This window comes from Phenylobacterium sp. (assembly GCF_046291545.1).
GTDB lineage: Bacteria > Pseudomonadota > Alphaproteobacteria > Caulobacterales > Caulobacteraceae > Phenylobacterium.
The window spans coordinates 1-109,438 of sequence record NZ_JBKBSM010000009.1 but is presented as its reverse complement, the minus strand read 5'-3'; the positions used below and the strand labels follow the sequence as shown (position 1 = coordinate 109,438).

Annotated in this window: 98 protein-coding genes, 2 tRNA genes and 1 pseudogene; 39 read left to right on the top strand and 62 right to left on the bottom strand. The window is 70.9% G+C overall.

Going from position 1 to position 109,438, the window contains the following annotated elements; genetic code table 11:
- Positions 1-82 precede the first annotated feature (82 nt).
- From ACK4YQ_RS16285 to ACK4YQ_RS16275, 3 genes are all read left to right on the top strand, one after another.
- Entirely contained in the window at positions 83-364 is a 282-nt protein-coding gene (locus ACK4YQ_RS16285; RefSeq protein WP_409612722.1) for an RNA-binding S4 domain-containing protein, read from the top strand.
- Between the two features lie 119 nt (positions 365-483).
- Positions 484-825, top strand: coding sequence for a ferredoxin FdxA (fdxA, locus tag ACK4YQ_RS16280; RefSeq protein ID WP_409612713.1), 342 nt, complete (start codon positions 484-486; stop codon positions 823-825).
- Between the two features lie 274 nt (positions 826-1,099).
- Positions 1,100-1,609: a CarD family transcriptional regulator gene (locus ACK4YQ_RS16275; RefSeq protein WP_409612711.1), complete on the top strand. Its 510-nt coding sequence runs from the start codon at positions 1,100-1,102 to the stop codon at positions 1,607-1,609.
- A 61-nt stretch (positions 1,610-1,670) separates the two neighbouring features.
- Here the strand turns inward: ACK4YQ_RS16275 and ACK4YQ_RS16270 are convergent, their stop codons facing one another.
- The 4 genes from ACK4YQ_RS16270 to ACK4YQ_RS16255 all read right to left on the bottom strand — a co-directional run bounded on the left by ACK4YQ_RS16270 (position 1,671) and on the right by ACK4YQ_RS16255 (position 6,126).
- Entirely contained in the window at positions 1,671-3,116 is a 1,446-nt protein-coding gene (locus tag ACK4YQ_RS16270) for an alkaline phosphatase (protein WP_409612710.1), read from the bottom strand.
- 75 nt (positions 3,117-3,191) lie between these two features.
- Entirely contained in the window at positions 3,192-3,548 is a 357-nt protein-coding gene (locus tag ACK4YQ_RS16265) for a response regulator (RefSeq protein WP_409612709.1), read from the bottom strand.
- Positions 3,545-4,672 carry a sensor histidine kinase gene (locus tag ACK4YQ_RS16260; RefSeq protein ID WP_409612707.1) on the bottom strand — a complete coding sequence of 376 codons (1,128 nt, stop codon included), beginning with the start codon at positions 4,670-4,672 and terminating at the stop codon, positions 3,545-3,547. The genes ACK4YQ_RS16265 and ACK4YQ_RS16260 overlap by 4 nt, the downstream gene beginning before the upstream one ends.
- Positions 4,673-4,821: 149 nt before the next feature.
- Positions 4,822-6,126 carry a dicarboxylate/amino acid:cation symporter gene (locus ACK4YQ_RS16255; RefSeq protein ID WP_409612720.1) on the bottom strand — a complete coding sequence of 435 codons (1,305 nt, stop codon included), beginning with the start codon at positions 6,124-6,126 and terminating at the stop codon, positions 4,822-4,824.
- A gap of 69 nt (positions 6,127-6,195) precedes the next feature.
- On the opposite strand from ACK4YQ_RS16255, the gene ACK4YQ_RS16250 reads away from it, so the two are divergent.
- A tRNA-Arg gene (locus ACK4YQ_RS16250) sits at positions 6,196-6,272 on the top strand.
- 653 nt (positions 6,273-6,925) lie between these two features.
- On the opposite strand, the gene ACK4YQ_RS16245 is transcribed toward ACK4YQ_RS16250, so the two are convergent.
- Complete coding sequence (locus tag ACK4YQ_RS16245; RefSeq protein ID WP_409612705.1) at positions 6,926-7,720, bottom strand: helix-turn-helix domain-containing protein; 795 nt, start codon at positions 7,718-7,720, stop codon at positions 6,926-6,928.
- 316 nt (positions 7,721-8,036) lie between these two features.
- Between ACK4YQ_RS16245 and ACK4YQ_RS16240 the strand changes: the two genes are divergently transcribed.
- Positions 8,037-8,522, top strand: a complete 486-nt coding sequence (locus ACK4YQ_RS16240; RefSeq protein WP_409612704.1) for a hypothetical protein — start codon at positions 8,037-8,039, stop codon at positions 8,520-8,522.
- Between the two features lie 137 nt (positions 8,523-8,659).
- On the opposite strand, the gene ACK4YQ_RS16235 is transcribed toward ACK4YQ_RS16240, so the two are convergent.
- A complete protein-coding gene (locus ACK4YQ_RS16235; protein WP_409612702.1) occupies positions 8,660-9,010 on the bottom strand; it encodes a class I SAM-dependent methyltransferase in 351 nt (116 codons plus the stop codon).
- A 148-nt stretch (positions 9,011-9,158) separates the two neighbouring features.
- Entirely contained in the window at positions 9,159-9,452 is a 294-nt protein-coding gene (locus ACK4YQ_RS16230; protein ID WP_409612700.1) for a hypothetical protein, read from the bottom strand.
- Positions 9,453-9,605: 153 nt separating this feature from the next.
- Here ACK4YQ_RS16230 and ACK4YQ_RS16225 point away from each other — a divergent pair, with 153 nt between their 5' ends.
- On the top strand, positions 9,606-9,944 hold the full coding sequence (locus ACK4YQ_RS16225; RefSeq protein ID WP_409612698.1) for a YciI family protein: 339 nt from the start codon (positions 9,606-9,608) through the stop codon (positions 9,942-9,944).
- A 63-nt stretch (positions 9,945-10,007) separates the two neighbouring features.
- Here ACK4YQ_RS16225 and ACK4YQ_RS16220 read toward each other — a convergent pair whose 3' ends face one another.
- Positions 10,008-11,858 carry a CocE/NonD family hydrolase gene (locus ACK4YQ_RS16220; protein ID WP_409612696.1) on the bottom strand — a complete coding sequence of 617 codons (1,851 nt, stop codon included), beginning with the start codon at positions 11,856-11,858 and terminating at the stop codon, positions 10,008-10,010.
- Positions 11,859-12,040: 182 nt separating this feature from the next.
- Between ACK4YQ_RS16220 and ACK4YQ_RS16215 the strand changes: the two genes are divergently transcribed.
- Positions 12,041-14,215, top strand: a complete 2,175-nt coding sequence (locus ACK4YQ_RS16215; RefSeq protein WP_409612694.1) for a TonB-dependent receptor — start codon at positions 12,041-12,043, stop codon at positions 14,213-14,215.
- A gap of 40 nt (positions 14,216-14,255) precedes the next feature.
- Here ACK4YQ_RS16215 and ACK4YQ_RS16210 read toward each other — a convergent pair whose 3' ends face one another.
- Genes ACK4YQ_RS16210 through ACK4YQ_RS16195 form a run of 4 tightly spaced genes read right to left on the bottom strand, consistent with a single transcriptional unit; the run spans position 14,256 to position 18,369 of the window.
- Positions 14,256-15,008, bottom strand: a complete 753-nt coding sequence (locus ACK4YQ_RS16210) for an enoyl-CoA hydratase/isomerase family protein (protein ID WP_409612692.1) — start codon at positions 15,006-15,008, stop codon at positions 14,256-14,258.
- Position 15,009: 1 nt separating this feature from the next.
- Positions 15,010-16,587 carry a class I adenylate-forming enzyme family protein gene (locus ACK4YQ_RS16205; RefSeq protein WP_409612690.1) on the bottom strand — a complete coding sequence of 526 codons (1,578 nt, stop codon included), beginning with the start codon at positions 16,585-16,587 and terminating at the stop codon, positions 15,010-15,012.
- Positions 16,584-17,870 carry an MFS transporter gene (locus tag ACK4YQ_RS16200; protein ID WP_409612688.1) on the bottom strand — a complete coding sequence of 429 codons (1,287 nt, stop codon included), beginning with the start codon at positions 17,868-17,870 and terminating at the stop codon, positions 16,584-16,586. Before ACK4YQ_RS16200 ends, ACK4YQ_RS16205 begins: the two co-directional genes overlap by 4 nt.
- A 4-nt stretch (positions 17,871-17,874) precedes the next feature.
- Positions 17,875-18,369: a MaoC family dehydratase gene (locus ACK4YQ_RS16195; RefSeq protein WP_409612686.1), complete on the bottom strand. Its 495-nt coding sequence runs from the start codon at positions 18,367-18,369 to the stop codon at positions 17,875-17,877.
- A gap of 95 nt (positions 18,370-18,464) precedes the next feature.
- On the opposite strand from ACK4YQ_RS16195, the gene ACK4YQ_RS16190 reads away from it, so the two are divergent.
- The 4 genes from ACK4YQ_RS16190 (at position 18,465) to ACK4YQ_RS16175 (ending at position 22,457) form a co-directional block, all read left to right on the top strand.
- Complete coding sequence (locus ACK4YQ_RS16190) at positions 18,465-19,208, top strand: TetR/AcrR family transcriptional regulator (protein ID WP_409612685.1); 744 nt, start codon at positions 18,465-18,467, stop codon at positions 19,206-19,208.
- Positions 19,209-19,288: 80 nt separating this feature from the next.
- The gene (locus ACK4YQ_RS16185; protein ID WP_409612683.1) at positions 19,289-20,677 is read left to right on the top strand and encodes an acetyl/propionyl/methylcrotonyl-CoA carboxylase subunit alpha; all 1,389 of its coding nucleotides are present in this window, start codon (positions 19,289-19,291) and stop codon (positions 20,675-20,677) included.
- Entirely contained in the window at positions 20,674-20,898 is a 225-nt protein-coding gene (locus ACK4YQ_RS16180; RefSeq protein ID WP_409612681.1) for an acetyl-CoA carboxylase biotin carboxyl carrier protein subunit, read from the top strand. Before ACK4YQ_RS16185 ends, ACK4YQ_RS16180 begins: the two co-directional genes overlap by 4 nt.
- The gene (locus ACK4YQ_RS16175; RefSeq protein WP_409612679.1) at positions 20,895-22,457 is read left to right on the top strand and encodes an acyl-CoA carboxylase subunit beta; all 1,563 of its coding nucleotides are present in this window, start codon (positions 20,895-20,897) and stop codon (positions 22,455-22,457) included. Before ACK4YQ_RS16180 ends, ACK4YQ_RS16175 begins: the two co-directional genes overlap by 4 nt.
- Before the next feature lie 39 nt (positions 22,458-22,496).
- Here the strand turns inward: ACK4YQ_RS16175 and ACK4YQ_RS16170 are convergent, their stop codons facing one another.
- From ACK4YQ_RS16170 to ACK4YQ_RS16130, 9 genes are all read right to left on the bottom strand, one after another.
- Positions 22,497-23,354: a CheR family methyltransferase gene (locus ACK4YQ_RS16170; protein ID WP_409612677.1), complete on the bottom strand. Its 858-nt coding sequence runs from the start codon at positions 23,352-23,354 to the stop codon at positions 22,497-22,499.
- Between the two features lie 64 nt (positions 23,355-23,418).
- Positions 23,419-23,910, bottom strand: coding sequence for a chemotaxis protein CheW (locus ACK4YQ_RS16165; protein WP_409612675.1), 492 nt, complete (start codon positions 23,908-23,910; stop codon positions 23,419-23,421).
- Positions 23,910-25,838 (bottom strand): methyl-accepting chemotaxis protein, encoded by a 1,929-nt coding sequence (locus tag ACK4YQ_RS16160; RefSeq protein ID WP_409612673.1) that lies wholly within the window; start codon positions 25,836-25,838, stop codon positions 23,910-23,912. Before ACK4YQ_RS16160 ends, ACK4YQ_RS16165 begins: the two co-directional genes overlap by 1 nt.
- Before the next feature lie 25 nt (positions 25,839-25,863).
- Positions 25,864-26,358: a chemotaxis protein CheW gene (locus ACK4YQ_RS16155; protein WP_409612672.1), complete on the bottom strand. Its 495-nt coding sequence runs from the start codon at positions 26,356-26,358 to the stop codon at positions 25,864-25,866.
- A 20-nt stretch (positions 26,359-26,378) separates the two neighbouring features.
- On the bottom strand, positions 26,379-28,334 hold the full coding sequence (locus ACK4YQ_RS16150) for a chemotaxis protein CheA (RefSeq protein ID WP_409612670.1): 1,956 nt from the start codon (positions 28,332-28,334) through the stop codon (positions 26,379-26,381).
- Positions 28,331-28,474, bottom strand: a complete 144-nt coding sequence (locus ACK4YQ_RS16145) for a hypothetical protein (RefSeq protein ID WP_409612669.1) — start codon at positions 28,472-28,474, stop codon at positions 28,331-28,333. Before ACK4YQ_RS16145 ends, ACK4YQ_RS16150 begins: the two co-directional genes overlap by 4 nt.
- Positions 28,471-28,800, bottom strand: coding sequence for an STAS domain-containing protein (locus tag ACK4YQ_RS16140; protein WP_409612718.1), 330 nt, complete (start codon positions 28,798-28,800; stop codon positions 28,471-28,473). The genes ACK4YQ_RS16145 and ACK4YQ_RS16140 overlap by 4 nt, the downstream gene beginning before the upstream one ends.
- 223 nt (positions 28,801-29,023) lie before the next feature.
- Positions 29,024-30,358: a sensor histidine kinase gene (locus ACK4YQ_RS16135; protein ID WP_409612667.1), complete on the bottom strand. Its 1,335-nt coding sequence runs from the start codon at positions 30,356-30,358 to the stop codon at positions 29,024-29,026.
- Positions 30,348-30,887, bottom strand: coding sequence for a helix-turn-helix domain-containing protein (locus ACK4YQ_RS16130; RefSeq protein ID WP_409612666.1), 540 nt, complete (start codon positions 30,885-30,887; stop codon positions 30,348-30,350). Before ACK4YQ_RS16130 ends, ACK4YQ_RS16135 begins: the two co-directional genes overlap by 11 nt.
- A 208-nt stretch (positions 30,888-31,095) precedes the next feature.
- On the opposite strand from ACK4YQ_RS16130, the gene ACK4YQ_RS16125 reads away from it, so the two are divergent.
- From ACK4YQ_RS16125 to ACK4YQ_RS16095, 7 genes are all read left to right on the top strand, one after another.
- The gene (locus ACK4YQ_RS16125; RefSeq protein ID WP_409612665.1) at positions 31,096-32,355 is read left to right on the top strand and encodes an efflux RND transporter periplasmic adaptor subunit; all 1,260 of its coding nucleotides are present in this window, start codon (positions 31,096-31,098) and stop codon (positions 32,353-32,355) included.
- A gap of 10 nt (positions 32,356-32,365) precedes the next feature.
- Positions 32,366-33,046, top strand: a complete 681-nt coding sequence (locus ACK4YQ_RS16120) for an ABC transporter ATP-binding protein (RefSeq protein WP_409612664.1) — start codon at positions 32,366-32,368, stop codon at positions 33,044-33,046.
- Positions 33,047-33,101: 55 nt separating this feature from the next.
- A complete protein-coding gene (locus ACK4YQ_RS16115) occupies positions 33,102-35,561 on the top strand; it encodes an ABC transporter permease (RefSeq protein WP_409612662.1) in 2,460 nt (819 codons plus the stop codon).
- An 18-nt stretch (positions 35,562-35,579) separates the two neighbouring features.
- Positions 35,580-38,078 carry an FtsX-like permease family protein gene (locus ACK4YQ_RS16110; protein ID WP_409612660.1) on the top strand — a complete coding sequence of 833 codons (2,499 nt, stop codon included), beginning with the start codon at positions 35,580-35,582 and terminating at the stop codon, positions 38,076-38,078.
- An 89-nt stretch (positions 38,079-38,167) separates the two neighbouring features.
- Entirely contained in the window at positions 38,168-38,578 is a 411-nt protein-coding gene (locus tag ACK4YQ_RS16105) for a DUF4112 domain-containing protein (RefSeq protein WP_409612658.1), read from the top strand.
- 134 nt (positions 38,579-38,712) lie between these two features.
- Entirely contained in the window at positions 38,713-40,107 is a 1,395-nt protein-coding gene (locus ACK4YQ_RS16100) for a DUF2254 domain-containing protein (protein WP_409612656.1), read from the top strand.
- A gap of 201 nt (positions 40,108-40,308) precedes the next feature.
- Positions 40,309-41,001, top strand: coding sequence for an FkbM family methyltransferase (locus ACK4YQ_RS16095; protein ID WP_409612654.1), 693 nt, complete (start codon positions 40,309-40,311; stop codon positions 40,999-41,001).
- Here the strand turns inward: ACK4YQ_RS16095 and ACK4YQ_RS16090 are convergent.
- From ACK4YQ_RS16090 to ACK4YQ_RS16020, 15 genes are all read right to left on the bottom strand, one after another.
- Positions 40,969-41,973 (bottom strand): TerC family protein, encoded by a 1,005-nt coding sequence (locus ACK4YQ_RS16090; protein WP_409612652.1) that lies wholly within the window; start codon positions 41,971-41,973, stop codon positions 40,969-40,971. The two genes, ACK4YQ_RS16095 and ACK4YQ_RS16090, sit on opposite strands and share 33 nt — an antisense overlap.
- Before the next feature lie 63 nt (positions 41,974-42,036).
- Positions 42,037-42,234: a YdcH family protein gene (locus tag ACK4YQ_RS16085; protein ID WP_409612650.1), complete on the bottom strand. Its 198-nt coding sequence runs from the start codon at positions 42,232-42,234 to the stop codon at positions 42,037-42,039.
- 192 nt (positions 42,235-42,426) lie between these two features.
- Positions 42,427-43,287, bottom strand: coding sequence for a LysR substrate-binding domain-containing protein (locus ACK4YQ_RS16080; protein ID WP_409612649.1), 861 nt, complete (start codon positions 43,285-43,287; stop codon positions 42,427-42,429).
- A gap of 89 nt (positions 43,288-43,376) precedes the next feature.
- The gene (gene cobA, locus ACK4YQ_RS16075; protein ID WP_409612647.1) at positions 43,377-44,162 is read right to left on the bottom strand and encodes a uroporphyrinogen-III C-methyltransferase; all 786 of its coding nucleotides are present in this window, start codon (positions 44,160-44,162) and stop codon (positions 43,377-43,379) included.
- Positions 44,152-46,794: a molybdopterin-dependent oxidoreductase gene (locus tag ACK4YQ_RS16070; protein WP_409612645.1), complete on the bottom strand. Its 2,643-nt coding sequence runs from the start codon at positions 46,792-46,794 to the stop codon at positions 44,152-44,154. Before ACK4YQ_RS16070 ends, cobA begins: the two co-directional genes overlap by 11 nt.
- A gap of 5 nt (positions 46,795-46,799) precedes the next feature.
- Positions 46,800-47,138 carry a nitrite reductase small subunit NirD gene (gene nirD, locus ACK4YQ_RS16065; protein WP_409612643.1) on the bottom strand — a complete coding sequence of 113 codons (339 nt, stop codon included), beginning with the start codon at positions 47,136-47,138 and terminating at the stop codon, positions 46,800-46,802.
- Positions 47,135-49,591, bottom strand: coding sequence for a nitrite reductase large subunit NirB (nirB, locus tag ACK4YQ_RS16060; RefSeq protein WP_409612641.1), 2,457 nt, complete (start codon positions 49,589-49,591; stop codon positions 47,135-47,137). Before nirB ends, nirD begins: the two co-directional genes overlap by 4 nt.
- 11 nt (positions 49,592-49,602) lie before the next feature.
- Positions 49,603-50,826, bottom strand: a complete 1,224-nt coding sequence (locus ACK4YQ_RS16055; RefSeq protein WP_409612639.1) for a nitrate/nitrite transporter — start codon at positions 50,824-50,826, stop codon at positions 49,603-49,605.
- A gap of 250 nt (positions 50,827-51,076) precedes the next feature.
- Entirely contained in the window at positions 51,077-52,177 is a 1,101-nt protein-coding gene (locus ACK4YQ_RS16050) for a CmpA/NrtA family ABC transporter substrate-binding protein (RefSeq protein ID WP_409612638.1), read from the bottom strand.
- On the bottom strand, positions 52,174-52,755 hold the full coding sequence (locus ACK4YQ_RS16045) for an ANTAR domain-containing response regulator (RefSeq protein WP_409612637.1): 582 nt from the start codon (positions 52,753-52,755) through the stop codon (positions 52,174-52,176). The genes ACK4YQ_RS16050 and ACK4YQ_RS16045 overlap by 4 nt, the downstream gene beginning before the upstream one ends.
- Positions 52,756-52,966: 211 nt before the next feature.
- Complete coding sequence (gene katG, locus ACK4YQ_RS16040; RefSeq protein ID WP_409612635.1) at positions 52,967-55,222, bottom strand: catalase/peroxidase HPI; 2,256 nt, start codon at positions 55,220-55,222, stop codon at positions 52,967-52,969.
- A 90-nt stretch (positions 55,223-55,312) separates the two neighbouring features.
- Entirely contained in the window at positions 55,313-56,545 is a 1,233-nt protein-coding gene (chrA, locus tag ACK4YQ_RS16035) for a chromate efflux transporter (protein WP_409612633.1), read from the bottom strand.
- A 71-nt stretch (positions 56,546-56,616) separates the two neighbouring features.
- Entirely contained in the window at positions 56,617-58,698 is a 2,082-nt protein-coding gene (locus ACK4YQ_RS16030; protein WP_409612631.1) for a TonB-dependent siderophore receptor, read from the bottom strand.
- A 161-nt stretch (positions 58,699-58,859) separates the two neighbouring features.
- On the bottom strand, positions 58,860-59,876 hold the full coding sequence (locus ACK4YQ_RS16025) for an aldo/keto reductase (RefSeq protein WP_409612629.1): 1,017 nt from the start codon (positions 59,874-59,876) through the stop codon (positions 58,860-58,862).
- Positions 59,877-59,993: 117 nt separating this feature from the next.
- Complete coding sequence (locus tag ACK4YQ_RS16020; protein WP_409612627.1) at positions 59,994-62,645, bottom strand: TonB-dependent receptor; 2,652 nt, start codon at positions 62,643-62,645, stop codon at positions 59,994-59,996.
- 359 nt (positions 62,646-63,004) lie between these two features.
- Here ACK4YQ_RS16020 and ACK4YQ_RS16015 point away from each other — a divergent pair, with 359 nt between their 5' ends.
- On the top strand, positions 63,005-64,279 hold the full coding sequence (locus ACK4YQ_RS16015) for a cytochrome P450 (RefSeq protein WP_409612625.1): 1,275 nt from the start codon (positions 63,005-63,007) through the stop codon (positions 64,277-64,279).
- 3 nt (positions 64,280-64,282) lie between these two features.
- On the opposite strand, the gene ACK4YQ_RS16010 is transcribed toward ACK4YQ_RS16015, so the two are convergent.
- Positions 64,283-66,112, bottom strand: a complete 1,830-nt coding sequence (locus ACK4YQ_RS16010) for a transglycosylase domain-containing protein (protein ID WP_409612623.1) — start codon at positions 66,110-66,112, stop codon at positions 64,283-64,285.
- A 195-nt stretch (positions 66,113-66,307) separates the two neighbouring features.
- Between ACK4YQ_RS16010 and ACK4YQ_RS16005 the strand changes: the two genes are divergently transcribed.
- A complete protein-coding gene (locus ACK4YQ_RS16005) occupies positions 66,308-67,936 on the top strand; it encodes an alpha-amylase family glycosyl hydrolase (protein WP_409612622.1) in 1,629 nt (542 codons plus the stop codon).
- Here ACK4YQ_RS16005 and ACK4YQ_RS16000 read toward each other — a convergent pair.
- The gene (locus tag ACK4YQ_RS16000) at positions 67,933-69,633 is read right to left on the bottom strand and encodes a methyl-accepting chemotaxis protein (protein ID WP_409612620.1); all 1,701 of its coding nucleotides are present in this window, start codon (positions 69,631-69,633) and stop codon (positions 67,933-67,935) included. The genes ACK4YQ_RS16005 and ACK4YQ_RS16000 overlap by 4 nt on opposite strands.
- Before the next feature lie 221 nt (positions 69,634-69,854).
- Positions 69,855-70,208: a CZB domain-containing protein gene (locus ACK4YQ_RS15995; protein WP_409612618.1), complete on the bottom strand. Its 354-nt coding sequence runs from the start codon at positions 70,206-70,208 to the stop codon at positions 69,855-69,857.
- A gap of 266 nt (positions 70,209-70,474) precedes the next feature.
- Here ACK4YQ_RS15995 and ACK4YQ_RS15990 point away from each other — a divergent pair, with 266 nt between their 5' ends.
- Together ACK4YQ_RS15990 and ACK4YQ_RS15985 are read left to right on the top strand one after the other, a co-directional pair.
- A complete protein-coding gene (locus tag ACK4YQ_RS15990; protein WP_409612616.1) occupies positions 70,475-70,945 on the top strand; it encodes a VOC family protein in 471 nt (156 codons plus the stop codon).
- 29 nt (positions 70,946-70,974) lie between these two features.
- Positions 70,975-71,613: a glutathione S-transferase family protein gene (locus ACK4YQ_RS15985; RefSeq protein WP_409612614.1), complete on the top strand. Its 639-nt coding sequence runs from the start codon at positions 70,975-70,977 to the stop codon at positions 71,611-71,613.
- Between the two features lie 52 nt (positions 71,614-71,665).
- On the opposite strand, the gene plsY is transcribed toward ACK4YQ_RS15985, so the two are convergent.
- Complete coding sequence (plsY, locus tag ACK4YQ_RS15980; RefSeq protein ID WP_409612612.1) at positions 71,666-72,334, bottom strand: glycerol-3-phosphate 1-O-acyltransferase PlsY; 669 nt, start codon at positions 72,332-72,334, stop codon at positions 71,666-71,668.
- A gap of 689 nt (positions 72,335-73,023) precedes the next feature.
- Between plsY and ACK4YQ_RS15975 the strand changes: the two genes are divergently transcribed.
- Positions 73,024-73,890: a hypothetical protein gene (locus ACK4YQ_RS15975; RefSeq protein WP_409612610.1), complete on the top strand. Its 867-nt coding sequence runs from the start codon at positions 73,024-73,026 to the stop codon at positions 73,888-73,890.
- A gap of 258 nt (positions 73,891-74,148) precedes the next feature.
- A complete protein-coding gene (locus ACK4YQ_RS15970; protein WP_409612609.1) occupies positions 74,149-74,487 on the top strand; it encodes a hypothetical protein in 339 nt (112 codons plus the stop codon).
- A 46-nt stretch (positions 74,488-74,533) separates the two neighbouring features.
- Here the strand turns inward: ACK4YQ_RS15970 and ACK4YQ_RS15965 are convergent, their stop codons facing one another.
- Both ACK4YQ_RS15965 and ACK4YQ_RS15960 read right to left on the bottom strand, forming a co-directional pair.
- A complete protein-coding gene (locus ACK4YQ_RS15965; RefSeq protein WP_409612716.1) occupies positions 74,534-74,749 on the bottom strand; it encodes a helix-turn-helix domain-containing protein in 216 nt (71 codons plus the stop codon).
- A 255-nt stretch (positions 74,750-75,004) separates the two neighbouring features.
- Positions 75,005-75,081: transfer RNA gene (locus tag ACK4YQ_RS15960), tRNA-Met, on the bottom strand.
- A gap of 109 nt (positions 75,082-75,190) precedes the next feature.
- Between ACK4YQ_RS15960 and ACK4YQ_RS15955 the strand changes: the two genes are divergently transcribed.
- Genes ACK4YQ_RS15955 through ACK4YQ_RS15945 form a run of 3 tightly spaced genes read left to right on the top strand, consistent with a single transcriptional unit; the run spans position 75,191 to position 79,272 of the window.
- The gene (locus ACK4YQ_RS15955) at positions 75,191-76,219 is read left to right on the top strand and encodes a glycosyltransferase (protein ID WP_409612608.1); all 1,029 of its coding nucleotides are present in this window, start codon (positions 75,191-75,193) and stop codon (positions 76,217-76,219) included.
- Positions 76,220-78,013, top strand: a complete 1,794-nt coding sequence (asnB, locus tag ACK4YQ_RS15950) for an asparagine synthase (glutamine-hydrolyzing) (RefSeq protein ID WP_409612606.1) — start codon at positions 76,220-76,222, stop codon at positions 78,011-78,013.
- An 11-nt stretch (positions 78,014-78,024) separates the two neighbouring features.
- Positions 78,025-79,272, top strand: a complete 1,248-nt coding sequence (locus ACK4YQ_RS15945; RefSeq protein ID WP_409612604.1) for a PQQ-dependent sugar dehydrogenase — start codon at positions 78,025-78,027, stop codon at positions 79,270-79,272.
- Between the two features lie 72 nt (positions 79,273-79,344).
- Here ACK4YQ_RS15945 and ACK4YQ_RS15940 read toward each other — a convergent pair whose 3' ends face one another.
- The 3 genes from ACK4YQ_RS15940 to ACK4YQ_RS15930 all read right to left on the bottom strand — a co-directional run bounded on the left by ACK4YQ_RS15940 (position 79,345) and on the right by ACK4YQ_RS15930 (position 82,061).
- Positions 79,345-80,289, bottom strand: coding sequence for an NAD(P)H-dependent flavin oxidoreductase (locus tag ACK4YQ_RS15940; protein WP_409612602.1), 945 nt, complete (start codon positions 80,287-80,289; stop codon positions 79,345-79,347).
- Positions 80,290-80,434: 145 nt separating this feature from the next.
- Complete coding sequence (locus ACK4YQ_RS15935) at positions 80,435-81,067, bottom strand: SMI1/KNR4 family protein (RefSeq protein ID WP_409612600.1); 633 nt, start codon at positions 81,065-81,067, stop codon at positions 80,435-80,437.
- Between the two features lie 184 nt (positions 81,068-81,251).
- Positions 81,252-82,061, bottom strand: a complete 810-nt coding sequence (locus tag ACK4YQ_RS15930; protein ID WP_409612598.1) for an SDR family NAD(P)-dependent oxidoreductase — start codon at positions 82,059-82,061, stop codon at positions 81,252-81,254.
- Positions 82,062-82,168: 107 nt separating this feature from the next.
- Here ACK4YQ_RS15930 and ACK4YQ_RS15925 point away from each other — a divergent pair, with 107 nt between their 5' ends.
- Positions 82,169-82,534, top strand: a complete 366-nt coding sequence (locus ACK4YQ_RS15925) for a winged helix-turn-helix transcriptional regulator (protein WP_409612596.1) — start codon at positions 82,169-82,171, stop codon at positions 82,532-82,534.
- A 169-nt stretch (positions 82,535-82,703) separates the two neighbouring features.
- Here ACK4YQ_RS15925 and ACK4YQ_RS15920 read toward each other — a convergent pair whose 3' ends face one another.
- Together ACK4YQ_RS15920 and ACK4YQ_RS15915 are read right to left on the bottom strand one after the other, a co-directional pair.
- Positions 82,704-83,816: an NAD(P)/FAD-dependent oxidoreductase gene (locus ACK4YQ_RS15920; RefSeq protein WP_409612594.1), complete on the bottom strand. Its 1,113-nt coding sequence runs from the start codon at positions 83,814-83,816 to the stop codon at positions 82,704-82,706.
- Between the two features lie 40 nt (positions 83,817-83,856).
- Positions 83,857-84,519 carry a TetR/AcrR family transcriptional regulator gene (locus tag ACK4YQ_RS15915; RefSeq protein ID WP_409612592.1) on the bottom strand — a complete coding sequence of 221 codons (663 nt, stop codon included), beginning with the start codon at positions 84,517-84,519 and terminating at the stop codon, positions 83,857-83,859.
- A gap of 143 nt (positions 84,520-84,662) precedes the next feature.
- On the opposite strand from ACK4YQ_RS15915, the gene ACK4YQ_RS15910 reads away from it, so the two are divergent.
- The 4 genes from ACK4YQ_RS15910 (at position 84,663) to ACK4YQ_RS15895 (ending at position 88,954) form a co-directional block, all read left to right on the top strand.
- Positions 84,663-85,958 carry a tetratricopeptide repeat protein gene (locus ACK4YQ_RS15910; RefSeq protein ID WP_409612590.1) on the top strand — a complete coding sequence of 432 codons (1,296 nt, stop codon included), beginning with the start codon at positions 84,663-84,665 and terminating at the stop codon, positions 85,956-85,958.
- Positions 85,959-86,065: 107 nt separating this feature from the next.
- The gene (locus tag ACK4YQ_RS15905; protein ID WP_409612588.1) at positions 86,066-87,238 is read left to right on the top strand and encodes a serine hydrolase domain-containing protein; all 1,173 of its coding nucleotides are present in this window, start codon (positions 86,066-86,068) and stop codon (positions 87,236-87,238) included.
- A gap of 105 nt (positions 87,239-87,343) precedes the next feature.
- Positions 87,344-88,228, top strand: coding sequence for a TauD/TfdA dioxygenase family protein (locus tag ACK4YQ_RS15900; RefSeq protein WP_409612586.1), 885 nt, complete (start codon positions 87,344-87,346; stop codon positions 88,226-88,228).
- A 42-nt stretch (positions 88,229-88,270) separates the two neighbouring features.
- Complete coding sequence (locus ACK4YQ_RS15895; protein ID WP_409612584.1) at positions 88,271-88,954, top strand: DUF4336 domain-containing protein; 684 nt, start codon at positions 88,271-88,273, stop codon at positions 88,952-88,954.
- Positions 88,955-89,036: 82 nt separating this feature from the next.
- On the opposite strand, the gene ACK4YQ_RS15890 is transcribed toward ACK4YQ_RS15895, so the two are convergent.
- The 6 genes from ACK4YQ_RS15890 to ACK4YQ_RS15865 form a co-directional block, all read right to left on the bottom strand.
- Entirely contained in the window at positions 89,037-90,323 is a 1,287-nt protein-coding gene (locus ACK4YQ_RS15890) for a dicarboxylate/amino acid:cation symporter (protein WP_409612582.1), read from the bottom strand.
- A gap of 140 nt (positions 90,324-90,463) precedes the next feature.
- Positions 90,464-90,865: a DUF1801 domain-containing protein gene (locus tag ACK4YQ_RS15885; RefSeq protein WP_409612580.1), complete on the bottom strand. Its 402-nt coding sequence runs from the start codon at positions 90,863-90,865 to the stop codon at positions 90,464-90,466.
- 29 nt (positions 90,866-90,894) lie between these two features.
- A complete protein-coding gene (locus ACK4YQ_RS15880) occupies positions 90,895-91,317 on the bottom strand; it encodes a DUF1801 domain-containing protein (protein ID WP_409612578.1) in 423 nt (140 codons plus the stop codon).
- A 4-nt stretch (positions 91,318-91,321) separates the two neighbouring features.
- A complete protein-coding gene (locus tag ACK4YQ_RS15875) occupies positions 91,322-91,537 on the bottom strand; it encodes a hypothetical protein (RefSeq protein WP_409612577.1) in 216 nt (71 codons plus the stop codon).
- A 23-nt stretch (positions 91,538-91,560) separates the two neighbouring features.
- Positions 91,561-91,971: an SRPBCC domain-containing protein gene (locus tag ACK4YQ_RS15870; protein WP_409612575.1), complete on the bottom strand. Its 411-nt coding sequence runs from the start codon at positions 91,969-91,971 to the stop codon at positions 91,561-91,563.
- Positions 91,968-92,291 carry an ArsR/SmtB family transcription factor gene (locus ACK4YQ_RS15865; RefSeq protein WP_409612573.1) on the bottom strand — a complete coding sequence of 108 codons (324 nt, stop codon included), beginning with the start codon at positions 92,289-92,291 and terminating at the stop codon, positions 91,968-91,970. Before ACK4YQ_RS15865 ends, ACK4YQ_RS15870 begins: the two co-directional genes overlap by 4 nt.
- A gap of 220 nt (positions 92,292-92,511) precedes the next feature.
- Between ACK4YQ_RS15865 and ACK4YQ_RS15860 the strand changes: the two genes are divergently transcribed.
- Positions 92,512-92,940, top strand: coding sequence for a VOC family protein (locus ACK4YQ_RS15860; protein ID WP_409612571.1), 429 nt, complete (start codon positions 92,512-92,514; stop codon positions 92,938-92,940).
- Here ACK4YQ_RS15860 and ACK4YQ_RS15855 read toward each other — a convergent pair.
- Both ACK4YQ_RS15855 and ACK4YQ_RS15850 read right to left on the bottom strand, forming a co-directional pair.
- The gene (locus ACK4YQ_RS15855) at positions 92,923-93,855 is read right to left on the bottom strand and encodes a LysR family transcriptional regulator (RefSeq protein ID WP_409612569.1); all 933 of its coding nucleotides are present in this window, start codon (positions 93,853-93,855) and stop codon (positions 92,923-92,925) included. The two genes, ACK4YQ_RS15860 and ACK4YQ_RS15855, sit on opposite strands and share 18 nt — an antisense overlap.
- Positions 93,856-93,935: 80 nt before the next feature.
- Positions 93,936-97,379 carry an indolepyruvate ferredoxin oxidoreductase family protein gene (locus ACK4YQ_RS15850; RefSeq protein ID WP_409612567.1) on the bottom strand — a complete coding sequence of 1,148 codons (3,444 nt, stop codon included), beginning with the start codon at positions 97,377-97,379 and terminating at the stop codon, positions 93,936-93,938.
- Between the two features lie 142 nt (positions 97,380-97,521).
- Between ACK4YQ_RS15850 and ACK4YQ_RS15845 the strand changes: the two genes are divergently transcribed.
- The gene (locus tag ACK4YQ_RS15845; protein WP_409612565.1) at positions 97,522-98,019 is read left to right on the top strand and encodes an Lrp/AsnC family transcriptional regulator; all 498 of its coding nucleotides are present in this window, start codon (positions 97,522-97,524) and stop codon (positions 98,017-98,019) included.
- A 69-nt stretch (positions 98,020-98,088) separates the two neighbouring features.
- Here ACK4YQ_RS15845 and ACK4YQ_RS15840 read toward each other — a convergent pair whose 3' ends face one another.
- Positions 98,089-98,742 (bottom strand): glutathione S-transferase family protein, encoded by a 654-nt coding sequence (locus ACK4YQ_RS15840; protein ID WP_409612563.1) that lies wholly within the window; start codon positions 98,740-98,742, stop codon positions 98,089-98,091.
- 311 nt (positions 98,743-99,053) lie between these two features.
- On the opposite strand from ACK4YQ_RS15840, the gene ACK4YQ_RS15835 reads away from it, so the two are divergent.
- From ACK4YQ_RS15835 to ACK4YQ_RS15825, 3 genes are all read left to right on the top strand, one after another.
- Positions 99,054-99,947, top strand: coding sequence for a pirin family protein (locus ACK4YQ_RS15835; protein WP_409612561.1), 894 nt, complete (start codon positions 99,054-99,056; stop codon positions 99,945-99,947).
- A gap of 96 nt (positions 99,948-100,043) precedes the next feature.
- The gene (locus ACK4YQ_RS15830) at positions 100,044-100,655 is read left to right on the top strand and encodes a glutathione S-transferase family protein (protein WP_409612560.1); all 612 of its coding nucleotides are present in this window, start codon (positions 100,044-100,046) and stop codon (positions 100,653-100,655) included.
- Positions 100,656-100,736: 81 nt separating this feature from the next.
- Positions 100,737-100,991, top strand: coding sequence for a hypothetical protein (locus ACK4YQ_RS15825; protein WP_409612558.1), 255 nt, complete (start codon positions 100,737-100,739; stop codon positions 100,989-100,991).
- On the opposite strand, the gene ACK4YQ_RS15820 is transcribed toward ACK4YQ_RS15825, so the two are convergent.
- Genes ACK4YQ_RS15820 through uvrC form a run of 5 tightly spaced genes read right to left on the bottom strand, consistent with a single transcriptional unit; the run spans position 100,988 to position 105,225 of the window.
- Entirely contained in the window at positions 100,988-101,530 is a 543-nt protein-coding gene (locus ACK4YQ_RS15820) for a GNAT family N-acetyltransferase (protein WP_409612556.1), read from the bottom strand. The two genes, ACK4YQ_RS15825 and ACK4YQ_RS15820, sit on opposite strands and share 4 nt — an antisense overlap.
- Positions 101,494-102,321 carry a transglutaminase domain-containing protein gene (locus ACK4YQ_RS15815; protein ID WP_409612554.1) on the bottom strand — a complete coding sequence of 276 codons (828 nt, stop codon included), beginning with the start codon at positions 102,319-102,321 and terminating at the stop codon, positions 101,494-101,496. Before ACK4YQ_RS15815 ends, ACK4YQ_RS15820 begins: the two co-directional genes overlap by 37 nt.
- Before the next feature lie 26 nt (positions 102,322-102,347).
- The gene (pgsA, locus tag ACK4YQ_RS15810; protein ID WP_409612552.1) at positions 102,348-102,965 is read right to left on the bottom strand and encodes a CDP-diacylglycerol--glycerol-3-phosphate 3-phosphatidyltransferase; all 618 of its coding nucleotides are present in this window, start codon (positions 102,963-102,965) and stop codon (positions 102,348-102,350) included.
- 55 nt (positions 102,966-103,020) lie between these two features.
- Positions 103,021-103,305, bottom strand: coding sequence for a hypothetical protein (locus tag ACK4YQ_RS15805; protein ID WP_409612550.1), 285 nt, complete (start codon positions 103,303-103,305; stop codon positions 103,021-103,023).
- 57 nt (positions 103,306-103,362) lie between these two features.
- Entirely contained in the window at positions 103,363-105,225 is a 1,863-nt protein-coding gene (gene uvrC / locus ACK4YQ_RS15800; protein WP_409612715.1) for an excinuclease ABC subunit UvrC, read from the bottom strand.
- 157 nt (positions 105,226-105,382) lie between these two features.
- On the opposite strand from uvrC, the gene ACK4YQ_RS15795 reads away from it, so the two are divergent.
- Positions 105,383-106,864: a sensor histidine kinase gene (locus ACK4YQ_RS15795; RefSeq protein WP_409612548.1), complete on the top strand. Its 1,482-nt coding sequence runs from the start codon at positions 105,383-105,385 to the stop codon at positions 106,862-106,864.
- Here ACK4YQ_RS15795 and ACK4YQ_RS15790 read toward each other — a convergent pair.
- Positions 106,852-108,639 carry a long-chain-acyl-CoA synthetase gene (locus ACK4YQ_RS15790; RefSeq protein ID WP_409612546.1) on the bottom strand — a complete coding sequence of 596 codons (1,788 nt, stop codon included), beginning with the start codon at positions 108,637-108,639 and terminating at the stop codon, positions 106,852-106,854. The genes ACK4YQ_RS15795 and ACK4YQ_RS15790 overlap by 13 nt on opposite strands.
- A gap of 361 nt (positions 108,640-109,000) precedes the next feature.
- Here ACK4YQ_RS15790 and ACK4YQ_RS15785 point away from each other — a divergent pair.
- A pseudogene (locus ACK4YQ_RS15785) lies at positions 109,001-109,438 on the top strand (hypothetical protein); the annotation flags it as partial.

The window sequence follows — 109,438 nt, the reverse complement described above, 5'->3', positions numbered from 1 at the left end:
CGCAGCGGGCGCGCCGGCGCCGGCCCAAGCGGGCGGGCGCGCGGGCGGCGGGGCATGGCGCAGGCGGCGGCGGGGGCGGGGCATGAGCGAGGACGCCTGCCGGATCGACGTGTGGCTGTGGCGCGCCCGCTTCTTCAAGACCCGCAGCCTGGCCGCCAAGTTCGCCGACGAGGGGCGCGTGCGCCTGACCCGCGCGGGGCAGGAAAGCCGCATCGACAAGTGCTCGCGCGCGGTGCGGGTGGGCGACCGGCTGGTGTTCGCCGTGGGCGGGCGGCTGGTGGACGTGGCCGTCGCGGCGCTGGGCGAGCGGCGCGGCCCGCCGGCCGAGGCCCGCGGCCTCTATTCGCCCTTGCAGGAATCCTGAGCGGCGCCTGCGACGCCGGGCCGCTATGAGGGGCGCAAGGCGTGCGCGCCCAAGACGTTGACAAGCCGGGCCTGCGCCGTGAAAAACCCGCGCCCCCGGCGACCGGAGTACGAGCTGCGATGACCTACATCGTCATGGATGCCTGCATCAAATGTAAGTTCATGGACTGCGTGGAGGTCTGCCCGGTCGACTGCTTCTATGAAGGCGAGAACTTCCTGGCCATCAATCCGGACGAGTGCATCGACTGCGGGGTCTGCGAGCCGGAGTGCCCGGTGGACGCGATCAAGCCGGACACCGAGGACGACCCGGACGGCAAGTGGCTGAGGATCAACGCCGAGTATTCGAAGGTCTGGCCCAACATCACCGTCAAAGGCGAGCCGCCGGCCGACCGTGAAGCCTACGAGCGCGAGACCGGCAAGTTCGAGAAGTACTTCAGCGAGAAGCCCGGCAAGGGCTCCTGACGCGCTGCGGCAACTCTTTCTTTCGGCTAGTTTTTATGCTATCGTTACAAACGATGTGGCGATAGGCGTCCTGGCCTGTCCGCATCGCTCCTGCAAAAGAGCCGTCCCCGGCCGACGTGCGCCTTGAAAAGGCGAAGGTGTTTTAGAGGTCTTACCCGCTCCAGAGGAACAATCGACCGCGGACCCAGTTTCCGGGGACGTTGTCCTGTCCGCTGAAGCCGACCAATACGACCGCTCGACAGGGTGCGGGAAGGATTTTTGAAGAGGACTCGCAATGAGCAAGAACGGTCTCGATTTCTCGGTTGGTGATCACGTCGTCTATCCGGCGCACGGCGTCGGGCAGGTGCAGGGGATCGAAACCCAGGAAGTCGCCGGTCTTAAGCTCGAGGTCTACGTCATCACGTTCGACCACGAAAAGATGACGCTGCGCGTCCCCACCGGCAAGGCCAAGACCGCCGGCCTGCGGCCGCTGGCCGAGGGCAATGTGGTGAGCCAGGCGCTGACCACCCTGAAGGGCCGCGCCCGGGTGAAGCGCACCATGTGGAGCCGCCGGGCCCAGGAATACGAAGCCAAGATCAACTCCGGCGACCTGATCTCGATCGCCGAGGTGGTCCGCGACCTGCACCGCGCCGAGAACCAGCCGGAACAGTCCTATTCGGAGCGCCAGCTCTATGAATCGGCGCTGGACCGCATGGCCCGCGAAGTCGCCGCGATCGAGCGCATCGACCGCGAGGCGGCGATCACCATCCTGAACAAGTCGCTGGTCAAGGCCGTCGCCGCCTGAGGCGAGCGACCCTCGACGAAGCTCGACGCCCGGCCCTGCGGCCGGGCGTTTTCATTTCAGCTCAGCGCTCGGGCAGGCCCAGGGCCGCGCTCATGATCTGGAAGATGCGCGGCTGGTCGATCAGGCCGCGGACCTGATCGGCGCCGGGGCCGCGGGCGTAGGCGGCCACGTCCTCGCCGCCGTGGCGGGCGCTGGCCAGGGGCACGGCGGCCGGGGCGACGAACTCGGGCGCGGTGGTGTCGATCCCGGTCAGGTCGGCGCGCGGGGCGTCCTTGGGCGGGCCGCCGGGGCCGGTGGCGTAGGCCAGGATCGGATAGGGCTTGCCGTCCAGGGCCAGGGCCGGGCCCTCGGCGTCGTTGGGCACCAGGGCCAGGACCGAGGTGTCGCGCTCGCCGCCGCTGATGGTCAGGCCGTGGCTGTGGTCGGCGGTGACGATGATCAGGGTGTCGGCCGGATCGGTCATCTCGGCGGCGGCGGCCACCGCCTGGGCGAACTCCACGGTCTCGACGAGGGCGTCGCGAACGCGGCCGACGTGGTGCGACTTGTCGATCAGGGCGCCCTCGACCATCAGGAAATAGCCGTCCTTGTCCTGGGACAGGATGTCGATGGCCTTGCGCGTCATGTCCACCAGCCGCGGGGCGGAGGCCGGGCGGGCGCTCTCGGGGGCCATGTTGCCGGAGGCGAAGAGGCCGAGCACGGGGCCGGACCTCGCCGGCAGGGCGGCGAGCGCCTGGGCGTCGCGCACCACCGCCGCGCCCGGCCGCGCGGCCCAGGCGGCGGCCAGGTCGCGCCCGTCCTTGCGCCCGGCGGGGGCGAAGACCGCCGCGCCGCCGCCCATGACGAGGTCCAGGCGCACCGCCTCGGGGGCCTCGACGAGCTGACGGGCGATGTCGACGCAGCCGGCGTCCAGGGCGGCCTTGGGCATCATGGCGTCGCTCTGCCAGCCGCGGGAGGGGCTGTGGGCGTAGAGGGCGGCGGGGGTGGCGTCGGTGATCATGGCGGTGGTCACCGCGCCCGCGGCCATGCCCCGGCGCTTGGCGATCTCGGCCAGGGTGGGGACGGCGGCGGCCAGACCCGAGGCGCAGTCGTCGCGCCGCGCCGCGTCGGACACCCCAAGGGCGCCGTTGATCGTGCGATGGCCGGTCATGATCGCCGAGGCGCCGTTGGCCGAGTCGGTCACCAGGCTGTCGGCCGAATAGGTGCGCACCAAGGCCAGGTCCGGAAACCGCTCGAAGGCGAGCAGGTTGGAGGCGCCGTCGACCCCCCGCTGCTGGCCCTCGAAGATGCGCGCGGCGGTGAGGGTCGAGACCCCCATGCCGTCGCCGATGAAGAGGATGACGTTGCGCGCCCGCGCCGGCTCGGCGGCCTTGGCGGCGGCGGTCTGGGCGGCGGCGGCCTGGGGGGCGGCCGTCCGGGACGCGGCGGCGGCCGGGGCGGCGACGAGGACGAGGACGGCGAGCATCGCCGCCCCGCGGGCGCGGCGGACGGAAGCGGTAACTGGGGACATGGAACAGGGCCCGGAGGAATCACGGCGGAAGCCGCGCTGATAGCCCCGGGATGTGTCGGTTTTCCTATGGTCGGCTCAGCTCCGGGCGAAGGCGGCCACGGCGCGGCCCAGAGCGCCCGGGTCGACCGGCTTTCGCACCACCATCGCCTCGGGAAAGCGCGCCTCCGGCAAGGCGCCGTAGGCGGTGGCGAAGACGAAGGGCACGCCGCGGGCCTCCAGCGCCTCGGCCAGGGGGAAGACCAGCTCGCCGCCGAGGTTGACGTCCAGGAGGGCGCCGTCGAAGGGCGCTTGGCCGGCGGCGAACCAGTCGAGGGCCGGGCTGAGGGCGCCGAAGGTGGCCACCACCTCGCAGCCGAGGTCGGCCAGCATGTCCTCCATGACCAGGGCCACGAGGCTCTCGTCTTCGACCAGCATGACCCGCGGGCCGCTCATGCCAGGGCCAGGCGCGAGGACAGCGGCGCCGTCAGGAGGAAGTTCACCCCGCCGGGCTCGAAACAGAGGCGCCCCTCCCCGCCCAGCTCGCGCCCGAGGGCGCGCTCCAGCAGGCGCGAGCCGAAGCCGAGGGACGGCTTTTCGGGCGGCGCCGGGCCGCCCGTTTCGCGCCAGGCCAGCGACAGGACCCGCTCGCGCGCGGCCAAGTCGACGCTCCAGGTCACGTCCACCCGGCCGGACGGGCGGCTGAGGGCGCCGTGCTTGGCCGCGTTCACCGCCAGCTCGTGGAAGGCCATGTGCATGGCCACCGAGGTCTCCGGCGACAGCTCGATCTCCGGCCCGGCCGCCGCGATCCGGCCGCCGTCGACGCCGCCGTAGGGGGCCAGGGCCTGGGCCAGCACCTCGCGCAGGCCGGCTCTGCCCCAGCCGCCGCGGGTGAGCAGCTCGTGCGCGTGGGACAGGGCCCCGAGCCGCCCGGCGAAGGCCTCGACGAAGGCCTGCGGCGTGGGCGCCGCGCGCAGGGTCTGGTCGGCGATCGACTGCACCGAGGCCAGGGTGTTCTTGCAGCGGTGGTCGAGCTCGCGCAGCAGGAACTGGCGCTTGTCCAGGGCCTCGGTGAGGGAGGCGTAGAGGCGGGCGTTCTCCAGGGCCGCGGCGGTGGCGCGGGCCATCACCTCCAGCTTGCGGATCTCCTCGTCGGTGGGGCGGCGTTCCACCGACCAGTAGGCGCCGATGGCGGCGATCGGGTCGGCGGGCCGCACGGGGGTGACGACGAGGCTCTTGACGAAGGTCGCGCGGTAGGCGTCGTGCGGGATGCGCGGGTCGGCGTAGATGTCGGGAATGACCGCGGTCTGGCGGTTGAGCATGGCCCAGCCGGAGATGCAGGCGGTCATCGGAAAGCGGCGGCCCTTCCACAGGGGGCCGATGGCGTCCTCGTCCAGGTACCAGCACCTGTCGCCGTCGCGCAGGACGAAGGCCACCCCGTCGGCGCCCGAGATGCGCCGGGCCGAGGAGCGGATCACCGCGGCGATCTGGTCGATGTTGCGGGCCGCCGAAAGGTCTTCGACCGTCTCCACCAGGGTGAGGAGCGGATCGCCTTCGCGATGCTGAACGGCCACGTCCATGGCGTTTCCCCGTCGCCGGCGCGAGTCGCGTGCGCACGCTGCACGCGAAAAAGCCTGCGACGATCACCCTGAGCCTGCAAGCCTTATCAGAGGGTGAAACCGTCACCCCCGGCGCCTGGCCCCGGCGCATGGCCTGGGCGTCCGGCCCCTCAGTCCGCCTCGGCGCCGGCCAGCGGCCGGGCGCGGACCGCGTCGGGCCCGTGCGCCAGCTCGCGGGCGAGGACGTCGCGGTCCAGGTCGCGCTCCCAGCGGGCGACGACCAGGGTGGCGACCCCGTTGCCGACGAGGTTGGTGAGGGCGCGGCACTCGCTCATGAACCGGTCGACCCCGACCAGCAGGGCCAGGGACGCGATCGGAATGTCGGGCACCACCGCCAGGGTGGCGGCCAGGGTGATGAAGCCGGCGCCGGTGACGCCGCTGGCGCCCTTGGAGGTGAGCATGGCCACGGCCAGGAGGCTGAGCTCCTGGGTCAGGGTCATCGGGGTGTTGGTGGCCTGGGCGAGGAACAGGGTCGCCAGGGTCATGTAGATGTTGGTGCCGTCGAGGTTGAAGCTGTAGCCGGTGGGGATGACGAGGCCCACGGTGGTCTTGCCCGCGCCCAGGCGCTGGAGCTTCTCCATCATCTGCGGCAGCACCGATTCCGAGGAGCTGGTGCCGAGCACGATCAGCAGCTCCTCGCGGATGTAGGCGATGAACTTCAGGATCGAGAAGCCGGCCAGGGCGGCGATGATCCCCAGGACCACCAGCACGAAGATCAGCGAGGTGGCGTAGAAGGTGGCGACCAGGGCGCCCAGCTTGACCAGGGCCTCCAGGCCGTACTTGCCGATGGTGAAGCCCATGGCCCCGAAGGCGCCGACGGGGGCGAGCTTCACCACGATGTGGATGATCGAGAAGAACACCTTGGCCACGTCGTCGAGGACGCCGGAGACCCGGTCGCCGAACTCGCCCAGGCGCGCGCAGGCGAAGCCGGTGAGGATGGCGATCACCAGCACCTGCAGGAGCTGGCCCTCGGCCAGGGCGCCGAAGAAGGTGTCGGGGATCAGGTGCAGGAGGTAGTCGACGAAGCCTTCGCCGTGGGCGGCCTTTTCGGCGTAGCCCTGGGCGACGGTCGGGTCGAGGCCGGCGGGATCGACGTTGAAGCCGCGGCCCGGCTGCACCAGGCGCCCGACGATCAGGCCCACGGCCAGCGCCAGGGTCGAGACCACCTCGAAATAGATCAGGGTGCGCGCGCCCAGCCGGCCGAAGGCCTTCATGTCGCTCATGCGGGCGATGCCGCCGGCCACGGTGCAGAAGATCACCGGCGCCACGGCCATCTTGATCAGCTTGATGAAGCCGTCGCCCAGCGGCTTGAGCTGGACCCCCAGCTGCGGCCAGATCGCCCCCACCGCGATCCCCAGGGCGATGGCGATCAGCACCTGGACATAAAGCACCCGAAGAAAGCGCAGCGCGCCCATCCGTCCCCCGCTCACGAACGCGCACGCTGTTCCAAGCCGCGCGCGGTTAGGCTATCACCGCGCCCACGCGGCCCGGTAGCTCAGCAGGATAGAGCGGCGCTTTCCTAAAGCGAAGGTCGGGGGTTCGAGTCCCTCCCGGGCCGCCAGGGGCGTGTCGCGCCAACCTAGAAGTGGTTCAAAACCAACTTTAGACTGGTTCGGCCGATCTCTACCGATCTCTCACAGTGGAGTTTGGGGCAACGCGACATGATAACACGCTGACGACAGCGTGGTGTCGACAACAGGGGTTTCATCCAGCTGACGCGACCAGTCCTGCACGTCAGCGGTTTACCGGCCCCAATGCCCACATGCGGAATTTGGCACCAGGCCGAAACCCAGACATTCGGCGACTAGCGCGTTTCTTCGCCCGCGTCACTGATCGGATGAGGAAGCCCTCAGCATCGGGACCGGCGCCTAGGGTCAGCCTATTGAAGTCGGCCAGGGGCTCGTCGGTCAGACCAAGGACGCAGTTCCGGGTCATGCTCAGCTCGACTCCCCGGGGCCGCGATCATCTGCGAAACTAGCGCCCGCACACAGAGCTCGATCAGCTCTTCGGTCTCGTCCATGGTCTCGCCCCCCGGTCGGACCGCTTCGTTGCTGAAGCGGCCACCACGCTAGCGGTCACTTCGACCGCTTTCCCCCCAATGTTGTCACTGCGAAGGTCTGCTTCCCACTGTGACGATCATCACGGCGCGCAATTCTGTCGACTGGCGGCAACTAGGGGAGGAAGTCAAAGCGACTGAGTTTCACCTGTCCACGGTCATTTCACGAAGTAGCCGACGACTTTCCATCCAGCCGGCTCGCGGACAAGCGTAACGGTCTCAATCACACCGGGCTTATCCTCGAAGTTCGTGGTGAACTGGAGCACCTCGTACTGGCCCTGCGGGACGCCTGGGAGTTGGGTGGCCTTGAGTACGCTTGTCAGCGTTCGCGAAGAAACGGCGCCGAGCGGACCACGAACTGGCTGGATGGCTGTCGCCCAGTCAGCCGCGGAAATCTGAGACTTGAACACGGTCCCGGCAGCACTCCAGCTTTTCTCCCACTGGTTGCCGTCGACAAGCGCCAGCCACGCCCGCGCGGAGGCGGCGCCCAAGGAACTGTTGGGAGCGGCCGAGGCTATCTGTTCGGGCGACTGGACCAAGATCTTTTGGCCATCCTGAAGTGCGAATGACGCGACAGCAGCTGCGATTATCAGCGACATGATGAGCATTCCTCCTGCGAGCCAGGCAAAGGAGCGGTCCTTGCCAACGGTCCGATGTGAATGTCCAAGGCCTGTGGCGCCCGGGGCTGCGCTGGCGACCCCAATTTCCTTGTCCGCAGAAAAGGTGGGGGACACAGAGAGGTCGGCGCCGCCTTTCTCAACCTCGGCCAGAAGCCTCGCCGCTTGGCGGCTACTAGACACGCCCAGCTTCCTCCGCGCGTCACGAAGCCGCTCATTGATGGTGTGGACCGAAAGCCCAAGGCTGGCGGCGATTGACTTGATGTCATGGCCGCCAAGGAGGAGTCTCAGCGCCTCCTTTTCGCGCTCGCTCAGAGATTGCATCCCTTCGCTCATAGGCTGCGCCTCCACGGCAACTGACCAAGTTCCACCTGGGGATCCCACCTATCCTGCACGTGACACGAGACCCCGCTAGGAGGTCCGGCTAATGTCCATTTTCAAGTTCATCGAGCATCAGCGGCCGCTTCCCCCCTCTCGGCCATCTGGGCGATCCGCTTGCCGGCGCCACGATACTCATGCGCCTCAATGGCCACCTGGCGCCACTTCCGAACGTTGTCATCACTTACCGCCCTCTCGATCCAGCACGCTGCGCACGCTCTGGATGGCCGAGGAACTCGACTTACCCTAGGTTGAGCTGGGCGGAGGAGTGTCGATGGTCACTTTGATTCTGGCGCTGTTGATCGGGTTTGCATGGTGGGCGCCCGACAGCGGGTTCGGGCGGACAGCGAACCGAGCGGTAATGGCGGGTCTTAGGCGACTCGCCTCCATTCGACCGCTGACGATGGTCTGCTTCGGCCTGATCGTCGTCGCATTCGCCGGTTTGATCGTCTATGGCCAGTTGGACGGACTGATCATAGCCGGGCCGGCCGCGCCCGAGACGTTCGCCGTCTTTCTCTCGATCGACGTCGGGTTGGCGGTGGAGGTCCTGGTAGTCGCCTGGTGGGCGGCACGAAGGCGCGAACTCAACGCCATCGTTAAGTGGATCACGGCGCTCAGGCGCTCAGCGGCGCGGCGGGCCATTGCCCGACGTTCCTCGCGTCGTCGTCGGTCCCGCAGCACCGCACGCCCCTCCGTCAAAGACGATCCCGAACGACCTGAATGGGAAGAGTTCTGGCTTGCGCCTCGATGGGCGGCCTGAACGTCCGCAATCCACGCCGTCGACACTTTGGCGCGTCTGCTCTTCGTCCGACCGCCAAGCTTGGGCGCAGAGTCAGAATGGCGCCACAAGCGGAAGTTGGCTCTAGGCCGAATAGCGGACCTAAGTGCCTCTCCTGTTTAGAGCCCGAGCTCTGCCGCGCCAATTTCGCCGGCGACCGTTCCTTCGATGAGCTGGAGGCGGGCGGCGACCTCGTCGCCCACGACCGCCCTGGCCAGATCGAGCATCTGCGGCGAGGGATCGACGCCGACGAAGCGCCAGCCGGGCCCCAGGCGCGCGAGGGCGCGGGTGTCGAGCCCGCCGCCGGCGCCGACCACCAGCACCTGGCCGTCCGCCGGGACCGCCTCGGCCAGCAGCACGCCCGCCATCTGCAGCACCCCCGCATGGCCAGGCATGAAGGCGGGCGGGCCCTGCTCCACATAGCGGGACACGAACTCGGGGTCTGCGAAGTAGCGATCGAATCCGGACATGGGCGTCAGGCTCCCAGGCGTGAACGCGAAGCCGGGCCGCCGCCGGCCGTGGCGGCTCATATGTTACATTATAACAACTAGTGTCAAGGCCGCGGCCTTGACGCACGGGCTGGAGCCGGGTCGCCGAAGAGGGGCGGCGGTCCGGCCGCTAGGACGGTGGGGTCCAGGGATTGGCCCGCCTCCACGCGTGCACGCGCAGGACCGCCAAGGCTATCAGGGCGAGGGAAACCGCGAAGTAGAGCGCCATGCCGATGAAGGCCATCGGCAGCAAGGCCTCTCCCATCGCGCCCCGCAACAGGGCGAGCGAGAGTACGAAAGCCAGGGTCAGCGCGAACACGCCGGTCAGGATCGCGCCCGAGCCAGAGCGGCGATGGGCTTCGCCTTCCCAGGCCCTCCAGGAGCTCAGATTGGTCGGGTTCTTCAAGGCTCGCACGTCTTGCATGGCCACGCCTCCAAGCCTGCCCGCGTCATAGCACACCGTCCCGCCCAGGTCCCGCGCCCCTCCCCCTGCGCCGTCCGGGCGCCGCGGGAAGGAGGCAAGCCCAGGCCGCACAGCCGGCTTGCCGGCGGCGCGGGCGCGAGGGATCATCGAGCCATGACCAAGTATCTGATCTCCTTCCCCAGCGAGGCCATGGTGGTGACGCCCGAGGAGCTGCCCGCCGTGGCGCACGCGGCGCACGCGGTGATCGAGGAGGCCAAGGCGGCAGGGGTCTATGTGTTCGGCGGCGGGATCAACGAGCAGGTCGAGCCGGTGCTGGTCGCCGCCGACGGCCAGGTCTCGCCCAAGACCTATCCGGGCAGCCGGCTGAAGGGCGGCTACACGGTGCTGGAGCTGCCCACGCGGGAGGCGGCCGTGGAGTGGGCGCGCAAGATCGCGCACGCCTGCCGCTGCGCTCAGGAACTGCGCGAGTTCATGTACGACCCGGCGAGCTAGGCGCCGAGCCATGAAGGCCGCTCACCCTTGGATGGGGATGAGCGCGGGTCCCGGCGCCGGGGCTCAGGGCGCCTTCCAGGGGCGCAGGTCGACGTCCAGGCTGCTCGGGTGGACCGGCGAGCGGGAGACGACCCAGGCCTCGGGACGGCCCTGCGAGTACCTGCGGAAGGCGCTGGCGTCGGCGCCGGCCAAGCTGAGCCTCAGGCGATGGCCCTTCTTCAGCAGGGCGGCGATCGGGAAGGTGGGGAACGCCACCTCGACGGTTTCCCCGGGCGGCATGGGCCGCCCGTCGGCGCGGCTGAAGGTCTTCACCGGCTCGGCCTGGACATAGGGCGCGGCGCCTGGCTCGGCGGTCTTGCGATGCACCGCCCGGAACAGCCCCTCAGTGAGGTAGGTCACGCGCCCATCAGGCGCCACGTCCTCGAGATAGGCGTGAAAGGCCGGGTCGGCGGTCGCCGTCGCCACGAACAGGCGCACCGCGGGCGTCCCGACCAGCTCCATGTCGGCCTCGAAGGGCGGGGAGGTGTAGGTCAGCAGGGCCGCATCGGCCTCGCGCCGGTCGCCGTAAGCGGCGGGGGCGCCGATCTGGGTGGTCCAGCGGGTGGCCTGGCCGCTGCTGGCCGAGAAGTCGACGGCGTAGAGGTCCTGGCCGGCGGAGGCCGGCGCCGTCCTCTGCAGGCCGCCGCCGGGGGCGAAGTAGAAGCTCGTACGCGTCACGTCGCCGGGCGGCCACTGTGCGGTCGTGCGCCAGGCCCGCGCCCCCAGCACGTAGTAGTGGATCACCCGCTCCACCGGCTCGCCGGCTCGGACCCTCGCAAGGAAGCCGCTGATCGCCCGCCACTGCTCGTCGAAGGCCGGCGACGGCGCAGATTCCCCGGGGAAGAACGGGTCGGTGAGGTGCTCGCCGGAATGGTTGTGCGCGGTGATCCACACCTCCATTGGCACGCCGGGCAGAGAGCGGTAGCGGGCCAGGGTTCCCTGGGCGGTGCCCGCGTCCATCCAGCTCGCCCAGTACTGCACCGGAACCGCCTGGCGCGCGATGGCGGCCAGGCGCGATGCGGGACTGGAGCCCAGCATGCTGTAGCCGTTGGCCCCCGGGTCGTCGCGGAACTCGGCGTTTGTGTAGTCGTCGGGCTTCCAGTGGCGGCGATCGGCCATCGCCTGGCGCAGGATCGTAAAGTCGGGATCGTCGTCCACCGGCTGCAGGCGCGGCCAGAGCTTGGGGCAATCCTCGACGCGCGCGCGGCAGTCCAGGCCCGCGGCGGGGTCGGACGATTTGCCGAAGTCGCGAAGCAGGGTGTCGCCGCCCCACTGGCTCATCATGAAGTCGTTGGCCACGCCGCCCGGGGCGAACAGGTCGAGGTAGGCGTCGAAGTCGCTCTGGCGGATCACCGCGCCGGTCAGGCGCTCCGTGGAGGCGGTCGCCAGGTCGGCGGTGTCGGCCATGTAGGAGACCCCGGTGGTGAACACCTCGCCGTTGGACCAGGGCTGGGCGCGCAGGCGCCTGATCAGCTCGTCCATGTCGGCGATCTCCTCGGGGCCGAGCTCCACCTGCCGGTCGCCGAAGGACGAGGTGGACCCGCGGGTGTCGACCACGGCGACGACGTAGCCCTGGGCGACCAGCTCGCGATAGCGGCCCGCCTCGCCGTAGGCGAAGACGCCGGCGCGGCCGTAGCGGGTCTGGATGAGGATGGTCGGCCGCCGCGGCCCTGCGGCGCCCCCCTCGGGAAACCAGAGGCTCAGCGCAAGCCGCACGCCGTCGCGCATGGGCAGATAGTACGACTGGTCCGCGGCCGCAGGCCGCGCCGCCGCCACGGCCTCGGCCTCGGCGGCCTCCGCCGGACCGGCGGCCAGGGCGGCGAGCATCACCGCCGCAGCCGCGCCGCGCCATAGCCGATTGCGTCCATCCCTCATCGGATCCCCTCCCCGGCGGCTCCGGGCCGCGTCGCTTAATTGAGATTGATCTCATTTTCTGGCGCGATCAACCCCCAAGGGCGAGGCGGTTCGCCGACCCGCGGTTTTCGCCTGATTGACAGCTTCGTGAATTGATGGGCTGTATATTGAGACTGATCTCATATTTGAAATTTGGGGGTGGAATGCGCATCAACTGGCTGTTGACCGGAGCGAGCGTGCTGGTTCTGGCGGGCTCGCCCGCGCTGGCGCAGGACGAACCGACGGCGATCGAGGAGATCGTCGTCACCGCCCGCAAGCGGGCGGAGAACCTGCAGGACATCCCGATTTCGATCACGGCCGTGACGGCCGAGACCATGGAGCGCGCAGGGCTGGCGGACATCGCCGACGTGGCGCGCCGCACGCCCGGCCTGCAGTACGGCGACTTCGGGGACCTGAAGCTCTCCCCGACGTCCCTGCGCGGCGTCGTCGGCAGCGCCGGCTCGGCCGGCGCGGACCCGGCGGTGGGCTATTATGTGGACGAGGTGTTCGTCGGCCAGGGCGCGGGCGCCAACCTCGACCTCTACGACATCGACCGGGTGGAGGTGCTGCGCGGGCCCCAGGGCACGCTCTACGGGCGCAACACCATCGGCGGCGTCATCAGCATCGCCACCAAGCGCCCGAGCGACACGCTTGAGGCCTCCGCCGTCGTGGAGGCGGGCAACTTCGACTATCGCCGCATCGGCGCCTCCGTCTCGGGACCGATTGTGCCGGGCGCGGTGAGCGGGAAGATCGCGGCGAGCCACAAGTCGCGCAGCGGCTACGAGCACAACGAGCTGCTGAACCGCGACGTGAACGACGACCAGGCCTGGTCCGTGCGCGGCCAGCTCCTGTTCGACATCGGCGAGGACACCAGCCTGCTGCTGACCGCCGACCACAACGAGGCGGACAACGAGCCCCTCGTGTTCGAGACGCTGGTCTACAACGACGCGGCCCTCGCGCCGATCCTGCTGGGCGCCTACGGCCTCAACCGCAACGCCGACCCCTTCGACCGCACGGTCCAGGCGGACACGGTCACCACCGAGACCCTGGACGCCTCGGGCGTGGCCGCGACCTTCAAGACCAAGGTCGGGGCGTTCAACGTCACCAACGTCGCCTCCTATCGCCGCCACGAGTACTACAGCCGGACCGACACCGACCGCTCGGCCCTGAGGATGGCCTACGACGGCGACCCCGAGCGCGTCTGGCGCTGGTCGGAGGAGCTGCGGATCGACACCTCGACCGGCCCGATCGACTGGCTGGCCGGCCTCTACTACTTCCGCCAGAACTCCAGGAACCAGAGCTACATCGAGATCGGCGCGGACCTCGCCGATCTCTTCGGCGACGCCTCGCTCACAGGGACGCTGGCCGGCTCGAACGGCGAACTCGACACCACCAGCACCGCCGTGTTCGCCAGCGCCACCTGGGCCGTCACCGACCGCCTCGACCTGACGGCGGGGGGCCGCTACACGCGCGACGAGAAGAAGATCCACTACACCCAGGACGACCCGCTCGCGATCCTCGGCGGCGACGCGGACATCCGCGCCAGCGACGAATGGAGCGAGTTCACGCCCAACGCCAACATCCGCTTCAAGTTCTCGCCCGACGTCATGGCCTATGCGACCGCGAGCAAGGGCTTCAAGAGCGGCGGCTTCAACGACGCCCTGGGCGACGCCAACGGCATCGCCTTCGGACCTGAGTCGCTGTGGAACTACGAGGCGGGCGTGAAGGCTTCGCTCTTCGACAGGCGCGCCGTGCTCAACGCGGCCGTCTTCTACATGAAGTGGGACGACATCCAGATCTCGCAGGACAACCCCGTCACGGCGATCTACGACCCGATCATCCTGAACGGCGGCGCGGCGCACACCCAGGGCGTGGAGTTCGAACTGACCGCCCGCCCGACCTCGCGGCTCGACATCGGGGCCAACCTGTCGGTGCAGGAAGCCCGCTACGACGAAGGGGCCCTTCCCGACGGGGCGCCGCTGCGCAACATCCCCTACGCGCCGAACTACACCGGCATGGTCTCGGCCGACTACCGCGTCCCGCTCGCCGGGGTCGGCGAACTGTCCTTCTATGGCGAGTACGAAGCCCGCGGCCGCTCCTACCTGACCGCGAACAACGATCCGGACGGGCGGGTCTCGCCCTATGGCCTGGTCAATCTGCGGATCTCGCTCGAATCGGAGGACGGCCGCTGGCGCCTGGCGCTGTGGGGCAAGAACCTGACGGACGAGGTCTACAAGCAGCGCCTGTTCGACCTGGCCAACCAGGACCTGGTGGGCCAGAAGTTCATCATCCTCGGGGCGCCCAAGACCTACGGCCTGGAGCTGAAGGTCAGCTATTGAGGCGGTGCGGCGGCGGAGCTCCGGGCTCCGCCGCCAGCCCTCAGGACCAGGCGGCCGCCACGCGCGCCAAGGTCTCGGCGTCCAGCGCCGCTTCCATGCACAGCCCGGCCTCCCGCGCGAGGGCTTCCTCCAGACGTGGTCCGACCGCCTGGGCCCGGGCGGCCTTGAACCGCCGGCGCGAGGCCGCCGGCAGGGCCAGGAGACGCCCGCACAGCGCCTCGACCGCGCCGTCCAGCTCTGCGGGGGGAACCATGGCCGCGGCCACGCCCGCCGAGAAGAGTTCGGCGGCGCCGATCCGCCGCCCCAGCCACAGCATCTCGGCCGCCCGCGCCGGACCCAGGCGCTCCTCGAGGAGGATGGAGGCGCCGCCGGTGGGAAACAGGCCATGGGCCGCCTCCGGGCAGAACATCACCGCATCCTCGGCCAGGACCAGGAAGTCGGCGTTGAGCGGCCAGGCCGCGGCCCCGCCGACGATCCAGCCCTGGGCGGCGCAGACCACCGGCTTGGGGCCGAGCTGGATCAGCCGGGTCACGGCCTGAAGCCCTTCGATGAAGGCCGTGGCCTCGTCCCGGCTCTTGGCCCCGGCCCCGAACTCCACGAGGTCGTCGCCGGCGCAGAACGCCCGCCCGGCGCCAGCCAGGACCGCCACCTGGATCTCGTCGCCGTCCATGGCCCGGGCGAGGGCCTCGACCAGGCCGAAGACCAGGCCGGTGTTGATCGCGTTCAGCCGTTCGGGCCGGTTGAGGGTGATGCGCGCGACCGGGCCGCGCGCCTCGTAGAGCACCGCTGTCATGTCAGGCTTCCCCGGCGGCGCGGCGCTTGAGGGTCACCTTGTCGATCTTGCCGATCGGCAGGAGCGGCAGCTGGGGATCGACGACGAAGCGCTTGGGCACCTTGTAGTTGGCGAGGTGCGCGCGACAGTGGGCTTCGAGCTCGGCCAGATCCACCACTGCGCGCGGCTCGACGTAGGCCACGCCGATCTCCTGCCACACCGGATCGGGCGCCGACACCACGGCCGCCTGGGCGATCGCCGGATGCGCCTCCAGGACCATCTCGACCTCGCGAGGGTAGACGTTGTAGCCGCCGGACTTGAACATCTCCTTCAGCCGTCCGGAGATGCGGTAGCGGCCGTCCGGGCGCTGGACGGCGAGGTCGCCGGTGCGGAAGAAGCCGTCCTCGGTGAAGGCCTGGGCCGTCGCCTCCGGCCGGCGCCAGTAGCCCAGGAGGTTGTAGCCAGAGCGGGCCTGGATCTCGCCTTCCTGGCCGGGCGCCGCCAAGCGGCCCTCGGCGTCGACCAGGCGCACCTCCACCCCGGGGAACGCCTCGCCCACCGAGCCGGAAAGGATGTCGATGTCCGAGGTGGGCGTGACCACGGTGATGGCGCTGGTGGTCTCGGTCATGCCGTAGTTGGTGGCCATCAGCGGCTGGATCTCCTGCAGCCGCCGGATCAGCTCGACCGGCATGGCCGCGCCGCCCCACATGATGATCTGGACCGCCGAGAGGTCGTAGTCCGCGAAGTCCGGCAGGCTCACCTGCATCTGGAAGACGCTGGGCACCGAGCCCCAGAGCGTGACGCGCTCCCGGACCATCAGGTCCAGGCACCCGGCCGGGTCGAACTGCTCCATGAAGATCAGGCCGCCGCCCGCGACCACGCAGGGCATGGAGCAGTCGATGACGCAGCCCACGTGGTTGATCGGGAAGTAGTTCACCACCCGGAAGGGATCGACCGGCCACAGCCGGTTCAGCTCAAGGCAGAAGCGCGCGATGCCGTCGTGGTGCAGCAGCGCTCCCTTGGGGGTCCCGGTGGAGCCGGAGGTGTAGACGATCAGGCACGGATCGCGCCCGCCGCAGGCCGCCCGCGCGGCGGCCAGCTGCCGGTCGGACACCTGCGCGCCGGCCGCCAGGAAGTCGGCCATGGTCTCCACGCCCTTCGCCGCGGGCTCCCCGGCGAAGGCGACGACCCGCCGGGGCCCGCCGTCCAGTGCGGCGAGGGCGGCGATGTCGGATTCGTAGTTCCGATCCTCGATGCTCGTGCGGGCGAGGAGGACCGCAGGCATGGCGTCGGTGACCACGTGGGTGAGCTCACCGATCCGGTAGCGCGGGTTGAGCCCGACCCAGATGGCGCCGATCGAGGCGGTCGCCAGGAAGGCGACGAGGAAGTCCGGGTGCGGCGTCTGCAGGGTGGCCACACGATCGCCCTTGCCCACGCCGGCCGCCAGCAGGGCGCGCGCCAGTTCGTCGATCGAACGGCTGAGCTGGGCGTAGGTGACGCGCATGTCTCCGAGCACCGCCGCCTCGGCTTCGGGCGTGCGCTCCGCCCACCAGGAGACGTAGTCGCTGATGCGCGGGAGGAGGGGCGGCGTGAGGCTCATGCGATTGCGACCTTCTTCTGGGCGCCCGCGAGGGCGAGGAACGGCAGCGATCCGAGGGCCAGCGCCCCAGGACCGATCATGACGAACGGAGCCAGGCGCGCGGCCTCTCCGTGGAGGGCGGCCAGGGCGAGGCCCACGACCCCCGGCCCGAAGGCCAGGCCGAGCTTCTCCGTCGCGGTCCACACGCCGGTGAAGACGCCCTCGGCGCCGGCCTCGCCGGCTTCGGCGTGCACCAGATGGGCGACCAGGGTGTAAGGCAGCACCTGCAGCCCCGCGAAGGGCAGGCCGGCGAGGACGAAGGCGCCGAGGACGAGGGGCCAGCTGGCGCCGCCCGCGGCCAGCATGCCGACCAGGAAGGCGACCCCGGCGAAGACCACGGCGGCGAGCGCCAGGGCCCTCCCTTCGCCGAGGCGGCGCCCGGCGGCGGTCCACAGCGGCACGGCGAAGGCCGTCGTCCCGAGCATCGCGGCCATGGCGACGCCGATGTCCCCCTCCCCCCGGCCCCAGGCGTGGGTGACCAGGTAGGGCACGGAGGCGCTGAAGGCGCCCACCCCGGTGAGCTGGGCGACATAGGCGCCGATGAGGTAGCGGAACCTGCGGCTGCGCAGGGCTTCGGCAAGCTGGCGCGGCAGGCCGGGGGCGTCGACCCCCGCAGCGGCGTTGCGGTCGCGGCCGCGCATCATGGCCACCGGGCCGAGCATCGCTGCGCCGCACAGAAGGGCGATGACGACGGACATGGCCGCATAGCCCGCCCGCCCGCCCCCGAGCCGCTCCACCAGAATCGGCGCCAGGCCGGCGCCGGCGAGCACGCCGGCCATCACCACCACCATGCGCCACGACACCAGGCGCGCGCGCTCGGCCTCGTCCCCGGCGATCTCGGCGGGAAGCGCGGCGTAGGGGACGGCGAACAGGGAATAGACCGTCGCCAGGGCGAAGTAGCTGAGGCCGGTCCAGGCGATCAGGGCCGCCGGGGCCAGGGGCGGCGGCGAGAAGACCGCGACGAAGGCCACGACGACGCCGAGAAGGCCGGCAAGGAGGAAGGGCCGCCTTCGGCCGAAGCGGCTGCGCGTGCGGTCCGACCAGGCGCCGACGAACGGATCCCAGACGATCGACCAGAGCTTGGGCGCCGTGATCAGCAGGGCCGCCGCCCCCGAAGCGATCCCCAGGGTCTCGGTGCAGAAATACAGCAGGAGGACCGTGGGAACCGTCGAGAACACGCCGGTGCCCAGCGAGCCTGCCGAATAGGCCAGGACCTGGGCGCGCGAGAGGCGGCGCAGGCTCATCGGCTCAATGCGTCTCTGCCGGCGGCACCCACAAGGAGAGCCAGTCGGCCACCAGGGCCGGACGTTCGGCGCCCTCGATTTCGACGACGCAGCCGAAGCTGGTCAGCCAGCGCCCCTTCTCGTCCTGGACCTGGCGCAGCTTGGTGAACCGCCCGCGTATGCGCGAGCCGGTGGGCACGGGAGCCACGAACCGCAGGCGGTCGAAGCCGTAGTTCAGGTAGTACCCCTGGCCGGCGGCCTCATGGTTGGGCTGGGTCCGCAGCGCCGAATGGAGCAGGTGGGTGAGGAGCGACACCGTCAGGAAGCCGAAGGCGATCGTGCCGCCGAACGGACCGTTCGCGGCGGCCCAGGCCGGATCGACGTGCATGGGGTCCGGGTCGCGCGTGGCCGCGCCGAAGGCGTCCACCATGTCCTGGTCGACGAGCACCCACTCCGAGACGCCCACCTCCGCATCAAGAGGGAGTGAAAGGACGGTGTCCTGAAGGGACGCTGCGGACATGGGAGGAGCCTCACTGGTTTGTAATTTTCTGAGATTGAACTCAATTTTTTGTTTTCGTCAATGCAAGCTATGCTGGCGGCTTCGGAAGGAGCCCCATGCAGTTCTCGTACATTCAGCATCTGGAAGACGAACTCCGCGACCGCCCCGCCAAGCAGAAAGGGCAGCGGACGCGGGAACGGCTGAAGATCGCCACGGCCAAGATGCTCGAGCAACGCGGCTACCACGCGATGCGCGTGACCGACGTCACCGAGTGCGCCGGCGTCGCGGAAGGCTCGTTCTACGTCTATTTCAAGGACAAGACCGACGCGTCCCTCACCGTGCTGACGGGCCTGATCGACCATTTCATGGGGCTGCAGGCGAGCGGCGAACGGGGCGCCACCGCCTTCGAGGCGATTCGCGCCGACAACAGGAAGTGGCTCGCCGTCGGCCGGGCGAACGCGGGCCTGATGCGCTGCATCTTCCAGCTCGCCGACGAGGTCCCCGAGTTCGCCGACCTGTCGCAGCGGACCAATCGAAGCTGGTTCCTTCGCGTCACCCAGAGCGCCATGCGCCGCCGGCCGGGCGACGTCGACGAGGCAGCGGTGATGCTCGTGGTCTACATGCTGGGCGCGATGATGGACGACCTGCTGCGCAAGCTGAGCGTCTATCCGGACCGCGAGTTCCTGGCGCTCATCGAGGCCCTTGGGCTGGACGACGACATGGTCGCCGACGCCGCGAGCCTGGCCTGGCTGCGCGTCCTCTATCCCGACGCCCCCGAGCCGGAGAACCTGCCCGGCCCGATCGTCGCGCTCTCCCGCTGGCTGTTCGGCTCGGCCGCCCGTCCCCCCGCGACGGGCTGAGCGCCGCGCCCGACGCCGCGTCTGGACGACAGGAGAGGATGCCTCTAAAGCTGACCTGAATTAAATATGAGGTCAGTTTCATGAACCGCGTGCGGCGCGTGCTGATCGCCAATCGGGGAGAGATCGCCTGCCGGATCGCGCGGGCCTGCCGATCCCTGGAGCTGGAGAGCGTGGCGGTCTTCTCCGAGGCGGACCGCGGGGCGCTGCACGTGGAGGCGGCGGACTTCGCCGAAGCCATCGGGCCTGCGCCGCCGGCGCAGTCCTATCTGGACGTCGAGCGCATCCTCGGCGCGGCGCGCCGAAGCGGCGCGGACGCCGTGCATCCGGGATACGGCTTCCTGTCGGAGAACGCCGCGTTCGCCGAGGCCGTGCTCGCCGCGGGCCTCACCTGGATCGGCCCCTCCCCCGCCTGCATCCGCGCGATGGGCGACAAGCTGAATGCGCGCAATGCCGCGGAGGCGGCGGGCGTTCCCGTGCTTCCCGGCCGGGAACTGCGCTCGGCCGAGCCGGCGGAGCTCGAGGCCGCCATCTCGACCATAGGCTTTCCGGCGCTTCTGAAGGCCGCCGGCGGCGGCGGGGGCATGGGCATGCAGGTCGTCGAGACCGCCGTGGCGCTGGCCGCCGGGGTTCCGCGCCTGATGGACCTGGCTCGCCGCAACTTCGCAGTTCCTTCGGTCTATCTGGAGCGGCTCGTGCGCCGGGCCCGCCATGTCGAGGTGCAGGTGTTCGGCGACGGGGCGGGCGACGCGATCCACCTCTTCGAGCGCGACTGCTCGCTGCAGCGCCGCTACCAGAAGATCATCGAGGAGAGCCCCGCGCCGCGCCTCGACCCCGCCCTGCGCGAGCGCCTGGGGCTGGCAGCGGTCCGCCTGGCGCGCAGCCAGGCCTACGCCGGGGCCCGCACCGTCGAGTTCCTGCTCGACGCGGACACCGGCGACTTCTTCTTTCTGGAGATGAACACGCGCATCCAGGTCGAGCACGGCGTGACCGAGATGGTGACGGGCCTGGACCTCGTGCAGATGCAGATCGCCTGCGCCGAGGGCGGCCTTCGCCTGCCGTCCCAGGCCGAGGTGAAGATCCAGGGCCACGCGGTCGAGTGCCGGCTCTACGCGGAGGACCCCGCCCGCGGTTTCCGCCCCTCGCCCGGGCTGCTCGAGACGTTCACGCCGCCGGCCGGCGAGGGGCTGCGGATCGAGAGCGGCTACCGCAGCGGAGACCGGATTTCTCCCTTCTACGACCCCATGATCGCCAAGATCATCGCCCACGGCCCGACCCGCACGGCCGCCTTCCAGCGCATGCAGGGCGCGCTCCAGGGGCTTCAGGTCCGCGGCGTGGCCACCAACCTCGACTTCCTGCGCCGGCTCGCCGCCTGGCCCGCCATCCTCGCGGGCGAGACGGACACCCGTCTGGCCGAGTCCCTCGCCGCCGCCCCGGACGGGGCGAATGCATCAACGGAGACTGCAAGATGAAGATCGTCGTCAGGTCGGACATGGCCGCAACCGTGCTGCGGATCGAGGCGGCGCCAGGGGCGGAGGTCGGCGAGGACGACGCCCTGGTGGTGCTCGAAGCCATGAAGATGGAGCTGCCGGTCCTGGCGGGCGCCGCCGGCCGCGTCGCCGCGATCCACGTGGAGGAGGGCCAGGTGGTCGAGGAGGACCAGCCGCTGGTCACCCTGGAGGCCCAAAGGTGAGCGAAGACGCCGAGGGCTGGGCGCCCGAGATCGCCGAACTGCGCCGCCTGCAGGGGCTGGCCGCCGAGATGGGCGGGGCCGACAAGGTCGCGCTGCAGCACGCCAAGGGCAAGCTGTCGGTGCGCGAGCGCATCGCCAGCCTGCTCGATCCCGGGACCTTCCGCGAGGTCGGCTCGATCACGGGGCAGGCCCAGTACGATGCGGACGGGCGGGTGACCGCCTTCACCCCGGCCAACAGCATCTTCGGCCGAGGCCGCATCGACGGCCGCGACGTGGTCGTCTACGGCGACGACTTCACCGTCCGGGGCGGATCGTCCGAGGCCGCCATCCATGAGAAGCAGGCCCAGGCCGAGGCCATGGCGGGCGAACTGCGGCTGCCGATCGTGCGGCTGATCGACGGCAGCGGCGGCGGCGGCTCGGTGCGGGAGGTCGAGCGCACGGGCTACACCTATGTCCCGACGATCCATGGCTGGGAGGGGCTGACCGCCAACCTGTCGACCGTGCCGGTCATCTGCCTGGGCCTGGGTCCGGTCGCCGGCCTCGGGGCGGCGCGGCTGGTCTCGGGCCACTACACAGTCCTGCTGCGCGAGACCGGCTTCATGTTCGCCGCCGGCCCGGCGATCGTTTCGGCCCTGGGAACCCCAGTGACCAAGGAGGACCTCGGCGGGGCGATGGTTCACGCCCGCAGCGGGGCGGTGGACGACGTCGCCGACGACGAGGCCGACGCCTTCGCCAAGGCGCGGCGGTTCCTGTCCTACCTGCCGGCGTCCACCCACAGCGCGGCGGAACGGGGGCCAGCGCTCGATCCCCCCGACCGGCGCGACCCGTGGCTGGACCGCGCGGCGCCCCGGGACAGACGCAAGGTCTATCCCATGCGCCGCGTCATCGGCGCGGTGGTCGACGAGGGCTCGTTCTTCGAGATCGGCCGCCATTGGGGCAAGTCGGTCATCACCGGCCTGGCGCGGCTGGACGGCTGGCCCGTGGCGATCCTCGCCAGCGACCCGATGATCTACGGCGGCGGCTGGACGGCGGCGGCCTGCGACAAGCTCGTGCGGTTCGTCGAACTGGCCGAGACCTTCCACCTGCCGGTGGTCCACCTGGTGGACATCCCCGGCGTGGTGATCGGGGTCCAGGCGGAGAAGGAAGGCACGATCCGTCACGCCGCCCGAGCCCTGACCAGCGTCTACCAGGCGCGCACCCCCTGGTGCACCGTCATCATACGCAAGGCCTTCGGCGTGGCCGCGGCCGGCATGTGCGACCACACCCGGTTCCGCTACCGCTACGCCTGGCCCTCCGGCGACTGGGGCTCGCTGCCGATCGAAGGCGGCGTGGACGCGGCCTACAAGGCCGAACTCGAGGCCGCCGACGATCCCCAGGCGGCGCGGGCGGCGATCGAGCAGCGGCTGAACGCGGTCCGCTCCCCGTTCCGAACGGCCGCGAAGTTCCTGGTCGAGGAAATCATCGCGCCCCAGGACACCCGTCCGCTGCTCTGCGAGTTCGCCCGCCTGGCCGCCCCCCTGAGGGACCCGGTTCCGGCGCGGTTCGGCTTCCGCCCCTGACGCGCCTGAACGGCGCGGCCGTCCGGGGCCGCCAGCCGCCTAGAGCCGCCGGAAGATGGTGTTGGCGACCTGGGCCAGGGGCAGGTCCACCCCGGCGATGGTTTCGGAGTGGCCGATGAACAGGTGGCCGCCCGGCTTCAGGCGCTCGCACAGGCGCTGCAGCACCCCCGCCTGGGTCGGCTTGTCGAAGTAGATCATGACGTTGCGGCAGAAGATGAGATCGTACGGCTCGCCGACCGGGTAGCTGGGGTCCATGAGGTTCAGCCGCGCGAAGCCGACCTTCGACCTGAGGTCGGGATGGATGCGCACCTGCGGCTGCCCCGGATCGACCGCGGGCATGACATAGCGGCGGCGAAGGTGCGGCGGCACGGGCGCCGTCATCTCCTCATGGAAGACGCCGGCCTGGGCGGTCGTGAGCACGTCGGTGCTGAGGTCCGTGGCCAGGATGAAGTAGTCGAACGGGCGCGACTGGGCGGCGAAGTGGTCGAGAACCATGGCCAGGGTGTAGGGCTCGGCGCCCGTGGAGCAGGCCGCGCTCCAGGCGCGGACGGCCTGCGTCCCCTGCCGAACGCTGGCGGGCAGGATCACCTCGGACAGATAGTCGAAGTGCCGGGCTTCCCTGAAGAAGTCGGTCTTGTTGGTGGTCACCGCGTCGATGAGGTGGACGGTCTCCTCCTCGAGCGCGCCGCCCTCGAACAGGAAGTGGCAGTAGTCGTCGAAGCTGGCGGCGCCCGTCGCCCGCAGCCGGCGGCGCAGGCGGCCTTCCAGCATGGTCTTCTTGGTCGGCGGCATCTTGATGCCGCTGTAGTCGTGGATGAAGCGAGCCAGCCGGTTGAAGTTGCGTTGGCTCATGCGGTCGCTGATCGCCGGCGCAAGATTGCGGGCTAGGTCTGACACGGGAAGCTTCCTGGTTACCAGCCGCCCGCCGACGCGCTCGTGGCGCCGGCGGGGGCCTGCGGGCTCATGCTGCGAACGTCTGCTCGGCCGCCGACTCCAGGCCGGCCGCCTCACGACTGGTGAACAGGCGGGCGATGTCGATGAGCACGACGAAGCCCTGCTCCCTGCGCACGACGCCGGCGATGTATTCGGAGCGCCAGGGCACGCCGATCTCCGGGGCCGGCTCGATCTGGTCGGACTGGATGGCGATGACCTCGTGAACGCGGTCCGCGACCAGCCCCAGACTGAGCACGCGGTCCTGCAGCGGCGCGTCCAGGACGATGATGCGCGTCTGCAGCGTCGGCGCGGCGGCGGGCAGGCCCAGGCGGACCCGCAGGTCCACCGTGGGCACGCCGCGGCCGCGCACATCCGTCAGCCCCAGGAGATAGGCGGGGCCGTTGGGGATCCTGAACGCCTCGCGGTAGTCCAGGATCTCGCGCACCAGGCTGACGGGGGCGGCGAAGGTCTCCGCCCCGACGCCGAAGGTGACGTACTGCGCCTCGGCCCCGGCGGACATCAGCCCGCCTCCCGGAAGTTCACGTCGTCGGCGTCCGGCCCGCCCATGGTCATGTCCAGGGCGAACCCGCTCACGCGCGCCTGCTGTTCGGCGACGGTGTTCCGCGGCGCGGCCTTGGCGGCGGGCTTGGCCCGGGCCGTGGCGGCCGGGCGCGGCTTGGCCGCGGCCATCCGGGCCATCTGCCCCGCCGGCCGGGCGGCCTTGGCGTCGGTCTTGAAGTAGGCGATGGAGGTCTGCAGCTCCTCGGCCTGGGCGGCCAGCTCCTCGGAGGTCGTCGACATCTGCTCGGAGGCGCTGGCGTTCTGCTGGGTCACCTTGTCGAGCTGCTGGATGGCGTCGTTGATCTGGCCGGCGCCCATGTCCTGCTCGCGGCAGGCTGCGCTGATCTCGGCCACCAGTTCGGCGGTCTTGCGGATGTCCGGCACCAGGCTCGACAGCATCTCGCCCGCGGACGTGGCCGCCTTCACCGTCTCCGAGGACACCGCCCCGATCTCCGCCGCCGCCGTCTGGCTGCGCTCGGCCAGCTTGCGCACCTCCGAGGCCACCACGGCGAAGCCCTTGCCGTGCTCGCCGGCCCGCGCCGCCTCCACCGCCGCGTTCAGCGCCAGAAGGTCGGTCTGGCGGGCGATCTCCTGCACGATGGTGATCTTCTCGGCGATCGTCTGCATCGCGCTCACCGCGCGGGCCACCGCCTCGCCCGAGGTCTCCGCGTCCTTCGCCGACTGGCGGGCGATCTTCTCGGTCTGGGCCGCGTTGTCGGCGTTCTGCTTGATGTTCGCCGCCATCTCCTCCATCGAGGCCGAGGCCTGTTCGGCGGCGGCGGCCTGCTCGGTCGCCCCCTGCGAAAGCTGCTCGGCGCTGGCGGACATCTCCTGGCTGCCGGCCGAGACGTTGTCGGCCGCGGCGACGGCGTCGGCGACCACGCCCCGCAGGCGCTCGACCATCTGCTCAAGGGCCACGCCCAGGGTGTCCTTGTCCGACAGGGGCTTGGGCTGGACCATCAGGTCGCCGCCGGCGATCTGGTCGGCCACGGCGGCCGTCTCGCGCAGGTTCAGCACCATGCGGCGCAGGGACTGGCCAAGGACGTCCTTGTCGGACAGGGGCTTGGGCTCGACGCTCAGGTCGCCCAGGGCGATCTGGTCGGCCATGTGGGCGGTCGCCTTGAGGTTGTCGGTCATGCCGTTGAAGGTCTCGACCAGATCCTTGATCTCGTCGTTGCTCTTGACCACGACCCGCTGGTCGAGATCGCCGATGGCCACGGCGTTGGCCACCATCTTGAGACGGCCCAGGCCCTGGCTGACGCCGTAGGCGATCCAGAAGGCCGCACCGGCCGCGATCAGCAGGGCGACGAGGGCGGCCGCCACGAGCACGTTGCGCGCGTTGCGGTATTGGGCTTCGGCGTCTTCGGCGGCCTTGGTCATCCGCTCCTGGTTACGCTGGACCGAGGCCTCCATCAGGCTGCTCAGGTCGTCGGTCACCTTGCCTCCGCGGCCGGTGCTGAGGTCCAGAGCCTCGGCGTGCCGACCGGCCCTGGCCAGGCCCTGGATCTCGTCGTCGACTTCGGCGTACGCGTCGAAGGCCTTGAGAGCCTGCTCCCAGTCCGGTTTGCCCTGCACGCTCGCGTCGGCGTAGGCCTCTTCAAGCGTCTTCTTGAGGTCGGCGCGGGCCGTTTCACTGCGGTCGAGGTACTTCGCCAACTCCTCGGCGCTCTGCGACAGGAGGACCCCTTTCTGGGCGCGGTGAACGAGCAGCATTTGCTCTGTTGCGAGGTGGGCGCGGTTGAGCCGCTTCACCGGGCCATCGATCAGCCCACCCATCGCCTGGTTGATCTTGCCCAGACTGTAAATGCCGAAGCCGGCCGTGCCGGCCAGCAGCAGGATGACGGCCGCGAAGGCCGTCACCAGTTTTACCTTGATCGTGAAACGCATTGTGGCTTGCCCCCCAAGGTGCCGGTCAGAGACGAAGTTGCGACGCGGCGCCTGCGGCGGACGCGTCATTTCTGAAGGAGAAGAGCGCCTGGAGGTCAGGGACGACGACGACCTCGCCGTCGCGTCGCACCAGGCGGCGGATGAATTCGCTGGGCCAGCGCATGCCGACGCTCGGCGGCGCCTCGCTCGCGGCGAGTCCCAGGGCGGCGACCTCGCGCACCTTGTCCGTGCGCAACCCCACGAGCATGGCCTCGCCGTGGAGGTCGAGCTCGACGACCACGATGCGGCTGTCGAGGGATGCGGCGGCGGCCTCCATGCCGAACGCCAGGCGCAGATCCGCCAGGGGAATCACCTTGCCCCGGAAGTTGATGACGGAGCCGACCAGGCGCGAGGCGCCGGGGACCTCGGTCTCCGGCAGCAGGTCCAGGATCTCCTGGACGATCCCGGCCTCCAGGGCGAAGATCTCGCCGCCGAGTTCGAAGGTGAGCGCCTGCATCTCGCCGGCTTCGGTCGCAGTCATGCGCAGATCCTGTTCGGGGTTCATCCGGCGGCGCGCAGCTGCGCCTCCAGGCGTTGGCCGGCGGCCACCAGGTGCGGGACGTCCAGGATCAGCGCCACGCCGCCGTCGCCGAGGATCGTGGCGCCGGAGAAGGCGGAGACGTCGTCATGGAGCTTGGACAGCGACTTGATGACCGTCTGGTGGTCGCCGATGACCTGGTCCACCACCAGTCCCACCCGCTCCTCGCCCGTGGTGGCGACGACGACCTTCTGGTGGAGCTCGGGCGGCGTGCCCGTCTCGAACACGTCGCGCAGGCGCAGGTAGGGCACCAGGGCGTCGCGCAGGGAGATGAGGCTGCGGCCGCGGTGGCGCATGTCCTCGTCGAGCGGGAGCTCCAGGCATTCCTCGACCGCCGCGAGCGGGACGACGTAGCGGCCCTGGCCCACCCGCACGAGCAGTCCGTCGATGATCGCGAGCGTCAGGGGAATGCGCAGGGAGATCTCGGCGCCCTCGCCCGGGCGCGAGACGATGTCGATCGACCCCCGCAGGGCCTCGACCGTGCGCTTGACCACGTCCATGCCGACCCCGCGTCCCGAGAGGCTGGTGACGGCGGCGGCCGTGGAGAACCCCGGATGGAAGATCATCTGCAGGAGCTCGGCGTCGGCGATCGCGGCGCCGGGCTCCAGAAGGCCCTGCGCCTCGGCCCGGGCGCGCACGCGCTCCAGGTCGACGCCCCGGCCGTCGTCGCGGATGGAGATGACGACCTCCCCGCCCGCCTGGCGGGCCGACAGGCTCAGCCGCCCGGCCTCGGGCTTGCCCGCCGCCCGGCGCTCGGCCGGCGTCTCCAGGCCGTGGTCGGCGGAGTTGCGGATCAGGTGGACGAGCGGGTCGGCCAGGCGCTCCATCACCGTCTTGTCGACCTCGGTGCTCTCCCCCTCGGTCGTCAGCGAAATGGACTTGCCGGTTTCGCGGGCCAGGTCGTGGACCAGCCGCCGGAAGCGGCCGAACAGGGCGCCCACCGGCACCATGCGCAGCACCATCGTCGTGTCGCGCAACTCGCCCGACAGACGCTCGATCTCTTCGGCCACGGCGCGCAGGGCGAGGTCCTCGCTGGCGGCGGCGAGCTGGCTCAGGCGCGACTGGGCGATCACCAGTTCGCCGACCCGGTCCATCAGCTCGTCTAGCCGCTCGGCCGGCACCCGCACCGTATCGACCGCGGCGGCCGCAGGCCCGGCCTCGGCGACGGGGCCCGCCGCCGGGGCGGCCGAGGACGCGGGCTCGGCCTGGGGCTCGGGCTCGGGCTCGCGCGCCTCGTCCAGCGCCTCGATCTGAAGCTGCATGTCGTCGATCATGAAGACGAAGACGTCTTCGATCGCCGAGCGGGGCTGATCCGTCTCGAGCACCACGTCCCAGGCGACGTGGCACCGGGCGGCGTCGAGTTCGTCCAGCGGGGGGACCATGGAGGTGTCCGCCGTGACCTCGGCCGTCCCCAGCTCGCGCAGCTCGGCCAGCAGGGCCAGGGGGTTTGCGCCGTTGACGAGGGCGTTCGGCGGCAGGCTGAAGCGCACACGCCAGCGCGCCGGCCGGGCGGGCGTCGACGGGGCGGCGGAAGGCGCCTGCATCGCCGCGCCGAGCGCGGCCTCCAGCGCATCGAGAAGCCGGCGGCCCTCGACGGCCGCGGGATCGCCCGGGTGCTCCAGCAGGCGCCGCAGGTGGTCATTGGCCGACAGCGAGGCCGAGATGAGCTCCGCGGTCGCCGCGGCCTCGCCCTTGCGGACCCGGTCGAAGGCGCTCTCGCAATGGTGGGCGAACGCGGCGAGGTGATCGAAGCCGAACATGGCGCCCGACCCCTTCAGGGTGTGCAGCCCGCGGAACACCTCGTCGACGAGGTCGCGTGCGTCGGGCCGGGTCGAAAGGCTGAGAAGCCCCTCCTCGACCTTTCCCAGCAGATCGTGGGCCTCGGCCATGAACGCCGCGCGGGCTTCCTGATGGCTCATCGGTTCGGGACCTTTCCGGCGCTGCGCACGCGTTGGTCGGCGACGAAGGGCTGGGCCAGCCCGCCCGCGGCGCCACGGGCGCTGCGGATCGCCAGGTTAAGGCCGGCCGACGCCTCGACCGCCGGGATGGAAGCGCTCATGGCTCGCCGCGCTCGTGCAGCCAGAAGGCGCGGTCGAGCGGCCTGGCGGCCGTGACGAAGCCGCCGCGCTCCAGGACCTCGACCCAGCGGCCCTCGGCGCCGGCGGCGAGCTCCAGCCGCACGCCGCTGCGCTCGGCGAAGCGCCGGGCCGACTCCACGAGCTGGACGCCCGCGACGTCCACGTCCGAGCAGCCGGAAATGTCCAGAACGAAAGCCTTCGCCGCCCCAATGCGCGACACAAGGTCGCAAGTATAATTGTGACAAGTTCGGACGGTCAGCGGACCTTCAATTGCAACTCGCGCAGGCACGGCATTTTTAGATAACATCGTTGCGTCCCCCAACGCGCGGATATTCAATTCAGGGGAAGATAGTTGTTTCGGGCCCCATTAATTAAGCATGAACGTTGTATTTTATCGGGAATTGCCCCAAGTAGAACTACTTGGTATAACTTATGATATATGCCGTCGATCGGCGCCCCAGGACCCCAGCCCGCCGCTGAAGGCCGGCGAGGCTTGGCCGCGGGGGGCGGACGGGCCCCGGGGAGCGGGCTCAGTCGCGCGCGAGCGGCAGGAGCAGGCGAAGGAGCGCCCCGCCGCTCGGGCCGGGGACATGCTCGAGCCACCCGCCGTGGGCGACGGCGATCTGCCGCGCCAGGGTGAGGCCGACCCCCGAGCCGCCGGGCTTGGTGGTGTAGAAGGGCACGAACGCCGCCTCCGGGTCGGCCGAGGGCAGGCCCGGCCCATTGTCGGCGACGCCGAGGACCGCACGGTCGCCCTCCACGGTGCAGGACAGCTCGATCCGGGCGTCGGGGCGACCGCTCAGCGCCTCGCCAGCGTTGATCAGGAGATTCAGCAGCGCCTGCTCGAGAAGCCCGGCGTCGCCGGCGAGCTGCAGGCCCCGCGGCTCGGCGCGGCAGGCGAGGACGACCCCGCCGGGGGCCAGGATCGGGGCGGCGAGGCGCTCCAGGCGGGCGAGGAGGTCGGCGGCGGCGAAGCGCGCGACCTCGGCCGGCGGGGGCTGGGCCACGCGCCGGTAGCGCTCGACGAAGGCCATCAGGCCGGCGCTGCGGCGGGCGATCACCTCCACCACCTCGACGACCTCCTGCGTGTCGGGGCCCCCGCCGTCCTGGCCGAACCGTGCGAGGAGCCCCTCGGACAGGGAGCAGACCGGCGTCAGGGAGTTCATCATCTCGTGGGCGAGAACCCGCACGAGGTCGGTCTGGGCCTTGACCTCCACCGCGTCGAGTTCGCCGGCGACGAGCTGGAGCGACATCAGCCGGCGGCGGGGCTCGCCCGGCGCCTCGAAGGCGGCGACCTGGATCAGAACCGAGCGGCCGTCGGCCAGGCGGATCACATCGCGTCCCCCGGCCGGGAGGGCGGCGAGGCGGTCCAGGGCCTCGGCGCCGAAGGCCGGCGCCGCCGACAGCGCCCCCCGCTCGACGCCGAAGCGGGCGCGCGCGGCGCGGTTGGCGAGCAGAACCTGGCCGTCGTCGTCCACGATCACCAGGGCCGCGCCCACGGTGTCGATGAGGGTCTCCAGGATCAGGAGCCGACCTTCGCGCTCGGCCCGGGCCGCGCCAAGCCGCGCGTGCGCCCGCTCGATGGCGGCGGCGAGGCCGGTGAGCCGGCGCGGCGCCCGCGGGCGTTCCATTCCCTCGATGGCCAGGCCGTCGACGAACTGGGCCAGGGCGCGGTCGGCCGCGCCGAGCAGCCGGGCGAGGTCGGCGGCCAGCACGGCGGCGAGGGCGGCGAGCACGAGCGCAGCGGCGAAGAACTGGGCGAGGATCGCCAGGAGCGCGACGAAGGCCAGGACGCCGATCGCCGCCGCCCGGATCGCGGCCCCGAGGGCGGGGCGTACGGCCCAGGGCCCGTGCCTAGAGGCCATGGCGCTCGATCCGGCGATAGAGGGCCGGGCGGGTCAGGCCCAGGAGCGAGGCGGCGCGGGTGATGTTGCCCTCGCAGGCCTCGAGCGCGCGCATGATCGCCCGCCGCTCGACGGCCTCGAGGTCGAGGCCTGCTTCGGCGCGGCGCGCGTCGGTCACGGCGGCGGCCCGGTCCATCGCTTCGGCCAGGGCCTCGTTGCGCCAGGGCTTGAGGATGAAGTCGACGCCGCCGCGCTTGAGCGTCTCGACCGCCAGGGCGACGCCGCCAAAGGCGGTCATCAGCACCACCGACAGGGCCGGGTCGGCGGCGCCGAGGCGGGCCAGGGCGTCCAGCCCCTCGCCGGCGTCGCGCCGGCCGACCGCGAAGTTGAGGTCCAGGAGCACCGCGTCGCAGCCCCGCGCCAGGGCTTCCAGTCCGTCGAGCGAAGGGGCGACGTCCACGCGCACGCCTGGGCCGGCCAGGGCGAAGGCGGCCGCCTTGAGCACGTCGGCGTCGTCGTCGAGGACGAGATAGCGGCGCTGGCCGGTCATGCGCCGAGTCTAAGGCGAGGCGGCGGCGGCGGCAAAGCCGCGCCCGGCCAGGCGCGGCTTGGCCACGGCGAGCACCCGCGGCGCGCGGGGTGTCCGATTCCGGACGGCGACGGGCCGTCCTGGCGGCGGGCCGCGCCCGCAACTCCTTATTGCGTCGGCGTTTCGCCTCCCATCGCTTCGCCGCGATACTGGGCGGATGAGCGAGAGCATGGACAGGCGGCTGGACCGGCCCTGGTGGCGCAAGCGGCGCAACCAGGCGATCGGCGGCGCGGCCCTGGCGCTGGCCGCGGTGGCGGCGCTCGCCGCCGGGCTCGCCGCGGGCGCGAAGCCGTCGGTCCGGGTGCCGGCGGCGGGGGTGACGACGGCCGCGGTCGAGCGGGCGGTCTTCCACGATTTCGTGGCGATGCGGGCGACGGTGACCCCCAAGGACCAGGTGTTCCTGGACGCGCTTGAGGGCGGCCAGGTGGAACAGGTCCTGGCCCACTCCGGCGACTGGGTGGCGGCGGGCCAGCCGATCATCCGCTTCCGCAACACCGAGCTTGAGCTGGAGGTCCTGGACCGGGAGGGCCGGCTGGTGGAGTCGATCACCCAGCTCCAGGCCTATGAGAAGCAGCTCGAGGACGCCCGGGTCGCCAACGAGAAGGCGGCCGCCCGCATCCAATACGACATCACCCGCCTGCAACGCACCGCCGAGCGGCGCGACGCCCTGCTGGAGAAGGGCTTCGTCTCGCGCGAGGCGCACCAGGCCGCGCACGACGAGCTGGCCTACAACAGGGACCTGCTGCCGTTGCAGCTCGCCTCGAACCGCCAGCAGGACGCGCTGCGCCGCCGACAGCTCCCGCAGATCCACGCCGAACTGGAGAGCCTGCGCGAGAGCCTGAAGATCACCCGCGCCAAGCTGGACGCCCTGGTGCTGCGCGCGCCGGTGGCCGGCCGCCTGGCCGATGTCGACGTCACCGTGGGGGAGATCCGCAACCGCGGCCAGCGCCTGGGGCAGATCGTGCCGCAGACAGGATTCGAGCTGCGCGCCGACGTGGACGAATACTACCTGGGCCGGGTGCGCCAGGGCCAGGGCGCGCGCATCGAGGCGGGCGGCGGCGACGTGCAGGCCAAGGTGATCCGGGTGAACCCGCAGGTGACCAACTCGACCTTCCAGATCGAACTGGCTTTCCAGGGCGCGCAGCCGGGCGGCCTTCTGCCGGGCCAGGCCCTGGAGGGGCGCCTGACGCTGGGCGGCGACCAGCCGGCGCTGGTGCTGCCCGCCGGCCCGTTCCTGGAGCGCACCGGCGGCGACTGGGTCATGGTGCTGGACGACGGCGGGCGGAAGGCCGAACGGCGCCGCGTGCGCCTGGGCCGGCGCAACGCCGAACAGGTGGAGGTCCTGTCGGGCCTGCAGCCCGGGGAACGGGTGATCACCTCCGACTACGCGGCCTTCGAGAAGGTCGATCAGGTCATTCTCGCGAAATAGGGAGCGCGAAATGCTTCAGCTTCAGGACGTCAGCAAGGTCTACCGCACCGACGAGGTGGAAACCCTGGCCCTCAACGAGGTCTCCCTCGAGATCGGGGCCGGCGAGTTCGTGGCGGTGACCGGCCCCTCGGGCTGCGGGAAGTCGACGCTGCTCAACCTCCTGGGGCTGCTGGACGCGGTAAGCAGCGGCTCGTTCCGCTTCTTCGGCGAGGAGGTCTCGGGCTACGGCGAGCGGCGGCTGACGGCGCTGCGGCGAGACCGGATCGGCTTCGTCTTCCAGAGCTTCAACCTGATCGACGACCTGACCGTGGCCGAGAACGTCGAGGTGGCCCTGCTCTACCGCAAGGTCGCCCCCGCCGAGCGCCGCCGCCGGGTGGCCGAGGCGCTGGAGGAGGTGGGGCTGGCGCACCGCGCGCGCCACCGGCCAAAGCAGCTCTCAGGCGGCCAGCAGCAGCGCGTCGCCGTGGCCCGCGCCCTGGTCTCGCGCCCCAGCCTGATCCTGGCCGACGAGCCGACCGGCAACCTGGACACCGCCAACGGCGAGGCGGTGATGGCGCTGCTGACCAGCGCGGCCAAGGCCGGCGTCACCGTGGTGATGGTGACCCACTCGATGAGCCACGCCGCCGAGGCCGAACGCACGATCCGGCTGCTGGACGGCCGCGTGGTCGGCCAGACCCGGCTGGCGGCCTGATCGCGCCGCCGGCCCTACGGACACCCGCCGTTCCGGCGAAGCAGGAGGTCCCGTCATGTGGCGCAACTATCTCGTGACCGCGGTGCGCAACCTGGAGCGAAACCGCTTCTACGCCGGCGTCACCATCGCGGGTCTGGCGATCGGCTTCGCGGCCGCCCTGCTGATCGGGCTCTACGTGCGCGACGAGCTCACCTACGACCGGTTCACGCCGGGCGCCGAGCGGGTGTTCCTGGCCAGCCAGACGATCGTCATGGGCGCCAGCCAGCCCCTGGAGACGCAGTACACCCAGATGATGCTGGCCGAGCCGCTGAAGGCGGAGTTCCAGGAGATCGAGGCGGTGGCCCGGCTCTCGCCCTCCTATTTCCCGCCGACAGTGCGGCGCGGCGAGATCGTCGGCGCAGAACAGAACCTGTTCTGGGGCGACCCGAACTTCCTGGAGGTGGTGCGTCTGCCGCTGGTGGCCGGCGAGCGGTCGAGCGCCCTCGCAGCCCCCGACAGCATCGTCCTGACCCGGGCGACGGCCCGCAAGTACTTCGGCCGCGACGCGCCGCTGGGCGAGACCCTGCGGGTGGAGGGCCAGCCCATGCGCGTGACCGCCGTGCTGGAGGACCTGCCCTCGCAGACCCACATGACGGCGCAGATCATCGCCTCGGCCCGCGCCCCCCAGAGCCCGATCTCGCAGTACGAAGCGATCAACGGCCCCAACACCAACACGCTCGCCACATATGTGCGGCTGAGGCCGGGCGCCTCGATCGAGACGATGCAGGCGCGGCTGCGCACCTTCCTGGACCGCCGGCTGCCGCTGGGGCCGGCGGAGAGCCTGCAGCCGATCCAGCGCACCTTGCACCTCATCCCCCTGCCCAAGGTCCACCTGACCCGCGCGAGCCAAGGGACCCTCAAGCCGCCGGCGGACCCGGGCGTGATCGCCGGCATCGCCCTGATGGGCGGCCTGATCGTGGTGGTGGCGGCGATCAACTTCGTGACGCTGATGACCGCCCGCGCCGCGCGCCGGGCGGTGGAGGTGGGCGTGCGCAAGGCGGCGGGGGCGCGCAGGATCGACCTGATCGCCCAGTTCATGGGCGAGGCCATGGTCTATGTGCTGGTGGCCGGGGTGTGCGCTGTGGCGCTGGCCGAGCTGCTGATGGGGCCGTTCAACGCCTTCCTGCAAAGGTCCATCGCCTTCGACTATCTGAGCGACCCGGCCCTGGCGGCGAGCATGGCCGGCGTGGTCGCGGCCACGGGCCTTCTGGCCGGCGCCTATCCGGCGCTGGTGCTATCCAAGTACCGGCCGGCGGCGGTGCTCAAGGGCGGCCCGGTGGAGGGCGGCGGCGGCGGACTGGTGCGCACGGGGCTGGTGGTGGCCCAGTTCTCGGTGCTGATCGCCCTGATCGTGGCGGCGGTGACGATCGGCCGCCAGACCCTCTACGCGCTGAACGAAGGCATGCGGGTGGAGCAGGACCAGGTGCTGCTGGTGTTTTCCCGTCCGTGCTCGGAGCGGCTGCGCGACCTGATGCGGGCCCAGGCGGGGGTGCGTTCGGCCGCCTGCGTGTCGGCGATGGCGCTGGACATGGCGGACAGCCGCGACGAGATCAGCCTGGGCGATCGGCGCAGCGACGTGTCTGTCGCCGCGGTGGACTTCGACTTCTTCGAGGTGTTCGGCATCGAGCCGCTCGCAGGGCGGTTCTTCGACCGAAGCCGGCCGGCCGACGGCGAGGCCGGCGGGGCCGACTCCTACGCCCCGGTCGTGCTGAACGAGACCGCCGCGCGGCGCCTTGGCTTCTCCTCGCCGCAGGCGGCGGTGGGGGCGAGCGTGCGCTGGCACGGGGTGTGGGACGAGAGCCAGCGCAAGGCGGTCTACACCATCCCGCCGCTCAAGCCCTCCCGCGTGATCGGCGTGGCGCCGGACTTTACCCTGGGCTCGCTGCGCGACCCGGTGAAGCCGACCCTGTTCGCCATCGGCCGCAACCTGCCGCCCTATTCGATCGGCCTGGCCGCCAAGCTCGACGGCGCGCGCATTCCCGAGACGCTGGCGGCCGTGGACGCGGCCTGGCGGCAGGTGGGAGGCGGGCGGCCGCTGCTGCGGGTCTTCGCCGACCAGTTCACCCTGCGGCTCTACATCGACACCCTGATCCAGGGGGCGACGGTGGCCCTGGCGGCGCTGGTGGCGCTGTCGATCGCCTGCCTGGGGCTGTTCGCCCTCTCGGCCTTCACGACGGAGCAGCGCACCAAGGAGATCGGGGTGCGCAAGGCCATGGGGGCGAGCGCGGGCGACATCCTGGGCCTGCTCATCTGGCGGTTCAGCCGCCCGGTGCTTGCGGCCAATATCATCGCCTGGCCGGCGGCCTGGCTGGCCATGCGCTGGTGGCTGGATGGGTTCGCCTATCACGTCGAGCTGGCCGCCTGGACTTTCGCGGCCGCCGGCGCCGGGGCCCTGGCGATCGCCTGGGCGACGGTGTTCACCCACGCGCTGCGGGTGGCGCGGGCAAAGCCCGTGAACGCCCTGCGCTACGAATAGCCGACCCGGAGGCAAGTCTTGCTGCGACACCTCCTGGCCGCCGCCTGGCGCAACCTGCGGGCCGACCGGCTCCACGCCGCCGTCGGCGTCGCCGGCCTGGCGTTCGGCGCCGCCGCGGTGATCCTGGCCGGCCTCTACGTCGCCAGCGAACTGGCCTACGACGGCTTCATCCCAGGAGCGGACGAGGTGTTCGTCGTCACCTCGGACCTGCGCATGCCCGGCCAGGCGCCGGTGGTGACCGACTACGCCCCCGGCTGGATCGCCGGACGGCTGAGGGCCAGCGGCTCGCCGCCGCCCACGGTCGCCCGCCTCGTCTACGACCGGCTGACCGTCAGCCATGGCGAGATCGCCGCGCGCGAGGAGGTGGCCTGGGTCGATCCCGGCTTTTTCCAGGTGCTGCCGCTGCCGGCGCTGGCGGGCGATCCCGCGGCCGCCCTGGCCCGGCCGGACGGGGTGGTGATCACGCGCGCGGCGGCGCGCCGCTACTTCGGCCGCGACGCGCCCCTGGGCGAGACGCTGGACCTGGACGGCGCAGGCCCGCTGCAGGTCGGTGCGGTTCTGCGCGACCTGCCGCCGGAGACGCACCTTGGCCAGGAGTTGTTCGCGGCGGGGACGGCTCCCTTCTCGCGGCTGGCCCGCCTTGAGGCGCAGGGCGGGACGCAGCGGGGGTTCGCGACCTGGCTGGTGACGCCAAGGCCCGGCCAGCACCCCGCGGCGAGGTTCGAGACCGTCCGGATGAGGACCTATGTGCGGGCCGCCTCGCCGGGTGCGCGCAAGGCGTTGGCCGCGGCCCTCGCGCCCGATCGGCTGGGCCCGCTGGCGGGCCTGCCGGACGGTTCGAGCGTGCGCTTCGACCTGACCCCGCTGCGGGCGCTGCACCTCCAGGCGTTCCGTGGCGCGAGCCTGGGCGCGGCGGAGACGCGCTCCAGCCGCGGAGCGCTGGCGGCGATCGGCGCGGCCGCCGGCATGGTGCTGGTCCTGGCGGTCATCAACTTCGTCAACCTGGCCACGGCGCGGGGCGCGCGGCGGGCGGTGGAGGTGGGCGTGCGCAAGGCCGCCGGGGCGCAGCGCCGCCACCTGGTGCTCCAGTTCATCGGCGAGGGGGCCTTGCAGGTCCTGTGCGCCCTGGTGCTCGCCCTGGCGCTGGTCGAGGTCTCGCTGCCGTGGCTGAACGCCTTTCTCGGCAAGGCGCTGAGCTTTCCCTACTGGCGCGATCCGCGGCTGCTGGCCGGCTTACTGGCCGGCGCGGCGGCCCTGTCGGTCCTGGCCGGCGCCTATCCGGCGCTGGTGCTGTCGGCGTTCCGTCCGGCGACGGTGCTGAAGGGCGGACCGGTGGCGGGGAACGGTTCCGGCCGCCTTCGCGAGGCGCTGGTGGCGGGACAGTTCGCGGTGCTGATCGTGCTCATCCTGGCGGTGATCGTGGTCTGGAGGCAGACGCGCTTCGCCATGGAGGAGGGCCTGAAACTCGACACCGACCAGATCCTCACCATCGAGATGACCCCCTGCCGCACCGCCTTCGAAACCGAGGTCCGCCGCCTGCCGGGCGTGACGGGCGCGGCCTGCTCGTCGGTGAACCTCCTGGACCTCGACAGCTTCGATCCGGTGAAGTTCGTGATGGACGCCAACCTGCCGGGCGGACCGACCGTCCATGCGGACGTAGGCGTGGTCGACTATGGCTGGTTCGAGCTCTACGGGATCGAGCCTTTGGCCGGCCGCCTGTTCTCCCGCCGCCACGCCATCGACGAGCAGAAGCCGCAGGACTGGCCCAAGCCGCAGCACGGAACCATCGTCCTGAACGAGAGCGCGGTGCGAAAGCTGGGCCTGCCCGCGCCGCAGTCCGCCATCGGCAGGCGGGTGGCGGTGGGGCCCGGCCTCGGCGAGTTCGACGTCGTCGGCGTCGTGCCCGATGCGACGCTCAACCTGAAGAGCGCGCCGGTCAAGCCGACCGTGTTCATGGTGGACTTCATCAACTACCCCGCCGACCAGGTCCTGAGCGTGCGGCTGGACGGGCGGCGCCTGGCGGAGACGACCGGCGCCATCGACCGGCTCTGGCGACGCACCGGCCAGGCGGGAGCGATCCAGCGGCGGTTCCTGGACGACTATGTGCGGCAGCTCTACCGCACGACGCTGCAGCAGGGGCTTCTGGCGGCGGCGCTGGGCGCGCTCGCCCTGCTGCTGGCGGGCCTGGGCCTGTTCGCCCTTTCGGCTTTCACCGCCGAGCGCCGTACCAAGGAGATCGGTGTGAGGAAGGCGATGGGCGCCTCCAGCGCCCAGGTCTTCCGGCTGCTGCTGTGGCGCTTCGCCCGCCCGGTGCTGATCGCCTGGGCGGCGGCGTGCCCGATCGGCTGGTGGCTCATGCGCCGCTGGCTCGACGGCTTCGCCTATCGGATCGAGCTGTCGGCCTGGATCTTCCTGGCCGCGGGGGCCGCGGCCCTGGCGGTCGCCGGCGTCACGGTCGGCGGCCACGCCCTGGCGATCGCCCGCCGACGCCCGGTGCAGGCCCTGCGCTACGAATAGCGGGCTGGGACCCGCCGCGAGGCGCCGCCAGACGGAGCGATTCCAGAAGGACACGTCGAACCGGCGGGCGCGGCCGGCGTTCGGGCAGCATGGACACGCTTGCCCGCGACAGGGCCCACCGGTCATGGCGCAGGGCGCAGCAGATCCGGCGGCTGTCGGACGAGATGATCCGGATCGGTCCCTGGGGCCTGGGGCTGGACGGGGTGCTGGCCTGGGCTCCCATCGTGGGCACGGCCTATTCGCTGGGGGCCGGCGGCTGGCTTCTGTACGCGGCGTCCCAGGCCGGGGCGTCCAGGGCGACGCTCTGGCGGATGGCCGGCTGGATCGCGGCGGACAGCGCCTTTTCGGGCGTGCCGGTGGTCGGCTGGGCGATCGACACCTTCTTCCGCGGCCACCTGATGGCCGCCAGGCTGCTGCAGAGGGACGTGGAGCGGCGGTACGGCGCGCCGGCGGGCCCGGAACCCGGGGGGCTGCGCAACGTGACGCCACGGCCCGGCTGAGCGGCAGGCCGGGCGGCGCGGAACGCAGCCGGGGAGCCGGCGTTCCCAACATTTGATCGGTGTGGGCGCGCCGAGGGGACGGACTGCATGGGCGACCTCGCACCTGGCTGCGGACCGCCGAGGGGCGGAGGCGCATGAAATCCCGCCTGCTCGGCCTCGCGGAGGACCTTCGGCAGAGCTACTGGTTCCTGCCCTCGCTGATGGCGGTGGCGGCCGCGCTGCTGGCCGGCGGCATGATCTGGATCGACGATCACTGGACCGCGGCGTGGATGGACCGGCTGCCCTGGCTCTACGCCTCGCGGCCGGACGGGGCCCGCCAGGTGCTGTCCGACATCGGCGGCTCGATGATCACCGTCGCCGGCACGGTGTTCTCGGTCACCATCGCGGCGGTGGTCTACGCCTCGGGGCAGTACGGGCCGCGGCTGCTCAGCAATTTCATGCGCGACCGGGGCAACCAGGTGACCCTGGGCACCTTCATCGCCACCTTCCTCTACTGCCTGCTGGTGCTGCGCACGATCCGCTCCCCGGAGGAGGACGGCGGCGGGGCTTCGGGCTTCGTCCCCAACCTGGCGCTGCTGGTGGCGGTCGTGCTGGCGGTGTGCTCGGTGGCGGTGCTGATCTTCTTCATCCACCATGTGCCCAGCCGCATCCACATCAACAGCGTGATCGAGGACATCGGCGTGCGGCTGCTGCGCGAGCTGCGCCGGCGGTTCCCCGAGTTCATCGGGGCCGGCGCTCCCGCCGACGCCGAACGCGAGGACCTGAAGACCGCGCTGGACGCGCCGCTGCACGTCAGCCCGGACGGAGCCGCGACGGTGCGCGCGGAGGGCTCGGGCTACATCCAGGTGATCGACGAGGACCAGCTCCTGCACAGCGCCGCACGGCACGACCTCGTCTGCCGGCTGCGCTATCGCCCCGGGGACTTCGTCCACGCCGGCCGTCCGCTGGCCGACCTGTGGCCGGCGGACAGGGCCGGGGACGGCGCGCAGCACGCCGTGCGCGAAGCCTTCGCGCTCGGCTCGCGGCGCACGGCGCTGCAGGACCTGCGCTTCCTGATCGACGAGCTGGTGGAGATCGCCGCACGGGCGCTGTCGCCGGGGGTGAACGACCCGTTCACGGCGGTCACCTGCCTGGACTGGCTGGGGGCGGCGATGTCGGACCTGGGCCGCCGGGACGCGCCCTCCCCGCTTCGCCGGGACGACCAGGGCGAGGTGCGGGTGATCGCCCTGCCCGACACCTTCGGCTATTTCCTCGACCGCTCGTTCGGGGCGCTGGCCCAGCACTGCGCCTCGGAGCTGGTGGCGGCGCTGCGCTTCCTGGAGACCCTGGGCGAGGTGGCGGCCGGCTGCGAACAGGCGGACCGGCTGGAGGCCGTCGCCGAACTGGCCGGGAAAATGAGCCTGATGGCGCCCCAGGCGCTCCGCGAGCCCGACGGCGGGCGGGTGGCGGCGAAGGGGGCCGAGCTGAGGCGATCGATCCTGGCGCGGGCGGCGGGCGAGGCGGCGAAGCCCGCGGCGGCGGCAAGCTGAGCGCCGCCCGTCCGCTTCCGGCGAGGGGCGGCGCCAAGGTAAGACCGCGGCCGGCCTGGACGAGCGCAGGCGCCTGCCCACTAAAGGCGTGCAGCCGGCGCGGCGCGGCGGCGCGGCTACGCCCTAGACTTCCGGATTTATTTCGTTGCGCCGGCCCCTCGCAAGGATAGGGTCGATTTCATGCGGCCTATACACACGCTGATGAAGCGTATCCTCGCCCTGACTCCTTATCGGATCGTCAGGCGGGCGGAGAACCGCTTCGAAGCGATCGAGTTCAGTCTGCGGTTGCTGCGCGCGATGGGATATCAGCCGCCGAGGATCATCGACGGCGGGGCGCACACCGGCCAGTTCACCCGCCTGGCCTTGTCCGTATTTCCCGCGGCCCAGGTCGAGATGTTCGAGCCGCAGGCCGCCTGCGGTCCTCAGCTCCAGGCCCTGGCGCGGCGCGAGCCGCGCTGCCGCTTCCATCCCGCGGCCCTGGGCGCGCCCGAGGACCGGGCCAAGGGGCTGCGGCTGAGCCTGCACGACGGGCCGTGCACCGGCGCCCATGTGGCCGAGGCGGGCCAGCCGGTCGCGGTGACCTGCCTGGACGACCTGGAGGCGCCTGCGGGCACGCTGCTGAAGATGGACCTGCAGGGCTACGAGATGCAGGCGCTGAGGGGCGGCGAGCGGCTGCTGGAACAGGTGGAGGTGATCCTCACCGAGGTGTCGTTCTTCCGCCAGGGCTACGAGCCGCGGGTGGTCGACCTCATCGCCTGGCTCGACCAGCGGCGGTTCGACCTGTTCGACGTGGCGGCGCTGAGCGGCCGCACCCGGGACAATCGGCTGAGGCAGGGCGACCTCGTGTTCGTGCGCCGCGGGTCACCCCTGCTGGCCGACACGCGCTGGGCCTGAGCCGCGCGGGGCGAGGCCGCGGGTCTTCCACAGGGACCAGCCGATCCCGGCGGCGAGCAGGGCGGCGGTGACGGCCAGGGAGACAGGGGCCGGGAACTTCTCCCAGCCCATGGCCTCGGCCACGAAGACCTTGCCGCCGATGAACACCAGGAGGCTGGCCAGGGCCTGCTTCAGATAGGCGAAGCGGGCGATCACCGCGGCCAGGGCGAAGTAGAGCGCCCGCAGCCCGAGGATGGCGAAGATGTTCGAGGTGTAGACGATGTAGGGGTCGGTGGTGATGGCGAAGATCGCCGGCACCGAGTCCACCGCGAAGATCACGTCGGCGATCTCGACCATCACCAGGGCCATGAACAGGGGCGTCGCGAACCAGACCAGCCGGCCCGAGGCGTCGGGCTGGCGCACGAAGAAGCGGTGCTCGTGCAGGCCGGGCGTGAGGCGGATGTGGCGGGCGAGCCAGCGGTAGACGGGGCTGTCGTGCGGATCCTTCGGTCCCGCGTCGGCGAAGAACATCTTCGCGCCCATCAGCACCAGGAAGGCGGCGAAGACGAACAGCACCCACTCGAAGCGGGCCACCAGGGTGGCGCCCAGGCCGATCATGATCCCGCGCAGGACGATGACGCCGAGCACGCCCCAGAACAGGACGCGATGCTGGTAGGCGCGCGGCACGGCGAAGGCGGTGAAGATGGTGGCGATGACGAAGACGTTGTCGAGGGCCAGGCTCTTCTCGACCAGGAAGCCGGTCACGTACTCCAGGCCGGCCTGGGGGCCGAGCTGGCTCCACACCCAGGCCCCGAAGCCCAGGCCGATCGCCAGGTAGCCGCCGGACATGACCAGGCTCTCCCGCGCGCCGATCTCGTGGTTGTCGCGGTGCAGGACGCCGAGGTCGAAGGCGAGCAGGGCGAGGACGAAGCCGGCGAAGGCCAGCCACATCCACACCGGCGTGCCGAGGGCTTCGGCCGCGAGGAATTCCATGTCGGGATGTCCAATAAAACGAGGGGGCGCGGGGGGCGCCCCCTCCGGTCAGGGTCTACGCCTTCAGGCGTGGCGCATCCGGACGGTCACCGGGATCAGGCCGGACTCGGCCATGAACAGCTCGTCCTTCACCTGGAGCTTGCGGCGCTTCAGGTCCTGGATGACGAGGGGGTCCGGCCGGGGCCGCCGCAGCTCGTCACGCAGCATCTGCTCAAGCTGATGCTGCTGGTTGCGAAGACGTCCGATCAGGCGATGGTTCATGTGCTCCTCCGATAAGGAGGCGCAATGGACCCGCGGGGCTGGGGGAGTGGCGTTCGTCGGGCCCATTGCGCCTTTGCGGTCCGACATCGCGATCGACCTCGATCGCCAGAGGGGCCCGGTCCGCACGACCAAGATGCGGGGAGACGCGCTCCCAGGCCAATCAAAGCGGCCAATACGGCCCATAAGGTTTCGTTATGGCCTGGCGGGGCCTCGCCCAAGCTGGCGCAGCACCTCCTGGGCCAGGCGGTCGGCGGGGCCGGTGGGCGTGGCCCGGGCGGAGACGAGGGCGATCTCCCCTTCCGCCAGCGGCGGCAACCCCTCGCCCACGATGGCGAGGTCCCGCGGGACCATCGCCTCGGGCAGGACGCCGACGCCGAGCCCTGCGCGCAGGGCCGCGAGCTGGCCCGCCAGGCTGGGCGAGGTGAAGGCGGGGCGGAAGGCGACTCCGGCCGCGTCGAGGGCGGCGAGAGCGCGCTTGCGGTAGATGTCCGGCGCCGGGGCGACGATCAGGGGCAATGGGCGCTGGGCGGCGAAGTCGGCCTCCAGCGCCGCCCAGACCAGCGGCTCGCGCCAGACGCTGATCCCGAGGTCGGGGCCCAGGGGCTCGCGCTTGACCAGGGCCAGGTCGAGAAGCCCGCGGGACATCTGGTCCAGGAGGTTGGCGGTGTAGTCGCAGGTGACCGACAGGCGGATGCGCGGATGGCTGCGGGCGAAGGCGCCGAGGATGGCCGGCAGGTGCGAGGTGGCGATGTCCTCGGGGGCGCCGAAGCGCACCTCCCCTTCCAGCTCCCCCTGCCCCAGGCTGGCGGCGATCTCGTCGTGCAGGCGCAGGAGGCGGCGGGCCTGGGGCAGGAGGGCCGCCCCCTCGGTGGTCAGGGCCACGCCGCGGCCGCCGCGGTCGAACAGGGACGTCCCCAACTGCTCCTCCAGGCGCTGGACCTGCAGGCTGACGGCGGGCTGGGTGCGGCCCAGCAGGGCGGCGGCCCTGGTGAAGCCGCCGGCCTCGAACACCGCGACGAAGGTTCTCAGGAGGTCGAGGTCGAGCTGCGGCACGGCGGGGGCATTTCAGGGCCTTATGGCTTGCCGCCGCAATATAAGGGCGCAGCGGGGGAGCGGAAGGCGTCGGCGGCCGCAGGTCCGCCTCAGGGCGCGCGCCGGGCGAGGGGCTGAGGCGGATCGACCTCGCCCCGCGCCGCCGGCTGCGCCAGGGCGCAGGCCTCGCCGACCAGGACCACCACCGGACCGTCGAAGGCGGCGGCGGCGACCTCGGCGCCGAGGCGCTCCAGGGGCGCGGCGAGGAGCCGTGCGTCCGGGCGGCCGGCGTTCTCCACGGCCAGGGCCGGGGTGCGGGGACTGCGGCCGTGCTCGATGAGGCGGCGAAGGGCGGCCTCGATCCGGTCGCGGCCCATGTAGAGGGCGAGCGTGGTCTCGGGGTCTGCGGCCTGCGCCCAGCCGGCGTCGGCCAGGGCGCCGTCGCGGACCGAGGCGGTGGCGATCAGGAGACGGCGGGCCTCGCCGCGGTGGGTGAGCGGAAAGCCGAACTGGGCCGCCGCGGCGCTCGCGGCGGTGACGCCGGGCACCACCTCGACCTCCACGCCGTGGCCGCGAAGGAAGGCGGCCTCCTCCCCCACCCGGCCGAAGACGGAGGGATCGCCGCCCTTGAGGCGCACCACCTGCAGGCCGCGGCGGGCGAGGCGCAGCATCAGGCGGTTGATCGTCTCCTGGCGCATGCTGGCGCGGCCGGCGCGCTTGCCGGTCTGGATCTTCAGGCAGGCGGCGGGGGCCAGGGCCACCACCTCGTCGGCGACCAGGGCGTCGTAGAGCAGGGCCTGCGCGCCCTCGACCGCGCGCAGGGCGCGGACAGTGAGCAGGTCGGCGGCGCCGGGGCCGGCGCCGACGAGGCGGACGCGTCCGGGTTCAGGCTGCATGGCGGACCTCCTTGCCGGCGGCGAGCAGGCGGGCGAGTTCGGGGCGGCAGGAGCCGCAGGTGGTTCCCGCGCCGGTGGCCTCGCCCAGGGCGTCGAGGCTGGCGCAACCCTCGGCCAGGGCGGCCTGAACGCGGGCCACGCGCACGCCGCGGCAGGCGCAGACGACGGGGCTGGCGTCCAGCAACCGGCCCGGCGGGCGGCCGATGAGCAGGGCCGCGCGGTCGGCGGGGGCGAGCGAGGTCAGGGCGAAAAGGTCGGCGAGCCAGTCCCGGGGCGGCAGGGCGCCGGCGGCGGTGAAGAAGACCACCCGCTCCAGGCGGCCGTCCTCGATCCAGGCCTCGCGCAGGACGCCGGCGGCCGGGTCTTCGACGCGCAGGACCTCGCCGGCCCTGCGGGTCAGGGCCTTGTGGACAGCGGCGCGCTCGCGCTCGTCGCCGCGGCCGGCGAACTCATGCAACTGGCAGGCGGACTGGGGGATGCGTCGCCAGACGAGATCGGCGCCGGGGGGCGGCGCCTGAGCCTGGCGCGCCAGGAGAAAGCCGCGCCAGGTCTCGCGATAGGGCCGCGCCCGGGCGGGGGTGTGCTTGAACTCGGGCTGGCCGGAGCGGGGGTCGACCCGGGCGGCGACAAGGGGGTTGGCGCGGCCGCCGGGGGCGAAGGCGTCGGTCCAGTGCATGGGCATGAAGATCGAGCCGGAGCGCTGGCGCTCGGTGAGGCGCGCCAGGACCACGGCCTCGCCCTGGGCGGTCTGGATGCGGGTCAGGGTCCCCTCGCCTATGCCGAGCGGCCCGGCGTCGGCGGGATGGATCTCGACGTAGGGCTCCGGCGCGTGACGGCAAAGTTCGGGGGCCAGGGCCGTGCGGGTCATGGTGTGCCAGTGGTCGCGCACCCGGCCGGTGTTGAGAGCCAGGGGAAAGGCGGGGCCGGGCGCCTCGGCCGGGCCGCGAGGCGCGGTGGGGACCATGCGCGCACGCCCGTCCGGCGTCTGGAAGCGGCCGTCGGCGAACAGCCGGGCCGTGCCGCCGGCTGCAGTCACGGGCCATTGCACCGGCTCCAGCGCCTCGTAGGCGTCGGCGGTGATCGCGGCGAGCGGACCGAGGTCGAGGACGCGGCCGTGGTTCTCGTAGGCGGTGAGGCGCGCCCACTCGCGGAACACCTGGGCCGGGCCTCGCCAGCCGAAGCCGTCGGCGAAGCCCATGGCGGCGGCCACGTCGGCGATCATGCGCCAGTCGGCGCGGGCCTCGCCCGGCGGGTCGAACAGGCGCCGCTGGCGGCTGATGCGGCGCTCGGAATTGGTGACCGTTCCCTCCTTTTCGCCCCAGGCCAGGGCCGGCAGCTTCACATGGGCGAAGGCCATGGTGTCGGTGTCGGCCATGCAGTCGGAGACGACGACGAAGGGACAGGCGGCCAGGGCCCGCCGCACCCGCGAGGCGTCCGGCAGGCTGACCGCCGGGTTGGTGGCCATGATCCACAGGGCCTTGATGCGCCCTTCGGCGACCGCCTCGAACATCTCCACCGCCTTCAGCCCCGGGCCGGCGGCGATGGCGGGCGAGCCCCAGAAGCGCTGGACGCGGGCCCGTTCGGCCGGGTCGAAGTCCATGTGGGCGGCGAGCGTCGTGGCCATGCCGCCGGTCTCGCGCCCGCCCATGGCGTTGGGCTGTCCGGTGATCGAGAAGGGGCAGGCGCCCGGCTTGCCGATGCGGCCGGTGGCCAGGTGCGCGTTGAGGATCGCCGAGCCCTTGGCGACGCCCTGGCTGGACTGGTTGGCGCCCATGGAGAACAGGCTGACGGTGCGCGGGGTTTGGGCGAAGAGGTCGAAGAAGGCCTGAAGCCCGGCGAGGGGGACGCCGCAGTCGGCGGCGACGGCGGCGGGGGACTGGTCGGCGCGGGCCAGTTCGGCCTCCACCTCGGCGAGGCCCTCCACGTGGGCGGCGATGAACGCCCGATCGACGGCGCCGCGGCGCAGGAGGTCGGCGAGCAGGCCGTTCCACAGGCGCACGTCGCTTTGGGGCGCAAGGGCCAGGTGCAGGTCGGCGGCCTCGGCGGTGTCGGTGCGCCGCGGGTCGATCACCACATGGCGCTGGCCGCGGGCGCGGGCGGCCTCCATCCGGCGGTAGAGGACCGGGTGGGTCCAGGCGGCGTTGTGGCCGCAGAAGACGACCAGGTCGGCGAGCTCCAGGTCCTCGTAGCAGCCGGGCACCAGGTCCGCGCCGAAGGCCAGCTTGTGGGCGGCGACCGCCGAGGCCATGCACAGGCGCGAATTGGTGTCGATGTTGGCCGAGCCGATGAACCCCTTCATCAGCTTGTTGGCCGCGTAGTAGTCCTCGGTCAGGAGCTGGCCGGAGACGTAGAAGGCGACGGAATCGGGGCCGTGGCGGGCGATGGTCTCCGAAAAGCGGGCGGCGACGCGCTGGGTCGCTTCGGCCCAGGCGACCCGGCGCGCGCCGACCATCGGATGCAGGAGGCGGCCCTCCAACCCCACCGTGCGGCCAAGGGCGGAGCCCTTGGAGCACAGGCGCCCGAGGTTGGCGGGATGGGCCGGATCGCCCCGCACCTCGAGGCTGCGGCCGGCCGCCTCGGCGTCGACGCCGCACCCGACGCCGCAATAGGGGCAGGCGGTGCGCACGCCCATGCGGCTCAGCCCCGGCCCAGGAAGATGCGGCCCTCGCGCACCTGCAGAGGGACAACCGGCGCGCAGCCCTTGCCGCGGTCGGCGCCGAGGGGCTCGCCGGTGGCCAGCTCGATGGACCAGTTGTGCAGCGGGCAGGCCACGGCGTGGCCGTGGACGATGCCCTGGCTGAGGGGGCCGCCCTTGTGCGGACAGCGGTCGCGCAGGGCGAAGACGCGGCCGTCGCCGGTGCGGAAGACGGCGACGTCGCCATCAGGGGTCGGCACCCGCCGCGCGCCGCGCAGGGGCACGTCGGCGACCGCGCCGACATCGGTCCAGCGCAGGGGATCCTTGACCAGGGCGTTCATGACGGCTCGAACTCCATGCGGCGGCTCAAGGGGTTGAATTCGTGGTGGTCGCGGCCGGCGACCCGCTCGGCCCAGGGGTCGATGCGGTGGAAGCGCTGGGACCAGGCGAAGCGGTCGTAGAGCGCCCGGCGGCGCTCCGGGTCCTCGACGGCGGCGCGGATGGCGTCCAGGCCGACGCGCTCCATCCACTTGTAGATCCGCTCCAGGTACCAGCCCTGTTCGCGGTAGAGCTGCATGACCGCGCAGATGGCCCAGACCGCCTCGTCCTCGCTGGCGACCTTGGTGAGGAGCTCGGTCGCGCGCACGTGCAGGCCGGCCGCGCCGCCGACATGGATCTCGTAGCCGCTGTCGACGCAGACGACGCCGATGTCCTTGCAGGTGGCCTCGGCGCAGTTGCGCGGGCAGCCGGAGACGCCGAGCTTGACCTTGGCCGGGGACCAGGAGCCCCACATGAACTTCTCCAGCCGCACGCCGAGGCCGGTGGAATCCTGGGTGCCGAAGCGGCACCAGTCGGAGCCGACGCAGGTCTTCACGGTGCGCAGGCCCTTGGCGTAGGCGTGGCCCGAGACGAGGCCGGCGGCGTTGAGCTCGGCCCAGACCGCCGGCAGGTCGTCCTTCTTCACGCCCAATAGGTCGATCCGCTGGCCGCCGGTGACCTTGACCGAGGGGATCTGGAAGCGGTCGACCACGTCGGCGATGGCGCGCAGCTCGTCGGCGCTGGTCGTGCCGCCCCACATGCGCGGGACCACCGAGAAGGTGCCGTCCTTCTGGATGTTGGCGTGGACCCGCTCGTTGACGAAGCGGGACTGGCGGTCGTCGCGGTATTCGCCGGGCCAGGCGCAGATCAGGTAGTAGTTGAGCGCCGGTCGGCAGGAGGGGCAGCCGTCGGGGGTGCTCCATTCCAGGGCCTGCATCACCGCGGGGATCGACTTCAGCTCCTCGGCGAGGATGCGGCGACGGACCTCGTCGTGGCCGTGGGCGGTGCAGCCGCAGACGGGCTTCGGCCCTGTCTGCTCCTGGAACCCATCGCCCAGAGTCAGCCTCAGGAGCTTCTCGATGAGGGGCGCGCAGGTCCCGCAGGAGGCGGAGGCCTTGGTGACGGCGCGCACCGACTCCAGGGTGGAAAGGCCCTGGTCCGTAATGGCGGCGGTGACCTGGCCCTTGCAGACGCCGTTGCAGCCGCAGACCTCGGCCGTGTCGGCCATGGCCGCAACGGCGGCGCTAGGGTCGAGCCCCCGAAGGCCCTCCGTGGCGGCCTGGCCGAAGACCAGGGTCTCGCGGAAGTCGCCGACCTGTTCGCCGGACTTCATCAGGTCGAAGTACCAGGCGCCGTCCGCGGCGTCGCCGAACAGGACCGCGCCGACGACTTTGCCGGCCTCCAGCACGATGCGCTTGTAGACGCCGCGGCCGGCGTCGCGGAAGACGATGTCCTCGCAGCCGGCGCCGCCCGAGAAGCGCCCCGCCGAGAAGACGTCGACCCCAGAGACTTTCAGGCGGGTGGACAGGACCGAGCCCTGGTAGAGGCCCGCCCCGGCGGTGAGGGTTTCGCCCAGGGCGCGGCACATCTCCCAGATCGGGGCGACGAGGCCGTAGCACTGGCCGCGGTGCTCGACGCATTCGCCGACGGCGAAGACGTGGAGATCGGAGGTGCGCATCTGGTCGTCGACCACCACGCCGCGGCCGACGGCGAGGCCGGCGTCCCGCGCCAGGGCGACGCTGGGTCGGATGCCGACGGACATGACCAGGAGGTCGCAGGGCAAGAGGCGGCCGTCCTTGAGCCGCAGCCCGGCGACCCGGCCGTCCTGGCCGACGATCTCCTCGGACTGGGCCTCCAGCACGGTCTCCACCCCGCGCGCGGCCATCGCCTGGGTGAGCAGGAAGCCGGCGGAGGCGTCGAGCTGGCGCTCCATCAGCACGTCCATCAGGTGGACCACCGTGGCGGCCATGCCGCGGCGGGCGAGGCCGTAGGCCGCCTCGATGCCCAGCAGGCCGCCGCCGATCACCACGGCCCGGCGACCGGGGACGGCGCAGGCGGCGGTCATGGCCTCGACGTCGTCGAGATCGCGGAAGGTGACGACCCCCTCCAGCTCGGCGCCCGGCAGCGGCAGGCGGATGGCGTCCGAGCCGGTGGCCAGGATCAGCCGGTCGTAGGCGAAGACCCGGCCGTCGGCGGCCTGGACCTTGCGGCCGGCGGCATCGATCCGGGCGACGGCCAGACCGGCGTGCAGGGTCAGGCCGTTGTCGCGGTACCAGGCCTCGTCGTTGATGACGATGTCGGCGAAGCTCTTTTCCCCGGCCAGCACCGGCGAGAGCATGATGCGGTCGTAGTTCACCCGCGGCTCGGCGCCGAAGATGGTGATCTCGTAGCGGTGGGGATCGCGCTTGAGGATCTCCTGCACCGCCCGGCAACCGGCCATGCCGTTGCCGACGACGACGAGCTTTTCCTTGGTCATAGCGGGCTCCTTCACAGGCGCAGGGCCGAGGCGGCGGCGCCGGCGAGGTCCGGCCAGGTGCGCCGCCAGCGGGCCTTGACCCCGGTGAGGCCGACGAGGGCGAGGAGCGCCAGGCCGGCGAAGGCCAGGAGCCCCGCCTGGTAGGAGCCGGTGACCTGCTTGGCCCAGCCGAGGCTGGAGGCCAGGTAGAAGCCGCCGATTCCGCCGGTCATGCCGACGAGGCCGGTGACGACGCCGATCTCCCGGGCGAAGCGCTGGGGGGCGAGCTGGAACACCGCGCCGTTGCCGGCGCCGAGGGCGACCATGGCGAACATCATCAGCCCCAGGGCGATCCACGGGTTGGGCAGGTGGAAGCTGACGAGGACTAGGCCCAGGGCGGCCAGGACGTAGACGACGGTCAGGGTGCGCACCCCGCCGAAGCGGTCGGCCAGGAACCCGCCGACGGGCCGCACGAAGGAGCCGAGGAAGACGCAGGCGGCGGTGAAGAAGCCGGCGGTGACCGCGGACAGGCCGTACTCGGCGTTGAAGTAGATGGTGAGGGAGGACGACAGGCCGACGAAGCCGCCGAAGGTGACGCCGTAGAGCCCCATCAGCCACCAGGCGTCGCCGGTGCGCAGGACCCCCAGGTACTCGCCCAGGGACTTGGCGGGGGGACGGCCCGGGGCGTCCTTGGCGAAGACCAGATAGACGACGAAGGCGACGAGCAGCGGCAGGGCGGCCAGTCCGATGACGTTCTGCCAGCCGAACACCTGGGCCAGGCCCGGGGCGAAGAGGGCGGCCAGGGCGGTGCCCGAGTTGCCGGCGCCGGCGACGCCGAGGGCCAGGCCCTGATGCTCGGGCGGATACCAGCGCGAGGCGAGCGGCAGAGCCACGGCGAAGGAGGCGCCCGCGACGCCAAGGACGACGCCGAGCGCCAGCACCTGGTGATAGGTGTGCACGCCGAGGAACCAGGCCAGGGCCAGGCCGGCGAGCACGACGAGCTGGCAGATCAGCCCCGCCCGCCTGGGCCCGATGTGATCGACCATCACCCCGACCACCAGGCGCAGGAGGGCTCCGGCCAGCACCGGCACGGCGACCATGAACCCCTTCTGCGCCGGCGTGAGGCCGAAGTCGGCGGCGATCGCCACCCCCAGGGGACCCAGGATCACCCAGGTCATGAAGCTCAGGTCGAAGTAGAGGAAGGCGGAGAGCAGAGTCGGGGTGTGGCCCGACTTCAGGAACGAACGGCTGACCATGGGAGGAGGCCCCAAGCTGGAGTGGACAGGCGGCGTCGCCAGAGGGTGCGGAAGGGGCTCGTCGTCGAGCCGTCCGGAAGAGCCGCGAACGCCGTTGTCCTGGGCCTGACCTGAAGGAGAACGCAGGCCGCTCATGCTGTCACCGCGGGAGGCCCGCCGCCGCAGCCCCGCGATGTTGCAGCGCAATATTTGGGCGCCCGCGGCGGGAGCGGCGCCTGGATTCTGAACTGCGCGGGCGCGGGACGGCCGCTCAGGCCACGGGGACGCGGCTCATGGCGGCGGCGGCGGCGTGGCGGCGGGCGTCCTCCGGGCGAAAGTCGCCGTCGGGGGCGTAGCCGCTGAGGACCGTCAGCTCCGGCGCTTCGGCGAGGCCGAGGGCCGCGGCGGCGGGGGCGTAGAGGTCGGGCCGATAGACCCGCCGGGCGAGGGCCGCGATGTCGACCTCGACGGGGATATGGCCCCAGCGCATCATCTGGGCCGCGAGCCAGGCGGCGTGCGCCGGCTGGGGCCGGTTGGCTCCGCCGGCGTGGAAGACGATGTCGCCGAGGGAGCGGGCGATCACCTGCGGGTCGGCGCCGACGTGCTCGGGCCGGGCGAGGATGGCGACCAGCTCCTGGCGGTTCTCTTCCGCCTCGGTCCAGGCGGCGGCGCGCAGCAGGGCGCGCAAGAGCGCCTGCAGCACATCCGGACGGGCGTGGGCCCAGGCCTCGGCGACGGCGAACACCTTGTCCGGCGCCCGGGGCCAGAGCTGGCCTGCGCGGGCGGCGATGAGGCCGGCGCCGGCGGTCACGGCGACGCTGGCCCATGGCTCGGTGACGCAGAAGCCCTCCACCACGCCGCCGGCGAGCAGTTCGGTCATGCGCGAGGGCGGGGCGACGGTCATGCGCACGTCGCGGTCGGGATCGACGCCAGCCCGCGCCAGCCAGTCGCGCAGGAGATAGTTGTGGGTGGAGAAGGGGAAGACGACCGCCAGGGTGATCGGGCTGGCCCCCTCCTCCCGCCGCCAGGCGAGAAGGCGCGCCAGGCCCTCTGCGCCGGGGCCGGGGCCGAGGGCGGCGGCCAGGCGGGCGGACAGGGTGATGGCCGGCCCCTCCAGGCTGAGCGCCAGGGGGGCGACGAGGGGCGTCGCCCCGATCCCGGAGACGCCGAGGGTGATGGCCAGGGCGGCTGGGGCGAGCATGTGCGCCCCGTCCAGCGCGCCGACGCCGACCTTGTCGCGCATGGTTGCCCAGGAGACCTCGCGCACCAGCTCCACCTCCAGCCCCTCGGCGGCGAAGAAGCCCCTGGCGTGGGCCACGATCATGGCGGCGGCGTCGTTGAGCGGGATGAACCCCAGGCGCAGGCGGGTCATTGGCCGTCTCCTCCCTTCAGCACGCCGGCGAACGCCAGAAGGTCCGCGGCGACCGCGCCCAGCGGGCGGCCGGTGTCCATGGAGAGCTTGCGCAGCAGCCGGTAGGCGGCGTCCTCGTCGAGCCCCCGCTCCTTCATCAGCAGCGCCTTGGCCCGCTCGACCGTCTTGCGCGAGGCGAGGTCGGCCTTGGCCTTCTCCAGGTCCCGGCGCAGGCCGTCCATGAGCTGGAAGCGGCTCATGGCGACCTCCAGCACCGAACGCACCCGCTGGGCCGAGAGGCCGTCGACCACATAGGCGGACACCCCGGCCCGGACCGCCGCCTCGGCCAGGCCCGGTTCGGAGCGGTCGACGAACATCACCACCGGACGGGGATTGGCCTCGGTGGCCTCGCGCAGGCTTTCGATGGTGTCGCGGTCGGGACTGTCGGAGGCGACGACGATGACGTCCGGCTCGAAGGCGGCGGCTTCGCGATGGTCGAAGACCGCGGCGTGGCGCACGGCGAGCGGCTCGACGCCTGCGAGCCCCTCCGCCACCAGAGCGGCGCGGGCCGGGTCGGGATCGACGACGAGGACGCGCATAGGGGCCGCGTAGGCGACAAAGCCGGCCAGCGGTCCCCGGTTTCACGCCCGGGAGGCCGCGGACCGCGCGGAACGCTGAAGAAACGACCAGCCGGCGCCGCGATCCTGGGCAGCGAGGGGCGGGCCGGCTGAAACCAAGGCGGGGCCCCGAAGGGCCCCGCGAAGGCTCGACCCCGGCGCGCGCGGCGCCGGGGATGCTCGCCCGTCCAGGTCAGGCGGCCGCCCGGGCGGGGCGGCGGCGGGACTTGGGCAGGTCGTAGCGGTCGGCGTTCATCACCTTGGTCCAGGCCGCCACGAAGTCGCGCACGAACTTGTCGCCCGCATCGTCGGCCGCATAGACCTCGGCGATCGCCCGAAGCTGCGAGTTCGCCCCGAAGACGAGGTCGGTGCGGGTGGCCGTCCACTTCTCCTGACTGGTCTTGCGGCAGGTCCCGACGAAGGTCTCGTCGGCGGCCGCGTTCACCTGTTTCCACGCCGTGCCCATGTCGAGCAGGTTGACGAAGAAGTCGTTGGTGAGCTGGCCGGGTCGGTCGGTGAGGACCCCGTCCCTGGAGCCGCCGTGGTTGACGTCCAGGACGCGCAGGCCGCCGACCAGCACCGTCATCTCCGGCGCCGACAGGCCAAGGAGCTGCGAGCGGTCGATCAGCAGCTCCTCGGTCGGCACGCTGAAGCGGACCTGCAGGTAGTTGCGGAAGCCGTCGGCCTTGGGCTCGAGCACCGAGAAGCTCTCGGCGTCGGTCTGTTCGGCGGTGGCGTCGGTGCGGCCGGGGATGAACGGGACCTCGATGGCGCGGCCCGCGTCGCGCGCCGCCTTCTCGATGCCGGCCGAACCGCCGAGGACGATAAGGTCGGCGATCGAGATCTTCTTGCCGCCCGCCGAGGCGTCGAAGTCGGCCTTGACCTGCTCCAACACCTTGAGCACCCGGGCCAGCTTCTCCGGCTCGTTGACGTCCCAGTCCTTCTGCGGGGCCAGGCGGATGCGTGCGCCGTTGGCGCCGCCCCGGTGGTCGGAGCCGCGGAAGGTGGCCGCCGAGGCCCAGGCGGTGCGCACGAGGTCGGCCACCGTGAGGCCGCTGTCGAGCAGCCTGGCCTTCAGCGCCCTGACGTCGGACTCGTCGACCAGCGGGTGGTCCACCGGCGGGATCGGGTCCTGCCAGATCAGGTCCTCCTTGGGCACCTCGGGGCCGAGGTAGCGGGCCTTGGGCCCCATGTCGCGGTGGCACAGCTTGAACCAGGCCCGGGCGAAGGCGTCGGCGAACTGGTCCGGGTTCTTGCGGAAGCGCTCGGCGATCTCGCGGTACTTGGGGTCCATCTTGAAGGCGAGATCGGCGGTGGTCATCATCGTCGGCACGCGGCGGTCGGGGCTGTGGGCGCCCGGCGCCATGTCTTCCGGCTTCTGGTTCTTGGGCTGCCACTGCTTGGCCCCGGCGGGACTGCGCACCAGCTCGTAGTCGTAGTCCAGCAGCATGTGGAAGTAGGCCATGGACCATCGGGTCGGGGTGGGCGTCCAGGGGCCCTCCAGACCCGAGGTGATGGTGTGGTCGCCCATGCCGCTCTCATGGCCGCTGGTCCAGCCCAGGCCCTGCTGGGCGATGTCCGCGCCCTCGGGCTCGACGCCGACCTTGGAGGCGTCGCCGGCGCCGTGGCACTTGCCGAAGGTGTGGCCGCCGGCGGTGAGGGCCAGGGTCTCCTCGTCGTTCATGCCCATGCGGGCGAAGGTCTCGCGGATGTCGCGGGCCGACTTGAGCGGGTTCGGGTCGCCGCCCGGACCTTCCGGATTGACGTAGATGAGGCCCATCTGGATCGCGGCCAGGGGGTTTTCCAGGGCGCGGCCGGATTCCTCGTCGATCCGCGTGAGGCTGCCCTCTTGGCCGACCCAATGCTCCTCGGTGCCCCAGTAGACGTCGCGCTCGGGCTCGAAGATGTCCTCGCGGCCGCCGCCGAAGCCGAACACCGGGGCGCCCATGGACTCGAAGGCGACGTTGCCGGCCATGATCATCAGGTCGGCCCAGGACAGCTTGCGGCCGTACTTCTTCTTGACCGGCCACAGGAGGCGGCGGGCCTTGTCGAGGTTGGCGTTGTCCGGCCAGCTGTTGAGCGGGGCGAAACGCTGATTGCCGCTGTTGGCGCCGCCGCGGCCGTCGCCGGTGCGATAGGTGCCGGCGCTGTGCCAGGCCATGCGGATGAAGAACGGGCCGTAGTGGCCGTAGTCCGCCGGCCACCAGGGCTGGCTGTCGGTCATCAGGGCGGTCAGGTCGCGCTTGACCGCCTGGTAGTCCAGGCTCTGGAACTCCTTGGCGTAGTCGAAGTCGTCGCCCATGGGATTCCCATGGAGGCCGTGCTGGTGAAGGATATCCAGCGAGAGCTGGTTGGGCCACCAGTCGCGGTTGGTCCGGCCAAGGAGCGCCCGCAGGGCCTGCGGCTCCTTCATCGGGCTGGAAAGCGGGCTCGCACCTGCATCGTCCATGGTCGTCCTCCTGATCTGGTTTTCGGAAGACTAGGCCCGCGAAGACGCGGCTGACAAAACGGAAAACCCTATCGGCGGAAGTGGGGAAATCTATGGGAGCGCTTGGGACGCCGGAATTAGGGCCATGGCGAGCCAGCCTGCGGCGGTGACCGACAGGACGACGGCCCAGGGCGGCGCCTTCCATGAGACCAGGGCGACGAAGCCCGCCGCGGCGACGGCGAAGTCCGCGGGTCCGCGCACGGCGCTGGTGAACACCGGGTCGTAGAGGGCCGCGGCGAGGACGCCGACCACGGCGGCGTTGGCGCCGCGCAGGGCGGACTGGGCGATGGGGACGGCGCGCAACCGGTCCCAGAAGGGCAGCATCCCCGCCACCAGCAGAAGGCCGGGCAGGAAGACGCCGACGAGGGCGATGAGCGCGCCGGCCGCGCCGTTCGGCGGCGGCCCCGTCACGGCGCCGAGATAGGCGGCGAAGGTGAACAACGGACCCGGGACCGCCTGGGCCGCCCCGTAGCCGGCGAGGAAGGTGTCGGCGCCGACCCAGCCGGTGTCGACCACCTGGGCCTGCAGGAGCGGCAGGACGACGTGGCCGCCGCCGAAAACGAGGGCCCCGGAGCGGTAGAAGGCCTCGAACAGGCGCAGGCCCTGGGGACCGCCGGCCGCCGCCAGCGCCGGAAGGCCGAGCAGCAGGGCGAAGAAGACGAGCAGGCAGGCCACGGCGACCCGCTCGCCGACGCCTCCGGAGAGCCGTCCGGCCAGGGGCGACCCGGGGCCGCGGCAGAGAAGCAGCCCCGCCAGGGCGCCGAGGACGATGGCGCCGAGCTGGGCCGCGCCGCCGCCGACGAAGCCGAGGAGGCCCGCGGCCGCGACCGCGATCGACGCGCGTCGGGCGTCGGGCGCGAGGCTGAGGGCCATGCCGAGCACCGCCTGGGCGACGATGGCCACGGCCACCAGCTTCAGCCCATGGACGAGGCCGGCCGGCAGGGCGAAGGCGGCCGCGGCCTGGGCGAAGGCGAACATCAGGAGCGCCGACGGCAGCGTGAAGCCGGTCCAGGCGGCAAGGCCCCCGAGCGGGCCGGCGCGCATCAGCCCCAGGGCGAAGCCGACCTGGCTGGAGGCCGGCCCCGGCAGGAACTGGCAGAGGGCCACGAGGTCGGCGTAGGCGGTCTCGTCCAGCCAGCGCCGGCGTTCGACGAACTCGCTGCGGAAATAGCCGAGGTGGGCGATCGGGCCGCCGAAGGAGGTCAGCCCGAGCTTGAGGAAGGCCCCGAGGACCTCCAGCGGGCGGCCCTGGCCGGCGGCCGGGTCAGACGGTTGCGAGCTCACATTCGGCCTCCCCCGCCGTCATAGCCGGGGGCGGAGGCGAGGGAAACGGCGGGACTTCGGCCGGCCCGGGCCTAGAAGCTGTAGCTCAGGCGCAGGGACACGCTGCGGGGGGCGCCGTAGTAAGACTGGTTCCACTGGAGGCTGGTCAGGTAGGCCTCGTCGGTCACGTTCTTGACGTTGAGGGTTGCGCGGACCTGGTCGGTGAGGTCGACCGCCGCCATCAGGTCGAACACGGCGTAGGCGTCCTGCGGGATGGTGACGATGTCCTCGATATGGATGTCGTCCTGCCAGCGCACGGCGGCGCCGAGCTGCAGGTCGCGCAGCTCGGGGAACTGGTAGGTGGTGGCGAGCTTCAGGGTCTTGCGCGGGATGTAGGTGCGCACGTCCGCGCCATCCTCGCCCTCAACCTCCATGTGGGTCCAGCCGCCGCTGAGGGACCAGCGGTCGGTCACCTGGCCGGCGACCTCGAGCTCGTAGCCTTCGACGAAGGTGTCCAGGCCGGCATAGTAGTTCTTCCCGTCCGGGAACGTGCCGGCGTATTCGGCCAGGCCGAACTGCTCGGACTTGAAGATCGCCGCGGTGGCCGAGAAGCGCCCGTCGAACCACTGGCTCTTGATCCCCGCCTCGTAGCTCTTGCCGTGGGCGGGCTCGAGCTTGGCGCGGGTGACGTCGATCTCGGACTGCGGATTGAAGATGTCGGTGTAGCTCGCGTAGACCGAGACGTGCGGCGAGAGCTCGACGGTGACGCCAGCGTAGGGGCTGACCTCGGCGTCGTCGCGGGACATGTCGGTGCTGTAGGAGACACCCTCCGACTCCAGCCAGAGCGCATTGAAGCCGACCACGGCCTTGACCCGATCGCTGAGGTCGAGGTGGGCGGCGGCGTAGAGCCGCTGCATGCGGTCGCTCTGGTCGGCGGCGAGGTAGGCGCCCGGATAGTCCGGCTCGGCCACCTGCTCGGCGCCCCAGCGTCCAAGGGCCGGATAGACGAGGGTGGCGGGGGAGAAGTTCTCGTACTCCTCGCTCTCGGCGCGGGAGGCGTGGGCGCCGACGACGAGGCGGTGGGTGCGGCCGAACAGGCGCACCGGCCCGGCGGCGTAGACGTCGAGCATGTACTGGTCGTAGGTCGACGGATAGATCCCGCTCATGCCGAAGATCCCCTCCCCCGTGACCGGATCGGGATTGCCGTAGGCGTAGAGCAGCTTGGCGTTCTCCTCGAAGCGCTTGTAGGTGGCCACGGCCTTGAGCCGCCAGTCCTCGCCCAGGCGCAGCTCGGCCTCGCCGAACATCTGCTCGTCGATCACATGCCAGTAGGTCCAGTCCGCCGAGGTGGAGGCCGAGGTCGGATAGTCGATGAGGGTTCCGTCCGAATAGACGAGCGGCAGGGCGCCCCACAGGACGCCGCGGGCGCGGTTGTCCTGGCGCGAATAGCCCGCCGAGAGGTTCAGCCGCGAGGTCGCGTCCCAGGACACCACGCCGTAGTAGACGTTGCGGTTCACCCCGTAGTGGTCGAGGTAGGAGTCGCGGTCCTCGTTGGCGTAGACGAGGCGGCCGGCGAGGGAGCCGGATGCGTTTAGCGGTCCGGAGACGTCGGCCTCCAGGCGCATGGCGTCCCAGGAGCCGTACTGGGCCGACAGCTCGCCCTGGAAGGTCTTGGTCGGGCGCTTTCGCACGTAGTTGATGGTGGCCGAGGGGTTGCCGAGCCCCTGGGCCAGGCCGTTGGCGCCGCGCAGCACCTCCACCCGCTCGAACAGGGCGGTGTCGAGGTCGCCGAACTGGATGCCCCAGATCAGCGGCAGGCCGACGCCGTCGACCTGGAAGTTGGTGATGTCGAAGCCGCGCGAGTTGTAATAGGTGCGGTCGGTCTCGACCTTCTCGACATTGACGCCGACCACCTGGGCCAAGAGCTCGTTGACGTTGGTCAGGGCGAAGTCGTCGATCTGGGCCTCGGAGATCACGCTGACCGACTGCGGGGTGTCGCGGATCGTCAGCTCCAGGCCGTTGGCCACCGAGGAGGCGGCGCGCTCGCCTTCGACCGTCACCCCTTCGATTTCCCGGGCGCCGGCGTCGGCCAGCTCGTCGGCGAGGGCCGGGGCGGCCGCGGCGGCGCAAAGCGCGGTGGTGGCCAGAAGGACGGCGAAGCGGCGAGCAGACATGGGCGATCCGGTGAAAATGCGACTGACTTGCGAAACCGCCGTATGAAAGCGGTCGGTCGGCTTGTCAATGCGAATGCGTCGCAATTTCCGGAATCGAAGCGCGTCGGCGCGCGGGAGGACGGGACGGAGACCGATCCGCGCGGCTCCGCCCCCGGGGCGTCCTAGCCCATCGGGTAGAGGATCTCCTTGGAGACCTTGTCGATGGCGTCCAGCACGTCCTTGCCAAGGGTGACGTCCATCGCGGCGAAGATGTCGGCTAGCTGGTCCTCGCGGGTGACGCCGACGATGGTCGAGGCGACGAAGTCGTGCTGCTTGCTCCAGGCCGTGGCCAGGGTGACCGGCGACAGGCCCGCCTCGGCGGCGATGGCGGCGAAGCGCTCGGTGGAGGCGAGCGTCTTGTCGTTGACGAAGCGGCGGGCCATGGCCGCCTGGCGCCCGCCGATCTTCAGGTAGTTGGTGAAGCGCGCGCCTTCGGGCGCGGCCCCGCCGTTGTACTTGCCGGACAGCACGCCCCCGCCCAGGGGCGAATAGGGGATGAGGCTGACGCCTTCCTGCCGGCAGGCCTGGGCCAGCTCGTCCTCGAAGCGGCGGTTGTTGAGGCTGAAGTTGTTCTGGATCGTCTCGTAGCGGACGGTGCCCTCGCGCTCGGCCACGGCGATCGACTTGGTCAGGCCCCAGGTGGTCTCGTTCGAGCAGCCGATGACCCGGACCTTGCCCTCCTGCACCAGGTCGTCGAGGGCGCGCAGCGTCTCCTCGTAGCCGACGCCGTGGTCGGGCCAGTGGGTCTGGTAGAGGTCGACGTAGTCGGTGCCCAGGCGCTTGAGGCTGGCCTCGATGGCGCGGGTGATGTTGTGGCGGTCCAGGGCCGTCATGCCGGCGCGCTGGGAGCTCTTGATCCAGCCGTGGCTGGGGCCGCTGACCTTGGTGGCCAGGATGATGGCGTCGCGGTCCTTGGTCTTCAGCCAGCGGCCGAAGATCTCCTCGGTGCGGCCGGCCCACTTCGGATCGGGAGGCACCGGATAGTTCTCGGCGGTGTCGTAGAAGTTGATCCCGGCTTCGAACGACCGGTCGAGGATGCGCATGGCCGTGGCCTCGTCGGCCTGCGAACCGAAGGTCATCGTGCCCATGCAGATGTCCGACACGACGATCGCGCTTCTACCCAAACGCTTATGGCCCATGGGGTCCCTCCCGATTTCCGCTGAATGGACGCGGACGGAGGGCCCTGCGCCCCGTCCCCGGCGCCGCCTGGATAGCGGGGCGCGGCGGACCAGGGAAGGGCGCAGGCGCAGGCGCGATCAGAATCGCTTGGTCAGGGCGATCCCGTAGAGCCGCGGGTCGAGCAGGATGATGTTGCGCACGGCCCCCAGGTTTTCGTCGGCGATGTCGAAGCCGACGATGGTGTCCTCGTCCATCAGGTTCTTGACGAACAGCTGGACGTTCACGCCGATGTCCGGCTGATCGAAGATCAGCGAGGCGTTGACGTTGTCCCAGGCCTCGATGTTGTCGAAGGCGGCGTTGTTGTAGCGCATGAAGCTCTTGGACTGGCGGTAGTAGTCCCCGCGCAGCGTCGCCTCCCACCCCCCCGGCAGCGACCACTGGTACTGGGCGCCCAGGGACACGGTCCATTCGGGCGCGTTGGGCAGGTCGTTGCCGGACAGGTCCTGGATCACCCCCTCGCCCGCCCCGTTGGCCAGGCGCGCGACGTTGGAGCCGTAGTTGTAGGCGCCCGCCACCAGGGCCGCGGCGTTGGCCGGCGTCTGGCCGGCCGCCACCAGGCTGGCGGTGAGCGTCGCGGCGCCGGCGCAGGCGCGGTTGGCCAGGACCGTGGCGCCGCCCGGCCGCTGCAGGATGGCCGCCACACCGGCGGTGCTGAGGATGCAGCCGCCGCTGGTGGAGTTGGCGTAGACGTAGCCGGCGTCGCCCTGGGTGCGGTCGAAGGTGTCGACCACCCGGCCCTCCTCGATATTGGTGTCGAGGTAGCCGATGTTGGCGTTGAGCCGCAGGTTGTCGATCGGCTCCCAGACCGACTCCAGTTCGGCGCCCTTGATCTTGGCGTCGATGTTCTCGTTGTAGACCGAGCGGTTCACGCTGCGGCCGATCTGGTAGCCCTTGTAGTCGTAGTGGAAGGCCGTGAGGTTCAGGAGCAGCCGGCCGTCCAGCAGGGTGTTCTTGGCGCCGATCTCAATGGCGTTGACGAACTCCGGGTCGAACTCCTCGTTGAGGCCGAGGGCGACCACGCCAGGCGGGTTGAAGCCGCCGCCCTTGTAGCCCTTGGAATAGGACGCATAGAGCAGGGTGTCGTCGGTGAACGGCAGGTCCGGCGACCAGTCGACGTTGAGCCGGCCGGTCGTCTCCTTGAACTCCACGCTCTGCGGATTGGTGAAGATCGGCCCGCGGCCGGCGGCGAACAGGGTGGAGCCCGAGCCGCGGGTCCACTTCTCGTCGTCGGTGTAGCGCAGGCCCAGGGTCACGCGCAGGGTGTCGGTGGCCTTCCAGTAGACCTCGCCGAAGGCCGCGCGCGAGGTCAGTTCGTATTCGGTCAGGCTGACGAAGTAGTTGTGCCCGGTGAAGTCCGGCTCGCGCAGGGGATCGACATAGGCCAGCGGGTTGACCACCCGCACCGCCGCGGTCGCCGCATTGGTGGCCACGTAGGTGATGCTGCTGGATTCGTAGTTCAGGTAGATGCCGCCGACGTTGAAGTTGATCGGCCCGTCGAAGGCCGACTGCAGGCGCAGCTCCTGGGTCCACTGGGTGTTGTGGGCCGTGCCGCCGCTTTCGCTCATCAGCCGGTCGGTGAGGCCGAACTGCGGGTCGTTGAGCACGCCGGTGGGGTTCAGCGGCGAGGCCGGGAAGACGACTGAGGAATAGCCGCCGGTGGAATCGCCCCGGGAGTAGGTCTCGTTCTCGTTATAGCTGGTGAGCGAGGTGAAGGTCAGGCCTTCGGTCACGTCGAAGTCGATGTTCAGCTCGTAGAGCTCGCTGCGCGGCCGGTAGATGGGCCGGCCGTAGACCTCGACCTCGCGCAGGTCGCGCGAGACGGTCTTGTTCAGGAAGGAGTCCACCGGCTGCAGGCCCACCTGGCGGGCGATGATGCCGCTGAAGGTCGAGAGCTGGTTGGTCGTGCCGTAGACGTCGTTTCCGTAGACCGAGCGGGGCAGGCAGCCCTGGGTGAAGGCCACCTGGGCGACGCCGGTGGCGACGCCGCCGACCGAGGTCAGGCCCACGTCCTTGGCGCAGAGCTGCTTGCGCGCGCCGCGGTCGTCGTCCTCGGAGAAGCTGTCCCACATCAAATAGGCGCGCAGGCGGTCGTTGGGCTCGAAGCTCAAGGTGACGCGGCCGGCGAAGATGTCGCGCCCGTCGATGTCGGCGCCGGTGAGGGTGTTGGTGGTGTAGCCGCTGCGCTGCAGGGCGAAGCCGGCGGCGCGCAGGGCGAACATCTCGCCCAGGGGGATGTTCACGAAGCCCTGGTACTTCAGGCTGTCGTAGTTGCCGAACTCGGCGGTGAACGCGGCCTCGAAGGCGTCGACCGGCTTGGCCGTGATCAGGTTGACCACCCCGCCGGTGGCGTTGCGGCCGTAGAGCGTGCCCTGCGGCCCGCGCAGCACCTCGACCCGCTCCACGTCGTAGAACTCGGCGTCGGCGAGGCGGTTGGAGGTGAGCGGGGCGTTGTTGACGTGGATGCCGACCCCGTCGTCGCCGCTGGCGGAGATGAGCTGGGCGCCGACGCCGCGGATCTGGAAGTTGGTGCGCAGGGAGCGGCGGGTGTAGGTGAGGTTGGGGATCGACTGGACGAGGTTGCCCGCGGTGTCGATGCCCTGGGCCTTGAGCTGCTCGCCGCCGAAGGCCGAGACGGCGATCGGCACGTCCTGGATCGACTCCTCCCGCTTCTGGGCTGTGACCACCAGCTCCTCGATCATGGTGGCCGAGGGCGCCGGCGTTTGAGCCATGGCAGATCCAGCGCCGGCGCAAATAACCACCGACGCCGACAAGAGCAGTCTTGCCCGCATTTCTTTTCCTCCCATGACGAGGCGTGCCGGCTGTGCCCACCTGGGCCGCCGAATTATTTCGTCCTCGTCAGAATTGAGGCTAGGTGTCGAAAAAGCGGCTTGTCAATAGCTCGCGGATTGTGGCGGAAGACCGAATTGCGATCCAATCGCAGCAATCCGAACATTGTTCGTCTTGCCAGCCCAAGAAATCCCTTGCGAAACATTGTTCGGTTCGGCGTGATTTCGGCGAACGACTACTGAACGACCGACTCCAGGCGAAAGTTCTGGCGCGTACGGTTGCGCTTCAAGGGAGGCGACACATGAGCGACGGATCCGTCGACATTCGGCACGAAGCCCAGGCCCGCGCCTATTCCGCACCGCTGGAGGGACTGGACCCGGCCCAGCCGGAGCTGTTCGCCCAGGACGCCATGTGGCCCTATTTCGAGCGGCTGCGCCGGGAGGACCCGGTGCATTTCACGGCGGAAAGCGCCTACGGCCCATTCTGGTCGATCACGCGCTACAACGACATTGTGGCGGTGGACACCGACCACGAGACCTTCTCCTCCGCCGACGGGATCACCCTGGTCAGCCTGGAGGCCAAGGCTGAGGCCGCCAACAGGCCGGCGCGGCCGAGCTTCATCTCCATGGACCCGCCCAAGCACGACGAGCAGCGCAAGACCGTCAGCCCGGTGGTGGCGCCGGCCAACCTGCACCGGATGGCGCCGGTGATCCGCGAGCGGGCCGCCAAGATCCTCGACGGCCTGCCGATCGGCGAGACGTTCGACTGGGTGGACTTGGTCTCCAAGGAACTGACGGCCATGACCCTGGCCACGCTGTTCGACTTCCCGCAGGAGGAGCGGCGGCGGCTGACCCACTGGTCGGACGTCTTCACAAACGCGCCCGGGCACGGGCCGGTGACGAGCTGGGAGCAGAAGCGCCGGGAGATCTCCGAATGCTTCTCGGTGTTCAGCGAACTGTGGAACGCCCGCGCCCGCGCCGAGCCGGCCTTCGACCTGATCTCGATGCTGGCCCATGGGGACGCCACGCGGGACATGGACGAGCACGAGTTCCACGGCAACGTGGCCCTGCTGATCATCGGCGGCAACGACACCACCCGCAACACCATCTCCGGCTCGCTCTACGCCCTGAACCGCAACCCGGCCCAGTACCGCAAGCTGCGGGAGAACCCCGAGCTGATCAGCTCGATGGTGTCGGAGACCATCCGCTGGCAGACGCCGCTGGCGCACATGGCGCGCACGGCGACCCGGGACGTGGAGATGGGCGGCAAGACCATCCGCAAGGGCGACCGGGTGGCGATGTGGTACGTCTCGGGCAACCGCGACGACAGCGTGATCGCCGATCCCGACAGCTATGTGATCGACCGGCCCAACCCGCGGCGGCACCTGTCGTTCGGCTTCGGCGTGCACCGCTGCGTGGGCAACCGCCTGGCCGAGCTGCAGCTGACCATCATCTGGGAAGAGATCCTCAAGCGCTTTCCGGTGGTCGACGTGGTCGGCGAGCCGCTGCGCACCCATTCGGTGTTCGTGAAGGGCTATGAGACCCTGCCGGTGGTGATCCCCGAGCGGGCGGCCTGAGGCCTAGAACGGCGCCGCCGGCGCGGGCTCGGCCGCCGCGCCCGCGGGGGCGGCGTCCAGCAGGGTGTCGATCACGTCCGCCGGCGGCGGATCGGCCACGGGCGGCGGCGGCCCGGGCGGGATCGGCCGGGCGCCGGCGCGCTTGAGCGCCTTGCCCATGAACGACCGCCACATCTCCGCCGGCGCCGCGCCGCCGGTGACTCCGCGCATGGCCGAGCCGTCGTCGCGCCCCATCCACACCACCGCCGCAAGGCCGCCGGTGTAGCCGGCGAACCAGGCGTCCTTGTAGTCGGAGGTGGTGCCGGTCTTGCCCGCAAGGTCATAGCCGGGGATCGCCGCCCGGGTCCCGGTGCCCGAGGCGATCACCCCGCGCAGCATCCGGTTGAGGTCGCCGAGGGCCGGGTTGGCGACCACCTGCTGGGGCGCGGCCGATTTCTTCTGGTAGAGCACCGCCCCGCCGCCGGTGCGGATGCGCTCGATCCCGTAGGCGGAGACCTTCTGGCCGCCGGTGGAGAAGGCGGCGTAGGCCTGGGCCATCTCCAGGGGCGAGACCAGGGTGGTGCCGAGCGCCATCGCCGGCTCGGTGTTGATCGGCGAGACGACGCCGAGCCGCCGGGCGGTGGCGGCGACGGCGTCGCGGCCGGTCTCGTCGGCGAGGCGCGCGGCCACCGTGTTCAGGGACTGGGCCACCGCCTGCTCGAACGTGACGAGGCCCGAGTAGGTCTGGGTGTAGTTCTGCGGAGACCAGGCGCCGACGGCGAAGGGCTCGTCCAGCACCAGGTCCTCGGGCCGCCAGCCGGCCTCGAGCGCCGTCAGGTAGACGAAGGGCTTCCAGGCCGAGCCGGCCTGGCGGCGGGCTAGAACCGCACGGTTGTAGGGGCTCGCCGCGTAGTCGAGCCCGCCGACCATGGCCCGCACCCGCCCCTGCCCGTCGACGGCCACCAGGGCGGCCTGCTCGATCCCCTGGCTCTTGCGGGCGGCCAGGGTGGCGCGGGCGGCCTCGGCCCCGGCCTGCTCCATGGAAAGGTCGAGGGTGGTTTCGACCACCAGGTCCTGCTTCGGCTTGCCGACGATCTGGCGGGTCTGGCCGTCGACCCAGTCGACGAAGTACTGGGCCGGCAGGGCGGGGGCGGCGCGCAGCGCGCGGGCGGGCCTGGACAGGGCCTTGGCGCGGTCGGCGGCGGTGATGGCCCCGGTCTCGACCATGGCGTCCAGCACCAGGCGGGCCCGCTGGGCCGCCGCCTCGGGCTTTTCGGCGGGGTTGTAGTTGGTCGGCGACTTCAGCACCCCGGCCAGGGTCGCCGCCTCCATCAGGGTCAGGCGTGCGGCGGGCTTGTCGTAGTAGCGACGGGCGGCGGCCTCCAGCCCGTAGGCGCCTGAGCCGAAATAGACCCGGCTGAGATAGAGGCCGAGGATCTGGCGCTTGGAGTAGGCCTGCTCGAGTTGCAGGGCGTAGGCGATCTCCTTGGCCTTGCGCTCCACCGTCCGGTCGGAGCTGAGGAACAGGTTGCGGGCCAGTTGCTGGGTGATGGTGGAGGCGCCTTCGGCCAGGCGGCCCTCGGCGACGTTGTTGACGACGGCCCGGGCTATGCCGAGGGCGTCCACCCCGTTGTGCTGGTAGAAGCGCCGGTCCTCGATGGCGACGAAGGCGGCGGGCACGTAGGCGGGCAGCCGGGCCACGTCCATCGGCGGGGCGAAGCGGCCGCCGCGCACGCCCAGCACCACCCCGGAGCGGTCGACATAGGTGATCTGGGGATCGCGGCGGATCTCCGGCAGGCGGGGCAGTTCCGGCGCGGCCACCGCCAGGGACACGGCGGCGAAAAGGGCGATCAAGCGTCAGGCTCCATGGAGGGCCGATCCATCCGCGGCCGTTCTGTCGTCTTCGTGGCGCGCGGCAAAGATAATTCGCCGTAACCTTCGCGCCGCCCGCGCCGGCGGCGCCGCGCCGCGGGGGCAACCGGCGGAGGAGCCGCCCGTTCAATGCGGTCCTGCGCCGCGCTATCGGTGGCGCCGGAGGACCGTGATTCGATGAGTGCAGCTTCCATGGACCCGACCGCCTCCACGCCGTGGTGGAAGCGCGCGGTCTTCTACCAGATCTACCCCCGCAGCTTCCTGGATTCGGACGGCGACGGCGTCGGCGATCTGGCCGGCGTGCGCGCGCGGCTGGCCTATCTGGCCGACCTGGGGGTGGACGCGATCTGGCTCTCGCCCTTCTTCGCCTCGCCGATGAAGGACTTCGGCTACGACGTCTCGGACTATCGGGCGGTGGACCCCGCCTTAGGCGGCCTGGCCGACTTCGACGCGGTGGTGGAGGAAGCCCACCGCCTGGGCCTGAAGGTGGTGATCGACCAGGTGTGGTCGCACACCTCCGACCAGCACCCCTGGTTCAAGGAGAGCGACGCCTCGGCCGCCTCGGACAAGGGCGACTGGTACGTCTGGGCCGACGCCAGGCCGGACGGCTCGCCCCCCAACAACTGGCAGGCCAGCTTCGGCGGGCCCTCGTGGACCTGGTCGCCGCGGCGGCGGCAGTACTATCTGCACAACTTCCTGCCGAGCCAGCCGGACCTGAACTTCCGCAACCCGGCGGTGCAGGAGGCGGTGCTGGACGTCGCGCGCTTCTGGCTGGACCGCGGCGTCGACGGCTTCCGCCTGGACGTGGTCAACTACTTCTTCCACGACGCGGCGCTGCGGGACAATCCGCCGGCGGCCCTGCCGCGCACCCCGGCGCTGACCTACGCCCTGCAGCGGCACGTCCACAACCGCAGCCAGCCGGAGACGCTGGCCTTCCTTTCACGCCTGCGCGCGCTGCTCGACAGCTACGGCGAGCGGATGGCCGTGGGCGAGATCGTCGACCACGATCCGCTGGAGACCCAGGCGGCCTACACCCGCGGGCGCGAGCGGCTGCACAGCGCCTACAGCTTCTATCTGCTGGATGCGCGGCGGGCCGATCCGGGCCTGTTCCGCGAGGCGATCGAAGGCTGGCGCGGGCGAGACGGCTGGCCCTCGTGGTCGCTGGGCAACCACGACGTGCCGCGGTTCCCCAGCCGCCTGGCGCCCGGCGGCGAGCCCGATCCGCGGCTGACCCGCTGCCTGCTGGCGATCCTTATGACCCTCCCGGGCACGCCGTACATCTACCAGGGGGACGAGTTGGGCCTGCCGCAGGCCCAGGTGCCGTTCGAGCGCCTGCGCGACCCCTTCGCCATCGCCGCCTACACCGGCGGCGCCGGACGCGACGGCGCGCGCACGCCGATGCCGTGGTCGGCGCAGGAGGCCAACGCCGGCTTTTCCGCCGCGGTGGAGACCTGGCTGCCGCTCGACCCGGCGCACCGGGAGCTCGCGGTGGACCGCCAGCAGGGCCACGAGGAGTCCACCCTTGAGTTCGTGCGCCGGCTGCTGGCGGTGCGAAGGCGCCTCCCGGCCCTGCAGCTCGGCGGCGGCGCGCCCCTGGCCCTCGAGGCGCCCGAGACGGTGCTGGCCTTCGTGCGCGAGCTCGGCGACCAGCGCTGCGCCCTGGTCTTCGAACTGGGCGGCGAGGCGGCGAGGATCGCCCGCCCGCCCGCCGGGGCGCTGATCGACATCGGCCTGGGCGGTCGCCTCGAGGACGGCGCGCTGGTCCTGCCGCCCTACGGCGGGGCGCTCGTGGCCCTGGACGCCTAGGCGCCGCCGACGGCGCGAAGGTGCGGACGGCCCGGCGCCTGGCGCGGGGGAGAGGCCTCGCCGCCGAGGTTGAACTGGTCCACCAGTTCGGAGAGCTGCGCGGTCTCGTGGGCCAGAGAGCGGCTGGCGGCGGTGGCCTCCTCGACCATGGCCGCGTTCTTCTGCGTCACGCGGTCCATCTCGTTGACCGAGTGGTTGATCTGCTCCAGGCCGCCGGACTGCTCGCGCGCGCCGGAGGCGACCTCGCGGACCAGGGCGTCGATCTCGCCGACCTTGGCCATGATGCGCTCGAGGGACTGACCGGTCTCGCGCACCAGCTTCACGCCGGCGTCGACCTGGCCGGTGGAGGCGCCGATCAGGGTCTTGATCTCCTTGGCCGCCTCGGCCGAGCGCTGAGCCAGCGCCCGCACCTCGGAGGCGACCACCGCAAAGCCGCGGCCCGCCTCCCCTGCCCGGGCCGCCTCGACCCCGGCGTTGAGGGCCAGAAGGCTGGTCTGGAAGGCGATCTCGTCGATCACCCCGATGATCCGCTCGATCTGGTGGGCCGAATGGGAGATGCCGTCCATCGCCTCCACGGCCTGGCGGACCACGGCCGAGCTGCGCTGGGCGTCCTCGTTGGCGGCGGCGACGACGGCCTGGGCCGCGCCGGCGCCTTCGGCGGCCTGGCGCACGGTGGCCGTCATCTGGTCCAGGGCGGCGGCGGTCTGCTCCAGGCTGGCGGCCTGCTGCTCGGTGCGGCGGGCGAGGTCGTCGGCGGCGATCGACACCTCCTGGGAGCCGGCGCGGATCGAGCGGGCCCCGCCGGCGACCTTCTCGACGGTGGCGCGCAGGGTGGCGTGGGCGGCGTTGAAGTCGAGGCGCAGCTTCTCGAAGGTCGGCGAGAACGGGCGCGCGATGTCCTGGCGCAGGTCGTTGGCCGCCAGCCGGGCGAGGCCGTCGCCGATGGCGGTCAGATCGGTGATGTCGTTTGCGTACTTCACCACCTTGGCGACCTTGCCGTTCAGGTCGAACACCGGGTTGTAGGAGGCCTGGATCCAGACCTCCCGGCCGCCCTTGCCGATCCGGCGGAACGAGGCGGAGACGAACTCGCCGGCGTTCAGCCGGGCCCAGAAGGCGCGGTACTCCTGGGAGCGCGCATAGGCTGGATCGACGAACAGGCTGTGGTGGCGGCCCTGGATCTCGTCGAGACGATAGCCGAGGGTCTGCAGGAACAGGTCGTTGGCGGTGATGACCTCGCCCGCCGGGGTGAACTCGATCACCGCCTGGACCCGGCCGATGGCGTCGAGCTTGGCCTGCCACTCGGCGCTCTTCAGCTTTTCGGCGGTGACGTCGGTGGCGACCTTGACCACGCGCTCGACGCGGCCGGCCCCGTCCAGCACCGGGTTGTAGGTGGCGCGGATCCAGACGTCGCGGCCGCCCTTGGCGATGCGCCGGTATTCGGCCGAGTCGAACTCGCCGCGGGCGAGCCGGGCCCAGAAGTCGCGGTATTCGGCGCTCGCCGCGTAGTCCGCCGGGACGAACAGGCTGTGGTGGCGCCCGCGGATCTCCTCCAGGCGGTAGCCCATGGCCTCGCAGAAATTGGCGTTGGCCGTGAGGATCGTCCCGTGCGGGTCGAACTCGATCACGGCCAGCGAGCGGTTCAGCGCCTCAAGGACCGCCTCGCTCCGTCCCCGGCCGCGGCCAATACCTGCATACACGCGCTCACCCCCCGATGCACGCCGATCCAAGGCGCCGAAGCAAGCACCGGAGCCACCGACCAACCGTAAGTTGCGTATGGTAACCTGATGATTAATGAGCGGAAAATGCGACACGGTCGCACAAGCGCCGCCGAGGCGGCTCGTCAGACAATCCTGCCGTGAGGCCGGCGGCCGAAGCGACGGGACGCGGCTCCACGCGCTCCGCAGCCCCGCGCCGCGGCTCAGGCCCCGGCCATCTCGCGCTTGAGGCGGCCGATCGCGACGCCGACGGCGCTGGAGGCCGCCGCATAGGCGCCGCCGTCGAGCATGGCCGAGGCCGCGTCGAAGCGCCTGGCGTTGATCTCCACAGCCACGCGGCCGGCCTCCTTGTGGAACGCGGCGTGACGGGCGACACAGTCCTGGTAGGCCGGGCGGGCGCCGAGCAGGGCCTTGGCCTCGCCGTGCAGCCACCGGCCGAGATCGCAGCAGTTGTCGGCGCCGATGGCGCGGGCGTCCACCGTCGCCCCGTTGGCGATGGCGGCGCGCAGCTTGATCTTCCATTCGGCGTGGGCGGCGAGGGCCTGGTCGATGTCCATGAAACGTCCCTGTTGTTCTTGTTGGCGACACTGGTTTCCCGCGGGCCGGGCGCGCGCCCGGACGGCAGGCCGCGCAGGTGGCGCCCGCCGCCTCAACAAAGGGTAGCCGGCGGGACCGCGATTACCCGAAATGGGGAACGCCGCCGGCGCCGGGCTCTTGGCCAGGAAATCGCGTGACGAATGTCGGACCCGCGGCGGCTGGTTCGTCCTGGGGGTGGAAGGCCGCCCCGCGGCCGGTCTGAGACGACAGGACGGAAGAACGCGCGATGAAAGTGACCCAGCATCTGTGGTTCGAAAAGGACATGGCCGCGGCGGTGCGCTTCTACACCTCGCTGATCCCGGGCTCGGCGATCGAGTCCATGGACGCGGTGATGGCCGACAACCCGTCCGGGCCCGCCGGCAGCGTCTCGATCGCCAGCTTCGCCCTCGGCGGCCAGAACTACATGGCCATCGAGGCCGGACCGCTCGATGCGTTCAACCACAGCTTCTCGATCATGGTGGAGTGCGACACCCAGGCCGAGCTCGACCGGCTGTGGGACGCCCTGGCCGAAGGCGGCGCGGTCGAGCAGTGCGGCTGGCTGCGCGACCGCTGGGGCCTGTCCTGGCAGATCGCGCCCAGGCGCCTGCGCGAATTGATGGGCGATCCGGACCCGGCGAAGGTCAAGCGGGTGACCGAGGCCATGCTGCAGATGGTCAAGCTGGACATCGCCCCGCTGGAAGCGGCGGCGGCGGGCTGACGCCGAGGCGAAGGAAGAGGAGCGCTGCGATGAGCGGACTGACGATCTGGACCTACGACTGGGTTCCCGATGGGCCGCGCGGCCTGGTGCGCGACCTGCGGCTGCGCTGGGCGTGCGAGGAGGCGGGCCTCGCCTACACGGTGCGCACCGTTCCGTTCGACGGGCGCGAGACAAACCACCTGGAGCGCCAGCCGTTCGGCCAGGTCCCCTTCCTGAACGACGGAACGCTGGAGGTGTTCGAGAGCGGCGCCTGCCTGCTGCACCTGGCGCGCAAGAGCGAGGCGCTGATGCCGAAGGACCTGGCCGGGGAAGCCCAGACCCTGCAGTGGACCATCGCCGCGCTGAACTCGATCGAGATGGCCAGCGTGCCGTGGTGGTTCCTGACCATCACCGAGACCGCGGACAACCCCCTGACGCCCTGGTTCGGCCAGCGCCTCGCCCAGCTCGAAGCCGTGCTGAGCGCACGCGAGTGGCTGGCGGCCGGACGCTTCACCATCGCCGACCTGCTGATGGCCGACGTGCTGCGCGTGCCCCAGGTCCGCGCCTTCGGCGAGCGCCCGGCGAGCGAGGCCTATGTCCAGCGCCTGACCTCGCGTCCCGCGTTCCAGAAGGCCCGCGCCGACCAGATCGCCCAGTTCGAGGCGGCCGACGCGGCGCGGGCGGGCTAGGCGCGGCGGGGGCGGGCCAACGGAGAGGCGGCCGCCCGCCTTGAGAGGACGTTCACGCCGACGGCGAGGGGCGGCCGACCCGCGGCTCGGTTCCGGCGAGCAGCCGCGCGATGTTGGCCCGATGGCGCACGATCACGAAGGCTCCGCCCAGGATCACCAGCACGCGATACGGAAGCGGCTCGTCGAACGCGCAGACGAGGACGATCGACGTCAGCGCAGCCGCCATGGAACTCACCGACATCGTCCGGAACAGCGCAAGGCTGATCCCGAAGACGGACAGTGAGCCTAACGCGACGGGCCATGACATGGCCGCCAGCATGCCGACCCCGGCCGCGACGGACTTGCCGCCGCTGAAGTTCAGCCAGATCGAACGGGCGTGTCCCACGAGGACCGCAAGCCCGGCGAGGCAGACGGCCCAGGGCGTGAAGGCCGACGGCTCGACCCAGGCCGGGGGCGCGGCGGCGGGCCAGGCGAACAGGGCCTGGCTCAGCCAGCGGACGAAGACGATCGCCGCCGCCCCCTTCAGCACGTCGACGGCGAGCACCGCGCCGAAAGGCCAGAGGCCGAGGGTGCGCAGGACATTCGTCGCCCCGGTCGAGTTGGAGCCGTGCTCGCGGATGTCGACGCCCTTGAGAAGCTTGCCCGCCAGGAAGCCGGTCGGCGTCGAGCCCAGCAGATAGGCGACGCCGAGTCCAAGGGCGCTCGTCAACCAGAACAACATCGGCGTGCGCCTCCATGCCCATCCTGCAGGCCATACTCGCGCGTCTTCGGGCCGCCATCAAATCGAGGCCGCGGGGGCGGGCCCGGGAATGACCGTAGTCCGCCCGCTCCGACGGCGCGGAGGGCGACGTCGGCTCGCAGGCAAGCAGGAAAACGCCGCGCGACGACGAGCGGACGCGTGGATTGCCGGCTTCAAGGAAGGCCGCGTTCGACCGAAACCGACCCTTCTGAGATCTCGGCAAGGTCCGATCGCTGGCGATGTCGGGGCGGAAGAGAACCCTGGTAGCTGGGGGCCGCTACAGCCTGGCCCATACACCCCCGCTGCTCGTTATTCTGAAGCTACTGCCGCAGATGAAGAGGGCTGTCCGCCGTCCCCTAAAGCCTGCTTACCGCCCGCTCCAGGCCGTCGCGGCAGGCGCGCCGTGGCTGAGCAATTGCGGGTGACAGACCGCGGATGTTCTTGTATTGTTCACGCCGCGCTTCCTCGGTTGTGGAAATATGTACGTTCACGCACTCAGTGAGTACGATCGTCGGGGGTCGTGGCAGTCTGCGGCCCACCGTGCGGGGGCGTGCGACGAATTCATGCGGAATGATCGACGGCAGTTCTACATCTACGACTTGGAGGTTGGCGCGCGGAAGGCGGGAGCGGCGATACCGGACATAGCCGAAGTGGTAGGTGTCTGGGAGGCTATGACGAATGCAGGCCGCACCTTCCCGATCCGACGCGGCGACGCCACTCTCCTGATTGGCGACATGGAGATCGACCAAGCTCGCGCAGTCGCAACACTACTTGTCAGACTTTCGGACAAGACAGCGCCCAATGCCGTCTACTCCGACCCCCAAGCAGGCCATTTCCAGGAGCACGTGAAGGAGGGAAACCAAGGCGCTGACGTCGGGTGCCACGTGCTTATTTCGCTCGCACCGGAGATTGGCCTACCGAACACCTACACCTGTGCGGTGGAACGGATGCCGGGTCTGCCCTCCGATCTTGTACGGCGATTGCTGTCCAAGCTGCTCAATTACGAGTATCGCGCGAACCCAGCCTTCTACCAGTATCCCCATCCGGGGGGCGGCCAGGACCGGCACGGGAACCCACGATTGGACCGTTGCTGTCCCCACATTGAACTGCGGGGGAGGCCGTCGGATACCCTGATCAACGACATCAACAACGGTCACCTTTCCGGTGTGTCACTGATTCGGACCGAGGCCGCGACACCCATTGGCGGTGCGGCCTATCTGACGAAGAAGGCTTCGGAGCTTAAGCTGGCGATCGATCACAACAACCTGCCTGCCAATCTATGGCAGGGGCTCCAGCAAGCGTTTCAGCAGAATGCGGGGGCCTATCCAGTGGCGAAGGTGGCGTACCGCACCCCCGGTTCGAGCCGAAGCGTCACCGTCGAGATCGACTCCCATAACGGAACGCCGCTAAATGACATCTACGTTAAGTCATTCGAACTGAGGAATATATTTCCGTTTCTCGCCCAATCAACGCGATCTATTGTCCCGCACCTTCGGGATTTGGCGATCCCGCAACTCGTGGCTGAACGGCACGTCTAGATGCTTACGCAACTTTCATACGAGTTGCTGCGCGGGTTTGCGTATCTAAGGATACGCCATGCCGAAATACGCGTCTATAAATTCTGGCTACCACTGCTCCTGTGGTCAATTCTACTTACCACGTACCTTGTTCTTCCGATTAAGCCGACCCTCCTGGGGAAGGATGGAGCAATTTCAGCTACGTTGTCCGTGATATCTATCCTTCCTGGGTTCTTTTTTGCCGGCCTAGCCGCAGTCGCGACCTTTGGGAGCCCGGCGATGGACCGCGAAATGCCTGCACCCGCACCCGAGATTGACCTTCTCGTTAGCGGGCGAAAGGTGGCTTCCCGTCTGACGCGTCGCCAGTTTTTGGCTTACCTATTCTCCTATCTCGTGATCATTTCGTTCCTTCTATGTTTTGGTATGATTTCGCTAAATATCATCGCACCATCTCTTGATGCGCTTCACAGCGGATTGGCAGACATGCGCTTCGGCGAGAATGTGTGGGCATTCGGAAAGATTGTAGTTGTTGGTTCTATCTTGGCACTACTCAGCTCAATGCTGGTTACCACGCTGCACGGAGTGTTCTTTCTTGCCGAGAAAATCCACCAGCCTTAAGTCGGACTACGGACCTAACCCGCCACCCTCTATGGTCTGGTCCGGCTTAGCGTTGGTCCGTCACGAGTAACTCGACAGGCGGCACGCTTAGCGCCGCAGCTATTCTAGTAATCACTAGAAGACTAGGATTCCGCCGTCCGCGCTCGATACCCCCTAGGTACGTGAGATCGATGCTCGCCTCGAATGCGAGCTGCTCCTGCGTGAGGCCGCGCTCCTGCCGCACACGCCTAACATTCCCGCCGAAGATCGAGCGCCAGTCCATCGCGGGATGGGGCGCGACCAGGACTATAGTCCCTATACCGTCCGGGTGGACAGCCACCGCCCCGCAGCCGCGAACGATGACTACGCCGACGGCGAGGATCCCTACCTAGCCGACCGGGCGGCGGAGGCATTCCTCAGGTTTCTCATAGCCTTAGCTGAAGCAGACGAAGCGCAGGACTACGCACGCTTCATCGATGTATGAGCCAGGTTGTAGCTGGGCCACCCTTTAAGACTTTGATTTTGCAGGAGAAAACCGTGGTAGCTGGGGGCGGGATCGAACCGCCGACCTGTGGGTTATGAATCCACCGCTCTAACCATCTGAGCTACCCAGCCATGGGTCCCGGCGCGATCGCTCGCGCGCGAGGCGCGGGTTATAGGGTGTCGCATTCTTCGGTTCAAGCCGCTTGGGTGCGGGCGCGAGCGCGGCTAGGGTCGCCGGCGCATGAGCGTGCTTCACCTCCTGGGAACGGCCGGCGAAGGCGGCGCGGAGACCTATTTCGTCGACCTCGTCCGCGCATTGGCGGAGGCCGGGGTGGACCAGGCCGCCGCCCTTCGCGCCAACCCCGGCCGCCAGGCGGCCCTGGCCCAGGCGGGCGTGCCGGCCGAGGTGTTCCGCTTCGGCGGGCCCATCGACCTTTTCACCCGGCCCCAGGTCGCCCGCTTCGCGCGGCGACAGGAGGTGAAGGCGGCTCTGGCCTGGATGAACCGGGCCGCGCGGCACACGCCGAAGGGCCCGTGGGCGCGGATCGGCCGCCTGGGCGGCTATTACAGCCTGAAGTACTACAAGGGCTTCGATGTGCTGGTGGCCAACACCGAGCATATCGCCGACTGGATCGTCGAGCAGGGCTGGCCGGCGGGCCAGGTGCGCTACATCCCCAATTTCGCCGACGCCCCGGACGAGGCGGCGCCCGCCGACCGCGCGGCGCTGGACACCCCCGCCGAGGCGCCGCTGCTGCTCGGCATGGGCCGGCTGCACGAGGTGAAGGCCCACGACGTGAGCCTGAAGGCGCTGGTCGGCCTGCCGCAGGCCTATCTGTGGATCGCGGGGGCCGGACCGCAGGAGGCCAAGCTGAAGGCCCTGGCCACGGCCCTGGGGGTCGCCGATCGGGTGCGGTTCCTGGGCTGGCGCAACGACGCCTCGGCGCTCTACCGGGCCGCGGACGTGTGCGTCTTTCCTTCGCGCTACGAGCCCCTGGGCAATGTGGTGATCCAGGCCTGGGCGCACGGCCTGCCGGTGGTGGCCGCGGCCAGCCAGGGGCCCTCGGCCCTGATCCGCGACGGGGACGACGGCCTGCTGGTCCCGGTGGACGAGGCCGAGGCCCTGGCCGAGGCGGTGCGCCGGGTGCTGGACGAGCCGATGCTGCGCATCCGCCTGGTGCAGCACGGCGCCGAGCGGGTGGAGGCAGACTTCTCCCGCGCCGCGGTGGTCGCCCGCTGGCGCGACCTCTTCGCCGACCTCGGAGCGGGCTGAATGTGCGGGATCGCCGGGGTGCTGGGCGCCGACGGGGCCGTGCGCCCCCTGATCGAGGCCCTGGCCCACCGCGGGCCGGACGGGATCCGGGTGGAGACCGTAGGCGAGGCGGCCCTGGCCCACGCGCGGCTGTCGATCATCGACCTGGAGGGCGGCTGGCAGCCGCTGCACGCCGCCGGCTCGACGGTGATCGGCAACGGCGAGATCTACAACTATGTGGAGCTGGCCGAGAACTTCCAGCTCGGGCCGGCCCTGGCCACCGGCTCGGACTTCGAGCCGCTGCTGCACCTTTACGCCCGCGAGGGCGAGGCCGCCTTCGAGCGGCTGCGCGGGATGTACGCCCTGTGCCTGATCGGCGGCGACGGCCGCACCTGGCTGGCGCGCGACCCCTTCGGCATCAAGCCGCTCTACACCCTTGAGCTGGAGGGGGGCCTGGCCTTCGCCTCCGAGCCGCGGGCGTTCCTGAAGGCGGGGCTGGTGGGCGCGGAGCTGTCGGCCGACCGGGCGCGGGAGCTTCTGGCGTTCAACTACACCCTGACCGAGGAGACCATCTTCAAGGGCGTGCGCCGCCTGGCGCCGGGGGCGCTGGTCGAGGTGGCCGGCGGGCGGATGGTGGAGCGCGGGCGGCGCCTGGCCCTTCAAAGTCCCCCCCAGTCCTTCCGGGACAGGTCCCCCACAGGGGGAGCGTCTGGCGGCGAAGATTCTCCCCCCCTGGGGGCGGTGGCCGCGAAGCGGTCGGAGGGGGACCTGAGCGACTCCGCGCTCCTCGCCCGGCTCGACGCGGTGCTGGAGGACAGCGTGCGGGTGCACCAGCGCTCGGACGTGCCCTACGGCCTCTTCCTGTCGGGGGGGATCGACTCGGCGGCGGTGGCGACGCTGATGGCGCGGCTGAACGCACGGCCGGTGACGGCCTTCACCTGCGGCTTCGACGCGCCCGGCGCGCGGGACGAGCGGGCCCAGGCCGAGCGGGTGGCCCGGGCGCTGGACCTGGACTGGCGCGAGACCCGGTTCGGCGAGGAGGACTTCTGGCGGATCCTGCCGCAGGTGGCCTGGGCGATGGACGACCCCACCGCCGACTACGCCTGCCTTCCCACCTACAAGCTGGCCGAGGCCGCGAAGGGAACCCTCACCGTCGTCCTCACCGGCGAGGGCGGCGACGAGCTGTTCGGCGGCTACGGCCGCTATCGCCGCGCCCTGCGGCCGGCCTGGCTGGGCGGACGGCCGGCCGAACCGCGCACGGACGATCCCGGCGTGCTGGCCCGCTGGCGCGATCAGGCCAAGGCTCCGGCCGAACTGAGCGGGACCCTGACGGGACTGCAGAAGGCTCAGTGGGCGGACGTGGCCACATGGCTGCCCAACGACCTTCTGACCAAGCTCGACCGCTGCCTGATGGCCCATGGGCTGGAGGGGCGCACGCCGTTCCTGGACCCGCAGGTGGCGGCCTTCGCCTTTCGGCTGCCAGACCGGATGAAGGTGCGCGGGCGATACGGCAAGTGGCTTCTGCGCAAGTGGCTGGAGGTCGCCTGTCCGGCGGCCGAGCCCTGGGCCCGCAAGCAGGGCTTCACCGTGCCGGTGGAGGCCTGGATCGCCCCGCGCGCCGGCGACATCGCGGAACGGATCTCGCGCCTGGACGCTGTGCGGCAGGTGCGGTCCCCCGAGGCGGTGCGCGCGGCGTTCGCGGCGGAGGACGGCGGCCAGCGCTGGCCGCTGCTGTTCTTCGCCGTGTGGTCGCAGATCCACCTGGAGGGCGCGCCGCCCAAGGACGCCCTGGCCGCCGTGGCCGGACCCATCTGAAGGAGACGACCTTGCCCAGCCCCCGCCTGTTCGCCGCCGCCTCGATCGCCGCCCTCCTCTGCGCCTGCGGCGGGCCGGAAGGCGCCGCCCAGCCGGCGGCGGACCGGGCCCAGGCCGCCCCCCCGGTGGAGACCCGCCCGCCCAACGCCGAGGGCCAGACGCCGGCCTTCCCCGCCCAGACCCGCGCTCCCGAGGTGCAGGCGAACGTGGCCTACGAGACCACGGTGGTCGCCGAGGGGCTGGACCATCCCTGGGCCATCGCCTTCCTGCCCGACGGGCGGATGCTGGTGACCGAGCGGGCCGGCCGCCTGCGGATCGTGGGCGCCGACGGGACGCTGTCGGCGCCGGTGGCGGGGCTGCCGGCGGTGGACGCCCAGGGCCAGGGCGGGCTCCTGGGCCTGGCCCTCGACCCGGACTTCGATGAGAACCGGCTCGTCTACTGGAGCTATGCGGACCGCGACGCCGAGGGCACCCGCACCAGCGTGGCGCGGGGGCGGCTGGAGCCGGGCGCGCCGCCGCGGCTGGAGGACGTGCAGGTGATCTTCCGCCAGGCGCCGGCGATGGAGTCCACCATGCACTACGGCGGGCGGCTGGTGTTCGCCCCGGACGGGACGCTGTTCGTGACCCTGGGCGAGCGCTCGATCCTGCCGGGCCGGATGCAGGCCCAGCGCCTGGACAGCGACCTGGGCAAGGTGGTGCGGATCAAGGCCGACGGCTCGATCCCCGGGGACAACCCCTTCGTCGGGCGCGAGGGGGCGCGGCCGGAGATCTGGTCGATCGGCCACCGCAACATCCAGGCCGCCGCCATCAACCCCCTGACCGGAAAGCTGTGGGAAGTGGAGCACGGGGCCCGCGGCGGCGACGAGCTGAACATCCCCGAGGCCGGCAAGGACTACGGCTGGCCGACCATCAGCTACGGCCAGGAGTATTCCGGCAAGCCGATCGGCGAAGGGATCACCGCCAAGGAGGGCATGGAGCAGCCGGTCTACTACTGGGACCCGGTGATCGCGCCCTCGGGCATGGCCTTCTATCAGGCCGACCTGTTCCCGAAGTGGAAGGGCAGCCTGTTCGTCGGGGCCCTGGCGGGCCGGCACGTGGCGCGCCTGACCCTGGACGGCGACGAGGTGGTCGGCGAGGAGCGCATCCTGACCGAGCTGAAGCAGCGCATCCGCGACGTGGCGGTGGGTCCCGACGGGGCGCTCTATGTCGCCACCGACAGCGCCGAGGGCCAGGTGATCAAGCTGACGCCCAAGGGGTGAGGCGCAGGGCGCCTTTCCCTCCATGCGGGGGCCGCTCGCGGTCCCCTTCGATCCCCTTGGGACGCTCCCGGGCTAGGCGCCGATCGGCGCGTAGCGGTTGGACATGGCCGCGATGGTCTCCTCGAACTCGGCGATGGTCTCGGCGATGATCTCGGCCACGGGCCGGACCGCCTCGATGCGGCCGGCGACCTGACCCGACAGGGCGATCGAGCCCTCCATGTCGCCGCCGAAGTAGAGGTCGAGGGCGTTCTTGAACTCGCCCATGATGTTGTCGCCGCCCTCGCGCTCGTAGGCCGAGGTCTTCTCGGTGCGCAGCGCCCGCAGCGCCGGTCCCGGGCCGAAGCGGTTGAGGAACACCGTGTCGGTTTCCTTGGCCGCGACGATGGCGTCCTTCCAGTTGTGGTGGACCGGGCTTTCGGCGGAAGAGACCATGCGCGTGCCCATCTGCACCCCCTCGGCCCCCAGGGCGAAGGCGGCGGCCATGGTGCGCCCGCAGGTGATCCCGCCGGCGGCGATGATCGGCACGCCGACCTTGGAGGCGACGAGGGGCAGAAGGACCATGGAGGCCACCTCCCGCGGGTTCTTGAAGCCCCCGCCCTCGCCGCCTTCGACCACAAGGCCGTCGACCCCGGCCTCCACCGCCCGCAGCGCCGCGTGCAGGGACGGCACCACATGGAAGACCGTCAGGCCCGCCGCCTTGAGCTGGCCGCAGTACTTGTTGGGGTCGCCCGCCGAGGTGGTGACGAACTTCACACCCTGGTCCACCACGAAGGAGACGATGTCCGGGTCGCGCACGAAGGCCTGGGCGATGTTCACCCCGAACGGCTTGTCGGTGAGCTCGTGCATCTTGCGGATCTCGGCGTGGATGTTGTCGAGCTCGCCCGAGGAGGTCTCGATGATCCCCATGCCGCCGGCGTTCGACACCGCCGAGGCCAGGGGCGAGCGCGCGATCCAGCCCATCGGCGCCTGCACGATGGGGTATTTCACCCCGAGCATCTCGGTGATGCGGTTCTTCATGGCGTCCTCCCGTTTTCAAACGGATGTTCGCACGGGCGCGGCCGCGAACTCAATGGCGGGGAAGGCCGGCAGGGGAACCTTGATGTGGAGCCTACCTGGAGCGGCACATCGAAGGTCTCAGAAGGGTGGGAAGGAGATGTTGCGGCTATCGATTTCGCTCGACGAGATCGGACCAGAACCGGACGTGCTTAATGTGCTGCGGCAGCGGATGGCGCGGATTGACGAACTCGCGCTCGAAGTAGTTCGCCAAGTCGCCACCGTAGTAGATCACGTCGGACTGATAGACCGAGAAGACTGGGTTCCCAGCCTCGTAAGGTTCCGCCGGCAGGTAGCGATGCGAGACCAGCGGGATCAGTTTGGGGGCCTCGTTGACAACCTTCGTAACCACCTTTGACCGAGCCTCGGGAGTTCCGGGACGATCACCCCACTCTGGCCACCATAGCGCGTTGTTTTCGACGTCGAACAGCAGACCCTCCAAGGGCCACTTCAACATCTCCCGGATTTCCTTGTCGTCCGAACGCCAGTCGTAGGCGAGTACGGGCCGACGATCCCGGAGCAGCGCGAGCAGATCGGGCGGAAATACGAGGCCATACTTCGCCTGCGCGACATCAAGTTCGGATTGGGTATAGCCCTCTGCCCAGAGGCGCCCTTCCGCCCGACGCTTCCGCTGGAACTCGCTCATGATCGGTTTGCCAAGAGTGGCTGCCACCGTTGCGCCTGCTACCGCGTCCTTGTCGTTTTGACCTATGGCGGCGGCTCCCGAGCCGGTGGCCAGCACGGCTCCAAGTCCGAACGTGAAGGATCGCCGTCCCGTGCGCATGCGTGCATCTAGCCGGGCTGTAGCAGTCGGATCAATCAGCGCAGCCGACGCTGGAGCAATGTCCGAGATGGGTCGAAAGCCGACATTGGGACCGCGCCTATTAGCCCGGTCGCCAGGTCGACCGTCATGCGCCGGGGACGGCCTATGGCTCTGCGTAGCGAGCCGCCGGCGTCGCATCGAAAGCGCCCTGAAGCGCGCGACTTCCGGCCGCTTCGTAGTCGCGCAGCAGCGCCTCGTCGTGGACGGACGGCGCAGTCACCCTTTCGCCAAGATCGAGGCCGCGAAGGGCGGCGCGGACCAAGTCCTCGGTGGTCATGACGATCTCCGGCGGCAAGGGCTCGAGTTCGGTCCCGCCGGCGACCTCCCAGCCCTCTGAGACGACAGCGCCGGGCAGGACGAGTTGCACGCGGACCGGCGTGCCCTCCACCTCGCTCTGGAGGCTCTGCGTGAAGAGATAGACGTAGGCCTTGGTCGCGCCATAGACCGGAATTCCCGGATAGGGCGCGAAGCCGGCGCCGGACCCGATGTTGATCAGCGCGCCTCTCCCCCGCGAGGTGAACGCCGCGATCGCGACCTTCGACAGGAGCGTTAGCGCCGTGACGTTCAGGGCGATCATGCTGGCGATCGTCTCGTCCGGCGTTTGCGTCAGCGGCTTCAGGGCCGAGAAGCCGGCGTTGTTTACGAGCATCGAGATCGCGGCGTCGGCCTCGAGGCGATCGACCAGCATCGCAACGCCCTCGGGTTTCGAGAGGTCGCAGACGAGGACTTCGGCGAGAACGCCATGGCGTTCGGCCAGCTCGGCCGCCAGCCGCCGCAGCCGGTCCTCCCGGCGGGCCACGAGGACCACGTCATGGCCCCGGGCGGCCAAGCGCTCAGCATAGACCTTGCCGATCCCGGATGAAGCGCCCGTGACGATCGCGGCGCCGAGTTTGGACGAGATGAGCCTGTTCACTTTGCCTCCTCGCTGTGACACCAGCGCACAGCAGGAAGGCTGGGTGTATTCTATATACTTAGTGTCAATTGGGCACTAGAGTTAGCCTAGGTATCGCCGAGGAAACCATGCCGTACACGGAAGAGCAGGTCATCGAGACCGTGCCGATTGTCAGGCCGGTGCTTGAGCAGATCGCGCACAAGTGGTCGATCCTGGTTCTCACGTTTCTCTGCGAGGAGCCCAAGCGCTTCAATGCGCTCAAGCGACGCCTGGACGGCGTCACCCAGAAGGCGCTCACCGACACGCTGCGGCGGCTTGAGCGTAACGGGCTCATCGAGCGGCAGGTCATAACCACCTCGCCCATCGCGGTCGTCTATTCGATCACGCCGCTGGGCAGGACGCTCCAGGACCCCTTCCTCGCCCTCTACGACTGGGCGCTCCGCCATCAGGGCGACCTGCAAAGGGCTCACGCGCGCTTCGACCGGGCGGGCTAGCGGCGATGTCGGCCTGCGCCACCACGAGCGAGGTCAGGCCGACCGAAAGCCAGTTCGCGCACCAGAGCTGGGCCACCGCCGCCTCGTCGGCCGCCGCGTAAGGTCTTAGCTGCATGGCGTCATGCCTGGGCCGGCGGCGGCGCAGAGCCGACCAGCCGGCCGCGCGGCCCTAAACCCCCAACCGCCCAGCCACCTCTTCGCCGATCGCCAGCGACGACGTCAGCCCGGGGCTCTCGATGCCGAACAGGGCGACCAGGCCGTCGAGCCCGTGCGCCTGCGGGCCGTCGATGCGGAAGTCCGGCTGCGGCTCGCCGGGGCCGTGCAGCTTGGGGCGCACGCCGGCGTAGTCGGGCTGCAGGGCGCCGTCGGGCAGGTCCGGCCAGAACTTGCGGATATAGCGGTAGAACTCCGCCGCCCTCGCCGGATCGACGCTGTAGTCCGGCGCGTCCACGTACTGCAGGTCCGGGCCGAACACGGCCTGGCCGCCCAGGTCGCGGCGATAGTGGGTGCCCAGGGCCCCGGGGATCGGCGGCGGATAGATCAGGCGGCTGAAGGGGGCGCGGCCGCTCAGGCGGAAGTAGACCCCCTTGCCGAAGTGCGCCGCAGGGATGCTCGCCTTGGGAAAGCCCTCGATGGTCGCGGCGACCGCCTGGGCGGACAGGCCCGGCGCGGTGACCAGCAGGCGGCAGGTCAGGCCGACCGGCTCGGCGCCGCCGGCGCGGACCGAAAAGCCCCCCGCCTCCAGGGGACCGGCGCCCTCGAACGGGGTGGAGAGCACGACCGCCCCGCCGGCGGCCTCGATCTCGCCCTGGAGGGCCAGCATGTAGCCGTGGCTGTCGAACACCCCGCTCTGCGGCGAATGCAGGGCGGCGAGGCAGAAGAGCTCCGGCTCCATGGCCTGGGCCTCGGCGCGAGTGAGGCGGGCCACGCCCTCCACGTCGTTGGTGCGGGCCTGCGCGTAGATCGCCTCCAGCCGCTCGACGCCGGCCTCGTCGGTGGCGACCACCAGCTTGCCGCAGCGGTCGTAGGCGACCTTGTGCGCGTCGCAGAAGGCGTAGAGGGCGCGCCGGCCCTGGACGCACAGCTTCGCCTTGAGCGAGCCGGTGGGATAGTAGAGCCCGCCGTGGATCACCTCGGAATTGCGGGCCGAGACGCCCTCGCCGATCAGGGGGCCCGCCTCCAGCACCGCCACCGACAGGCCGCGCCGGGAGAGGGCGTAGCCGCACGCCAGCCCCACCGCGCCCGCGCCCACCACCACCGCGTCGAAATCGAAATCCGCCATGCCCCTGCCCTAGCCCAGGCGGCCGGCCCAGGGAACCACCTCAGCGCTCGGCGAACAGGCGCCGGACGGTGTCGCGGTAGAGCAGGATCTGGTCGGAGACGACGCCCGGGCGGCCGAGGGTCTTGGCCACGGTGAAGGCGCCGAAGATCGTCGACCAGGCGGCGTCGGCCAGGGCTTCCACGTCGATCTCGGCGTTGGGGCGGTAGACGCGCACGATGTCGTCGAGCCAGCGGCGGACGCGGTCGCGCCAGGCGGCGACCATCTCGGCGTTGGCCTGGCGAACGTCGTGGGCGAAGGACCGCTCCTGATAGGTGACGGTGGCCACCAGGCAGCCGGGCGTGAGGTCCAGTCCGCCCTCCACCGCCTCGGCGTAGAGGCGCAGGTAGATCAGGAAGCTGTGCAGCGGATCGTCGCTGAGCTCGCGCGCGCGGGCCTCGACGCGGTCCAGCAGCTCCTCGTTCTGCCGGCGGTAGCGGGCGACCACCTGGCGGGCGAGGTCGTTCTTGTCCCGGAAGTGATAGAAGAAGCCGCTCTTGGAGATGCCGGCGCCGTCGACCAGCTCTTCCACGGAGGTGGCGGCGAAGCCCTTGGCGATCATCGCCTCATAGGCGAGGTCGAGCAGCCGGGCGCGGGTGCGCTCGCCCTTGGACCGTTCGTCGGACTGCACCTGGGGTGCAGTTTTGGCCTGGATGCCGTTCGCCAAGGGACGCCTCGTCCGCCTCGCCGCCGCTTCGAGCCCTTTCCATAACACGGTTTTCCCGTTCTGCGGGAAACCGACCGCGCGACCGCTGGAGGCGATGCGACGGTAAAATATCCTCCGGTCCTCCCCGAAACGAGGACGAAGCGATGACCAACAAGGATGATCTTGGACTGACCCTGTCCGGCGCCAGCGCATTTGCGGCGGACAACTACCGGCAGGCCGTGCGCGCCTACCACCTCTACGCCGGCGATCCCCTGCCGCTGCTGCAGGCGGCCTGCGCCGACAGCCCCGGCTTCGTCATGGGCCGCGTGCTGACCGCCTACCTGACGCTGGTCGGCTCCAACGCCCAGGCCCAGGCGATCGGAGTCGAGGCCTTCGAGGCGGTCAGGGAGACGCCCGGCACGGACCGCGAGCGGGGCCACGTGGCCGCCGTCGGCCACCTGCTGTGCGGCGAGGTCGCCGCCGCGGCGCGGGTGCTGGAGGACGTCGCCATCGAGCATCCGCGCGACACCCTGGCCCTGCACATGGGACAGATCGCCGACTTCATCGGCGGCGACGCGCGGATGATGCGGGACCGCATCGGCCGGGCCCTGCCCGCCTGGTCGAAGGACATGCCGCACTACCACGCGGTCCTGGGCCTGCACGCCTTCGGGCTGGAGGAGACGGGGCTCTACGACCGGGCCGAGGCGGCGGGGCGCGCGGCGATCGAGCTGGAGCCGCGCAACGGCTGGGCCCGGCACGCGGTGGCCCACGTGCTGGAGATGCAGGACCGCCGCGCCGAGGGCGTGGCCTGGCTGCGCGACGACCTCGCCGCTTGGACGCAGGACAGCTTCTTCCAGGTGCACAACTGGTGGCACCTGGCCCTCTTCCACCTGGGCCTGGGCGAGACCGACGAGGTGATCGCGCTCTACGACGGGCCGATCTGGGGCTCGCAGTCGGACCTTTCCGTCGACCTGATCGACGCGGCGGCGATGCTCTGGCGGCTGCACCTGCGGGGCGTCGAGCTCGGCGGACGCTGGGCGGCGCTGGCGGACGTGTTCGAGCGTCGCGGCGGGCTGGGCCTCAACGCCTTCGAGGACCTGCATGCGGCCATGGCCTTCGTGGGGGCGGGCCGCGAGGACGCCGCGGCCGCGGTGCTGGCGGCCCAGGCCGGCGCGGTCGCGGACAATGCGGCCTATGTGTCCGAGGTCGGCGGGCCGGCGATCGAGGCGATCTGCGCCTTCGGGCGGGGCGACTATGCGCGGGCCGTGGAGCGCCTGCGCCAGGTGCGAAACCGTTCGGCCCGGTTCGGCGGCAGCCACGCCCAGCGCGACGTGCTGGACCTGACGCTGATCGAGGCCGCCTCGCGCCAGGGCGACCGCAGCCTTGAGCGGGCGCTGCTGGCCGAGCGGGCGGCCGCCTCGCCCCTGGCGGCCGGCGCGCCCCGGCGTCTGGCCGCCTGAGAGGGACCGGGCGGATCGGACGGGCGGCCGCCGTGCGCGGCCGCCCCCCGGCTTGCTTAACCGCGCCCCTCCGCTAGCTTGGCTGAAAAACAAGCATCGGGGACTTCATGAAAAAGCTCTGCTCGGCCCTCGCCCTGGCCGCCGCGACTCTCCTGGCCGTTCCCGCCCTGGCGGGCGACCCGCCGCCGCCGCCCGGCGGGGCGGCGATCCTGACCTGGACCCTGGACCAGCAGAAGTACGGCTACCGCAACATGGAGAAGGTGAACCCGCACCATGTGGTGGCCAGGGGCGACCATGTGCGCGCCTTGCCCCAGGGCGAGCCGATCGACCCGAAGTGGAGCTGGGCGGGCAAGGACTACACCGTCGACAGCTACATGGCCGAGATGCGCACCTCCGGCGTGCTGGTGCTGAAGGACGGCGAGATCGTCCTGGAGCGCTATGGCCTGGAGCGCGGGCCGAACGACCGCTGGACCTCGTTCTCGGTGGCCAAGTCGGTGACCGCCATCCTGATCGGGGCGGCCCTGAAGGACGGCCACATCAAGAGCCTGGACGATCCGGTCAGCGCCTACATCCCGGAGATGAAGGGCAGCGCCTATGACGGCGTGAGCGTGCGCCAACTGATGACCATGACCTCGGGCGTGAAGTGGAACGAGGACTACCAGGACCCGCAGTCGGACGTGGCCAAGGTGGGGCTTTCGATCCTGGAGCCGGGCGTCAACCCGGTGGTCAGCTACATGCGCCGGCTCCCGCGGGAAGCGCCCGCCGGGGAGAAGTTCGTCTACAAGACCGGCGAGACGGACCTGGCGGGGATTCTGGTCTCCAAGGCGGTCGGCAAGCCGATGTCGCAGTACCTGTCCGAGAAGGTCTGGGCGCCCTACGGCATGGAGCAGGACGCCATCTGGGTCGACGACGTGGCCGGCCACGAGCGCGGCGGCTGCTGCATGTCGATGACCCTGCGCGACTACGCCCGCATCGGCCAGTTCATGCTGGAAGACGGGGTGATCGACGGCGAGCGGGTGCTGCCGGAAGGCTATGTGGCCGACGCCACGGCCGAGCACGTGAAGCTGCCGGAAGGCGCCGGCAACACCGGCTACGGCTACTTCTGGTGGCTCATGCCGAACGGCTACGAGGCGGCTGGGATCTTCGGCCAGAGCATCATCGTCTATCCCAAGGAACGGCTGGTGATCGCCATCAACTCGGCCTGGCCCTCGGCGGACGCCGACGAGCTGTGGGCCGCACAGGCCGCCCTCGGCCGGGCCGTGCGCGAGGCGGCGAAGTAGCGGCGGCGGCGCAGGCGGGCTGGACTTGGCGGGGCTCTGGGCGCGAAGCTCTCCGCCAAGAACCAGACGCGCGCGATCAGCGCGCCGAGCGGAGGAGCCCAGCCCATGACCGTCGCCGTCCTTTCCAAGCATGTCCCGATCCAGCCGACCCGGCGCACCCGCTACGGCTCGTTCGAGGTCACGCCGATCTCGCCCCACATCGGCGCGGAGGTGCGCGGGGTGGACCTGTCGAAGCCGATCAGCGAGGAACTGATGGCCGACATCCGGGCGGCCTGGGCCGACTGGCTGGTGCTGGCGTTCCGCGACCAGCGCCTAGACCGGGAGGCGCACAAGGCGTTCGGCCGCCGCTTCGGGCGACTGCACGTGCATCCCATGCACCATGGCCGACCTGACCAGGACCCGGAGATCCTGGTGGTGAAGACGACCGCGCAGTCGGCGTACACCGCCGGCGAGGGCTGGCACACGGACGTGAGCTGCGATCCCATCCCGCCGATGGCCTCGATGCTCTACATCACTGAGACGCCGGAGTGCGGCGGGGGCGATACGCTGTTCGCCAACATGTACATGGCCTACGAGATGCTCTCCCCGGCCATGCAGGACTTCCTGGGCGGCCTGACCGCCGTGCACGACGGCGCCCTGCCCTACATCGGCAGCTACAAGTCGACCCCGCCGGAGGGCGGCTATCCGCGCAGCGAGCATCCGGTGGTCACGCGCCACCCGGACACCGGACGGCGGGTGCTGTTCGTCAACTCCGGCTTCACCACCCACATCGCGGGCCTGCACCGCTGGGAGAGCCGCGCGATCCTGGACATGTGCTTCCAGCTCCTGCAGCGCGAGCCCAAGCTGCACTGCCGCGTGCGCTGGGAGCCGAACACCCTGACCCTTTGGGACAATCGCTGCACCCAGCACCAGGCGGTCTGGGACTACTATCCCTATTCCCGCTACGGCGAGCGGGTGTCGATCCTGGGCGACCAGCCGCCGACGTCCTGAACCGCCCTTGCCCGAGGGCGCACGCCGTGCATCTTGCCGGCCATGCTCCAGCCTTTCGCCGACGAGATCTGGATCGCCGCCGGCCCCACCGCGGATGTGGCCGGCTTCACCTATCCCACCCGGATGGCGGTGATCCGCCTCTCCGGCGGCCGGCTCTTCATCTGGTCACCGGTCGCCCTGAGCGAAGACCTCCGCGCCGCCGTCGAGGCGCTGGGCGAGGTCGCCTTCCTCATCGCGCCGAACAGCCTGCACCACCTCTTCCTGCCTGAGTGGAAGGCCGCCTATCCGCAGGCCCGCCTTTTCGCCGCCCCGGGCCTGGCCGACCGGCGCAGGGACATCGCCTTCGACGCCGAGCTTGGCGACAAGCCCGCGGCTGAATGGGCCGCCGAGATCGACCAGGCCGTCTTCGCCGGCAACCGGATCACCGAGGAGGTCGTCTTCTTCCACCGGGCCAGCCGCACGGCGATCTTCACCGACCTCATCCAGCATTTCCCGCCCGGCTGGTTCACCGGCTGGCGCGCCCTGGTGGCGAAGCTGGACCTGATGAGCGCGCCGCGGCCCGAGGTTCCGCGCAAGTTCCGCGTCGCCACGAGCGACCGACGGGCCGCCCGCGCCGCCCTGCAGCGCATCCTCGCCTGGCCGACCGACCGGGTGCTGATGGCGCACGCCCCGCCTGTGGAGGCCGGCGGGAGGGCGTTCATCGCGCGCACCTTCCGCTGGCTGTAGGGCGCGCCGCGGAGATCGCCGCCCGCGCCGGCCACGTCGCTTCGCCTATGTGAGCGTCGGCGCCGCCGGCCTGCCGGCCGCCCTACTCCACCGGCCTCGCCCGGTAGGCCGGCTCGTCCAGTTCGCCCTCCCACTTGGCGACGGTGACCGCCACGGCCAGGTCGGCGGTGTTGTTGGGGATGGTGCGGGTCATGTCCAGGAGCCGGTCGAACGGCAGGATGAAGCCGACCACCAGGGCGGTCTGCTCGGCCGAGACGCCGATGCTGGACAGCACGGCGGCGAGCATGAACAGGGAGGCCGAGGGGATCGGAGCGGTGCCGATCGCCACCAGCACCGTGGTCAGGCCGGCCAGGGCGAGCTGGGTGACCGTCAAGTCCAGGCCGAACGCCTGCACGGCGAACATGGTCAGAAGCCCGATGTAGAGCGCAGTGCCGTCCATCGACATGGTGGTGCCGATCGGAAGGGCCGTGGAGGCGACCGTGTGGCTGACCCCGAGGTTCTTCTCGGCCACCCGCATGGCCACCGGCAGGGTGGCGGCCGAGGACGAGGTGGTGAAGGCCACGATCACCGCATCGGGGATGTCGCGGAAGAAGGGCCAGGCCGGCACACGGGCGGCGAACCGCAGGAGCCCTCCGTGCACCACCAGGGTCTGGATGGCGCAGCCGACGACCAGGGCGACGGCCAGGAGGAAGACGTGGAAGAACACCTCGATCCCCGAGGTGCCCATCACCCAGGCGATCAGGGCGAAGACCCCGAGGGGCGCGGTCTCCATCACCCCGCGCACGATCACCAGCATCATGTCCGCGCCGACGTCGAACAGCCGCTTCACCGGCGCAGCGCGCTCGCCGAGCGCCAGGATCGAGGCGCCCAGCAGGATGGAGAAGAAGATCACCGCCAGGATGTCGCCCTCGGCCAGGGCCTGGAAGGGGTTGAGCGGAACGATGCCCATGAGCTGGTCGGCGATGGGCGGCGCCTCGCCCAGGGCGCGGGGCGCGACGCCGGCGAAATCCACCCCCGCGCCGGGGCGGAAGACCGCGCCAAGCGCCAGGCCGACGGTGACGGCGATGGCGGTGGTGAAGAGATAGAGCCCAAGGGTGCGGCCGCCGATCGAGCCGAGGCGGCGGGTGTCCCCCACCGAAGCCACCCCCGAGACGATGGAGACGAACACCAGGGGCGTGACCACCATGCGGATCAGGCGGATGAAGAGGTCGCCGATCCACTTGGTCGCTTCGGTGGCCTCGCCGAACACCAGGCCTGCGGCGACGCCGAGGACCAGCGCCAGGGCGATACGCTTCCAGAGCACGACGTCGAACCACATGCGTCGGATCAGGCTGCGGGCCGGCGGGGTGTCTGTGGAAGGCTCTGCCATGCGCTCTCCCCAAGGCGGGGCCCCTGACTAAGGCGCTCGCCGGTAAAGCGTTCCAGGCTAGGTAAAGCTTGGCCGCCCGCCAACCCCGCGGAGCCGCGGGGCGATGACCATGCCGTGATCGCAGGCGCCGGGCGGGCGACTCAGCGCCGGGGGGCGGCGTTCAGCGCCGCGGCGGCGCGGACGAGGTCCTTGAAAGCGTCCCAGTCGAAAGCCTCGCCCTCGCCGATGTCGATGGCGCGGCGCACGGCGCCGTCGAGGCTGGAATTGAACAGGCCCTTGGGGTCGGGGAGCGAGGCGCCCCAGGCGAAGGTGAGCTTGACCGCCTGCCTGTAGGTCTCGCCCGTGCAGATGATCCCGGCACGCTCCCAGACCGGCACGCCCCGCCACTTCCAGGTCTCCGCCACCTCGGGCACGGCCTGGTGGATCGCGGCGCGGACCCTGGCGAGCGTCTCGCCCCGCCAGTCGGCGAGTTCGGCGATGCGGGCGTCGATCAGTTGCGAGGGGCTCGGCTCGCCCGCCCGCGGGGCGGGGTTCTTGGTCATGCCGTGGGCTCCTGTCTGCGGCCGGGGGGTCACGGACTCCACCCCGGCCGTTGGGAGGCCTGGCCGATCCAGCGGATCAGCAGCGCCTCGTCGAGGTCGTCGTTCTCGTGGATATGCAGGTAGCGCGTGTTCGGGTCCTTGGATCCGACCGGCGGCGGCGGATCGAGCGACGCGCCGCTGAAGAAGGCGACCTTGACATACCTGTCGTAGCAGTGGGCGCTGAGGAACCACCCCTGGCCCTCGACCCCGTACATCGGCGAGTTCCATTTGACCGCCTTGCGCACCCCCGGGACCGTGCGCTCGATCAGGGCGTCGAGGCGGGCGCCGACCTGGCGCTTCCAGCCCGGCATGGCGGCGATGTAGGCCTTGACCGGACCATCGCCCTCGCCCTTCGGAATCTGCGGATTGCCGCCGGCCAGAAGCCTCGGCCCGCCGGGATTCGCCTCCGCCATGGCCTCACCCCGCAGCCCCGGCGCGCCGCCTGGCCGCATACGGCAGGACGAACAGATAGAGCCCTGTGGCCAGAAGCGGGATCAGGGGGACGAAGGCCAGAAGACCGATCCAGACGGCCTGCGACTTCATCCCCAGGGCGACGAGATTGGCGACCACCGCCGCCGAGAAGGCGACGGACAGCCAGCGGTGGATGCGGCGCACCCAGGCGTTGAAGCTCAATGGGACCTCCTTGCGGGGGCGCGTCAGTCGAGGCGCGCCAGCACCTGTTCCATGTTGTCGAGGAAGCGCGGCCAGCCGGCGGTCGCGCCGCGGTAGGCCATCTCCTGCTCCGGTCCGAAGCCGGCCTGCTCCATGCGAAGGCGGGTGCCTGCGGCCGTCGGCGTCAGCGTCCAGGTGACGACGGTGTCCAGGCCCATGCCGGCCCAGGTGTAGGCCAAGGTGCGGTGCGGCTCGACCGTCAGCACCCGGCAATCGACGCCGCCCCACTCGGCGCTGAAGCTGAATTCATGGCCGGCCACGGGGGCGAACTCGCAGGCCATCAGCCACTCCCCGATCAGGTGCGACTGGGTGAGGGCGCGCCAGATCTTCTCCGGCGGGTGCGGCATCTCCCGTTCGACGACGACGGTGCGGGCGGCGGTTGCGGTCTGGCTCATTGGTCCATCCTGTTGAGCAGGTCCTCGAGGCGGTCGAAGCGGGCCTCCCAGAAGCCGCCCATCTGTCGGGTCCAGTCGACCAGCGGCGCCAGGGCGGCGACCTGGGCGCTGTAGTGGGTCTGGCGCCCGGCGTGGCGGTCGCGCACCAGGCCGGCCTGCTTGAGGACGCCCAAGTGCTTGGAGACCGCGGGCTGCGAGACGCCGGCCACGGCCGTGAGCGCGCCGACGGTCTGCTCGCCGTCCTGGCACAGACGCTCGAAGATGGCTCGGCGGGTCGGGTCCGCCAGGGTGCGGAAGAGGGTGTCGTGGGCGCCGTTCATTCGAAATGCATAACTCGCTGGCTATGATTTAGATCCATAACCAATCAGCTATGAATTGGCAATGCGCTTTCGCAGCGCGCAGCGGGCGCGGCCGCCGCCATTGTTGCGCCGGATCGAACACGGCATTCGATCCGGGCGGAGAACCCGGGCGCTCGCCCCGTGGTAGCCTGACCCGCAGAACAGAACTGCGGGCCTTGCCCCGCAATGGGAGAACGCCGCCATGGCCGACGAGCAGGTCAACGTCCGCTACATGGTCGACGACGTCGAGGCGTCGGTCGACTGGTACGTCACCCGCCTGGGCTTCAAGCTGCTCTGGGGGGCCGGCCCCGCCTTCGCGGCGGTGGGACGCGGTCCCCTGATGCTGCAGCTGAGCGGGCGTACGAGCTCGGCGGGCCGTCCGATGCCGGACGGGACCCAGCCCGTCCCTGGCGGCTGGAACCGGTTCCAGCTCGTCTGCGCCGACCTCGCCGCCGAGGTCGAGCGGCTGCGGGCGAGCGGGGTGAAGTTCCGCAACGAGATCGTCACCGGCCCCGGCGGGTCGCAGATCCTGGCGATCGACCCGTCGGGAAACCTGGTGGAGCTGTTCCAGCCCGCGGCCGGCGATCGGGTTCGTCCGCCGCAGCCCGCGCCGTCAGCCGAGGCCGGCTGACCCCGCTTCCGGGGCGGGCGGGCCCCAGTTGCGCGCCCGCAGGAAGTCGATGAAGGCGCGCAGGGGCGGCGGCGTCTGCCGGCGGCTGGAGTGGCAGAGCATGAACTCCACCGGCGGCGGGACCCAGTCCTCCAGCAGCGAGACGAGCCGTCCCTCGGCCACCAGCTCGCGCGGGCGGCTGGAGAGGATGTGGGCGATTCCCGCGCCGCCGAGGATCAGGCGCAGCTCGAAATCGCGATCGTTGACGACCGGCCCGGCGCCGAGCGGCGGCTCGACGAGGCGCGCGCCGTCGCGGAACCGCCAGGGCAGCAGGGCCCCGTTCGGCAGCCGGTAGCGCAGGCAGGCGTGGCCGACGAGGTCCTGCGGCGTCTGCGGCGTCCCGCGCCTGGCGAGGTAGTCCGGCGAGGCCGCCACCATGAACGGCACGGGCGGGCCGACCCGCACCGCGATCATGTCGCGCTCCACCAGGGCGCCGGCCCGCACCCCCGCGTCAAAGCCGCCGCCGACCACGTCGATCGCGCCGCTGTCGATCGAGACCTCCACCGAGATCGAGGGATGGGTCGCCAGGAAGTCCGCCAGCGCGGGCCCGATGATCGAGGCCGCTGCGGGCGGCGCCACCGTCAGCCGCAGGTGCCCGACCACGGTGTCGCGGAACTCGGCGACGATGTCGGCCGCGGTCTCGAAGGTGTGCAGGGCGGGGCGCAGCTCGGCGTGGAGCTTGCGGCCGGCGGCGGTGAGGACGACGCTTCGGGTGGTGCGGTTGAACAGCCGCACGCCCAGGCGCTCCTCCAGCTTGCCGATGCGGTGGCTGAGGGTGGAGACGGCCACGCCGAGATGCCTGGCGGCGCTGGCGAATCCCCCGCGCTCGGCGATCGCCACGAAGGCCGCCAGCTCGCTGAAGTCGGCTCCGCGCACGTTCGTCCCCCCTCCCGTTCGGAGCGCAGGCGAACACAGGCGCTCGCCCGTGTCACCCCGGTCCGCGAGGGGCGAGGCGCCTAGGCGGTCCCGAGGGCGGGTTCGGCGGGGTGGGCGGCCGCCTCCCAGCGGCGCCAGAGGAGCGCTTCACGGGCCTTGGCCTGCTTGACCGCGGCGTCCTTCACGTGGCCGAAGCCGCGGATCGCCTGCGGGACCTCGGCGATCTCCACCGCCAGCGGCGCCCGCTCCGGGGTCAGACCGTCCAGCAGCCGCGTCACCGAGGCCTCGTATTCGGCGATCAGGGCCCGCTCCATCCGCCGCTCGGCGCTATGGCCGAAGGGGTCGAAGGGGGAGCCGCGGAGGCCCTTCAGGCGCGCCAGGAGGGGGAAGCCGGCGTCGAGCATCCAGCCGCCGAAGGCGATCTTCTTCGGCTTTCCGTCCGGGCCCTTGGGCGCCAGCAGCGGCGGCGACAGCCACACCTTGGCCTTGCCGCCCTTGAAGGTCTCGGCGCGGTAAGCGCCGAAGCGGCCGTCGGTATAGAGGCGGGCGACCTCGTACTCGTCCTTGTAAGCCATCAGCTTGAAGAGGTTCACGGCCACGGCGCGGACCAGGGCTTCGGATGCGGCCGGAGCGGCGGCGACGCGGTCCACCAGAGCCCGGTAACGGGCGGCGTAGGCGGGGTTCTGGTAGGCGGCGAGTTCGGCGCTGCGGGCGGCGATCAGCTCGCCCAGGTCCTGGGTCTGCGGGGTCGGGCCGGCGGGGGCGCTCGCCTGGCGGGCCGCCGGGTCGTGGGCGGCCATGCGGCCGATCTCGAAGGCCTGGAGATTGGCTTCGGCCTCCACGCCGTTCAGCCGGATCGCGCGGTAGAGGGCGCGGCTGGAGACCGGCACCAGCCCCTTCTGCCAGGCGAAGCCGAGCATGATCATGTTGGAGTAGATCGCATCGCCCAGGCGCGTTTCGGCCAGGGCCTGGGCCGGGGCGGCGTCATAGGCCCTGGCGGCCGCGGCGATGCGCCGGGCGGTGGCGTCGGCGTCGAACTGGGCGTCGCGGTCGGTGACGAAGTCGGCGGTGGGGGAGAAGTCTGCGTTGCCGCAGGCGATGGTGCGGTCCTTGGCGTAGAGGGCCAGGGCGTCGGCGCCGGCGGCCACCAGCATGTCGCAGGCGATCAGCACATGGGCGCTGGCCGCGGGGACCCGCCCGCCGACCACGGTGTCCTCGGTCTCGCCGATGCGGACGTGGCTGAACACCGCCCCGCCCTTCTGGGCGAGGCCCGTCATGTCGACCACCGAGGCGGCGCGGCCGTCCACGTGGGCGGCCATGGCAAGGATCGAGGCCACGGTGGTCACGCCGGTGCCGCCGACCCCGGTGAAGACGATGTTGCGCACGCCCTCCAGCGGCTCGAAGGCCGGCAGCGGGGTGGAGTCCGCCGTGAGCGTGGGCATGGCCTTGCGATGGGCGTTCTCGGCGCCCTCCAGGGTGATGAACGAGGGGCAGAAGCCGTCCAGACAGGAGTAGTCCTGGTTGCAGGTCGACTGGTTGATCTTGCGCTTGCGGCCGAACTCGGTGTCCAGCGGCTCGACCGACACGCAGTTGGAGGCCCGCGAGCAGTCGCCGCAGCCCTCGCAGACCAGCGGATTGATCATCACCCGGCGGGGAGCGGCGTCCATCATGCCGCGCTTGCGGCGGCGGCGCTTCTCGGTGGCGCAGACCTGGTCGTAGAGCAGGACGGTGACGCCCGGGGTCTCGCGCAGGGCGCGCTGCACGGCCATCAGCTCCGTGCGCGGCTTGACCTCGACCCCCGGCGCCAGGTCGCCGACGCCCTGGTAGCGGGACGGATCGTCGGCGACGATCACGGTCTTGGCCACGCCCTCGGCGGCGAGCTGGCGGGTGATCTGGGCGGGGGTGAAGCCGCTCTCGGCCCGCTGGCCGCCGGTCATGGCCACCGCGTCGTTGAACAGGAGCTTGTAGGTGATGTTCGAGCCGGCGGCGACCGAGGCGCGGATCGCCAGGGAGCCGGAGTGGTTGTAGGTGCCGTCGCCGAGGTTGACGAAGACGTGCTTCTCCTCGGTGAACGGGGCCGCGCCGACCCAGGACAGCCCCTCCCCGCCCATGTGGCTGGTGAGGTCGGTGGAGGGGTCGTTGAAGCTGGCCATGTAGTGGCAGCCGATGCCGGCGAGGGCGCGGCTGCCTTCGGGCAGGCGGGTCGAGGTGTTGTGCGGGCAGCCCGAGCAGAAGAAGGGCTTGCGCTGCTGGTCGGCGGCGAGGGTGACGGCGGCCATGGAGGCGGCCGAGACGCGGGCCAGGTAGTCGTTCACCCGCTCCATGTGCGGGCCCGCCGGCAGGCGGTCGGCGATCGCCAGGGCGACCTCGGCCACAGACAGGGAGCCGAGTTCGGACAGCAGCGGGTGGCCGTGCTCGTCGACCTTGCCGATGATCCGCGGCCGGGCGTGGGCCGGCAGCTCGTAGAGCGCGGCGCGGGCCTGGGTCTCGATCAGGGGGCGCTTGTGCTCGATCACCATGAGGGTCTCGAGCCCGGCGGCGAAGGCGCGCAGGCCGGTCGGCTCCAGCGGCCAGGGCATGCCGACCTTGTAGATGGAGACGCCTAGGTCGGCGGCCTCGGCCAGGGAGATGCCCATGGCCGCGAAGGCCTCGATCACGTCCTTGTAGGCCTGGCCCTGGCAGGCGATGCCGAGGCGCGGCCGGTGCGAGGGCAGCACGACCCGGTCGATCCGGTTGGCCCGGGCGAAGGCCAGGGCGGCCGGGATCTTGTGGGTGCGCAGCCGCCGCTCCTTGTCCAGCGGCTGATCCTTCAGGCGGATGCCGAGGCCGCCGGCGGGCATGGGAAAGTTGGCCGGGGCGACAAACCGGTGGCGCTCGAGGGAGACGTCGATTGTGACGCCCGAGTCCATGGTGTCGGCCAGCGCGATGAGCCCGACCCACAGGCCCGAGAAGCGCGACAGGGCGTAGCCGAGGAGGCCGTAGTCCAGCACCTCCTGCACGTCGGCCGGCGAGAGCACCGGCATCTCGAAGTCCTGGAAGGCGAACTCGGACTGGGAGGGCAGGGTCGAGGACTTGCAGGCGTGGTCGTCGCCGGCCACGGCCAGCACCCCGCCCTTGGGCCAGACTCCGGCGAAGTTGGCGTGCTTGAAGGCGTCGCCGGTGCGGTCGACGCCGGGCGCCTTGCCGTACCACATGCCGAACACGCCGTCGTAGCGGGCGCCGGGGAAGAGGTTGGCCTGCTGGCTGCCCCATACGGCGGTGGCGCCGAGGTCCTCGTTGAGGCCTTCCTTGAAGACGATCTCGGCGGCGCGCAGGTGCTTCTCGGCGCGCCTGGCCTGCTGGTCGAGCCCGCCGAGGGGGGAGCCGCGATAGCCGGACACGAAGCCCGCCGTCTTCAGCCCCGCCGCCGCGTCGAGGCGGTGCTGGTCGAGCAGGACGCGCAGCAGGGCCTGAACGCCGGTGATGAAAACCCGACCTTCGGTGAGCAGAAACTTGTCGTCCAGCGTCACCCCGGCATGCCGCATTGCAAATTCTTTCCTTTTCGGGCTCCCTAACAGCTAGAGAAGATCATATAAGAACGCCGCAATTGCTTGCCAAAGGTATGCCCCGATCGGTCGGGTTTGGGGCACGAATGATACCGAATTGCAGGGGAAACAGGAGGAAAACTTGTCCGAGGCCCTTGACGCCGTGGATGCCAAGATTCTCGACCTCATCCAGCACGACGCGGGACTGTCGGTCGCCGAGATCGCCGAGCGGGTCGGCCTCTCGTCCTCGCCGTGCTGGCGGCGCATCAAGCGGCTGGAGGACGCGGGGGTCATCCAGCGCCGGGTGACGATCCTCGACCGGGATCGCCTGGGCCTCAGCTTCGAGGTCTATTGCACGGTCAAGCTCAGCCTGCCTACCCGGGAAAACCTGGACGCCTTCGAAACCGCGATCATCAAGATGCCCGAGGTGGTCCAGTGCGCCACCGTCACCGGGGCGGCGGACTACGAGCTGCGGATCGTCACGCGGGACATGCACGCCTTCGACGCCTTCCTGCGCGACAAGATCCTGTCCCTGGGCCTGGTGTCCAACATCGAGAGCCGGATCGTGATCCGCTCGGTCAAGAACACCACCGCCGCGCCGCTGGGCCTGGTCAGCCCGTATGTGAGCGCCCAGGCCTGAGCGTTCCGCGAGGGCCGCCTCCCGCCTCAAGGCCGGCGTCGCACCGCGCGCCGGCGTCTGGGCGCCGACCTAGGCCTCGCCCGACACCGCCCTGAACACCGCAAGCTGGGCCTCGAACGCCCGCTGGAACGCCGGGCGCGCCTGGCCCCTCGCCACATAGGCCGCGAGGTTCGGATAGGCGTCCAGGATCCCCGAGCCCCTGGCCCGGAAGAGCACGGCGATCATCATCAGGTCGCCGGCGCTGAAGTCGCCCTCAAGCCAGTCGGCGTCGCCGAGGCGACGGGAAAGCTCGCCCAGAGGCCGGCGGGCCCGCACCTCCACCTGCCCCGCCCGCGCCTCGAACCAGGGCTTGTCGCGCTCCTCGCGCAGCATGATCTCGCGCTCCACCAGGGGCGGCTCCACCGTGTTCAGCGCGGCGAACATCCACGAGATCGCCCGCCCCCGGCCCGCCGCGTCCTTGGGCAACATCCCTTCATGACGCTCGGCCAGATGCAGAACGATCGCCCCGGACTCGAAGAGCACGACCTCGCCGTCTTCATAGGTCGGGATCTGGCCGAAGGGCTGCAGCGCCAGGTGCGCTGCTTCCTTCATCTCGGCGAAGGTGACCAGCCGCACTTCGTAGGGCACGCCCAGCTCCTCCAGCGCCCAGCGCGCCCGCATGTCCCGGGCCAGTCCCCGCCCCCTATCGGGAGCGGCCTTGAAGGCGGTGAGGATCGGGGTCATGGGCGGTCTCCCTCTATGGTTCGGCGCATCGAAGCCAGGCGCCGTCCCTAGTCGACGTCTTCCATCTCAGGACGAACCAGCAGACCTCGTTCCGACAGCGGGCCGGGAACGACGCCGCCGAGGCCGGCAAGCTGCGCGCCCTTGGCCTTGGTGACGACGGGATTCACGGGCCGGGAGCTCGAACCGTTGCACCGAGCTCACGGGGTTCCGCACGAGCGAGCTCCGAAATGATCTCTCGGCCGCCCCTCCCCTCTACTCTCCGCCGCTCGCCGGCCCCTATATTGCTCCCGCCGTCAGCGCAGGAGCCGCCCATGATCGAGCTCGTCATCGACCAGCGCCGCCGTGATCTCGGCGGGTTCGAGGTGGGCCGCGTCCTGCCCTTCGCCAAGCACCGCATGGTCGGCCCCTTCATCTTCTTCGACCACATGGGGCCCAAGGACTTCCAGCCAGGCTTCGCCCGCGAGGTGGACGTGCGTCCGCACCCGCACATCGGCCTGTCGACCGTGACCTATCTGTTCGAGGGGGAGATCACCCACCGCGACAGCGTCGGCGCGGTGCAGGACATCCGTCCCGGCGAGGTGAACTGGATGACGGCCGGGCGCGGGATCACCCATTCTGAGCGGTTCGACGAGATGCGGCGCGCCGGCGGGCGGATGCACGGCATCCAGGCCTGGGTGGCCCTGCCGGACGGGCTGGAGGAGACCGATCCGGCCTTCTCGCACCACGGGGCGGCGGACCTGCCGACCCATCAGTCCGAGGATGGGCTATGGGCGCGGCTGATCGCCGGCAAGGCGTTCGGCGCCGAAGCCAAGGTGAAGACCCACTCGCCGATGTTCTACGTGCACTGGGCCCTGAAGGCCGGGGCCAAGGCGCAGCTCGAGGCCGAGTACCCCGAGCGCGCCGCCTATGTCGCCGCCGGCGAGGTGGAGGTGGACGGCCACACCTATTCGGCTGGGCGGATGCTGGTGTTCCAGCCCGGCGCGCCGGTGCTGTTCACCGCGGCGACGGACGCCATCGTCATGCTGCTGGGCGGCGAGCCGGTGGGGCCGCGGCTGATCGAGTGGAATTTCGTCTCCTCGTCCCGCGAGCGGCTGGAGCAGGCCAAGGCCGACTGGCGCGCCGGGCGAATGAAGCTGCCCGACGCCGACGACAAGGAGTTCATCCCCCTGCCCGAGCCGCCGCCGCCCCCGCCGCCGATGTCCTGAAGCTGCAGTCGGCTCTAGGCGCCCCAGGGGCGCCTTCGCCACAATGGGCGTCCCAGGACGGCCGCCGGGCCGAACGAAAACGCAATAGGGCAGGACATGAAACTCTATACTTCCGTTGGGCCGAACCCCGCCGTGGTGGCCATGTTCCTCGCCGAGAAGGGCGTCAAGCTCGACGAGGTGAAGGTCGACCTGATGGCCGGCGAGAACCGCCAGGCGGAGCACCTGGCCCGCAACCCGGCCGGGCAGATGCCGTGCCTGGAGCTGGACGACGGCAGCTTCCTCTCCGAGATCACCGCGATCTGCGAGTACCTCGACGAGAAGTTCCCCAATCCCCCGCTGATCGGGACCACCCCGGAGGAGCGGGCGCAGACCCGCATGTGGGTGCGCCGGATCGACCTCAACATCCTGGAGCCCCTGGCCAACGGCTTCCGCTTCGCCGAGGGCCTGCCGCTGTTCCAGAGCCGCATCCCCTGCATTCCGCACGCGGCCGACGATCTGAAGAAGATCGCCCGGGAAAAGCTCGCCTGGCTCGACGGCCTGATGGCCGGCAAGAGCTGGATCGTGGGCGAACGCTTCACCCTGGCCGACATCCTGCTGTTCTGCTTCCTGCAGTTCGGCGCCCAGGTGGGCCAGCCCCTGGACCCGGCGAACAAGAACCTCGTCGCCTGGATGGAGCGGGTGAAGGCCCGCGCGGCGGTGGCGGCCTGAGGCGGCGTCGGCCGGAGCGGCGAATGCCGGATCGGCGGCCGGGCTGAGGCGTTAGGGGGGTTCCCAGCAAAGGAACCTCCCATGACCCAGGAACGCAGCTTCCAGCCGGCCGCGCCGGACAAGATCAAGGATCTCGCCGAGCGCGAGTCCTCCGAGGATGTGGTCGACCAGCAGACCGCAGCGGCCGCGGCCGAACTGGAGGCCGAGGACCACAACGCCGAGCGCACGGCCGACGAGCGCCGCCGGACCGCCGCCGACCAGGCCGCGGCCAGCGAGACCGCGACCAACGAAGGCCGCCTCGACCGCGGCGCGGACCCGGCCGAGGGCCGCCGCTAGGGCGCCGGCCGACGAGCCGCGAAGACCACCGCGGTGAACCGTACGCCGTCGGCGTCGTAGACGAAGTCCCGTTCCGGCTGGCGCACCAGGCCAACACGCGCCATCACCGCGAGGGAGCGGTGGTTGTCGGGCGCGGTGTAGGCGAGCACCTCGGCGAAGCCATGCTCGACAAAGCCGTGATCGAGGGCCGCGCGGGCCGCTTCGGTGGCGAATCCGCGGCCCCAGGCGGAGCGGACCAGTCGCCAGCCAATCTCGACTCCCTCGCCCGCGGCGCGGTGCTGTTCGGAGATTGGCATCACGCCGACATAGCCCAGGAAGTCGCCGGCGCGGTCGGTGACGGCGAGACGCCCGTACCCGAGGCGTTCCACGGCGGTCTGATAGCGGTCCAGCTTGGCGTCGCTATCGGCGCGCGACAGCGGCCCGCCATAGTCCCTCATGACTTCGGGGTCGGCGAGCATGGCGGCCAAGGGCGCGCGGTCGGCCGCAGTCCAAGCGCGCAGGATCAGCCGATCGGTTTCGATGCGGGGGCCGGCGTCCATGACGTCTCCTCGGGCGTGTCGGCGTCGGCGAGCCACCACGGCTCGGGACAGCCGGCGCCGACGCTCGACGCCAGGCGATCGCCCCGCGCCAGGATCTCCGCCTCGGGCGCGGGCGGGTCGGCCGCGGCGATGCGCCAGCCGTCCCAGGCCGACGTGACCCGGTCTTCCAGCGCCAGGCGGTCGCGCACGAGGTTGACGCAGGCGAACCAGGCGCCCCGGGCCTCCCCATGGCCGAGGTCGCGCGCGTCCAGACGGGCCGACCGCAGCAGGCGCCAGGCTTCGTCGGCGGTGAGGAAAGCGGCCGGCGGCATGTCGAGGGGATCGAAGGCGACGCCGAACGCAGCCTGCAGGACCTCGTCGAGCTGGGCGTCGACACGCCGCCAGCGGCCGGCCGCCTGGACTTCGCAGATCCAGTGGTCTTCCCACGGCGCGCCGCCGAGGTAGGCGGCGAAGCCGCAGCGCACGCGGGCGGCGCGCCCGGACGCCCGCATGGCCGAGCACAGCAGCAGCGCATAGTCGCGGCAGGTTCCCGGCGAGCGCCGGTCCGGCGCGCGGCCGATCCCCAGCGGCCGCTCGTCCAGCCTCAGCACGGCGTCGATGCGCGCCGCCACTGGCAGGGTGTCGCGGCTGAACCCCGCCCGGGGCAGGCCGTAGGCTTCCATGGCCTCGCCATGGATGAGCACGCCCTGGATGGCGCGGACCGCCTGGGCCAGGTCCGCGCCCAGCGCCTGGAGGGCGGGGCCGTGGCGTCCGGGGTCGGTGTAGGCGGTCTGCCGGATCCAGGGCTGCATCGCAGCACTTCGCCCCACCCCCGGCCTCAGGACAAGGCCTTGCGGGTCTGCTCCCAGTATTGGGCGCCGGTGATCAGGGTGACGACGCAGGCGATCCAGAAGAGGGTGTGGGCGGCGATCGTCACCGGGCCGCGGACGGCCGGGTCTTCCGACATGCCGAAGGCGCCCCAGCAGGCGACCAGGAACTCGGCGCCCAGGGCGACGAGCTGGAGCGTCGTCTTCCATTTGGCCAGCAGGGTGACGGGCAGCTTCACGCCCTTGCCGGCGCCGACCTCGCGCAGGGCGCTGACGGTGAACTCGCGGAACAGGATCAGCCCCGCCGGCAGCACCACCATCGGCTGAGGACCGAGCGCCATCAGCCCCAGCACCGCCCCGCAGACCAGCACCTTGTCGCCGATCGGATCGAGGATCGCGCCCCATACGCTTTCGGCGTGAAGCTTGCGCGCCAGCCATCCGTCGAAGAAGTCGGTGACCGCGGCGACGACGAACGCCCAGAAGGCCCAGCGCTGCAGGCTGAACTGCGCGTCCGGGGTCAGCCGGTCCGACAGCCAGGGCACGCCGCCGGCCGCAGCGGCGAGGGCCACGAACATGAACAGCGCCAGGATCAGGCGCATCGAGGTCAACAGGTTCGGCAGGTGTTTCATGGGCGTCTTCGCGCGGCTTTGGTGGGGATGACCAGGGACCGGGCGCCGGATTCGGTCAAGGCTGCGGCGTGAGTTCGACCTGCTTGGCGCGCTTGTCGTACACGCAGATCCGCTTGTCGCCGCCCTCGATCAGGACGGCCACGCCGTAGCTCTGGGTTCCGAAGGGATGGACCACGACCTGCGGCGAGCTCATCCCCTGGGCGCGGCCGGCGGCCAGGCAGCGCTCGCGCACGTCGACGCGGAAGGCGGCCCAGGCGTCGGGGGTGCTGGCGAGGGCCGCGCCGGCGGCGGCCAGGGCCGCGAGGGCGGCGGCGGCGAGGACGCGGGGGGCGTGAGGCATGGTCGGGCGCTCCGGGTGGCGGCGGTCTCGGGGCTAACGCCTGAGCCGGCGTACGGCTCAGTTCTTGCGGAAGAAGTCGTGGATGCGCTGGGCCAGGGCCTGGCTGACGCCCTCGACCTTGGCCAGGTCCTCCACCGAGGCGCGGGCGACGCCCCGCGCCGAGCCGAAGGCGTGCAGGAGGGCGCGCTTGCGGCCTGGCCCCACCCCGTCGATCTCGTCCAGGGGGTTCTTCTTCATGTCCGCCGCCCGACGGGTGCGATGGCTGCCGATGGCGAAGCGGTGAGCCTCGTCGCGCAGGCGCTGCAGGTAGTAGAGCACCGGCGACTTCGGCTCGAGCATGAAGGGCTCCTTGCCGGGGATGAAGAAGCGCTCGAGCCCGGCGTCGCGGTCCGGCCCCTTGGCCACGCCGACAACGGCGATGTCGTCCACCCCGAGATCGGCCATGATCTCCAGGGCGGCGGCGAGTTGGCCGGCGCCGCCGTCGATCAGCACCAGGTCGGGACGCACGGCGGCCTCGCCGGCCTCCTCCTCCTTGACCAGCCGGGCGAAGCGGCGGCGCAGCACCTCCTTCATCATGCCGTAGTCGTCGCCGGGGGTGAGCTCGGTCCCCTTGATGTTGAACTTGCGGTACTGGCTCTTCTGGAAGCCCTCGGGACCGGCCACGATCATGCCGCCGACGGCGTTCGTGCCCATGATGTGGCTGTTGTCGTAGACCTCGATGCGCTCGGGCGAGGCGTCCAGGCCGAAGGCCTCGGCCACCCCGGCCAGGAGCCTGGACTGGGCCGAACTCTCAGCCATCTTGCGGCCCAGGGCCTCGCGGGCGTTGGTCAGGGCGTGGTCCACCAGGCCGCGCTTTTCGCCCCGCTGCGGGCGGACGATCTCGACCTTGCGGCCGGCCTTCATGCCGAAGGCCTCCTCCAGCAGGGCGCAGTCGTTCGGCTCCTGACTGGTCAGGATCAGCCTGGGGATCGGCTTGTCGTCGTAGAACTGGCCGAGGAAGGCGCTCATCACCTCGGCCGGCTCGTCGGAGCGGTCGACCCGCGGGAAGTAGGCGCGGTTGCCCCAGTTCTGGCCGGCTCGGAAGAAGAACACCTGCACGCAGGCCTGGCCGCCCTCGGCGTGCAGGGCGAAGACGTCGGCCTCCTCCACCGTCTCGGGATTGATCTGGGTTTCCTGGGCGACCGCGGCCAGGGCCCGGATCCGGTCGCGCAGGCGGGCGGCGCGCTCGAACTCCAGCTCGTCGGACGCGGCCTGCATCTCCTCGGCCATGCGGGCCATCACCGCCCGGCTCTTGCCGCGGAGAAAGGCCTCGGCCTCCTCCACCAGGGCCGCGTAGTCGTCCAGCCCGATGAGGCCGGTGCAGGGCGCCGCGCAGCGGCGGATCTGGTGCAGCATGCACGGACGCGTGCGGCTCTCGTAGACGCTGTCGGAGCACGAGCGCAGCAGGAACGCCTTCTGCAGGGTGTTCAGCGTGCGGTTGACCGCCCCCGCCGAGGCGAAGGGGCCGAAGTAGTCGCCCTTGATCGTGTGCGCGCCGCGGTGCTTGCGCAGCTGGGCCGCGGGATGTTCGCGGCGGATGACGATCTCCGGAAAGCTCTTGTCGTCGCGCAGCAGCACGTTGAAGCGCGGCTTCATCTGCTTGATCAGGTTGATCTCGAGCAGCAGCGCGTCGGTCTCGGTGCGGGTGGTGACGAACTCCATCTGCCGCGTCAGGTCGACCATGTGGGCGATGCGCTGGGTGTGGAAGCGGCCCTGGGCGTACTGGACCACCCGCTTCTTCAGCGAGCGGGCCTTGCCCACATAGAGCACCTCGCCGTCCTCGCCGATCATGCGGTAGACGCCGGGGGCGTCCGGCAACCGCTTGACTTCATCCTTGATCAGGGCCGCTCCCGTGAGCGGCGCGAGGGTCGAATCCGGCATGCCCCAGATATAGGGCAATCGCCCGCGCCCTGCAGAATCCGGCAAGCGGAACCGTAGGCGGCCTGCGGCATTTGGCGTATCAGGGGCTGGCGGGAGACTGGGATAGATGGGGAGCGGCGGCGCAGTCGTCGGGATCGCGCGGGGAGCGCCGACGCCATTGTCCGACGCCATTGACTTCGCCGAGGTCTTCGAAGACCTGGCCAGTCCGCACATGATCCTCGACCGCGAGCTCAGGTACGTGGCCGCCAACGCCGCCTACGTGCGCACGCTCGGCCGCAGCCGGGAGGAGCTGCTCGGCCGGGTGCTGTTCGACGTCTTTCCCAACGAGGACGAGGGCGGGCGGCTGCTTAGGGCCTCGTTCCAGCGCGTGCTGGACACGGGCCGGCGGGACTCCATCGCCCACATCCCCTACGCCATCGCGCGCAGCGACCGGCCGGACGAGTTCGAGATGCGCTACTGGTCGGCGGTGCACACGCCGATCCTGGGAGCGGATGGCGCGGTCGCCTTCATCGTCCAGAACACCGTGGACGTGACCGAGATGCACCGGCTGAAGCAGATCGCCTACGGCTCGGCCAACGAGGCGCGGCTGATCGGCGAGACCCAGCTTCTGCAGCGGGCGGCCGAGGTGCAGCAGGCCAACCAGGCGCTGCTGGAGGAGACCAACCGGCTGCGGGACCTGTTCATGCAGGCGCCCGGCTTCCTGGCGGTCCTGGCCGTGCCGGACCTGAGCTTTTCCTTCGTCAACAAGGCCTACCTGCAGATGGTGGGCGACCGGCCGCTGATCGGCCGCACCCTTGCCGACGCCCTGCCGGAACTGGCCGACCAGGGCTTCATCGACCTGATGGAGCAGACGGTCCGCACCCGCGAGCCCTATATCGGCCGCTCCATGCGGATCATGCTGCGCCGCAAGCCGGGCGCAGCGCTCGAGGAACGCTTCGTCGACTTCATCTTCCAACCGATCTTCGGCGCCGACGGCCAGACCCTGGGGGTGCTGGTCGAGGGCAGCGACGTGACCGATCGGGTGCATGGGGAGGCCCAGCAGAAGCTGCTGGTGGACGAGCTGAACCACCGGGTGAAGAACACCCTGGCGACCGTCCAGGCGATCTCCGCCCAGACCCTGCGCACCAGCCCCGATCCCCAGGTCTTCCGCCAGAACTTCGAGGCGCGCCTGATGGCCCTGTCGGCGACGCACGACCTGCTGACGGCGACGGGCTGGGAGTCGGCCTCGCTGCGCGAGCTGCTGCTGATGGAGCTGGGTCCGCACGGCCCGGAGCGCTATCGCCTGAGCGGGCTGGACGTGAAGCTCGCCCCCTCCGCGGCGTTGCGGCTGGGCCTGGTTTTCCACGAGCTGGTGACCAACGCGGCCAAGTACGGGGCCCTCTCCAACGGCCACGGCTTCGTCGACATCGCCTGGACCGTCGAGCTGGTCGGCGACGAGCGGCGGCTGCAACTGCAATGGACCGAGAGCGGCGGCCCGCCGGTGGACCGCCCGCGGCGCCGGGGCTTCGGCTCGCGCCTGCTGGAACGCAGCCTGGGCGGGGAGACCGGCGGCGGCGCCGCGCTGGATTTCGCCCGCGACGGCCTGCGCTGCAGCCTGGCGCTGCCCCTGGCCGAGGGCCCCGGGACTCAGATCGCGTAGGCGCCCGCCTCGATCTTGTCGAACACCGCCTTGGTCACCTTCACATAGCCCTTGCCCGGCGGGCGGAAGTAGACCGGCGTCCGGATCAGGCCGGGATTGTAGCCCTCGGCCACGAGGTCGACCTTGCGCTGCTTGAAGGTGCCGGTCGTCTCGATGGCCGGCATGATCCGCAGGAACAGCGGCTGGGCGTAGGGCGGCAGCGCGCTGGAGACGTGCTCCTCGAAGGCCTTCAGGTCGAACTCCGGCCCCACCACCAGACCGGCCATGCCGGCGCGCCCCTCGGCGCCCGGCACCGACACCCCGTAGACGTTCGCCTCCACGACCCCAGGCGCGGATTCGAGGGCGGAGGCGACCTCGCCGGTGGAGACGTTCTCGCCCTTCCAGCGGAAGGTGTCGCCGATCCGGTCGACGAAATAGAAATAGCCCTCGGCGTCCTGGCGCATCAGGTCGCCGGTGGCGAACCAGGCGTCGCCGCGCTCGAACACGTCGCGCAGGACCTTCTTCTCGCTGGCCGCCTTGTCGACGTAGCCGGTGTATTCGGCGCGGGCGTCGCCGCCGATCTTGCCGATGCACTGGCCGACCTGACCGGGGCCGCACTCGATGCAGAAGCCGCTGGCGCTGCGCACCGGCTGCTCGGTCTCCACGTCGTACTGGATGAGGCGATAGTTGAAGCGGTCGCGCAGCCAGCGCGGGGCGCGGCCGATCGCCCCTTCGCGGCCGTCGAAGTTGAACATCGCCACATTGCCCTCGGTGGAGCCGTAGAACTCCAGGATCTCGGGGATGCGGAACCGGCGCTTGAGCTCACGCCAGACCTCCAGGCGCAGGCCGTTGCCGAACGCCAGGCGCAGCTTGTGGCGGGTCTCGTCGTCCTGCGGCGGGTGGTTGACCAAGTAGCGGCAGAGCTCGCCGATGTAGACGAACATGGTGCAGCCCTCGGCGGCCACGTCCTGCCAGAAGTGGCTGGCCGAGAACTTGCGCCGCAGGACCACCGCCCCGCCGTTCAGCAGGGCCGCGCCCATGGCGCAGAGGCCGCCGGTGGCGTGGTAGAGCGGCAGGACCACATAGACGCGATCCTTCTGGTTGGCGCCGGTCGCACCGGCGAAACCGCGCATGTAGAGCTGGGCGCGCACGTGGGTGATGCGCGCGGCCTTTGGCAGGCCGGTGGTGCCGCTGGTGAACAGATAGAGCGCGGTGTCCTTGGCGGTCATGCCGCTACGCACGGTCCGGTCCGGCGGCAGCTGGCTGCAGCTCTTGAGGGCCTGGACCAGGTCGCGCTGCTCGCCGGCGGCCTGGCCGAGCACCCATTGCTGCGTCGGCCGCTCAAGGAGCGGCTTGACCTCGGCGAAGGCTGGCGCGGTCTCGTCGTCGACGATGCAATGGGAGGCGCCGCTGATGTTCAGGCAATGGGCCAGGGGCGCGCCGCGGAGCTGGTTGTTGAGCAGGGCCGTGACCACCCCGACCTTGGACAGCCCGTACCAGACGGCGAAGTATTCCAGCCGGTTGGGCATGAACAGGGCGACCGTCTGGCCCCGCCGAAGGTTCTGGCCCTTGGCCCAGTGGGCGTAGCGGTTGGCGATGGCGTCGAGCTCGCCATAGGTGACGCTGCGCCCTTCGAAGCTGATCGCTTCGCGGTCCCGCCAGGCGTCCATCGCCGCCTGCAGGTCGTCGCAGACCAGGTTCGGCGAGTCCGAGGCGATCGAGTTCACGCGCTTCAAGGTGCGGCGCAGGCCGCGCAGGAAACGCCACTCACGTTCGAGCCGGGCCTTGAGACTCATTCGCCCCCTCCGAAGTGCGCCTAGCTTGGCGGCGGTCCGCTTCGCCGGTCAAGGCGAGCCGCGAGCCCATCAGATCGCGATTTGGTTAAGACGCCCTTGGAGCGGCGGATTGTGGCCGATTGGGGCGAATTGAAGCCCGCAGGACGCGCTTCGCCACAAATAGTTCCATCTTCCGACAAAGTATAGATGACTTCGTCGCCGCGGCAGGAGAGCAGACGCAGCTAGTCAACCGTCGTGAATATAAGCCTCTCTGGCGCTCAAGCCGAACCTTGGCAGGCCTTCCTTCACATTTTCGGGAACAGCGGGGGCGAACCCGGCGTTTTCTTCTGCACAATACAAGCGATGCACCAGGGAGACCAAGATGGGTTCCGACTACGCTGCGACGTTCAACCACCCCGGCCTGGCGCGCGAACAGCGCAGGCCCACCCCGGCGATGTCCCGACTGGAGGACGAGCCGCCCGAGTTTCCGACCACCCCGATCTATGCGCGCAAGCGCAAGGCGGCGGGCTTCGCCGGCGCTTCCCCGGCCGCGCTGATCGGCGGCGCCGTGGTGCTGGTCGCCCTGGCCGGCACGGTGTTCGCCCTGAGCTGGACCGGCGGTTCCGAGCCGACTGAAGTGGCCGCCGCGCCGGTCGCCGCCGCGCCTCCGGCCGCCGCCGCCCCGGCGGTGAACGATCCGGACCAGATGACGCTGGCCCAGGCCCCGGCCGAGCCCGCAGCCCCGCTCGGTGCGCCGACCACCCCGGCGAGCGCGCCGCCGCCCGCCAAGCGCGTGGCCGCCCAGCCGGCCCCCGAGCCC

What these genes read in the sequence shown, in the direction of transcription:
- ACK4YQ_RS16225 (WP_409612698.1), top strand. Translation starts at nt 9,606, where the DNA reads ATGACCAAGTATCTGATCTCCTTCCCCAGCGAGGCCATGGTGGTGACG.
- ACK4YQ_RS15825 (WP_409612558.1), top strand. Translation starts at nt 100,737, where the DNA reads ATGACCCAGGAACGCAGCTTCCAGCCGGCCGCGCCGGACAAGATCAAG.
- ACK4YQ_RS16220 (WP_409612696.1), bottom strand. Translation starts at nt 11,858, where the DNA reads ATGAGGGATGGACGCAATCGGCTATGGCGCGGCGCGGCTGCGGCGGTG.
- ACK4YQ_RS16235 (WP_409612702.1), bottom strand. Translation starts at nt 9,010, where the DNA reads ATGTCCGGATTCGATCGCTACTTCGCAGACCCCGAGTTCGTGTCCCGC.
- ACK4YQ_RS15975 (WP_409612610.1), top strand. Translation starts at nt 73,024, where the DNA reads ATGACGAATGCAGGCCGCACCTTCCCGATCCGACGCGGCGACGCCACT.
- ACK4YQ_RS15870 (WP_409612575.1), bottom strand. Translation starts at nt 91,971, where the DNA reads ATGAGCCAGACCGCAACCGCCGCCCGCACCGTCGTCGTCGAACGGGAG.
- ACK4YQ_RS16020 (WP_409612627.1), bottom strand. Translation starts at nt 62,645, where the DNA reads ATGGCTCAAACGCCGGCGCCCTCGGCCACCATGATCGAGGAGCTGGTG.
- ACK4YQ_RS16045 (WP_409612637.1), bottom strand. Translation starts at nt 52,755, where the DNA reads ATGCGCGTCCTCGTCGTCGATCCCGACCCGGCCCGCGCCGCTCTGGTG.
- ACK4YQ_RS15880 (WP_409612578.1), bottom strand. Translation starts at nt 91,317, where the DNA reads ATGGCGGAGGCGAATCCCGGCGGGCCGAGGCTTCTGGCCGGCGGCAAT.
- ACK4YQ_RS16270 (WP_409612710.1), bottom strand. Translation starts at nt 3,116, where the DNA reads ATGTCCCCAGTTACCGCTTCCGTCCGCCGCGCCCGCGGGGCGGCGATG.
- ACK4YQ_RS16085 (WP_409612650.1), bottom strand. Translation starts at nt 42,234, where the DNA reads ATGAACCATCGCCTGATCGGACGTCTTCGCAACCAGCAGCATCAGCTT.
- ACK4YQ_RS16140 (WP_409612718.1), bottom strand. Translation starts at nt 28,800, where the DNA reads ATGTTATCTAAAAATGCCGTGCCTGCGCGAGTTGCAATTGAAGGTCCG.
- ACK4YQ_RS15815 (WP_409612554.1), bottom strand. Translation starts at nt 102,321, where the DNA reads ATGCAGCCCTGGATCCGGCAGACCGCCTACACCGACCCCGGACGCCAC.
- ACK4YQ_RS16150 (WP_409612670.1), bottom strand. Translation starts at nt 28,334, where the DNA reads ATGAGCCATCAGGAAGCCCGCGCGGCGTTCATGGCCGAGGCCCACGAT.
- ACK4YQ_RS16210 (WP_409612692.1), bottom strand. Translation starts at nt 15,008, where the DNA reads ATGACAGCGGTGCTCTACGAGGCGCGCGGCCCGGTCGCGCGCATCACC.
- ACK4YQ_RS16185 (WP_409612683.1), top strand. Translation starts at nt 19,289, where the DNA reads ATGAACCGCGTGCGGCGCGTGCTGATCGCCAATCGGGGAGAGATCGCC.
- ACK4YQ_RS16030 (WP_409612631.1), bottom strand. Translation starts at nt 58,698, where the DNA reads ATGTCTGCTCGCCGCTTCGCCGTCCTTCTGGCCACCACCGCGCTTTGC.
- ACK4YQ_RS16215 (WP_409612694.1), top strand. Translation starts at nt 12,041, where the DNA reads ATGCGCATCAACTGGCTGTTGACCGGAGCGAGCGTGCTGGTTCTGGCG.
- ACK4YQ_RS15865 (WP_409612573.1), bottom strand. Translation starts at nt 92,291, where the DNA reads ATGAACGGCGCCCACGACACCCTCTTCCGCACCCTGGCGGACCCGACC.
- ACK4YQ_RS16090 (WP_409612652.1), bottom strand. Translation starts at nt 41,973, where the DNA reads ATGGAATTCCTCGCGGCCGAAGCCCTCGGCACGCCGGTGTGGATGTGG.
- ACK4YQ_RS15940 (WP_409612602.1), bottom strand. Translation starts at nt 80,289, where the DNA reads ATGAAGAACCGCATCACCGAGATGCTCGGGGTGAAATACCCCATCGTG.
- ACK4YQ_RS15970 (WP_409612609.1), top strand. Translation starts at nt 74,149, where the DNA reads ATGGACCGCGAAATGCCTGCACCCGCACCCGAGATTGACCTTCTCGTT.
- ACK4YQ_RS16130 (WP_409612666.1), bottom strand. Translation starts at nt 30,887, where the DNA reads ATGACCGGCCAGCGCCGCTATCTCGTCCTCGACGACGACGCCGACGTG.
- ACK4YQ_RS16190 (WP_409612685.1), top strand. Translation starts at nt 18,465, where the DNA reads ATGCAGTTCTCGTACATTCAGCATCTGGAAGACGAACTCCGCGACCGC.
- ACK4YQ_RS15805 (WP_409612550.1), bottom strand. Translation starts at nt 103,305, where the DNA reads ATGCCTCACGCCCCCCGCGTCCTCGCCGCCGCCGCCCTCGCGGCCCTG.
- ACK4YQ_RS16260 (WP_409612707.1), bottom strand. Translation starts at nt 4,672, where the DNA reads ATGGACGTGGCCGTTCAGCATCGCGAAGGCGATCCGCTCCTCACCCTG.
- nirB (WP_409612641.1), bottom strand. Translation starts at nt 49,591, where the DNA reads ATGACCAAGGAAAAGCTCGTCGTCGTCGGCAACGGCATGGCCGGTTGC.
- ACK4YQ_RS16285 (WP_409612722.1), top strand. Translation starts at nt 83, where the DNA reads ATGAGCGAGGACGCCTGCCGGATCGACGTGTGGCTGTGGCGCGCCCGC.
- ACK4YQ_RS16180 (WP_409612681.1), top strand. Translation starts at nt 20,674, where the DNA reads ATGAAGATCGTCGTCAGGTCGGACATGGCCGCAACCGTGCTGCGGATC.
- cobA (WP_409612647.1), bottom strand. Translation starts at nt 44,162, where the DNA reads ATGCAGCCTGAACCCGGACGCGTCCGCCTCGTCGGCGCCGGCCCCGGC.
- ACK4YQ_RS16050 (WP_409612638.1), bottom strand. Translation starts at nt 52,177, where the DNA reads ATGACCCGCCTGCGCCTGGGGTTCATCCCGCTCAACGACGCCGCCGCC.
- katG (WP_409612635.1), bottom strand. Translation starts at nt 55,222, where the DNA reads ATGGACGATGCAGGTGCGAGCCCGCTTTCCAGCCCGATGAAGGAGCCG.
- ACK4YQ_RS16005 (WP_409612622.1), top strand. Translation starts at nt 66,308, where the DNA reads ATGAGTGCAGCTTCCATGGACCCGACCGCCTCCACGCCGTGGTGGAAG.
- ACK4YQ_RS16025 (WP_409612629.1), bottom strand. Translation starts at nt 59,876, where the DNA reads ATGGGCCATAAGCGTTTGGGTAGAAGCGCGATCGTCGTGTCGGACATC.
- ACK4YQ_RS15890 (WP_409612582.1), bottom strand. Translation starts at nt 90,323, where the DNA reads ATGGCAGAGCCTTCCACAGACACCCCGCCGGCCCGCAGCCTGATCCGA.
- ACK4YQ_RS15905 (WP_409612588.1), top strand. Translation starts at nt 86,066, where the DNA reads ATGAAAAAGCTCTGCTCGGCCCTCGCCCTGGCCGCCGCGACTCTCCTG.
- ACK4YQ_RS16145 (WP_409612669.1), bottom strand. Translation starts at nt 28,474, where the DNA reads ATGAGCGCTTCCATCCCGGCGGTCGAGGCGTCGGCCGGCCTTAACCTG.
- ACK4YQ_RS16195 (WP_409612686.1), bottom strand. Translation starts at nt 18,369, where the DNA reads ATGTCCGCAGCGTCCCTTCAGGACACCGTCCTTTCACTCCCTCTTGAT.
- ACK4YQ_RS16155 (WP_409612672.1), bottom strand. Translation starts at nt 26,358, where the DNA reads ATGACTGCGACCGAAGCCGGCGAGATGCAGGCGCTCACCTTCGAACTC.
- ACK4YQ_RS16160 (WP_409612673.1), bottom strand. Translation starts at nt 25,838, where the DNA reads ATGCGTTTCACGATCAAGGTAAAACTGGTGACGGCCTTCGCGGCCGTC.
- ACK4YQ_RS15895 (WP_409612584.1), top strand. Translation starts at nt 88,271, where the DNA reads ATGCTCCAGCCTTTCGCCGACGAGATCTGGATCGCCGCCGGCCCCACC.
- fdxA (WP_409612713.1), top strand. Translation starts at nt 484, where the DNA reads ATGACCTACATCGTCATGGATGCCTGCATCAAATGTAAGTTCATGGAC.
- ACK4YQ_RS16015 (WP_409612625.1), top strand. Translation starts at nt 63,005, where the DNA reads ATGAGCGACGGATCCGTCGACATTCGGCACGAAGCCCAGGCCCGCGCC.
- ACK4YQ_RS16255 (WP_409612720.1), bottom strand. Translation starts at nt 6,126, where the DNA reads ATGGGCGCGCTGCGCTTTCTTCGGGTGCTTTATGTCCAGGTGCTGATC.
- ACK4YQ_RS15900 (WP_409612586.1), top strand. Translation starts at nt 87,344, where the DNA reads ATGACCGTCGCCGTCCTTTCCAAGCATGTCCCGATCCAGCCGACCCGG.
- ACK4YQ_RS15790 (WP_409612546.1), bottom strand. Translation starts at nt 108,639, where the DNA reads ATGAGTCTCAAGGCCCGGCTCGAACGTGAGTGGCGTTTCCTGCGCGGC.
- ACK4YQ_RS16100 (WP_409612656.1), top strand. Translation starts at nt 38,713, where the DNA reads ATGAAATCCCGCCTGCTCGGCCTCGCGGAGGACCTTCGGCAGAGCTAC.
- ACK4YQ_RS16135 (WP_409612667.1), bottom strand. Translation starts at nt 30,358, where the DNA reads ATGGCCTCTAGGCACGGGCCCTGGGCCGTACGCCCCGCCCTCGGGGCC.
- ACK4YQ_RS16070 (WP_409612645.1), bottom strand. Translation starts at nt 46,794, where the DNA reads ATGGGCGTGCGCACCGCCTGCCCCTATTGCGGCGTCGGGTGCGGCGTC.
- ACK4YQ_RS16095 (WP_409612654.1), top strand. Translation starts at nt 40,309, where the DNA reads ATGAAGCGTATCCTCGCCCTGACTCCTTATCGGATCGTCAGGCGGGCG.
- ACK4YQ_RS15835 (WP_409612561.1), top strand. Translation starts at nt 99,054, where the DNA reads ATGATCGAGCTCGTCATCGACCAGCGCCGCCGTGATCTCGGCGGGTTC.
- pgsA (WP_409612552.1), bottom strand. Translation starts at nt 102,965, where the DNA reads ATGAAACACCTGCCGAACCTGTTGACCTCGATGCGCCTGATCCTGGCG.
- ACK4YQ_RS15955 (WP_409612608.1), top strand. Translation starts at nt 75,191, where the DNA reads ATGAGCGTGCTTCACCTCCTGGGAACGGCCGGCGAAGGCGGCGCGGAG.
- ACK4YQ_RS15840 (WP_409612563.1), bottom strand. Translation starts at nt 98,742, where the DNA reads ATGACCCCGATCCTCACCGCCTTCAAGGCCGCTCCCGATAGGGGGCGG.
- ACK4YQ_RS16200 (WP_409612688.1), bottom strand. Translation starts at nt 17,870, where the DNA reads ATGAGCCTGCGCCGCCTCTCGCGCGCCCAGGTCCTGGCCTATTCGGCA.
- ACK4YQ_RS16115 (WP_409612662.1), top strand. Translation starts at nt 33,102, where the DNA reads ATGTGGCGCAACTATCTCGTGACCGCGGTGCGCAACCTGGAGCGAAAC.
- ACK4YQ_RS15920 (WP_409612594.1), bottom strand. Translation starts at nt 83,816, where the DNA reads ATGGCGGATTTCGATTTCGACGCGGTGGTGGTGGGCGCGGGCGCGGTG.
- ACK4YQ_RS16125 (WP_409612665.1), top strand. Translation starts at nt 31,096, where the DNA reads ATGGACAGGCGGCTGGACCGGCCCTGGTGGCGCAAGCGGCGCAACCAG.
- ACK4YQ_RS15885 (WP_409612580.1), bottom strand. Translation starts at nt 90,865, where the DNA reads ATGACCAAGAACCCCGCCCCGCGGGCGGGCGAGCCGAGCCCCTCGCAA.
- ACK4YQ_RS15995 (WP_409612618.1), bottom strand. Translation starts at nt 70,208, where the DNA reads ATGGACATCGACCAGGCCCTCGCCGCCCACGCCGAATGGAAGATCAAG.
- ACK4YQ_RS15965 (WP_409612716.1), bottom strand. Translation starts at nt 74,749, where the DNA reads ATGGACTGGCGCTCGATCTTCGGCGGGAATGTTAGGCGTGTGCGGCAG.
- ACK4YQ_RS15860 (WP_409612571.1), top strand. Translation starts at nt 92,512, where the DNA reads ATGGCCGACGAGCAGGTCAACGTCCGCTACATGGTCGACGACGTCGAG.
- ACK4YQ_RS16165 (WP_409612675.1), bottom strand. Translation starts at nt 23,910, where the DNA reads ATGTCCGCCGGGGCCGAGGCGCAGTACGTCACCTTCGGCGTCGGGGCG.
- ACK4YQ_RS16120 (WP_409612664.1), top strand. Translation starts at nt 32,366, where the DNA reads ATGCTTCAGCTTCAGGACGTCAGCAAGGTCTACCGCACCGACGAGGTG.
- ACK4YQ_RS15985 (WP_409612614.1), top strand. Translation starts at nt 70,975, where the DNA reads ATGAGCGGACTGACGATCTGGACCTACGACTGGGTTCCCGATGGGCCG.
- ACK4YQ_RS15850 (WP_409612567.1), bottom strand. Translation starts at nt 97,379, where the DNA reads ATGCGGCATGCCGGGGTGACGCTGGACGACAAGTTTCTGCTCACCGAA.
- ACK4YQ_RS16265 (WP_409612709.1), bottom strand. Translation starts at nt 3,548, where the DNA reads ATGAGCGGCCCGCGGGTCATGCTGGTCGAAGACGAGAGCCTCGTGGCC.
- ACK4YQ_RS16105 (WP_409612658.1), top strand. Translation starts at nt 38,168, where the DNA reads ATGGACACGCTTGCCCGCGACAGGGCCCACCGGTCATGGCGCAGGGCG.
- asnB (WP_409612606.1), top strand. Translation starts at nt 76,220, where the DNA reads ATGTGCGGGATCGCCGGGGTGCTGGGCGCCGACGGGGCCGTGCGCCCC.
- ACK4YQ_RS16230 (WP_409612700.1), bottom strand. Translation starts at nt 9,452, where the DNA reads ATGCAAGACGTGCGAGCCTTGAAGAACCCGACCAATCTGAGCTCCTGG.
- ACK4YQ_RS16245 (WP_409612705.1), bottom strand. Translation starts at nt 7,720, where the DNA reads ATGAGCGAAGGGATGCAATCTCTGAGCGAGCGCGAAAAGGAGGCGCTG.
- nirD (WP_409612643.1), bottom strand. Translation starts at nt 47,138, where the DNA reads ATGAACGCCCTGGTCAAGGATCCCCTGCGCTGGACCGATGTCGGCGCG.
- plsY (WP_409612612.1), bottom strand. Translation starts at nt 72,334, where the DNA reads ATGTTGTTCTGGTTGACGAGCGCCCTTGGACTCGGCGTCGCCTATCTG.
- ACK4YQ_RS15820 (WP_409612556.1), bottom strand. Translation starts at nt 101,530, where the DNA reads ATGGACGCCGGCCCCCGCATCGAAACCGATCGGCTGATCCTGCGCGCT.
- ACK4YQ_RS16240 (WP_409612704.1), top strand. Translation starts at nt 8,037, where the DNA reads ATGGTCACTTTGATTCTGGCGCTGTTGATCGGGTTTGCATGGTGGGCG.
- ACK4YQ_RS15830 (WP_409612560.1), top strand. Translation starts at nt 100,044, where the DNA reads ATGAAACTCTATACTTCCGTTGGGCCGAACCCCGCCGTGGTGGCCATG.
- uvrC (WP_409612715.1), bottom strand. Translation starts at nt 105,225, where the DNA reads ATGCCGGATTCGACCCTCGCGCCGCTCACGGGAGCGGCCCTGATCAAG.
- ACK4YQ_RS15910 (WP_409612590.1), top strand. Translation starts at nt 84,663, where the DNA reads ATGACCAACAAGGATGATCTTGGACTGACCCTGTCCGGCGCCAGCGCA.
- ACK4YQ_RS16055 (WP_409612639.1), bottom strand. Translation starts at nt 50,826, where the DNA reads ATGGTCAGCCGTTCGTTCCTGAAGTCGGGCCACACCCCGACTCTGCTC.
- ACK4YQ_RS16275 (WP_409612711.1), top strand. Translation starts at nt 1,100, where the DNA reads ATGAGCAAGAACGGTCTCGATTTCTCGGTTGGTGATCACGTCGTCTAT.
- ACK4YQ_RS15925 (WP_409612596.1), top strand. Translation starts at nt 82,169, where the DNA reads ATGCCGTACACGGAAGAGCAGGTCATCGAGACCGTGCCGATTGTCAGG.
- ACK4YQ_RS16205 (WP_409612690.1), bottom strand. Translation starts at nt 16,587, where the DNA reads ATGAGCCTCACGCCGCCCCTCCTCCCGCGCATCAGCGACTACGTCTCC.
- ACK4YQ_RS15990 (WP_409612616.1), top strand. Translation starts at nt 70,475, where the DNA reads ATGAAAGTGACCCAGCATCTGTGGTTCGAAAAGGACATGGCCGCGGCG.